Below are 115,343 nucleotides of genomic sequence, written 5' to 3'. Positions count from 1 at the left end.
AGCAGGTCCGCCTTGCCGAGCACGATCGCGGCCGGGACGTCCAGGTAGGGGCCCTGCCGGGGCAGCCGGTCCAGCACCGTGTCGAACGCCGGGTCGCCGTCCCGCTTCACCTCCAGGTCGCTGGCGGCGCCGCGGAGCACGTCCAGCACGGGCAGCGGCAGCGACAGCACCGGGTCGACGACGAACAGCAGCGCGTCCACGCCCAGCAGGAACTGCAGCAGTGCGTCGGTGCGCAGCAGGTCCTCCCCGGCCAGGTCGAAGAAGGCCAGCGGGCGGGTGTGCCCGGTGGCGTCCTTGAGCAGCAGTGCCTCGACGAAGCGGACCTGGCCGCTCTCGCCGAGCCCGGCGGTGTGCTGGAGCACCTCGCCGCTGCGCAGCGGCGCCACCCGCTCGCGGACGAACAGCGCGTGCTCCTGCGGATTGACGGACTGCCAGCTCATCCCGTACGGCTCCAGCCCGCCGTCGGTGATCTCGGCGATCATCTGGGTGAGCAGATGGCTCTTGCCGGTGGCGGACTGCCCGACCATGGCGACGGTGAGCGGACGGCCGTTGGTGAGGTAGGGGACCGGGACGTGGTGCCGGGCGATCCCGGCACCGCCGTGGCAGAGCTGGTAGGCGGCGCGGCGCCGGTCCTCCCGCAGCACCGGACTGCTGACCCTGGACAGGTCCAGCTCGGTGAACTGCCGGGTGGCGTTGGCGGTGTACAGGGCCTTGGGGTCGTAGCTGATCCGCTCCAGGCAGTACGGGCAGAGCACCTTGCCCTGGTCGGCCGGGTCGGTGTGGCGCGGCTCGGCAGCCGGGCCGCGCAGGGTCGGGTCGGCCCGGCGCTTGAGCTCCAGCGCCTCGTCGAAGGCGGTCCGGTGCGGCTCCAACTCGTCCCCGGCCGCGGCCAGCCGGGCCCGGGCACTGCTGCCCGGTGACAGCACGTCCAGCAGCGTTCCCGGGCCCGGGCGATGGCCGGCCTGCGGGGCGAAGGCTCCGGCCAGCGTCTCGGCCAGCAGCCGGTGCAGGCCGAGGTCGGCGGGGGCGCGGTCGGCCGGGCCGTCCTGCCCGGTGACCATCCGGTACAGCACCTGGGCGCTGCTCCAGACCGCGTCCCTGGGGTCGGCGGTCCCGGTGCCGAGACGCTGCTCGGGCGAGGCGTAGGGGGCCGTGCCCCAGGGGATGCGCGGCGTTCCGGTGCGCTGCACCGCGTTCAGCCCCCACAGCTGCACCGCCCTGCCGTCCCAGCGCACGGTCGCCGGGGTGACCCCGCGGTGCACCAGGCCCTGCTGCTCCAGCAGGGTCAGCGCCAGCATCAGCCCGCTGAGGACGGCCCACTGGTCGTTGGTCGAGGCCGCCCGGTAGGAGGCGGCCGGAGTGCCGCGCGGCGGCCGGTAGAGCACGAAGGGCTCCGCGCAGTCCAGGTCGTAGCCGAGCACGTCGGGGAAGAGCTCGGTGTAACCGATGTCGGTGAAGGCCCGGTTGATCCGCAGTGCGGCCGAGACCTCGGCGTCTAGCCGCTGCTGCGCCTCGGGCACGGCCGCGTCCACCACGGACAGCCAGAACTGGACGCACTGGGTGGAGGTCCCGAGCAGGGCCCGGCGCACCCGCAGTGGTGACTGCCCGTCACGGCGGTCCTCGGCGCCGAAGCGGACCGGGACGTCGATCCGCTTGCCCGCCGGGGTGGTGAAGGAGAGGTCGGGCGGGCTCACCACTCGTCCCCCTCGTCGGGGTGGCCGCCGCTGGGGCCGTCGGTGGGGCCGTCGGTGTCCAGGTCGCCGGGACCGCGTTCCAGGGTCCGGACGCTGCGCACCGCGCCGCCGCGCAGCGGGACCAGTCCCAGCAGGCCGGCGTAGCGGCCCGAGGAGAGCCAGACCGCGGTGCCGGTCCCGCCGGTGGCCCGGTCGGCCTGTTCGATCTGCGGTTGCACGGCCGCCGGTGCGAAGCGCAGCCACACCGTCATCTCCGGATCGCGGTTGAGCAGCACCTCCTGCTCCGCCGACACCAGGGGCACCGCCGTCGCCGGATCGGCGTCCGGGCCCGCCGCCTGGACCAGGCGCTGCAGGCTCAGGCCCTGCAGTTCGGACGTACCGGGCCGGACCCGCTGCCGTCCGGCGGAGGGAGGCGCGGCGACGTCGTTCTCGCGCAGATGGGCACGGGCCCGCGCCAGCATCGCCCGTACCTGCGCGCCGACCCGTTGCTGGGCTGCGGCGGCCGACTCGCCGCGCTCGACCGTGCCCCAGTACGAGGCGAGTTCGGTGATCACGGCATCCGTCAGATCCCCGGCCAGGGTGCTGACCAGGGCCGGACCGCCGAGGCCGGAGTCCCGGTCGAGCCAGGGCGGGGGCGGTGCGTCCGGGTCGGTCGGGGCCGCGGCCCCCGGGGTCGGTGCGGCCGCTGCTGCCGCCCCCGGGGCGGACGGGTCCGAGCCGTTCCCCCAGGCGAACTGCTGGGCCCAGTCGTCCACCGGGCTGCCCGGGGCGGCCGGCTGCCCGGGGCCGGGCTGCGGAGCGGATGCCGGACCGATGGGGTCCGTTCCGGCCCAGCTCTCGTCCGGGTCGTAGTCGTAGTCGAAGTCGTCCGAGGCGCTCTCACCGAACTCCCCGGGCGCGGAGGGCTGCGACAGCCAGGCCTCGTCGGCGTCCGGATCGGCGGCGGCGCCGGCCGTGCCGAACGCCTCGGCCGTGCCGAACAGGTCCTCGGCGCCGACGGCCTGCTGGTACGCCTCGTCGGCGGCCGCGCGCAGCACCCCGGCCACGGCGCCGGCCGCGTCCGCGCAGTCGCTGCGGGCCCGGGCGGCCCAGTGCTCCCGGACCGCCCGGGCCAGCACCTGGTCCAGGCCGTCCAGGGCCTCCTGCACGGCGGCCGTGCCGCTGCGGCCGCCCCAGGCGTGGACCGCGTCGCGCCAGCCGGTGACCACCGCGGTCAGTGCCAGCACCAGGCCGAGCAGCACGCCGATCGCTCCGACCCAGAGCGGTGGGTGCAGCACCGCACCGCCCGCGCCGCCGAGGACCGCCCCCACCAGGGCGCCGCCGCCGAGCAGCCGGGCGCCGTCGCCGGTGGCCCCGGCCAGCCGCCGTCGGGCGAGGACCGCGCTGCCCAGCACCAGGGCGGGGACCAGCAGCGCCAGCAGGGTGAGCGGCCAGGCCCAGAGCCCGCCCAGCAGCCCGGCCGCCAGGCAGGCAGGGGCGCGCCAGCCACCCGGCTCCAGCGCGGCCCGCGGGCCGCCCCGGCGCGGCCCGAGGCCGGCCACCTTGTCCTTGCCGTACCTGGCCAGGGCGGGCAGCAGGGTCGAGCCCGGAACCGGCGCGATCCGTCCGGACAGGGCGGTGAAGCGCTGGGCGGTGCCGCGCACCGAGAGCCCGTCACCGAGCAGTCGTTCGGCCAGCCGCCTGAGTCCGTCGCCGATGCCCTCGCCGGCGCCCTCCGAGGGAGCCACCTGCAGCCCCCTGTGCCGGAAGAGCTCCAGGGTGGCGGCCGAACCCGGTCCGGTGGGACTGGTGTCCACCGAGAGCACCCCGGTCACCAGCTCCCGGTAGCCGTCCAGGGCCCGGCGGGCGCCGGTCACCTCGGCCTCGAAGGCGAGCAGCGCCCCGGTGCCCACCAGCCCGGTGATCCTGGCCAGGTCCAGCAGCGCGGTGGCGGTGCCGTCCAGGGCGTCGGTGCAGTCGCGGTAGGCCCGGTCGGCCTCCCCGCCCGGCACGCGGTGGCCGCGGCCGCCCGCGGTCTGACCCGGGACCAGGTCGGCCAGCGGCTTGGGGAGCTGCTCGGCCGGGACCTCGGCCCATCCGCCGCCGGCGCCCTCGGCCGGGCCGCCGGCGAACTGGGTCAGCGCCCCGCGCCAGGCGCGGTCCCTGGCCTGCGGGTCCAGTTGCTGCTCCAGCAGCCGGACGGCGGGGGCCGCGACGGACTCGTTCAGCGGGGTCAGCTGCTCCAGCACCGCGTCGAACAGGTCCGGGACCCGGAGCAGGTCGCGCAGCGGGGCCAGCGCGGACGGGTCGTCAGGAGCGGCGCCGTCGAGGAGCCCGTGCGCCGCGTGCAGGTCCCCGGCCCAGAGCAGCCCGCAGGTGCCGGCCGCCGAACGCAGCGTGTCGGGCTTCAGCAGGACCCGCTCGCCCTGCTCCGGGGCGTCCCCGACCAGCAGGCACACCAGGTGCACCGAACTGCCGCCGGGGAAGCGGCGGATGCGCTCGTAGGCCCGCCGGTTCCCGGCGAGCCCGGCCGGCGTGTCGACCACCAGGAAGCGGAGCCGGTCGGAACGGGAGGGGCCGCGCCCGCCCCGCTGCCGGAGCACCTCGGCGCGCAGTTCGGGACCGCTGTCGTAGCGCCCGCCGCTGTCCCTCAGGTCGATGCTGATCACCGGTTCGGAGACCGGCTGGTACGTCGTCACCGGAGTCCTCCCCTCACAGCTCGTCGTCGAAGTCGTCGAACAGGTCGGGGCCGTCGTCGAAGCCGGCGCCATGGTCCTCCGGTTCCGGCTGCGGACCCTTGCGGTACGGGTCGTACCCCGCCCCGGGAGCTCCGGAGGGGCCGGCGGTCCGGTAGTCCGAGGCGTCGTCGTCGGCGCCGGCCCGGTCCGGGCGGCCGCGGTCGTCGAGCGGTCCGTCGGTGCTCCACTCGTCCTCGACGTCCACCCGCGGGGCCCGGCGCCGGCCGGGTCCCGCCGCGGGCTCGGCGCGGTGCGGGTCCAGGTCGCCGGAGCGGATCGCCGCCAGCAGGCTGCGCAGGTTCGGCTGGACCGCGCGCTGGTCGGCGAACTCCAGGTCCAGGGCGGCCGGCAGGGTCCTGGCCCAGAACTGCCAGAGCGGCCTGACCCAGCCCTCGGCCCGGGCCCCGCCGCGTTCGGCCCGCTCGCGCAGCAGCGCGAGCTGACGCGGCGCCACCTCCTCCACCAGCTGCACGAACAGCGGGTCGGGTTCGCTGCCGGAGCGGTTCAGACCGACCGGCTGGGCCCGCATCAGCCTGCGGCAGTACTCCTCGACGATCCGCTCGTCGTCCATCACGGTCCAGCGCTCGTAGGTGCGCAGCAGCTCGGCCCAGGAGGAGACGTCGTCGTCGAACTCGGGCAGCCGCAGCCGCACGCCGGGCTGGTCCGAGCCCCGCTCCGGGTAGAGCCGCAGCTTGACCTGGCGCGGCGAGTCGGGCTTGCCGGCCAGCACCTCCACCTGGCCGTTCCACAGGCAGCACAGCAGCCGGTGCAGGATCGTCCTGCGGTCCTCCTCGCCGCTGACCAGCCAGTCGTCCCGGTGGCCGAGCCGCTGGCGCCAGCGCAGCACGTCCTCGGCCTGCTCGTCGTCCTTGGCCTGGGCCCACTGCCGCAGCACCTTGCGGGCCTCCGGCACCTGGGTCAGGCTCATCTCGCTGCGGAACTGGACCACGGTGATGGCGTTGGTGTCGACCCCGCGGTACTCCACCGTCAGCCTGGTGTCGTTGGGCAGCCGCAGCGCCCGGGCCAGGTAGTCCTCGACGTCGTCCGAGTTGGCCACCCTGGGGTAGACCACCAGGGCTTTCAGCCGGCCGGTGCCGTCCGGGGTGAACCCGGCCGGGAGCAGCCCGGCCAGCTTGGTGCGGAACTTGTTCTGGGCCTCCTGGCTGACCTGGGCGGCCGCCTCGGCGTTCCCGGCGGCGGCGGAGAGCAGGGTGCCCATGGACGGCAGCAGCGGGGTCTCCTCCACCTGGTCGCCGGCTTCGGCGAACAGCCGGGTGATCCGGCCCACCAGCAGGGACTTGATGTCCGCCACGGCCTTGGCGGGGGCACGGCGGCTGTCCCTGAAGGCGGCGCTCCAGGCGTTGCCGTCGATCAGGCGCAGCGCCAGGGCCGCCTCCCGGTCCGACTTCAGCAGCCCCTCACGGACCGCCAGCCTGGCCCGCAGGTCCTCGTAGAAGTGGTTGATCTCGCCCTGCGGCGGCAGCAGGTAGGAGATCCCCCTGCGGTCCTCGTAGAGCTCGGAGGCGCGTACCTCGGAGCTCCTGGGCTCCTGCTCGGCCTGCTGGCGGAAGGCGTTGAGCAGCCGGTTCAGATCGGCGGCCAGCCCCTCGGCCGCCGGCTGCCAGCGCCGCTGCTGGTCCCGCCAGGCCTCGTGCCAGACGGCCTTGCTGCGCCAGGAGTACCAGGCGTCCTGGGCGCGCAGTGCGGCCTGCACGTCCTCGTCGCCCCAGCGCGCCTTGATGCCGGGGACCCGGCCCTTGATCCGCGGGATCCGCGGCGGCTGGTCCTTGACCGCCGCGGAACGCACCGGCACCCGGGAGCGGCCGTCGAGCATGCCCAGGAAGCCCAGCTGGGCGATGGGGTCGGCGGCGCCGGGCAGTCCCTTGACGACCTGCTCAAGCAGGAACGGGTCCACGGTCTGCAGCAGCTTGTCGGCGGCCTCGCCGGCGCCGGCGAGGAACCGGTCGGCCATCCGGGCGGCGGCGTCGGCGGACCGCGGACGCAGGTCGTCGAGCAGCACCTGCATGTCGCGCAGCCGCATGCTGAGCGCGCGTTCGATGGCCGGACCGCCCTTGGGCAGCGGGTCCACCTCGCCCACGTCCAGCTGCTTGCGCTCCCAGAGCTCCTCCAGCCCGGAGTCGGCGAACATCCGCTTGATCAGGGCGACCGGGTCCTGGCTGCCGGGACGGCGGTTGGGATCGCCGAGCTGGTTGACCGCGGAGCGCAGCAGGCGTCCCGCGATCAGTTCGGCCAGGTCGTCCAGCGGGGCGGTCATCGAGGCCACCAGGGCGGTGGAGACGCCCTGCCGCCCGATGCCCGAGTCCGCGGGCGCGGCCCGGTGCAGGCCGCGGTTGATGAAGCTGGCGGCGAAGGTCTGGTAGTCGTCGTCGGCCCGGGCGGCGACGCCGGGCCTGCCGTCGCCCAGCTCGGTCCCGATCAGCGAGAGGATCAGCGAGACGATCGAGCGGCGCAGGTCGTCCTGGCGGATCCCGGCCGTGCCGCTGAACAGGAAGGCGGTCGGCAGGATGCCGGTGCGCAGCCGCATCGGCTGCGGGTTGTTGGGGTAGGTGATCCGCAGCGCCCGGTCCTGGCCGGTCTCGCCGATGTCATGGCCGGCCCTGGGCGCGTTCTGCTCGTCGACCACCCGGAACAGGTCCACCAGGGCGCGGGCCGAGTTCAGTTCGGCCTCCCGTCCGCCGCCGGCAGCGGCCGGGAACGTCGACGGCATCACCACCAGCGGGTAGATCTTGACGCCGTGCAGCCCCTTCTCCTGGAACGCCTGGTTGATCAGGTAGAGGTAGTCGAGGAAGATCCCGGCGCCGGTTCCCCCGGCCACCGAGAAGGCCACGAACACGTCGTAGCCGTTGATCCCGCCGCCGCCGAGCTGGTCCAGCTGCCCGTTGGAACCGGCGATCATGTCGATGGCCTGGGTCAGCGGCTCCAGTACCGGGGCCAGGCTGTGCCGCAGCGTGCCGAACAGCGCGGCCCTTCCCACGGTGGGCAGTTGGCCGGCGCCGTTGCGCAGCGGGGTGACCCGGGGCTCGTTGTCGTGCGGCGGCAGCCAGCCGCGGGTCTCCTCACGCATGGCGGCCCGCAGCATCTGGGTCACCTCGGGCGAGCTGTCGTACTGGGGGAGCAGGTGGTACGTGGAGCGCGAGGTGCGGTTGTACGCGGGCCGCAGCCTGGGGTCCACGGTGCGGTGCGGCAGCCGCTCCAGGTCGGAGTCGCTGAAGTCCGCGTAGACGAACTGCAGGCAGTCCGGCAACTGGTGCGGCTGCCCGGTGATGTGGGTGATCAGGTTGCCGTCGGGACCGCACAGGTCGGCCCTGATCCGACGTTCGAGCTCGGCGCCGATCAGGCCGCCGGTGCCGCCCAGGCCGACGAAGAGCATCGGCTGAAAGATCTTCATCTGTTCCGTCCCCCCAACCGGCCGCGGGTTGCGGCCGGGTCGTCTGCTTCGTTGTGCGGGTCTGGCTGCCGGGTCGCGAACACCGGGTCACAGATAGCTGTTCGGCTCGCTCCCGTCCGGCTCGGGCACCGAACCGGACGGCTCGCCCAGTCGCAGGCTGAGCCCGTGCTCCAGCGGCTCCGGCACCCCGACGGACAGCTTGATCCGGACGTTGTTCCCGATCCGCAGGACGCCGGCGCCGTCCACGCTGCCGCGCACCGCGTAGGCCCCGCCGGCCCTGGCCCGGATCCGCGGGAAGGGCCGGGTGGGCTCCTCGATGTCGAACTCGAACCAGCCCTTGGGGCCGGAGCGGGCCGTGTAGGTGCCCAACTCCTTTCCCTCGCCGCTGATCAGGGTGATCCTCAGGCCGTCAGCGGCGATCCGCCGCCTGCGGTAGCGCTGCTGCGCCACCAGCAGCGCGCCGGCCAGCAGCACCAGCACGGCCGCGCCGACGAAGGCCCACCACAGCTGCTGCCAGAGGCCTGGGCGCGGGGTGAGCGTCAGCGAGACGGTGGGACTGGCCAGTACCCGGCCGTGGTCGCTGCTGTCGATGACCGTCGGGGTGGCGCCGAGGGCCAGCGGGGAGCCGCCCAGCCGGTTGCCGAAGGCGCCGCGCGGGCCGACCACCAGGGTGACCGTGCGGGTGCCGGTCGCGCCCGGGGCGAGCACCAGCCGGTCCGGCCCGAAGGTGAGCAGACCGCCGTCCACGTCGGGCACGCTGAGCAGCAGGGTGTGCGCGCTGGAGTCGCCGTTGTGGACGGCCAGGCTGCCGTTGATCCGGTCCCCGGGGTGGTGCGCCCCGCCGGCGATCGTCAGGTCCGCGCTCACCAGTGCGGTGGGCGCCCCGATCCAGCCGGGGGCGGTGATGCCGCTCTCCGCGGTGAGCCCGACGGCGGTCAGTGTCCCGGTCATCTTCAGTGCCCCGGAAGCACTCCGGGGGATCGTCACATAGCCGGAGAAGGAGGCGTCGCCGGCCTTGGCGTCGGGCACCGCGCCGTTGTCGGCGAGCGGGACCGGGACCGGGGTGAAGCCGTCGCCGGTCAGCTCGGCCGACACCTGCAGCCCGGCGTAGTCCCCGGGGTCGGTGATGCTGTAGCCGAGCCGGGTCTCCAGCCGCAGCGTGGCCACCGCCCGCTGGCCCGGCAGCGGCGAGGGCGGGTCGAGGGTGACCGAGCCGCGCAGCTCACCGCGCCAGAGCACACCCGCGGTGGCCAGCTTGCCCCGGTGCCCGGACGGCGCGTCCAGGTGGATCCGCCAGGGACCCGGCATCGGGTCGGTGATCCGCAGCGACTCGACCAGCTGGCCGCTGCCGGCCAGCTCGTAACTGGAGCCGTTGGCGTCGGTGCCCGGGTGGATCTGGTTCCCGTCCGGGTCGAAGTAGCTGACCGTCACCGCCGGGTCGCCCTTGGAGACCACGATGCTGCCGGTGGTGGCCAGCGCGGAGATCTGCACCGTCAGGTCGGTCGGGGGATAGCCGTGCACGTCCGAACCGCGGCGCAGGCAGTGCGCGGCGGCGAAGGCGGTCTCCAGGGCGGAGCCGACCGCGGTGGAGTCGGACACCTCGGTGGCCCTGGGCCTGGCGTCCGGGAGGTCCACGCAGCCGTTCTGGTAGCCGCCGGCGGCCATCTGCGTCAGCGTGGCCCGGTCCAGGTCCTGCGCGGGGCCGAAGCCCAGCGACCAGACCTGGATGTGGTCGGCGGCGGCCTGCGCCAGCACCTGGACGAGCTGCTGCTGTCCGGCGGCCTGCCGGTGCGCGGCGGTGTCCCCGTACTCCGGGCTGGTGGAGACGTCCAGCTTCCCGTCGGTGAGCACGAACAGCACCCGTGGGGTGCTCGGGTCGGTGCCCTGGGTCAGGTAGGAGATCCCCTGGCGGATGGCGTTGGGGAAGTCGGTGCCCTGGCCCTGCGCGGCGCTGCGGCTCTGCAGCTTGGCGCTGCAGGATCCGATCCGGTCCCGTCCGGCGGCGTCCAGCTGGGTCGGCGTGCAGTCCGTGTCGACCGGGCGCTCGGAGGCGTTGTCGGCGCTGGCGAAGCCGAACACGCTCACCTGCGAGGTGGACGAGATGTCGCCGAGGGCGATCCGGGTCGCGGCGTCACGTTCGGCGGCCATGTCGGCCGCCGAGATGCTGCCGGACTCGTCCACGGCGATCGAGTAGTTGATGGGTCCGATGGTCTGGTCGGCGGTGGTGGCAGTGGCGGTGCCGGCAGTGGCAGTGGCGGCCGGGCTCGCGCCGGCGGCCAGCGGCCGGCCCTGGGCCTGGGCCGACAGCGGGACTGTCCCCAGCAGCAACGCGGTGAGCACGGCCGCGACCCGGTAGCGCGTCATCCTTGGTCCCCCCAAAAAATGTGCGACAATTGCTGTTATAGCGTCAGATATGGTTCTGTATAAGTTGTTTGACGATCCGTTATGAAATTCACAGCTATCGGCGCAGCAGCAGCCCGGCGACGGCCAGCAGCGCTCCCGGCACCATGCAGGCCACCCCCCGCCGGATCCAGCGGTACTTGGCCGCGAGGATGGTGCTCACGTCCACCGACTGCACCAGCAGCCAGCGGACCGGGTCACGGCCGGCCGAGGCGACCCGCGCCACCAGCAGGTCCGGGTTCTCGGCGGCCAGCAGGTCGCCGAAGTAGGTCAGATCGCCGACGGCCCGTCCGGTTCCGGTGCGCGGCAGGATCGTCCGGACCAGCGCGGCCGCGCCGAGGAGCCAGAGCAGCGCGCCGGCGGAGAGCAGCGCCGTCGCCGCGGTCCCGCCGCCGGCCGCCGGCCAGCGGCCGCCGATCAGCAGCGCGGGCGCCGCCACCGCGCCGGAGAGCAGGATGGACGCCTTGGTGTCGGCGCGGCCGACGTCCTCCCTGACCGTCGCCAGCAGCCGTTCGGCGACGAAGCGGTCGGCCGGCTCCACGGCCGGTCCGGCCGTCATGACGTTCCCCCGTCGGCCCAGGACCAGCCGTCCTCCGGGTCGTCCACGGCCTGTGACTCACGGCCGCCGGACGGGCCCCCGGACTGGCTGCCTGACGGGCTGTCGGACTCCACCCACCAGGGGGTGTCCACCGGCTCCGGGTCCGTCCCGCGGCCCTGCTCCAGCGCCGGCTGCGGCCGGTTGTCGCGGCGCACCGTGTGCGGGCCGAGCGGTCCGTCGATCGAGTACGGCGAGTGGGCCGCCAGCGTGCTGCGCATCTGCTGTTCGAGGTCGGCCGAGTGCAGCCGGCCGCTGTCGATCATGTCCAGTACATGGCCCTGCAGCCTGAGGTGGTCCTCGCGGCTCTCCAGCCGCAGCTTCTCCAGGAACTCGGCGGCCTCGCCGGGGCTGTCCGCCAGCACATAGCTGAGCTGGTCCAGTTGGCCGCCCTCCAGCATCCCCCGGAAGCGCTGCATCCGGAGCCCCAGCCGCTCCGCCTCCAGCCGCTCCTGCTCCGACTTGTGCAGGTGCTCCTCCTGGGCGGCCCGCAGCAGCGCGGCCGACTCCACCGCCTGCTGGTCCACGTTCAGCCGGACGTACAGCCGGGTCCACAGGCCGATGGAGTCGCCCAGGTCGTTCCAGCGTCCGCTGGCGCACTCGGCGGTGACCGCGTCGTTGGCCCTCTTGGCCGCCTGCACCGGGTAGTTCTGGGTGATCTCCCGCAGCCGCTCCAGGATCGGCGCCTCCAGTTCCAGCACCACGTCCCTGACCACGGCCTTCGCCACCAGGTAGGGGTCGTCCACGCGCCAGTGGATGTCCACCACGGCGTCGAAGAAGGTGGCGCCGCCGGCGGCGGGGAGCGGCAGCTCCAGCGTGGACTGGAACTTGCCCAGGGCGATCTCGCAGACGGTGTCGCTCTTGCCCAGCAGCGGCCGCCGCCCGTGCGTCTCGGACCCGTGCGCGCTCTTCACGGTGTAGCTCCCGTTGCCGTGCAGCACGACGGAGACGGTCCGGGCGCCGGCATGCCGAAAGCCCCGTTCGGCCGGGTAGTCACGGAGGAACGGGCCGAGGGGCGGTGCGGCGTCGGTGCTGTCGGTCATGGGCGTCTTCCTCCTGGGTGGTCGGCGTGGACCCGCAGGCGCGGCGGCCCGCTCCGCGGCGGAGCGGGTTCCTCGGTGGCTGTGGTGGCTGTGGCTGTGGTGGTGGCAGTGGCGGGTCCGGCGGCCGGGCGGGCGAGCCGCCACAGTTCACTGGCCCGGGCCCTGCTGATCGGGTCGTCCTCGTCCTGGAGCATGCGTTCGACGACCTGGCGGACCGGCCTGCGGTCCCCCTCCCGGGTGACCAGCGCGGGGAGCAGCGCGGTCAGTCCGGGCAGCGCCTTGGGGCGGTCGCCGGCCCAGGCGGCCCGGAACCAGTGCTCCAGCGCGTCGAGGGCGGCGTCCCTGGACCGGGGCGTGTGCAGCGCGGTCCACATCAGGTCGGCCAGCGGCTCGGCCAGGGCGGGCCGGGCGTCGGCGAGCGCGAGCGGCAGCGGCCAGTCCAGCCGGTCGGCGAGGTCGGCGGCGGTCTCGTCGTCCCAGACCTCCGCCACCTCGGTGAGCGCCAGCCGGACGATGGCGACCAGCCCGAGGTCCTGGTGGGAGGGGCGCCGGTCGCTGGTCCAGGCGTGCAGCCGGCGCAGCACGGCCAGGCTGCTGTCGGCGTCGACCGCGAGCCTGATCACATTGAAGGAGGCCACCGGCAGTTGCGCGCCCTCGCCCCGGACCGCGATGCCGGCCAGCCGGTCGAGGGCCGCCGAGGTGCGCCGCGCGCCGCGCGGATAGCCGAGGCCCATGGCGGCGGTCCAGCGCAGCGCCGCGGACTCCGTGCCGGACCAGTCCTCGATCAGGGCGCGGACCGGCTCGCGGTAGCGGTCGTGCCGGGCCGCCTGGTCCAGTGCGGTCGCGGCGAACAGCCTGCGGCGCAGGGAGGCGGCGCCGGCGAGCGGCCGCAGCAGTTCCTCGTGGCCGTGGTCGAAGTCCCGGGCGCACAGCTCCCCGACCGCGACCGCGGCGCGGACCCACACCTGCGGCCGCGGATCGTCGGCCAACTGCCGCAGCCAGCGCACGATCGGGGCCCTGGCGGCGTGGTGCCGGTCCCAGACCTCGGCCAGCACGGCGCCGGGAAGGGCGCCGCCCCGGTAGCCGACCAGCCGGGCCGGCACCTCGATGCCGGCGGTCTCGGTCACCCCCTCCCGGACCTCGGCGCGGGACAGCAGCAGGTCGGACTCCGGGTCGTCGGAGAACAGCGGCCGGGAGGGGGTCCGTTCCGGATCCGTCTCCATGGAGAGCTCCCAGGTCAGCGTGTGCGCAGCCAGGGAGACGGTGCTGTAGGTGAGGCCGCCGAGGACGGCCAGGGCGACCCGGAAGGCGGCCGGGTGCAGCACGTCGGCGGTGCGGTGGTGCGGGAGCCGGTCCGGACCCGGCGCGGAGTCGGCTGCGCGGCCCGGGGCGGTGGCGTCCCGGTCCAGTCCGGCGAACCACTCCTGGGCCTGACGCAACGACAGGGTCCGGCACTCGTCCAGGAGTTGTCGACGGGTCAGGCTGCCGCGCAGGTGACCGGCGAGCAGTCCGGCGAGCAGCCCCACCTCGGCCGGGCGCAGCTCGTCCAGGCCCACCGCGGCCAGCACCTCCGGGTCCTCGGCCAATGCCGCTGCCTCGCGCAGCAGTTCGGGCGGAACGGGTTCCTCTGGAGCCGGGCCCGCAGCCATCCCCACGTGTGGCTGCGGACCCGCTCCGGTCGGGGGCACCGCCGGGGGCTGCCGCAGCTGCTCCCGCAGCCGGGACTCCAGCAGTGCGCTTGCGGGCGGGGGCGGGCAGGTCGTCCCGTAGCGCCCGCCCAGCAGTGGCACCACCGCCGCGCCGACGGTGACGACCAGCACCGCGTAGCAGTCGCGCCGGGCCAGGGCCGCCGCGAACACGTCCAGGTGCACCTCGTTCGGCAGGGCGGAGGACGGCAGGCCAGCGGGCAGTTCCAGGAGGAAGCCGACTCCGCGGTGATCGCCGTCGAGCACCGTCCGGTCCAGCGCGGTCAGGTCGGCGCCGGGTTCCACCCGGCGGACGCGGGCGGTGCTCCCCTCCCCGTCCGGGAGCGGGCCCCCGGACGCACCGCCCGCGTCGTCCGTGGCGGCGGCGCCCGCCGGCTCGCCCGACGCGTCGGGTCGAGGGCCGGGGGCTGCCGTCCGGTGCGGCGTCAGATCGTCCAGCAGGGCCAGCGCGGTACTGGTGCGGCCGGTCCCCGGTGCGGCTCCCAGCAGCAGCAGCCGGTTGGCGTGCAGCATCCGGCGCAGCGTCAGGTATCCCTGCGGCTCCTCGTAGTACCGCCGCAGCCGCCGCAGCTCCTCCGCGGGCACCGGCCCGCTGCGCGCCGCGGCGCTCGGCCGGCCGGCGCCCAGGTTGAGGTTGAACACATCGCCGATCTGGGCGCGGTGGAACACCGAGCTGACGAAGCTGTTGAGGTCGCCGCCGGCCCGGAAGCTGGCACGGGTGGAGCTGCGGGCCCGGGACGCCGCGGCCATGTCGGCGGCCTGCTCGTCCGCCTCGCCGTCCTGGCCCTCGCCCAGCGGCTTCCTGGCGAGCTCCCGGAACCGGTCGGCCTCGCGTTCGGCCTCGGCCTGCTCGACCTTCCCGTCCCGGCCCTCGTCCCGGCCCTGGCCCTCGCCCTGGTCCGCGCCCCTGCCCTCGCCCTGCTCCCGGGCGCCCTCGGCACCCTCGACGTGCTCCCCGCCCCGATGGGGCCGCTGCGCTTCGACGGCACCGCCGTCCGGGTCGTCAGGCACGGTCGCCCCCACCGAAGTTGTTGGTGCGGCCGATGTGGGTCGGGCCCTCGTAGCGGTTGTGCGAGTTGAACGAGACGTCGCCGTTGTCGACCCGGACCCGCGCCAGCGGGTCCGGGCCCTCCCGCCCCGCCTCCCCTGCCTGCTCCTCCGCGAAGCCCGCAGCCCCCGCGGACCCGGCAGCCTCCGGCTGGGCCGTCTCGTCCGCCAGTACCGGCGCGGGACGCCCCGGCAGCATGAACCAGGCGGTCGCGGGCCCCTCCTTCAGCTGGACCCGGGCCGGGACGTACTGGTCCGGGTCGATGTAGCGGCCGCCCGGCAGCACCACCTCGGCGTGCAGCCGGTCCGAGGTGACCAGGACCAGGTCGGCACGGGCCTGTTCCAGCGCCAGCCGCGCAGTGCGGCAGTCGGCCAGCCGGCAGGCCAGGTCCACCGCCTGCCCGCTGATCCCCTCCTCGTCGTGCCGGACCGGCCCGACGTGCATGCCGACCCGCAGCCCCAGCGGCCGCTCCTGCCCCGCGTTCTCCTCCTTGAGCAGTTCGTTCACCTCGACCACCCACAGCCCCAGCATCCGGCTGGGCGGCATCCCGGCCAGGGCGGCGAGCACCCCGTCCCCCCGGTCCTCAAGGTGCAGCGCGCCCTCGGTGATCCGGGCGTACTCGAAGGCCCCGTGCACCACGCGGTAGAGCTGCCTGCGCATCCGGGTCTTGGCGGCGTCGTCGTACTGCCCCGAGCCGCGGGCGTCCACGCTCACCACCAGTTCGTAGACGCCTTCGCTCCCGCTGCTGCCGTTGGTCGCTTCGAGCACGATCCCCCCTGGTGGTGTGCCGGCGGTGCTGCTTCTGCTGTTGCTGTGTTCTGTGCTCGAATCCCAGTCTTGGTCGCTGTGGTCGCGGTGTCTGTGACCGTTTACAGGTTCCGGTCCGCCGCTCGGCGTTCGCCGGTGCCGCCGTCCGCCCCGTCCGCCAGCAGCTTCAGCAGGGCGGGTTCGAGGATCTCCACCCTGCGGTTGCCGGTGCGCACCACCTGCTGGTCGCGGAGCAGGCGAAGTGCCTTGGCCACGGCTTCCCTGGTCGCGCCCACGGTCGCGGCGAGTTCGTCCTGGGGCAGGTGCACGACGGCGGTCGGCGGTTTTCGGCCCCGGCGGTCGGAGGGGCCGGCCGGGGTGTAGGGGCCGGTGCCGTTCACGGTGCTCAGCTCGACCAGTCGGGCGGCGAGCCTGCGGAGCACGGTCATGGAGGCGAGCGCCGAGCGCTCGCTGTCGGCGCTGCGCAGGCGGGAGGCCAGCTGGCGCATCACCAGGGCGCCGATGCGGGGATTGACCGCGAGGAAGCGACGGAAGCTGTCGCCCGGAACCACCACTGCCTCGACCGGTCCGAGCGCTCGTACGGTGGCGCTTCGAGGACGGTTGTCGAGGGCTGCGAGCTCCCCGAGTAACTCGCCGGGGCCGCGGATCCCGAGGATCAGCCGGGTGGCGCCGCGGTCGGTGCTCACCGAGACGGTGGCCCAGCCGTCGAGGAGCAGCAGCACATGGGTGCTGCGGTCACCCTCGACCATGAGACCGGTGTCGGCGGGGAGACTTCGGCGTGGGCCCAGCGCCAGGAAGGCTTCGTACTCCTGGCGGGTGAGCGCACGGGCAAAGGCCTGGTCGTCGCCGAGTAACCCCATGAACACCCCCCCGGGTGAGCCTTGGCTGGATACCGATGGTGACAGAGCCGGGCGCACAGGGGGATGACTTTAGGTCACGCTGGGATCACTATTGTTTCCAACGTGCGGTGGAAATAAGGAATTTCGGTGCGGTCAGGCGGCCGGGGAGCTGCTTCCCGAGCTGGAACCGGTGCTGCTCCCGGTGGACGGCGCGGGGCTGGAGCTGCCGCCCGAGCTCGACGACGAGTCGCCGGACGAGGACGTCGAGGAGGCCGCGGCCGGCTTGGCCGCCCCCACCGTGCTGCTCGAGGACGAGCGGCTGTCGGTGCGGTAGAAGCCGCTGCCCTTGAAGACCACGCCGACTGCGGAGTAGATCTTGCGAAGCCTGCCGTTGCACGTCGGGCAGACGGTCAGGGCGTCGTCCGTGAACTTCTGGACCGCCTCGAGGCCGTTGCCGCACTCGGTGCACTGGTACTGGTACGTCGGCACTGTCTTTTCCTCCTGGCTGGCACTCTCGCCTGATGAGTGCTAACGACGGTCAATGATGCGGTATTCCGCGGCGATAGTCCACCGTGACCACTGTGAGCTGTGGCAATGCGAGCCGTGACGCCTCCGCGACGGTCAGTAGCTGTCCCGCTGTTCGAGCCAGCCGGCGAGCTTGCCGCCCCGGTCGACGGCGCGCAGCCGGCGCTCGGCGCGGTCCCGCACCTGGTCGGTGGTGACCACCAGCAGGTCGTCCCCGGCCCGCAGCACGGTGGTGGGTCCCGGGACGAAGCTGGCGCCGTCCCGGACCACCAGGGTGACCGCGGCGCCCTTGGGCAGCCGCAGCTCGCTGACCTCCACGCCGGCGATCCTCGACCCGGGGGCCAGGGTCAGCGACAGCAGGTGTCCGCGCAGCCGTTCCACCGGCGCGGACTCCACGTCGAGCCGGTCCGCGTGGCCCGGGTCGCCGATCCGCAGCCGTCGCGCCACCCAGGGCAGCGTCGGGCCCTGGACCAGGGTGAACACCACGACCAGCAGGAACACGATATTGAAGAGCTGGTGCGCGCCCGGCACCTGTCCGACCACCGGGATGGTGGCCAGCACGATGGGCACCGCCCCGCGCAGCCCGGCCCAGGAGAGCAGGGTCTGCTCGCGCAGCGTGATGCCGAACGGGGTCATCGTCAGCAGCACCGACAGCGGCCGGGCCAGGAACACCAGCACCAGGCCGACGACCAGCGCCGGGACGATCGCGTCGCCCATGGTGTGCGGCGTCACCAGCAGCCCGAGCAGGACGAACATGCTGATCTGGGCGATCCAGGCGAGCCCCTCGGCGAAGCCGCGGGTGGCCGGTCCGTGCGGCAGTCGGGAGTTCCCCAGCACCAGGGTGGCGATGTAGACGGCGAGGAAGCCGGAGCCGTGCAGCAGGGCGCCGCCCGCGTAGGCGAGCAGGGCCAGCGCGGTCACCGCGATGGGGTAGAGGCCGGAGGAGGGCAGCGCGACCCGGCGCAGCGCCAGCGAGCCCAGCCGGCCCACGGCGAGCCCGATGACCAGGCCGATGGCCAGCTGCATGGCGATCGAGCCGACCAGCACGTACCAGCTGTCGATGGGACCGGTGGTGGCGAAGGCGACGACCAGGATGACCACCGGGGCGTCGTTGAAGCCGGACTCGGCCTCCAGCAGCCCGCTGAGCCGGGACGGCAGCGGGACCCGGCGCAGCACCGAGAAGACCGCGGCGGCGTCGGTGGACGAGACCACCGCGCCGAGCAGCAGCGACAGCCGCCAGTCGGTGCCGACCAGCAGGTGCGCGCCCAGGGCGGTGACCCCGACGCTGACGCCGGTGCCGAGGGTCGCCAGCACCGCGGCGGCCGGGGCCGCCGGTCTGATGCTGGTCCAGTTGGTGCTCAGGCCGCCCTCGGCGAGGATGACCACCAGCGCGGCGTAGCCGAGCACCTGGGTGAGTGACGCGTTGTCGTATCCGACGCCCAGTCCGTCCTGGCCCAGCCCGACGCCGATGCCGAGGTAGAGCAGCAGGCTGGGCAGGCCGCTGCGGGAGGCGAGCCGCACGGCGGCCACGGCGACGAGGAGGACCAGGGAGAAGGCGAGGAGCAGGGTGTCGAGATGGTGGACTGTCACTCAGGGGCACCTCACAACGGCAGGCGTCAGACGGGCAGTCAGATAATTACTCTGTCTAACATTTTACCTTGCCTTGGTGATCTCTTGTCCAGGGTGAAGAATCTGGGCGAATGCGGAGGCCGATACCAGTCATCGGGCCGTTCGGTTCAAGTGTTAGCGTCGGCTCCGCCGCACAGCACCGCGCCCTCAGGCGGCGGACGAGCCCCTGCCCCACAAGGACCCTGATGCCCCGCACCAAGAAGTTCCGCCGGCTCCGACTGCTGGTGATCCTTGTCGTCCTGCTGCTGGTCGCCGGCGCAGGACTCGGCGGCTGGCTGGGGGTGAGGACCGTCAAGTCCTCGTTCCCGCAGACCACCGGCACGCTGCGGCTCGCCGGGCTCTCGGCGCCGGTCAGCGTGGACCGCGACAGCAAGGGCATCCCGCAGATCTACGCGAACACCCCGGCGGACCTGTTCAAGGCCCAGGGATACGTGCAGGCGCAGGACCGCTTCTGGCAGATGGACGTCGACCGGCACATCACCGCGGGCACCCTGGCCTCGATGTTCGGCAAGGGACAGGTGGAGACCGACGCCTTCATCCGCACCATGGGCTGGCGCGACGTGGCACAGCAGGAGTACGACACCAAGCTCGACGCCACCACCAAGCAGTACCTCCAGGACTACGCGGACGGCGTCAACGCCTGGCTCGCCGAACACCCCGGCGGGGCCGGCGCCTCGCTGGAGTACGCGCTGCTCGGCACGGCCTACAGCGGCTACAAGCCGGCGCCGTGGACCCCGGTGGACTCGGTGTCCTGGCTGAAGGCGATGGCCTGGGACCTCAGCGGCAACATGCAGCAGGAGATCGACCGCTCGCTGCTCTCGCAGAAGCTCAGCAAGGAGCAGATCGCGGAGCTGTACCCGTCCTACCCGTACAGCACCAACAGCACCATCCTGAAGACCGGAACGGTCACCGACGCCGGCACCGCCAAGGCCACCTACCACCCGGCGGCCGGTGACGGGTCGTCGGGCTCCTCGGGCTCGTCGGGCGGCTCGTCCGGCAGCGGCGGAAGCAGTTCCGGCACGACGACCCAGGCCTCCTCGACCACCGGCAGCAGCGGCGCCGTCTCCAGTGCGGTGCAGGCCTCGCAGGCGGCGACCACCCAGCTCGCCGCCAACCTGGACAGCATTCCCGCGCTGCTCGGCGACCCGGGCCAGGGCATCGGCTCCAACTCCTGGGTGGTCTCCGGCAGTCACACCACCACCGGCGAACCGCTGCTGGCCAACGACCCGCACCTGGGCCCGGGGCTGCCGTCCATCTGGTACCAGATGGGCCTGCACTGCAACGTCGTCAACGCGGCGTGCCCGTACGACACCACCGGCTTCACCTTCGCCGGGATGCCGGGCGTGGTGATCGGCCACAACCAGTCGATCTCCTGGGGCTTCACCAACCTCGGCGCCGACGTCCAGGACCTCTACCTGGAGCAGGTCACCGGGGACGACACCTACCTGTACGACGGCAAGAACAAGAAGTTCACCACCCGCCAGGAGGTGATCAAGGTCGCCGGGGGCGCCGACCAGACCATCACCGTGCGCAGCACCGCCGACGGCATGCCGATCATCTCCGACCACAGCACCGAGCAGCAGTCGGTCGGCCAGGACGCCCCGGTCGACGGCACCGCGCCACCGCGCAACGGCGGCTACGCCATCGCGCTGCGCTGGACCGCGCTGGACCCCGGCAACACCATGGACGCCGTCTTCGAGCTGGACCGGGCCACCGACTTCACCCAGTTCAAGGCAGCCGCGCGGGACTTCGCCGTGCCGGCGCAGAACCTGATCTACGCCGACACCGCCGGGAACATCGGCTACCAGGCCCCCGGCCAGATCCCGATCCGCGCCAAGGGCGACGACGGCACCTACCCGATGCCGGGCTGGACCGACCAGTACCAGTGGAAGGGCTTCATCCCGCAGGCGGCGCTGCCGTACGTGGAGAACCCCGCCTCCGGGTACATCGTCACCGCCAACCAGGCCGTGGTGGACACCTCCTACCCGTACGAGCTGACCGACGACTGGGGCTACGGCACCCGGTCCCAGCAGATCACCGACCTGATCAAGTCCAAGCTGGCGAACGGCGGCAAGATCTCGCCGGACGACATGCAGAGCATGCAGACCGACGACACCAGCGTGATGGCGCAGACCCTGGTGCCCTACCTGCTCAAGGTGCCGCTGAGCGACCCCTACTACAAGGACGCGCAGCAGCTGCTGAAGGACTGGAACTACAAGCAGGACGCCGGATCGGCGGCCGCCGCGTACTACAACGCGGTCTGGAGCAACCTGCTGCACCTGGCCTTCGACGAGCAGTTCCCGGCGCAGGTCCGGGCCACCACCGACTGCGTGCTGCAACTGCCGGCCGGCACCGCGCAGGTGCCGGTGGACGGGGTGAACGCGGCGCCCAAGCGGGTCTCGGTCTGCGGCACCCGCAGCCCGGACCAGGCCCAGCCGGACGGCGGCGACCAGTGGACCACCGTGGTCACCGCGCTGCTGAAGCAGCCCAACAGCGACTGGTGGACCTACACCGACGCCCAGGGCGCGCAGGTCCAGGGCCTGGACAACATGCTGCTCAAGGCCATGGTCGACGCCCGCAAGCAGCTGACCTCGCTGATGGGCAAGGACATCAGCACCTGGAGCTGGGGCCGGATCCACACGCTGACCCTCAAGGAGCAGACCCTCGGCACGGACAACTCCTCGATCTTCTCCGGCCTGGTGCACAAGCTGCTCGACCGCGGGCCGTACCAGCTGGACGGCAGCAGCGCGGCGGTGGACGCCACCGGGTGGGACGCCGCGGCGGGCTACCAGGTGGACTGGGCGCCCTCGATGCGGATGGTGGTGGACCTGTCCGACCTGGACGCCTCACGCTGGATCAACGTCGGCGGCGCCTCCGGCCACGCCTACAGCGCCCACTACAACGACCAGACCCAGCTCTGGGCCGAGGGCCAGCTGCTGACCTGGCCGTTCGCCAAGAGCGCGGTGCAGGCGGCGACCGTCGACAAACTGACACTGACGCCGTAGCCGGGCGGCCAGCCGGGGGCGCGGGGAACTGCGCGCCCAGCCATCCACGGTCCGCAGCCGAGATCCGTCAGAGTTGCCCGAACCCCTGAGGCCGGCGTCACGCCCCGAAGTGCCACAGCTTCGAGGGCGTGACCGCCGCGTCCACCGGGCGGTCGTGCGCCTCGGCCGGGACCTCCGGCAGCACCTCGTCGTCGTAGAGCAGGGTCACCAGCGGCGCCCGCGAGTCCGCCGCGGCCAGCCGGGCCAGCACCCGGTCGTAGCTGCCGCCGCCGCGGCCCAGTCTGACGCCCCGTCGGTCCACCGCCAGGCCCGGCATCAGCACCAGGTCCGCCCGGCACACCGCCTCGGTGCCGAGCGGCGCACCCGCCGGTTCGCGCAGCCCGCGGCGCGCCCCTACCAGGCTCTCCGCGCCCTGGTAGGCACCCCAGTCCAGATCGTTGTCCGGGCGCAGCAGCGGCAGCAGTACCTGCACGCCCCGCGCCCGCAGCTCGTCCAGCAGCGCCAGCGTGCCGGGCTCCGCCCCCACCGAGACATAGCCGGCCACCACCGCGGGCAGGCGGGCCGGCAGGAGCTCCAGCGCCCGGCGGCCCAGCGCCAGCCCCGCCTGCTGCCGCTGCTCGGGTGACATCGCGGCGCGGGCGGCCAGCAGGCGTGACCTCAGGGCGGTCTTGTCGTTCAACATGGGATGAGCGGGCCTTTCGTGCGCGAGCCGGGCGGGGCACGCCCAGTCTGCACGCGCCGACGGAGGGGCACGCCGATGGACCTGCCGACCGTACTGTCCGCGGCCCTCGCCGCCCTGCTGCTGACCGCCTCGGCCGTCGCCGCCGTGGCGCTGGTACGGCTGCGCCGGGTCCGCGGCAGCGCCGCCGCGAGCGAGCTGAGCCTGCGGCAGGAGCTGCAGCGGCTCCAGCAGGGCCGGGCCGAACTGGAGCGCACCTCCTACACCGACGCCCTCACCGGGGTCTGGAACTACCGCTACCTGCAGCTGGCCCTGGACCGGGAGATCGCCCGCTGCGCCCGCCGGCCGGTGCAGCCGGAGGGCACCGACCGGCTCTCGCTGCTGCTGCTGGAGATCGAGGGCTTCGACGAGATCCGCCGCGAGCACGGCCACCAGCGCGGCGGCGCGGTGCTGCGCGACCTGGCCCAGCGGCTGGCCATGGAGGTCCGCGAGACCGACGTCTTCGGCCGCTACGGCGGGGAGGAGTTCCTGGTGCTGCTGCCGGACACGGACGCCGCCGGGGCCGAGCACGTCGCCGAACGGCTCCGCTGGACGGTCCGCAGGCACCCGCTGGCGCTGCCGTCCGTCCCGGTGCCGGCGGACGGCCCGGGGGCGGCCCCGGTCAACGGGCTCGGTGCGGTGGTCGGCACCGCCGTGCTGCCCAGGGACGGTGCGCATGCGGCGCTGCTGCTGCGCGCGGCCGACCGGGCACTGGCCGCGGCCCGCGGCGCCGCGGGCGACGCTTCGGCGCCGCCACCATCGGGCGGTTCCGGGTCCACGACCGCGCCGGAGTCGACGTTCGAACCGATGTCCGAATCGGTGTCCGGGGCCGTGCAGGCCCCGTCGGACGCTCCCACCGGCGGTCCGGCGGAGGCCGCCGACCCCGGCTCCGACCAGGACACCTGCCGGACCGGCGATCAATCCCTGCCGTCAACTGCCGTGTCGCAGCCCGTTTACCGGCTGCTGGCACAGGGATGTGACCTGTCTGTGACCTGACAGTGAATGCCCGGGGTCAGGCCTGACCTGCGACGGTGGGCAAGTACAGTCATCGGTATGACGAAAGCACGTGCGCGCCAGATCACCAAGGCTGTGATCCCTGCCGCGGGTCTGGGTACCCGGTTCCTTCCGGCGACCAAGGCGACTCCCAAGGAGATGCTGCCGGTCGTGGACAAGCCTGCGATCCAGTATGTGGTGGAGGAAGCCGCGTCCGCCGGCCTGACCGACGTGCTGATGATCACCGGGCGCAACAAGCGTCCGCTGGAGGACCACTTCGACCGCGCGTACGAGCTGGAGGAGCTGCTGGTCCGCAAGGGCGACGAGGCCAAGCTGGCCCGGGTCCGGGAGTCCAGCGACCTCGCCACCATGCACTACGTCCGCCAGGGCGACCCCAAGGGGCTCGGCCACGCGGTGCTCTGCGCCGAGCCGCACGTCGCCGACCAGCCGTTCGCGGTGCTCCTCGGCGACGACCTCATCGACCCGCGCGACCCGCTGCTGGCCAAGATGATCGACGTCCAGCGCGAGCTCGGCGGCAGCGTCGTGGCGCTGATCGAGGTCGCCCCCGAGCAGGCGCACCTCTACGGCTGCGCCGCGGTGAAGCCGGCCGAGTGGCACGGCACCCTCGGCGGCGACGACGAGATCGTCCGGATCACCGACCTGGTGGAGAAGCCCGCCGAGGGCGAGGCCCCCAGCAACTACGCGGTGATCGGCCGCTACGTCCTCGACCCCACCGTGTTCGACGTACTGCGGGAGACCCCGCCCGGCAAGAACGACGAGATCCAGCTCACCGACGCGCTCCGGGTGCTCGCCCAGCGCACCCCGGGCCGGGGCGGCCCGGTGCACGGCGTCCTCTTCAAGGGCCGCCGCTACGACACGGGCGACCGCGGCGACTACCTCCGCGCGATCGTCCGCCTGGCGTGCGAGCGTGATGACCTGGGCCCGGACTTCCGGACCTGGCTCAAGGAGCTCGTCGGCAGCGGCGAGCTGGACACCCTCACCGGGGCCGAGTAACCGCCCGGCAGGACATCTTCGGGTCCTGGAGGGGGTAGGCAGCCGGAGGACGAACGCAGCACGGCAAGCAGGGGGAGAACAGTGAGCGACCACCAGCACGAGCACACCGCCGAGGGAGACCCCTGCGCCGCCGACAGCGGAGCCGAGCGGTACTGGACGGTCGACGAGCACCTCGCCGACATCCTCGGCACGGTCGGCCCGCTGCCCCCGCTCGACCTGCAACTGCTGGAGGCACAGGGCTGCCTGACGGTGGAACGCATCACCGCCGCGGTCGACCTGCCGCCGTTCGACAACAGCTCCATGGACGGCTACGCGGTCCGGATCGCCGACATCGAGGGGGCCACCGAGGAGTACCCCTCGGTGCTCACCGTCGTCGGCGACATCGCCGCCGGCGCCGCGGACCTGCCGGTGGTCGGCCCCGGGCAGTGCGCCCGGATCATGACCGGGGCGCCGCTGCCCCCCGGCGCCGAGGCCGTGGTCCCGGTCGAGTGGACCGACGGCGGCAGCGGCGGCAAGGACGCCGCGGTGGGCATGGCCCCGCACAGCAGCTCGCCGGAGGGGGCCGGCGGCGAGGTCCGGGTGTTCCAGCCGGCCGAGAACGGCGCCTTCGTCCGGCGCCGGGGCGACGACATCACGGCCGGTCAGGTGGTGCTGCCCGAGGGCACCCTGCTGGGCCCGGCCCAGATCGGACTGCTCGCGGCGATCGGCCAGGACAGCGTGCGGGTGCGGCCCCGGCCGCGGGTGGTGGTGCTCTCCACCGGCAGCGAGCTGGTGCAGCCCGGCACCCCGGTCGGTCCCGGGCAGATCAGCGACTCCAACAGCTTCGCCCTGACCGCGGCGGCCAGGGACGCCGGCGCCATCGCCTACCGGGTCGGCGGGGTCCCCGACGACGCCGCGCGGCTGCGCGAGGTCGTCGAGGACCAGCTGATCCGCGCCGACCTGGTGGTCACCAGCGGCGGTGTCAGCGTGGGGGCCTACGACGTGGTCAAGGAGGCGCTGGCGCCGGAGGGCGGCGAGCAGCCGCCGCTGGGCGCGATCTCCTTCCGCAAGCTGCGGATGCAGCCCGGTAAGCCGCAGGGCTTCGGCCTGCTGGACGGCACCGTCCCGCTGTTCGCGCTGCCGGGCAACCCGGTCAGCGCCTACCTCTCCTTCGAGCTCTTCGTCCGCCCGGCGATCCGGGCCATGCTGGGCGCCGAGGAAGTGCACCGCCCCGTGGTGCGAGCGGTGCTCTCGCAGGGACTGCGGTCCCCGTCCGGGCGCCGGCAGTTCGCCAGGGCGCGGTACGTGGCCGGCGGGCCCGGCGAGCCCGGGAGCGTCGCTCCGGTCGGCGGAGCCGGCTCGCACCTGGTGGGACCGCTGGCGCAGGCCAACTCCGTGATCGTGGTCCCCGAGGACACCACCTCGGTCGAGGCGGGTGAGCAGGTGGAGGTCGTCCTGCTGGAAGCCGCGGACCGCCCGATCTGACGGAGCCGCCAGGCAGCGATAGCCTGTGCCCGCACGGCATCGGCCCCCAGGAGACGACACCTTGAGTAGCTCGCACAGCGACCGGCTGACCCACGTCGACGCGACGGGGGCGGCGCGCATGGTCGACGTCTCCGAGAAGGCCGCCACGGTGCGCACCGCGCGCGCCACCGGCCGGGTGCTGGTCGCGCCCCGGGTGGTGGAGCTGCTGCGCGGCGAGGGCGTCCCCAAGGGCGACGCCCTGTCGGTGGCCCGGATCGCCGGGATCATGGGCGCCAAGCGCACGCCCGACCTGATCCCGCTCTGCCACCCCATCGCCATCTCCGGGGTGACCGTCGAGCTGACCGTCACCGACGAGGCGGTGGAGGTGTCGGCCACGGTCCGCACCGCCGACCGCACCGGGGTGGAGATGGAGGCGCTGACCGCCGTGGCCGTGGCCGGACTGACCGTCATCGACATGGTCAAGGCCGTGGACAAGGGCGCCAGGATCGACGCGGTGCAGGTGGAGTCCAAGACCGGTGGCAAGAGCGGCGACTGGCACCGCGGGGCGGCCGGGGGTGAGCTCCGGTGAGGCGCGCGCTCGCGGTCACCGTCTCCAACCGCGCCTCGGCCGGCGTCTACGCCGACAAGGGCGGCCCACTGCTGGTCGAGGGCCTGACCGCGATGGGCTTCCGGGTGGAGGGCCCGCAGGTGGTGCCGGACGGCGAGCCGGTGCTGGCGGCGCTGCGCGCGGCCGTCGCCGACGGCTACGACGTGGTGCTGACCACCGGCGGGACCGGGCTCACCCCGATGGACCTCACCCCGGAGATGACCGCGCAGGTGATCGACCGCCCGGCGCCCGGGATCGCCGAGGCGATCCGGGCCGAGGGCCGCGCCGCCGGAGTGCCCACCGCGGCCCTGTCCCGCGGGCTCTCCGGACTGGCCGGGAACACACTGATCGTCAACCTCCCGGGTTCCACCGGCGGGGTCAGGGACGGCCTGGCGGTGCTGGCGCCGCTGCTGGCCCATGCGGTCGACCAGGTGCACGGCGGGGACCACCGGCGTCCCGACGACACCGAGAGACCCGACCTCCCGTCAGGAGAACTGCACTGAACGCCTTCTGGCCGGTCGAGCTGCACGAGGGCCCGGTCGGACTGCGACCGATCCGGGTGCGCGACCGCAGGACCTGGCAGGAGGTCAGCGGCCGCAACCGGCACTGGCTGCGCCGCTGGGAGGCCACCGTCCCCCCGGCCCAGCCGGGCAACCCGTCGACGCCGCGGCCGACCTACCGTCAGATGGTGCACTTCCTGCGGTCCGAGGCGCATTCCGGGCGGATGCTGCCGTTCGTGGTGACCTACGAGGGGCAGCTGGTCGGACAGCTCACCGTCGGCGGCATCACCTGGGGGTCGATGTGCTCGGCCAACATCGGCTACTGGGTCGACGAGTCGGTGGCCGGGCGGGGGATCATCCCGACGGCGGTGGCGATGGTGGTGGACCACTGCTTCCGCACCATGGGCCTGCACCGGATCGAGGTGTGCATCCGTCCGGAGAACGGACCCAGCCGGCGGGTGGTGGAGAAGCTCGGCTTCCGCGAGGAGGGAATCCGCCCGCGCTATCTGCACATCGACGGCGGCTGGCGGGACCACCTGGTCTTCGCGCTGACGGCGGACGAGGTCCCGGAGGGGCTGCTGCGTCGTTGGCGCGGGAACAGTACGTCGGCAGCCAATTCCTAGCGCTGCATTCACAAACATGTTCGAATGTGTCTGGAATCTGTGATTCAAAGCGACAAAAATAGGGTGGGATGAGCATGAGCGTGCGACACACCGGCCGAAATTGCCACGGGGCACTACTCCACGCCCGTACGGTGTGAAGCGTGAGCAGTAGCGGCCTCATCTACGCGGTGATCGTGGGGGCCTGGGCTGCCTATCTGGTGCCGATGTGGCTCCGCCGGCAGGACGAGCTGAACGAGGCCCGGCCCACCGAGCGCTTCAGCACCGCGATCCGACTGCTGTCCGGACGGGCGGCGATGGAGCGCAAGGTCTCCCGCCACCGGGAGGGCGAAGCCCAGGATCCGACCGGGGCACCGCCTCCGCGGTCCGGCGCGGCGTCGGCGATCAAGCCTGCCGCCGGCTCCGCGACTCCGCCCCGACCGGCGCAACCGGAACCGCAGCGCCCTGCCCCGCAGACGGCCCCGCCGGCCGGAGCCGGTCCGGCCGCCGCCGCCGTTGCCCCGGACCGTCGCGCCGACGCCCAGCGGTCCGAAGCCCAGCGGTCAGAGGCCCAGCGGTCAGAGGCTCAGCAGCGGCGTGCCTCCCTGCTGGCCCGCCGCCGGCGCATGGTGATCCTGCTGTTCGCCGCCTTCACCCTCGGCATGGTCGCCGCGGCGGTGGGCGGCGTCGCCCTGCTCTGGCTCCCGGCCGTTCCGGCCGTCCTCTTCTCCGTCTACATCGCGCACCTGCGCCGCCAGGAGCGCCGCCGCTTCGAGGTCAAGATCGACCGCCGGCGCGCGGCCGAGGCGGCCCAGCGGGTCCGCGAGCGCGAGCGGGATCGCCGCCGCGCCGCCGCCGTCCCGGAGACCCAGGCCGTCCCGGCGCCGGCGCCCACCGCGCCCGGTCCGGCGGCGGAGACCGCGCAGCCCGCAGGCCGTACCGCGAGCGGCTCCGGACTCCACCGCACCAGGGCCCTGGTCGAGGCGGCGGCCGCCGCCGAGGAGTCGGAGGACTGGCACGACGGCCCCCGCGACCAGTCCGGCGACGCCGAGGGCTGGGACCCGGTCCCGGTCCCGCTCCCCACCTATGTGACCGCCCCGGTCGCCCCCCGCCGCACCGGCGGCCTCGACCTCGGCGCCCCCGACACCTGGAGCGCCGGCCGCGCCGTCGTCCCGCCGCCCCAGCCGCACCCCCAGCCCCAGCAGGCGCCCGCACCCAGGCAGCAGCGCCCCCCGTCCACCCCGCTCTTCGACCAGTACGCGGACGAACCCGCCTCCCACCCCCGCGCCGCCAACGAATGACACCCGGCCCCACCAGCACCAAAACCGGTGCAGGAGCACCCGCCCGGACCTGATAGAGTTTCTTCTCGTTGGGGCTGTGGCGCAGTCCGGTAGCGCACCTCGTTCGCATCGAGGGGGCCAGGGGTTCGAATCCCCTCAGCTCCACCCAACGAGAGAGGCCCTGCCGAGATCATCGGCAGGGCCTCTCTCGCGTCAGCGTGTAGATCTCCATGGCAACCGCGATCTTGCTGCGCCGAAGAATCCCGGCGGCCATCCGCAAGCTCTACCCGAACGCCTACCAATCCTGGACCCGGGCCGACGAGCAGAAGCTTGTCGCGATGTACCAAGCCGGCCAACGGGACTACACCGTCCTTGGGGCCGAGCTCGGACGCCAGCCCAGCGCGATCCGATCACGCCTGGAGAAGATCGCCGTAGACCGGCTGTGATCATGCCCCTGGGCAGGACTTCCAAGATCTCAGGGTGAGGCGGCGGGTACCGCTGCCACGGTGGTTACCCCGGTAACGGGATATAAGGCTTAACTACACCGCTAAGCCCGGTTACGGGGTAACGCTTAACCGCGGCAGCAGGATGGCTTATCGCACTCCACCCTTGCGCAGGCCCCCGTAACCGATGATGAACACCCCACACCACAACATGCGTTGTGGTACGTTCGGGACGGTTGGCGAACTATTCGCTAATACATTGGCGAGGCTGTGACCAGCGGAAACGCGTTACGGGCGAGCCCAACTGACTGGCACCGCCCTCGATGGCAAAGGCCCGGAACCTGTTTGCCCAGGTACCGGGCCTCCCCGAGGCGGGAGTGGCCCGATCGAGTAAAAGGCGATCGGGCCACTCAGCCCAACCCCGTCGATCGAGACCCCAACGTGCTACGCCTCAGCGCCAGACGCGTGCTATGAGCAGCACGACCGCGTTCGCGACGGCACCACTGCACGCCTCCGCAAGCACGAGTTGCCACCAACGTGGCTTGCGTCTCGCCATGGTCAATCACCTCCACTGGAGTAAGCCCGGCGTCGTTCGCCGGACAGTTTCAGGAGTGGTAGGGACCAACCAACGGTCACTCTATCCCCATCCGGATCCCCATCTGGCCTATGCCTCCGAACAGTTGACCCTTCGCCAGCGAACGCCACCCCCTGGCGCGTTTGAAGCCATGAACATGCCCACCGCGTGGTCAAGTCTGACAAGATGCGTGGAGTGATCGCCGATCCGGCTCCCCTTGCTGTTCGGGGCCCACCGGCGGCCCGTAGGCAGCCCCGCCTGGCCCGAGTGGTTACCCTGCCAAGTGTCCCGACAACAGGCGCCAGGGGGTGCCCGAGGCACTGCCGAACCGGCGGGGGAAGAGACGACTCACGGGGCGGTCGTACGCATGGCACATGATCGGTGCCCTGGATGATCCCCGCCGGACCCCGTGAAGTCGTCGGGGCGCTCCGCACGCAGCTTCTTCGCCGTGGCCGTCGTCGGCGTGGACCTCCTGGCCATCGGATCCGCTCTGCGCCTCCCTCCATCGGGGCATGAGCTTTCCCCGTGTCGGACAGGTCGGAACATCGGCGCGGGCGTTCACCGTGCGTGTAGCCTTCCTCTTCTGACGTCATGTCATCTCACCATGTGTTCAAGCTGGTTGACGATGGGGGCAAGTCTGTGCGCCTGCGGCCCGAACTGCCTCCCACCCGGACGCTGCTGGCGCGGATCGGTGAGGCGCTGCCAGGGGTGTTCGTCAGTGCCTACGACGGCTGCTCGGTCGGGCCCGGCGACGCCGCCACCCGCATCCGCATCGCCAGTCCGCAGGCCTTGGCGCGGATCCTGCGGGCTCCGAGAGGCCTGGGCCTGGCCAGGGCATGGGTGGCCGGCGAGATCATCGTCGAGGGCGACCTTGAGGCTCTCGCGGCCCATGAGCACGACCTCTACGACTGGCGCTTCCTGACCGCAGCCATGCACACCTCGCTGCGCACCTGTGCTGCTCTCGGCTACCGCGGGCTGCGCGCCGCCGGGGCCACCGCGATCGAATACCGCAACCGCCGCCCCGGGCGGCACTCCGTCAGTCGGGACATCGCCGAGACCGAGTTCCACTACAGCCTCGCCCCCGCGTTCTACCGGCACCTGCTGGGCCCGTCCATGACCTACTCCGGCGCCCTGTTCCGCGGCCAACCACTGACCCTGGAGCAGGCGCAGGCCGCCAAACACCGACTGATCTGCGAGAAGCTCGGGTTGCACGCTCAGTCCCGGGTCCTGGACATCGGCTGCGGGTGGGGATCGTTCCTGTTGGCCGCCGCGGAGTACTGCGGCAGCGGGGGAGTGGGTATCACCGCATCCCAGGTCCAGCAGCGGGCCGCCGCTGAACGGCTCGCCGACGTGAAGGGGATGGAGGTACTGGCCGGAGACTACCGGTCCGCACTACCGGTCTCCGGGATCACGGCGGCCACCAGCATCGGCATGTACGAGCACGTCGGAGAGCGCAACTCGCAGGAGTTCTTCCGTCTGGTCCGGCGCTCGCTGCAGCCCGGTGGACGGTATCTCAACCAGAGCATCACCAGGAGCACCGACGGCCCCCGCAGGTTCCGCCGGAACGCGTTCGTGCAGCGCTACATCTTCCCGAACGGCCAACTGATTCCACTGACCACCCAGTTGCACCATCTGGAGCAGGCCCGACTGCGGGTCGTGTCGGTGGAGAACTTCGGGGCCGACTACGCGACCACGCTCCGACACTGGATCGACAACCTCAGCGAGAACTGGGACGCCTGCGTCCGCCTCGAGGGCGAGCAGCGGGCGCGTGCCTGGCAGATCTACCTGGTCGGCTCCCGCAGGCGCTTCCTGGACGGCACCATCGAGCTCACCCAAGTACTCACCGAAGCGTACTGAGGACTGAACCGGATGCCACTCCTTCCGCTCGAACCGCAGCGCATCGGGGGCCTGTTCGGCCGATCCGGCACCTTGACCGGCTGGGCGTTCCAGTGGGCCCAGCCGAAGACCCGGTTCATCATGATCGCGGTGGCATCGGCGCTGGTCGTGCTCGGCCTCGCCACCCGGGAGCGGGTCCTGGTGAGCGCCCACGGGATCCAGCCCGCACTCACTCTCCTGTCCGGGCCGCCGAAGGAGATCGGCACCATCGGCATGGCTCTGGCGCAGGATCCCGCGGGGCTCGTCGTGCTCCTGGTGACCCTGTTGACTCCGTTCTTCTGCAGCCAGCAGGTCGTGGCGATCGGGCAGTTCGTGCAGATGAACGAAGCAAATCTGGAGCCGGCACTCTCCGCAGCCCAGAACGCCCGTGTCGACGCGCTGGTGCGGACGGCGAACGAGCGTTTCGGCCGGGTGGGCAGACGCGACTTCTCGATCGCGCTGGCGCTGGTCGCGGCTGTGGCGACGGTGGCCCTGTACCGGCTGCTCGAGACCCGCGGTCTACTCCTGAGCTGGAACGCCACCTCACTGCGCGCCGACGAGTGGCGTTCCCGCGTCTTCGACGGCTGGTGGGCCAACGACCGGCACCATCCGGCTCTCGCCGTCGCTCTGGTGGCCCTCGGCACCTACATGTTCTACTTCCTGGTCAAGCAGCTCCTCATGGGCAGCATATTTGCCGCCTTCGCGCACACCGCCGCCAAGGTCCCCTTCGGCGTGACGCCGAACATGCGCTACAACACCGACGGCTACCGGGGGCTCCGGTCCCTTCGCCGGTTCATGCTCTGGACCTACGGATCGTCACTCGCACACTTCGCCAGCGTCCTGGCTGTATTCGTGGTCTGGCTGCCGTTCTCACAATGGACCTTCTTCGCCGTGATCGCGATCATGGCGATGAACGTACTCGTGGTGGTCTACCCGTCCGGAATAGCTCACAACAGTGCCCTGTCCGCCAAGATACGCTTCGCCAACTACTTGGTGGAGCAGGATAATCAGGCGGTGGCTGCAGGGCAGTCCGCGAGCCGGGAGAAGCAGGTCGAGGGGCTCTGGGCCACCCCCGCGCTCCCCTTCCGCACCAGGAGCACGTTGACCGCTCTGACGATCTACCTGCTCGTGCCCTTGCTCCTGGCCGGGGTCTCGGCACTTCTGAAAACGGGATAGCGAAGGAGTACGCGCATGAGCAGCAATTCGACCCTGGTGACGCAGATCGAATCGCCCCACAGCACTGAGGGAAAGCCGCTCGCGCTCTTCCTCCCGGGCCTCAGCGGCAACAACCGGCAGTGGGATTCCGTCCTCGCGCTGATGAGCGAAAAGCAGGTCCAGCTCGCCTATGGAGCGCCGATCCTGGCGCACTCGGCGTTCGACGGTGCCCGCCCCGGTGTGGTCCAGCTGGGCCGGGCGATGGATGCGGAGCTCAGGGCCCGGGGGCACGACGGCGACGTTGTCGTGGTGACCCACTCGGTGGGCGCCTTCGTCGCCCTGGCGATGGCGCACGAGGCGCCCGACGTAGTGAAGTCCCTGGTCATCGTGAACGGCGGGCTGACCAGCGTGGCCCGTTTCATCGACAGCCCGCTGCGCCAGCTGTACCGCCATCCATCCTCAAGCTGGGACTACCTACGATTGTTCGCCCTGGTCGGGGCTCCCGTACCGGGAGCGTTGAAGCGGGCCATCGCAAGTCGGCGTTGGTCCAGCCGGGCCGTGGCGGGCCGCTTCGTGTCGGACGCGGCGATGGAGTCGGCCGAGCAGCGGGAGGCACTGATCGCCGAGGCGGGGAAGTTCGAGACCCTCTTCTCGCTGCGCCAGAACCGTCATCACTGGCATGAGTTCCAGGCCTACGCCCCGGAGATCCGCACCCCGGTCCACTTCATCGTCGGTGACCGCGACCCGATGACCTCCGAGCGGGACACCCGCGTGATGGCTGGGCTGTTGCCCAATGCCGAGGTGACGGTGTTGCGGGGGGTCGGGCATGCGGCACCCCTGGAGGCTGCGCAGACCGTTGCGACGGCGATCGAAGCCGCCCTGGAGGCATAGCTCCTGACAGGGGCTCAGGTGGTGGTTTCCGGGGTCGTCTCGGGTTTGGTGTGCAGGATTTCGCGGACCTGTTCGGCGGAGCGGAGGATGTTCTCGCTGATGAAGTCGCTGTAGCGGGCGATGTTCTCCAGGCGGGCGGCGGCCGGGGTGTTGCGGCCGAGGACGGCGACGCCCTGCCGTGCGGTGGCGGCGACCTGGGCGATGCCGTGGGCGCTGGCGACGGTGGACTGGTACCAGACGTCGTCGTCGATGGAGTAGCGCTCGCGGCGGCGTTCGTCGCGTTCCCGGCGGATCAGGCCCTGGCCGTCGAGGAACGTGATCGCCTTGGAGACGGACGCCGCGCTGACCTGGAGGTGCCGGACCAGTTCGGACGCGGTGACGCTGTCGTCGGCGATGAACAGGCAGGTCAGCACCCGGGCCGTCATCTTGGGCAGGCCCTGTTGCATCAGCAGGGTGGTGAACGCCTCCTCGTACTCGCGCACCGCCTTGTCGTCGCGCCCGTGGGCCTGGGCCGGCGCCTGCTGTCCGGGCGAAGGGGCCTGCTTGCGCCGGTGGGCGCGGCGTTCGGTGGCGCGGTGGGCCAGGTCGGCGCGGTAGCCGGTGGGGCCGCCGTTGCGCATCACCTCACGCGTGACCGTCGAGGTCGGACGGTCGAGGCGTCGGGCGATCTCGGCGTAGGGGAGGCTGTCGGCCAGCCCCAGCGCGATCTGCTGGCGTTCCTGCTGGGTGAGCCTGCCTCCCGGCATCACGGTCTCCTCGGTGGTGGTGGTGCCTCGCGGCGCTGACCTCACTATAGCGTTCAGTTCTCATCCATTGCAATGATGGAGCGCGCTGTCGTTGCGTTAGATTCAGAGCTGTTGCAACACTTTTCTAGTGTCTACCTGCATAGATGCTGATCTGCCGCAACGAGCATGTTGTCGGATTATGGAAAGCAACGTAGCGTTTCTCTTGTTGGAAACAGCGAACGACTACGGGAGAGCATGATGCAGAAGTTCGACACCCCCGCCCCGGTCTCCGCCGTCCTGGAGATCCCCGCCGGCCGGGTCCAGTTCATCGCCGCGGACCGCGCGGACACCACTGTCGAGGTCCGGCCCGCCGACCCGGCCAAGGGTCGCGACGTCAAGGCCGCCGAGCAGACCACCGTCGAGTACGCCGACGGCGTCCTGCGGATCACCGCCGCGGCCACCGGCAACCAGCTCTTCGGCGCCTCCGGCTCCGTCGAGGTCACCGTCCAACTGCCCGCCGGCTCCCACGTCCAGGCCAAGGCCGCCAGCACCGAGCTGCGCGGCGTCGGACGCCTGGGTGACGTCGTCTTCGACGGCGCCTACCGCACCATCAAGATCGACGAGGCCGCCAGCCTGCGGCTGACCGCGGTCGACGGCGACGTCGAGGTCGGTCGCCTCGGTGGCCCCGCGACGATCAGCACCGCCCGCGGCGACATCACCATCGCCGAGGCCGTCCGCGGCACCGTCGAGCTGAGCACCCAGTCCGGCAGCATCTCGGTCGGCGCCGCCCCCGGCGTCTCCGCCGCCCTGGACGCCGGCACCGGCTACGGCCGGGTCAGCAACGCGCTCAAGAACGACGGCAGCACCGAACTCCGGATCCACGCCACCACCCCCCAGGGCGACATCAGCGCCCGCAGCCTCTGAGGGCGGCGCGGTCAGGCCTCCACGACCGTCGCGGTGACGTGCGTACCGATCTCGATGGTGCGGCTCACGGTGCAGAGACGGTCGTGGGAGGTCTTGACCGCCCGGGGGAGGATCGCCCGGGCGCGATCTCCGGACTCCCCCTCCGGGAAGGTGACGGAGAAGCTGACCGCGAGGTCGGTCATCCGGTTGCCGAGCTCGTCACTGATCTTGTTGCCGGTCACGGTGACGGTGAATCCGCTGGGCTCCACATGCCGGCCGGTGGCGACATCGACGTCGGCCGCGGTGCACCCGCCGATCGCGGCGAGCAGCAGCTCGACCGGGGTGAACTCGCTGTCGCCGTCCGGACCGGAGCCGGTGCCGAAGCTGATCGTGCCACCGCGGGGATTGGTCGCGGTGAAGTGTCCGGTGCTGGTCCGCTCGACGGTGACGGAGCGAAGGGTGTTGTCGGTCATGCCGACGACACTAGTGCGGGGTGGGGCAGGTCACACCTCCGCCCGGCCCGGGGCGGAACACCGATGGGTGGTTGACCGTTCTACTAGGTGTCGGCGGTCGCGCCGACCACGATCTGCCCCGGCTGGCCTCCCCCGTCCAGCCGGGGCTTCCCTTTGTCCGGACGCCGGCCCGTCCGAGTGCCCTGCTGTGGCAGAATCAGATTTTGATGATAGAGAGCGCGATTCCCGAGCAGGCAAACGATATTGCCGCGCGTATCGCCCGGCGGTCGCTGGCCAAGCAGGAGGCGGACCACGCCAGCGATGTCCGCCGCCTGCTCGATGCCGCCTATGAGGTCATCACGCGCTGCGGGACGGACTCACGGCCCCGGGTCGCCGACATCGTGGCCGCCGCAGGCCTGTCGAACGACGCCTTCTACCGCTACTTCCGCTCCAAGGACGCCCTGGTCGCGGCTCTCCTGCTGCACGGCACCGAGCAGTTGGTGAGTTACACCGTCCACCAGATGGGCAAGGAGACGACCCCGGCCGGACGGGTCCGGCGCTGGGTCGAGGCGGTCTTCTGCCAGACCCGCGAGGACATGGCGGCTGCGACCCGGGCCCTGCTCTGGAACGGGAGCAACCTCGGCGACGGCCCGGCCTCGGCCCGCTATGCGCATGTCGCCCCGCTGGCCGCCCTGTTGCACGGGCCCTATGCCGAACTGGGCAGCGCCGACCCGGAGATGGACGCCTCGCTGACCACCCACGCGGTCCTCGGCAAGATCTCCGACTATGTGTTCCGCCATGTCGTGCCGACCCGGGCCGAGTTGGACCGCATCGTCGGGTTCACCCTGCGGGCGGGCGGCGGGGCCGTGCTGGAGGTCGGGGCCGGGGAGCGGGAGTGAGGCTCAGTAGGGCAGCAGACTTCCCAGCCGGCCTTCCAGGACCACCAGCAACTCGCTGAGCCCTTCCGAGAGTTCGCCCTGCCGCTGCTCGCCGAGGCCGGACAGCAGCGCGCGCTCGTACGCCAGCTGGTCCGGGAGCAGACCGTCGATCAGATCGCGTCCCGCGTCGGTGAGCGAGAGGTGGACGACGCGGCGGTCGCGGGCGTCGGCGCGGCGCTCGACCAGGCCGCGGTCGGCCAGCTGCCGGACCCGCTTGGTGACCGCGGCGCCGGAGGAGAAGGTCTCCCGGGCCAGCCGGCTGGGCGTCAGATCACGGTCGACCCGGCGCAGCGTGCCGAGGAGGTCGAACTCGGGGCGGGTCAGTCCGGCACCGATGAGCGGGGCGTCCGCGGCCTGCTGCAGCAGTGCGGAGCAGCGGTTGATCCGTCCGATGAGTGCCATCGGGGCGGTGTCGAGGCCGGGGTCGAGCCGGTGCCACTGGCGGAGTACCCCTTCGACCACGTCTTCCATGCCGCCTCCTCTCGCTCGGCTGCCGATCCTACGCGTCCGCACGGCTCGGGCCGGTTCACGTCGGTCCGCATCCGTCCAGGCGGGTTCAGGCCGCGGTCGGCAGCCCCCGCAGGGCCGGGTCTAGCCGGCGGCTCAGCTCGGCCAGCACCGGGTGGCTGCGCTGCTCGGCGGCGCTGATCCGGTCCTCGGGAAGGGTCCGCTGGCGCCACTCGCCGCCCGCCGTGTCCGCGGCCTCGCGGAGCTCGACCAGGGCGTTGGTCAGCCGGTCCCTGGCCCAGCCCAGCTCGTAACGGTCGACCTGCCGGGCCGGGGCGTCCAGCAGCCGTGCGGCCTCGGCGCGGGTGGCCGCGACCGCGGCGAGGGCCCGTTCGGCGCGGTCCGAGACATGCCGGTCGGTAATCAGGAAGCAGCAGGCCAGGCCCACCGCCGCGCCCACCACGGTGTCCAGGGCCCGGTCCGCGATCAGCTCGCCGGCCGGCTGGGCCTGGGCGAACTGGACCATCAGCAGCGACATCGGGGTGACGAACACGCTGGCCAGCCAGTAGCCGCGGCTGATGGTCGCCTCGGTGGCGAACTGGCAGGCCAGCGCGGCCAGCACCAGGACCGCCGCGCCGAGTCCAGTGAGCGGCAGCAGGACGGCGAACAGCACCAGTCCGATGACATTGCCGAGCACCCGGTTGAGCGCCCGGTTCCAGCTCAGCACGGTGTTGGCCTGGAAGACGGAGGCGGCGGTGACCACGGCCCAGTAGGGGCGGCCGACGCCCAGCTCCATGGAGGCCCAGCCGGCCAGCGCGCAGCCGAGGGCCACCCGCGCGCCGATGGTCAGCAGGGGCGATCCGGGGCGCAGCGTCCGCAGCAGCGGTACCCGGCCGTCCGTTCCCGGGGTGAGGGGAGCACGGCGGTGCAGGTGGCCCCCGCCCGACGACCGCTCGACCCCGGCGCCGGTGCCAGCCCCGGCCCCAGACCCAGGGACAGCATCCAGGTCCGCCAGTTCGGCGGTCTCGGCGCCGGTGGGGGAGAGGTCGGGCAGCGGCCCCCGGCTCCGCAGCGCGCCGGCCCAGAGCCGCAGCTGCCCGGGCTCGGCGGTGCCGGATCCCGCGCGGATGAGCAGCAGCTCCAGTCGGCCGCGGTCCGCGACGGCTGCGGTGCTGCGGGCCGGCACCAGCAGCACGGTGCGCCAGGCCGCGGCCGCCGTCGCGGCCCGGGCGGCGGGTGCTCCCTGCCCGGCGGCCGCCTCCAGTGCCCGGGCGACCGCGTGCCGCTGCGGCCCCTGCGGGCGCAGCAGCGCGGGCGCCATGCAGACCAGCCAGGCGAAGGCGCCGGCGGCCAGGGTGAGGGCCAGGTGTGCGGGCACGTCCGCGAGCCGCTGCGGGACGAAGACGCAGCTGGCGGCGATGAAGGTGGGGATGAGATTGGCCGGCGGCCCGATCCGGATGGCGTCGCACAGCATCTTGTGGACGGCCGCGAGCAGGGCCGCGACGGCGACCCGGACCACGGTGGAGTCGGTGCTCGCGGCGGTGGTGAGCGCGACGGCCACGCTCGCGGTCATGCTCAGCACGACCCAGCCGAGGGTGCGGGCCCGGGCCGCGTACGGCAGTCCGTGGGCGTAGAGGGCGCACAGTCCGCCGCCGGAGGTGTAGAGGGCGAGGTCGAGCCGGCCCAGTGCCAGCAGTACCAGGTCCGCCGCGCCCAGCGCGATCACCGCGCTGAGCGCCGGCCGGTGCCACCCCGCCGCCACCTGCCGCAGCCGCAGGGCGCTGCGCACCCGCAGTTGCCTGGTCGGCCCGGGGGTGCGCGTCGCCGTCTCTGTCGCCATACCGTCAATGTTAGCAGGTAATTTACTCGTGAAATATATCCACGGGTGCGGCGTCAGCCGTGCAGGTAGACGATGCCGAGCTTGGTCAGCTGCCACAGCTGGCCGGCCGCGCCGGTGTCCGGCTGCAGCTGGGTGAGCGGGTTGCCGGAGCTGTCGGCGGCGGGACCCGCGGTGGCGACCATCGCGGTGTTCTGCGAGTCGGCGATCTCGTAGAGACCGTTGCCGGCCGGCTTCAGCACCCAGTGCTGGGCGCCGGTGCCGTTGCAGGTCCACTGCCGCAGCTGGGTCCCGGCGGCGGTGGAGCCGTTGGCCGCGTCCAGGCACATCGCCCGGTTGCCGCTGAAGTTCAGTGTGTAGCTGCCGTCGGACTGGGCCTCGAAGACGAAGGACTGGTTCAGGCCGCCGGTGGCCGGATAGGTGATGGCCACCCTGCCCTTGGTGCTGTCGCCGTAGGTCCCGCCTCCGGAGAGGTCCAGCACATTGCCGCCGGCACGGCTGGTGAGCTGGAACCAGGCGCCGTCGTCGGGGGTGTCGGCGAACGGCTGACCGGCCGTCAGCGGCTCGATGGTGGTGCCGTCGCCCTGGTCCAGGGTGCAGTAGGCCTCCTGCTGGGACGGTGCGCGGTAGAACTCGGCGAGGCAGGCGGCCTCGCCCTGGTAGCCGGCCACCCGCAGGTGGTACGACTGCCGGATCTCGTTCTCGCACAGGCCCAGGATGCCGATGGAGTAGTCACAGCCGTTGCGGGTGTTCTCGCTGAGGTCTATCACGTCGCCGTTGGTGTACTCGTACGGCGAGGTGGTCATCTCGGCGCAGACCTCGTGGCCGTAGCTGACCCGGCGCTGGTCCAGGAAGCGCACGCCCGGCACCGCCTCGGCCGCCGTCCGCAGTGCGTCGTCCAGTTGCGGGACCACCCAGTTGTGGCCCCAGGCCAGGTCCTCGGGGAAGGCCGGGCAGCCCTGGGCGACCTTGTCGGCGTAGCTGTTGCTGCGGATGTCCGGGGTGATCGGGCTGAAGTAGGACTGCATGACCAGCTGGTAGTCGCCGTCCGCGTAGCCCGCGGTGCGCAGGGTCTGTCGGACGTCGGTCAGTGCCGCCTCGATCTTGGGGATCACGGCCTTGGCGCGGGCGCTGATGGCGGCGCTGCCGATGGTGTCGCGGCAGCCGGTCGACTGGGGGATGGGGAAGTACTGCCCGAGGCAGCTCTCCATGATCCCGCTGAAGTCGAAGTCGTCGTTGGCGCCGATGGTCACCACGACCATCTTCACCTGGTACGTCGCCGCGGCCTGGGCCAGCTGCAGGTCCTGCTTGGCCTCGCCGAAGTCGCCGCTGCCGCCGCCGGTGACCTTGGCCAGGGTCGGGTCGCTGACCAGGTCGCCGGTCTGGGCGCCGGAGCAGGCCAGGTCGACGCCGGTGATCCCGGCCAGCCCGGTGTCGTAGATCTCCGACTGGGGGTGGCGGTGGCAGTAGTTGGTGGGGCCGTCGGTCCCGGCGGTGTAGCCGTCGGCGGTGTCGGTGCCCGCGCCCTCCCCGGAGATGGCGCTGTCGCCCAGGGCGACGATCGCGGGGGTGCGGGTCGCGGCGGCCGCGGCCGGTGCGAGGTCCGGGGCGGCGGCCGAGGCCGAGCCGGGGACGCCGCTCAGGGCGAGGGCCGCGAACAGACAGGACGCGGCGAGGGCGGCGGTGCGGGGCAGGACTGATCTGGTCACGCGTGGCTCCTCTGGATGCAGGGAACACCCCCCGGCTGGAGGCCGGGGGGTGGGAGTGCGGAGCGGGAGAACAGCGTCGATCAGTGCCAGATGCTAGGTACCGGCGGGTAACAAAACAAGAGCAGTGCTCATATTTTTTGGACATGCCAAGCCGGCGCAGCAGTCCGGACGGTGCGGACCCGTCAGTGCGTCAGCATGCGGTGCATGGTGACGGTGGGGGCCATCGCGGCCAGGGCGTCTACGCCCGGCCCCTTGGGCGCGGTGGCGGCACCGGCCTTGAGGATCGCGGTGACCTGGGCCGCCAGCGCGTCGGCCTGGGCCTGGACCGAGGCGATCGAGGCGTCGGAGCGGCCCAGGGCGTCCAACGAGCGGTGGATGTTCGCCAGTTGACGCTGCGCCGAGGCGCTGAGGGTGAACGGGTTGGGCGTCGACACGATGAACTGGTAGGCCCCGGCGAAGGTCTGGCAGTCCGCGCAGTGGTTGTTGCCGGACCGGCTGTGGTTCTGGGCGTTGAGGTGGATGTTCTCCCCGGCCATGGTGATGATCTGGAAGGACAGTGCCACCGAGCGGCACGGCTTGGCCGCGGTGCAGGCCGAGGAGCTGGCGGAGGCCTGGTTGTAGGCCGACGCCGCGAACACCGTGCCGTACTGGTGCACGGTGAAGGAGTCGTCGAAGTCGGTCCGGTGGACCGGGTTGGCGTAGGACAGCGCCGCGTTGTCGGCGATGGCCACACCGTGGGCGTTGCTGGAGAAGGTGCCCGGGGCGGCGGCCTGCGCGGTCGCCGTGGTGGCGATGGCGCCCAGGCCCACGGTGGCCAGCAGGCCCAGGCGGACGGCCTTGCGGCCGGCGCCGGTGCGCGGTGCTGCTTTGCGGTGCTCGTTGAGGCGGTGTTCGTTGGAATGCATGCGTTCTCTCCTGACGGATGTCCTGCCTGTGTCCTGCCTGACGGATGTCCTGCGGGATGAGGCCGTGCGCAGCGGTTCACGGGGTTGCCGTGGCCGGGGGAGCTGTGTCACTGCCTGTCGGGGTCGGCGTCGCCGTGGCGGTCGCCGTCGGGCCGGTGGTGGTCGGAGCCGCGGTGGTCGGCGCGGGGGTGGTGGGCGGGGGCGTCGTGGTCCCGTGCGTGGCCGGCGCGGTGGTGGGCGGCGGGACCTGGCGGCCGGCCGCCGTGCTCTGCGCCGTGGCCGGGGCCGTGGTGAGGCCGGCGGTGGGTGTCGAGGCGGCCGAGGTCGCGGTGGCGGAGGCGGTCGCCGAGGCCGACGAGGTGGCCCCGGGGATGACGCCCGCCCCGCTGCTCATCCCGCCGCCGGGCGAGGCCGATCCACCGGGACCGCCGGACGAGGGCTGTCCCGACCCCTGGCCCGGGGCGGCCGGCTGGGTGGTGGGGACGCCCGGCTGCAGTACCGGCACCAGCGGCGGCTGCTGCGGCAGCGGCTTGGGGGTGGCGCCCCCGGCCCAGGCCACGCCGAGTCCGGCGACCGCGCTGAGGGCGACGGCGCAGAAGGCGAGCCGCAGTTTGGGACTGTCGCTGGTGGCCCGCAGCGCCGTGCGCAGCAGCCGTCCGCCGAGCCTGATCGAGAGGTAGGCCATTCCGGCGAGCGGGCAGACCAGCATGAAGCTGCCGAGCACGCCGACCAGGCCGACGGCGAGGTGTCCGTCGGCGAAAGCGGAAGCGGTGCCGCTCAGTTGGGACACCAGCGAACGGGCGCCGGTGGCCAGGATCCGCGGCAGGTTCCACAGGGCGTAGCCCAGGTCGCCCAGCAGCAGCGGCACCATGGTGAGGACCCAGGTGGTGACGATGATCCGGGCCGAGCGCTTGAGCCCGGCGACCTCGGGGCGGACCGGCTTCCCCGGCACCATGCTCAGCAGGATCGGCTTGATCTTGCCGAACAGGTCGGGCACCCCGGCCAGGTCGCCCAGGATGTAGTAGCCGTCCAGCCGGACGGCCGGCATCAGCTGTTCCAGCACCTCGAAGTGGCCCAGGTAGACGGCGCTGAGGAAGAACTGCTGGCCGGTCAGGAAGTAGGCACCGCCCATGCCCAGCATGAAGACGATGTTGAAGTAGACGCCGCCGAGGTCGGTCCGGATCCGGCCGCCGCGGCCGATCCGGTAGACGTCGGTGACGTCGGTGTACATCGACGGCCAGATCAGGAAGAAGCCGCAGCCGATGCAGCCCGGGTGGGCGCCGCCGTAGCGGCAGGCGGAGGCGTGGCCGAACTCGTGGAACACCACCGAGGCCACGGTCAGCCCGAACACCGCCAGCAGCAGCACCGGCTGGTTGAGCACCTCCAGCACCGGGGTGATCGCGCCGTAGAAGCCGAACAGCCAGACGTCCATGAGCACCATGGACGCCAGCACCAGCACCACCATCAGCGGGCGGTGCAGCCAGGCCAGCGAGCGGCCGATGGTGTTGGCGCGCTTGGCGTCGAACATCACCCGGTGGCCCTTGAGGGCCAGCAGCAGGTCGGACCGGGGCGCGCCGGTGACCTCGTCGTCCTCCTGCCCGAACGGGACGGTGACGCCGAGGGGTTGGAGCTTCTGCTCGACCAGGTAGGCGATGTTCTCCTCGCTGACCTCGCGTCCGTACAGCGCGCTGACCCGGTGCGCGATCCGCTCGGTGTCGCGGATGCCGTCGACGGCGCCGGCGACCAGGTGGAGCAGCCGCGAGAGCTGCACCACCTGGCCGTCCCCTCGGCGTGCGATGTACTTGGGCTCGGTGAACCCGGAGCCCTGGTACTCGCCGTGCAGGCGGAGCCCCGCGCTCAACCGCGGCACGGGGAACACGGGTACGGGGTCCGCGGCCGCGAACTGGTGCGGCCCCGCCTGCGGGTCTGCGAAATCGATGAACTCCCGGGCGTCCTCCTGGTACGGGACGCCCTGGAGGGAGGTGGCGAATCCCCCCGGGCCGGGTACCAGTGCCCCCGGCTCCACACTGACGGTCATTGCTGTGCCTGTCCTCCCCCGGCGCGGGCCGCGCCCTCCCCTGGCGCGGCCCGCGCCCCTGGTGCTGCGTACTGCGGGTTGTGCTGTGGTGCGGTGGTGCAGGTGTGGTGCGGGTCGTTCAGGTGCCGGCTACTGGCTGATGCTGATCGCCTGCGAGGCCTCGGACTGGGCGACCGAGCCGATCGAGCCCCAGTTGCCGGCGACGGAGGAGTTGCTCGCGTCGACGTTGGCGATGTGCTTGGTCACGTTGACCTTCTTGGTGAAGCTGAACTTCACCGTGGACAGCGCCTCGCGGCCGGGGAGCAGCTCGGCGGACTCGGCGTCGAGCTCGTGCATGTCCATGCTCATGGCAGTGCCTTTCGTGGTGTACTGACGATGGGTTCCGGCGGTGGGTGCCGGTTGTGCGTACTGACGGTGTGTGAGTAACCGCGGTGGTACTACTGGCTGATGCTGATGCCCTGGTCGGCGCCGGACTGCGCGGTGGAGCCCAGCGACAGCCAGTTGCCGGCCGACGAGGAGTTGCTGGCGCCGACGTTGGCGACGTGCTTGGTCACGTTGGTCACCGAGACCTTGGTGAACTTGAAGGTGCTCAGGGCCTCCCGGCCGGGGAGCAGCTCGGCCGACTCGTTGTCCATCTCGTGCATCTCAAGCATGGTCAATTCCCCCTAAGGAATGGACAGTTGCGGTCGAACGGGGAGGGATCCCCCCCACTCCCGTCCAACTCGGTCGGACGTCTTGTCCAACGAGATTGGACAGTAGTAGGCCTGAGCACGGCGGCGCAAGCGATTCCGCCGCGACTTTCTGCAACGGACTGGTAACAGAGAGGAATTGCCAGGTGGGAGCGGGTGAACCGGTGACGCGGCCGGTGATCGCCGTAGAATCGGACCGTCAGAGGCAGCCGGAGGGGCAGCCGACAGGAGGCGTCAGCCAGGTGTCCAACGCGCTGCAGCAGTTGATGAGGAGCCGCTTGGACCAGCAGGGCTGGTCCTACGGCGAGGCGGCCCGCAGGGGCGGCATCCCGCGCTCCACCGTGCACCATCTGGCCACCACCGAACGGCTGGTCAGGATGCCGCAGCCGGCCACCCTGGAGGGGCTGGCCCGGGCGCTGGACCTGCCGTTGGACGCCATCCGCCGGGCCGCCGCCGAGGCCTGCGGGATCCACCTCTACGCGGGCGAGCCGCCGGCCGGCGCCGCGGTCGCCCCCGACCCGGAGGTGGACGTGCTGATCGCCAGCCTGCAGAAGCTCTCGGTCGACGACCGCCGCCATGTCGCCGCGCTGGTCGAGTCGCTGCTGGACCGCGGCGATCATCAACAGACGGACAACTAACACGTCTCCTTTGGCAGTTGCGGTTCCCTGAATGCCCGGACATGACCGGATCGGGCGAATATCGGCGGTGACCCACGCTCTCGCCCGCATATGCGACTAGCGTCATTCCGGAGAGGGGCGGGTGAGTCGCACGCTGCCCCCCGGGACCAGGGGGAATCCATGCTGGTCGTTCAGGGAGGCCCCACCACCGCCGTCGTCCGGGGGAGCAGCGGCGAGTCCGTCGTGCTGCTCTCGGGCGAGCTGCCGGCGGTGCTCACCGACAGCAACCTCGACGAGGTGCTCGACCTCGCCGCAGCCGTCCTCGACGGCGAGGAGATGCTGCTGTTCCGCCGCTGCCTGGCCGCGCTGCGCCGGGGCGAGCTCATCGGCACCCGCCGGATCGAGATCGACGGCGCGGTGCTCACCGTCTACGGCTCCGATCCGCCCGGGCGCTGACCTGCCCGGGGGCCTGGTCGAGGACGGTCGAACACGCCGAAGGGGGGCCCTCTTACTTCACTCTCACGCACGGCGGCGAGAATCGTCCCGTGACGTCGACAGTACTTCTGGCCGAGGACGACAGGGCCATCCGCGATTCCGTCGTGCGCCTGCTCACCCTGGAGGGCTACCAGGTGACCGCGGTCGCCGACGGTATCCAGGCGCTGGCCGCGATCCACCGGGAACACCCGGACGTCATCGTGCTGGACGTGATGATGCCCGGCATCGACGGCCTCGCCGTGTGCGGGGTGCTCCGGGCCGAGAACGACCGCACGCCGATCCTGATGCTCACTGCGCGGGTCGAGACCTCCGACCGGGTCGCCGGGCTGGACGCCGGTGCGGACGACTACATGGTCAAGCCCTTCGAGGCGGACGAGCTGCTGGCCCGGCTGCGCGCGCTGCTGCGCCGGGCCACGCCGGTCCCGGTCCCGGCCGACCCCCCGTCCAGTCAGAACGCCTTCGCCACCGAGGACGTCATCGAGGTCGCCGACCTGCGGATCGACCCGACCGCGCGGCGGGTCTGGCGGCAGCGCACCGAGATCGCGCTGTCCCGCACCGAGTACGACCTGCTGGAGCTGCTGGCCAGGAACGCCGGGATCGTGCTGGACCACAGCACCGTGTACGACCGGATCTGGGGCTACGACTTCGGCCCCGGCTCGAAGAACCTCGCGGTCTACATCGGCTACCTGCGCCGCAAGCTGGAACTGCCGGACGCACCGGCGCTGATCCACACCGTCCGGGGCGTCGGCTACACCCTGCGCGAGCCGTGAAGGAGCGGGGCGCCGGCCGCTCCGCCCTCGGCGGCGCGGTCCGGCTGGCGCGGCGCCCGCTTCCGGCGGGCCTGAGGGCGCGCTTCGCACTCGCCTTCGCCGGGGTCGCCGCCCTGGTGGCGGTGTTGGTCGGGGTCCTCGGCTACGACTCCGCCGCGACGCTGATCCGGCACGACCGGGCCAGCGACTTCAGCCAGTCGCTGGACACCCTGGTCGCCGCGGTCCAGCAGTCCCAGCTGCACACCAGCGACTTCCTGCCCTCCAACACCAGCCACGACCAGCTGGAGGACCGGCTGACCCAGTCCGGCGACATCGGCATCCAGGTGATCGCCGGGGACGGCACGGTGGTCGAGAAGGGCGCCCCCGACCCGCTCCCGGTCGACGCCGCGGACATCAAGCTCGCCATGGGCATGGCGGCCGGCAAGGACCGCAGCGTCAACCAGAACATCGGCGGCGACCGCTACCTCGTGGTCACCGTCTCGCTCGGCGACCGCCAGGGCGCGGTCCAGCTCTCCCAGCTGCTCAGCTCCACCGACGACCTGCTGGACCTGCTGCTGGAACGGGTCACCCTGGTCGCCACCGCGGTGGTGATCGCGGCCGGCGCGGCCGGCTGGTGGCTCGCCGGGCGGATCACCCGCCGGCTGGTCTGGCTCACCGGCGCGGCCGAGCAGGTGGCCTCCACCGGGCAGCTCGACGTGGACGTGCCCCGCCGCGGCAGCGACGAGATCGGCCGGCTCGGCCGGGCCTTCGACGACATGCTGGGACGGCTCGCCAGGTCCAAGGACGACCAGCGCCGGCTGGTCCAGGACGCCGGCCACGAGCTGCGCACCCCGCTGACCTCGCTGCGCACCAACATCGCCGCGCTGCCGCATCTGGACCGGCTCCCCCCGGAGTCGCGCGAGGCGCTGCTGGACGACCTGTCGACGGAGACCCGCGAGCTCAGCGTGCTGGTGAACGAGCTGGTGGAGCTGGCGGCCGACCGCAGGGAGGCCGAGGAGCCGACCGAGGTCGAGCTGGACGTGCTCGCCGACCGGGTGGCCGACCTGGCCCGGCGCCGCACCGGCCGCGAGATCGTGGTCGACTCGGTGCCGACCCCGGGCGTGGGACGCCCGGGCGCGCTGCAGCGGGCGATGACCAACCTGGTGGAGAACGCGGCCAAGTTCACCCCCGAGCAGTCCGAGATCAGGCTCCGGGTCCGCCCCGGGCTGGTCTCGGTGCTGGACCGGGGCCCCGGCATCGACGAGGCCGACCTCAACCGGATCTTCGACCGCTTCTACCGGGCCACCAAGGCCCGCAGCCTGCCGGGCTCCGGGCTCGGCCTGTCGATCGTCAGGGAGGTCGCCGAGAGCCACGGCGGCACGGTCTACGCCCGCAACCGCTCCGAGGCGGACGGCGGCGGCGCGGAGATCGGCTTCACCCTGGCGATCTGACGCGGCAGCGATCTGACAGGGTGTGAAATGGCAGAACTGAACGACACGCCGACCAGCAAATCGGACAAATAGCTCAAACGCGGTTAGGTTCCCTGGTAGTTCCAGCCACAGACGGGAAGAAACCGTGAGCACTCTGATCGCTGTCGCCTACCCCGACCTCGCCACCGCCGAGAAGGTCCGCGCGCTCCTGGGCGACCTGCAGAAGCAGAAGCTGATCCAGCTCGAGGACGCGGTCGTCGTCGAGCGCAAGGAGGACGGCAAGGTCAAGCTGCACCAGGCCGTCAGCACCACCGGCGCAGGTGCGGCTGGCGGCGCGCTGTGGGGCGGCCTGATCGGGCTGCTGTTCTTCATGCCGCTGCTGGGCGCGGCCATCGGCGGCGCCACCGGGGCCGCGGTCGGCGCCTCCCAGGACTTCGGCGTCGACGACGACTTCATGCGCAAGGTCGGTGCCGGCCTGGTCCCGGGCGCCGCGGCGCTGTTCGTCCTGGTCCAGAACGCGGTCCAGGAGAAGGTCGTCCCGCAGATCGCCCCGTTCGGCGGCCAGCTGATCCAGACCTCGCTCAGCGAGGAGCAGGAGACCCACCTCCGCGAGGCCGTCCGCGCCGCACAGGGCTGACGCCCCCCGGGTCGGCTCTGTTCCCTCCGTTCCGAGGATGTCGATGGCCGCCGCGACTGCCCCTGCGATCCCTGCGCCGCCGCGGGTCCGCACCCGCCGCGCCACGGAACTGCTGCTCACCGTCCTCGCCGTGCTCATCGCCGTCTTCGGCTACGCGGACGTGGGCTCCTCCATCGACGGGAAGGTCCCCGCCGACACCCTGGGGTACGGGGTCGGCCTCGGCGTGCTGGCGCTGCTGGCGCACCTCGCGGTGCGGCTGCGGGCGAAGTACGCGGATCCGCTGCTGCTGCCCTGCGCGGTGCTGCTGAACGGCCTCGGGCTGGTGGTGATCTACCGGCTCGACCGCGCCACCGCGACCTCGTCGGCACCCTCGCAGCTGATGTGGACCACCATCGGGGTGGCGCTGTTCATCGCCGTGGTGCTGTTCCTGCGGGACTACCGGGTGCTGCAGCGCTACGCCTACGTGCTGGCCTTCGGCGCCATCCTGCTGATGATCGTCCCGATCTTCCTCCCGGCCGTCTACGGGGCCAAGATCTGGATCAAGGTCGGCCCGCTCTCGTTCCAGCCGGGCGAGATCGCCAAGATCGCCCTGGCCATCTTCTTCGCGGCCTACCTGGCGGTCAGCCGCGACGTCCTGGCGCTGACCGGCCGGAAGATCTGGAGGCTGGAGCTGCCGCGCGGCCGCGACCTCGGCCCGATCGTGGTGATCTGGCTGCTCAGCACCGCGGTGCTGTTCCTGGAGCAGGACCTCGGCACCTGCCTGATCTTCTTCGGCCTGTTCGTGGTGATGCTCTACGTCGCCACCGGGCGCATCGGCTGGATCGCCGTCGGCCTGGTCATGGTCGGCGTCGCGGTGGTGCCGGTGGCGCTGTGGGAGCCCCATGTGCACAGCCGCTTCGTGGACTGGCTGCACCCGATGGCCAGCATCGACGCCGGCGAGGGCGCCGGCCAGTTGGCCCAGTCGCTGTTCGCCTTCGCGGCCGGCGGCCTGCTGGGGACCGGGCTCGGCGAGGGCCACTCCTACCTGATCGGCTTCGCGGTGAAGTCCGACTGGATCCTCTCGACCTTCGGCGAGGAACTCGGCATGGTCGGCCTGGCCGCGCTGCTGCTGGTGTACGCGCTGGTGGTGGTCCGCGGCTACCGGACCGGCCGGGTACTGCGCGACCCCTTCGGCCGGCTGCTGTCGATCGGCCTGGCCACGCTGCTGGCGCTGCAGGTGTTCGTGGTCGCCGGCGGTGTCACCGACCTCATCCCGCTGACCGGGATGACCATGCCCTTCCTGGCCCAGGGCGGCTCCTCGCTGCTGACCAACTGGGTGCTGGTGGCGCTGCTGCTGAAGATGAGCGACGCCGCCCGCCGCCCCGACCTGCCGCCGGAGCCGGGCGTCCTGGCGGTCCCGCCCGCGCCGCGACCGATCGCCCCGGAGCGGTCGGCCCCGCCGGAGCAGTCGGCCCCGCCCGGGACCGGCGATCGAAGTGACGACCACGACCACGGCGACGACGACCACGACCACGACGATGACGACGACCACGGCGACGACGACACCCAGGCGGTGCCCAGGCCATGAGCCCCTTCGGCCGGAAGAACCGGAAGCCCGGGCAGCAGCAGGCCGCCTCCGCGGCCCAGGCCGGCGCGGTGCGCCTCTCGCTGAGCCGCACCGCCCGCAGGGCCGGCATGTTCTGCCTGCTGCTGATCCTGGTGCTGCTGGTGAACCTCAGCCGGATCCAGGTCGTCCAGGCGAACAAGTACAACGACAACGCCGCCAACCAGCGCTCCACCATCGCCCGCTACGCCCAGCCCCGCGGCGACATCATCGTGGCGGGCAAGCCGGTCACCGGGTCGAAGCAGACCGGCGACAGCCTGTACCAGTACCGGCGCAGCTACACCGACGGCCCGCTGTACGCCGCGGTGATCGGCTTCTCCTCGCAGACCTACGGGAACACCCTGCTGGAGGGGGTCGAGGACGACATCCTCTCCGGTTCGGCGGACTCGCTCTCCACCCGCCCGCTGCTGGACGCGATCAGCCGCTCCCCGGTCCCCGGCGGCGACGTCTACACCACCATCAACGCCAAGGCCCAGCAGGCGGCACTGTCCGGTCTCGGCAGCAAGCGCGGCGCGGTCGCCGCCATCGAACCCTCCACCGGCCGGATTCTGGCCCTGGCCAGCACCCCCTCCTACGACCCCGACGGGATCACCGGCACCGGTAGCGCGGTCACCCAGAAGTGGTCCACGCTCAACAGCGACTCCACCCAGCCGATGCTCAACCGGGCGCTGCGGCAGACCTACCCGCCGGGCTCCACGTTCAAGGTGGTCACCATGTCGGCCGGTCTGGCGAACAACGTGGTCAGCGGCATCGACGTGGCCACGGACTCGCCCGACCCCTACACGGCCAAGGACACCACCACGGCCATCACCAACGAGAGCTCCAGCGACGCCTGCCAGAACGCGACCCTGAAGTACGCGCTGCAGGTGTCCTGCAACACCGTCTTCGCCAAGCTGGGCGTGGACGTGGGCGAGGCGAACATGGTGAAGATGGCGCAGGCCTACGGCTTCAACCAGAGCAGCCAGACCATCCCGGTCGGCGTGTCACGCAGCAACTTCGACACCGGACTGACCGGGCAGGCCTATCTGGCGCTGTCCTCGATCGGCCAGTACGACACGGCGGCCACCCCGCTGCAGATGGCCGAGGTGGTGGCGGCCGTCGCCAACAACGGCACGCTGATGAAGCCGATGCTGGTGTCCAAGGTGACCAGGGACGACGGCACCACCGTCAAGAGCTTCGCCCCGCAGACCTTCTCCCAGCCGGTGACCCCGACCGTGGCCGCCGAGATCCAGCAGGCCATGGTCAGCGTGGTCACCGACGGCACCGGCGGCAACGCGGCGATCCCGGGCGCCGTGGTCGGCGGCAAGACCGGTACGGCGCAGCACGGCGTGAACAACAGCGGAACGCCCTACGCCTGGTTCATCTGCTACGCCAAGCCCAGCGCGTCGGCGGCCTCCCCGGTCGCGGTCGCCGTGGTGATCGAGGACAGCAACGCCAACCGTGCCGACGTCAGCGGCGGCGGCCTGGCGGCGCCGGTCGCCAAGGCCGTGATGCAGGCCGTCCTCAACGGATGACCTCGCGGTCCGATCCGGGCCGGACCCCCGACGGCCGCCTAGAGTAATGCTCATGCCGAAGATCGCAGTGGTGGGCAGCATCAACCTCGACCTGGTGGTCCCGGTGCCGCACCACCCCGTGCCGGGGGAGACCGTGCTGGGCGGGGAGCTGGCCGAGCACCCCGGTGGCAAGGGCGCCAACCAGGCCGTCGCGGCGGCCCGGCTGGGGGCGCAGGTCGCCATGGTGGGCCGGGTCGGCGACGACGAGGCCGGCTCCGTACTGCGGGCCGCCCTGCAGCGGGAGGGGGTGGACGTCCGCTGGGTGCTGGCCGAGCCGGGGTTCAGGACCGGGCGGGCGCTGATCGCGGTGGACCGGGCCTCGGGTGAGAATTCGATTATCGTCAGCCCGGGTGCGAACACCGCTCTCGCACCGGAGCACTGCGCCGCCTCGGGAACGGTGCTCCGCGACGCGGACGTCACCCTGTTGCAGCAGGAGATCCCGGCCGCCACCGTCGAGGCCGCGGCCCGGCTGGCCGGCGGCACCGTACTGCTGAACCCGGCCCCGGCCCGGTCCACCATGACCCGGGAGTCGCTGCGGGACCTGCTGGACATGGTGGACATCCTGGTCCCCAACCGCGCCGAGCTGGCCGCCATGGTCGGCCACGAGCTGCACGACCTGCACGCCGTCGCGGACGCCGCCCGCACCCTGCGCGGCCCGTCCGCCGTGGTGGTCACCCTGGGCGCGGACGGAGCACTGCTCTGCGAGGAGGGCGCCGTTCTGCTGGTCCCCGCACTGGCGGTCACCCCGGTGGACACCACCGCCGCAGGCGACGCCTACTGCGGCGCGCTGGCCTGCGCCGTCGCCGAGGGCCTCCCGCTGCACGAGGCGGTGCGGAACGCCAATGCGACGGCCGCCCTGGCCACCACCCGCCCCGGCGCGCAGCCCTCACTGCCGACCCGCGCCGAGGTGGAGAAGCTGCTGGGACACGACTTCCTGCCCTAGGTAATTTGTCCTTTTTGTCGCACCATCATGCGACGATGCGTCAGACCCCCTGACGCGACCGGAGGACAGCCCACCATGGCCAGCAAGGCGACCCTCGGTCAGCAGGTCCTGCGCCGCAAGCCGGTGTCCGTGCTGATCGAGGAGAGCAGCGGCGACCTGCACACCGACACCCCGCTGGACCCGCCGCTGGACGCCGACGCGGCCGCCCCGCACCTGCGCCGCAGCATCGGCCTGCTGCAGCTCTCCGCCATCGGCATCGGTGCCACCGTCGGCACCGGCATCTTCTTCGTCCTCAACACCGCGGTGCCGGTGGCCGGCCCGGCCGTCGTCGTCTCCTTCGTGCTGGCCGCGATCACCGCCGGGCTCACCGCGCTCTGCTACGCCGAACTGGCCTCCGCCATCCCGGTCTCCGGATCGTCCTACTCCTACGCCTACGCGACCCTCGGCGAGATCGTCGCCTTCGGCGTCGGCGCCTGCCTGCTGCTGGAGTACGGGGTGTCCGCCTCGGCCGTCTCGGTCGGCTGGGGCCAGTACCTCAACGAGTTCTTCAGCGACGCCTTCGGCTTCACCCTCCCCGACGCCATCGCCCAGCCCCCGGGCGACGGCGGCTATGTGAACGTCCCGGCCATGGTGCTGGTGCTGCTCTGCTGCCTGCTGCTGATGCGCGGCGCCAAGGAGTCGGCCCGGGCCAACGCCACCATGGTCGGCATCAAGTTGTGCGTCCTGGTGCTGTTCGTCGCCATCGCCCTGACCGGCTTCCACTCCGGCAACCTCAGGCCCTTCGCCCCGATGGGCTTCGCCGGCATCAGCAACGCGGCCTCCAGCATCTTCTTCTCCTACATCGGCCTGGACGCCGTCTCCACCGCGGGCGAGGAGGTCAAGGACCCGCACCGGACCCTGCCGAGGGCCATCATCATCGCCCTGGTCGTGGTCACGGTCCTGTACATCGGCGTGGCCATCGCCGCCGTCGGCGCGCAGAAGTGGACCCTGTTCGAGGGCCAGCAGGCCGGCCTGGCCCAGATCCTGCGCGACGTCACCGGCCAGACCTGGCCCTCCATCATGTTCGCGCTCGGGGCGATCGTCTCCATCTTCAGCGTCACCCTGGTCGTCATCTACGGACAGACCCGCATCCTCTACACCATGGGCCGCGACGGCGTGCTGCCCCCGCGCTTCGCCCAGGTCTCCCCGCGCACCGGCACCCCGATCTGGAACACCGCCGTGGTCAGCACCGGCGTGGCCCTGCTGGCGGGCTTCGTGCCGCTGGACGTGCTGGCCGACCTGACCTCGCTGGGCACGCTGGTCGCCTTCAGCGTCGTCTCCATCGGTGTGATGATCCTCCGCCGCACCAACCCCGACCTGGAACGCGGCTTCAAGGTCCCCGGCTACCCGGTCACCCCGGTGCTCAGCGTCGCCTTCTGCGTCTACCTCATCAAGGGCCTGCACCCGCTGACCTTCGCCATGTTCGCCGCCTGGCTGGCCGGCGCCGCCTGGGTCTACTTCACCTACAGCCTCAAACACTCCCGCCTACGAGCCCTTGAAGGCCCGTCAGGGCCTTGAAAGGGGCGCGGGGAACTGCGCTGCCAACCACCCCCGACCCGCACCCGACACCCTCAGTCCGTTGCACCCCCTGAGATCCGGTCACGCCGCATATCCTCAAGACACGATGCCTGCCGTCCTGTCCCGAGTGCTCAATCCAGTAGTCCATCTGGCAGCGCTGGTGCGCCAGGCCGCCTGGGCCGCCCCCGACCAGCGTGTCCTCCTGCTGCCCACCCTCGCCTCCCACAACCGCGTCCGCTACGCCCTCGCGGCGACCCTCGGCGGAGCCGTCCTCGTCCTCACCGTCACCGCCGACACCCAGCTCAACCAGCTGGTCCCGGGCAGCCTCGCCTGGGCCCTGGCCGGGCTCCAGGTACTGCCCCTGCTGCTCGCGGCCACCCGCCCCCTCGCCGCCTGGCGGATCTCCGCGATCGGGCTCACCCTCACCACCTTCGCCGAGGTCGGCCACGCGCCGACCCCCTTCTGGCCCTGGCCGGTCAGCGGCTGCATCGCCTACACCCTGCTGCTCTTCGCCACCGCCCAGGTCTACGGCAGGGACGTCGCCGTCGGCATCGACCTGCTCACCGCGCTCGCGGTGCTCGCCCCGGCCGTCCCGCTGGTGGCCCTGCCCCCGGTGGTCTTCGCGGTGGCGGCCGTGGTCGTCAGCCTGGTGCTGGTGCTCGGCGAGTCGATCCACTCCCGGCAGGAGGCCGAACGCCACCTCGTCGCCGCCGAGGAGCAGCGCCGCGCCGGTCTGGCCCGCCAGGCGGTACTGGAGGAGCGCTCCCGGATCGCCCGCGAGCTGCACGACGTGGTGGCCCATCACATGTCGATGATCGCCATCCAGGCCGAGGCCGCCCCCTACAAGGAACCCGGTCTGCCCGAGCAGACCCTGCGCACCTTCACCGCCATCCGCGCGGCCTCCACCACCGCGCTCACCGAGATGCGCCGGGTCATCGGCCTGCTCCGCGAGGAGGACGAGAACGCCGAACGCGCACCCCAGCCGGGCATCGACCGGATCCCCGAGATGGTCAGGGCCGCCCGCCAGGCCGGCATGCAGGTCGACCTCACCCTGGCCGGCGGCCCGGACCGGCCGCCCGCGGTGGTGGACGTCTCGGTCTACCGGATCGTCCAGGAGGCGCTGAGCAACGCGGGCCGCCATGCGCCCGGAGCCAGGGTCGAGGTCGAGGTGGTCCGCACCAGGGACGCCGTCCAGGTGCACGTCGCCGACGACGGCCGCAGCAACGGCGGCCCGGCCCCGGGCGGCAACGGCGGCCACGGCCTCACCGGTATGCGGGAGCGCGCGGCGATGCTCGGCGGCACCCTGCGCGCCGTCCCGCGCGAGCACGGAGGCTTCGAGGTGACGGCGGAACTGCCCCTGGACGGGGTGCCGGCGCAGCGCGGAGGAGAATCATCCGGGGACGATGAGGACAGCTGACGGGGGAGCAGGCCATGGCGGACGCAGTGGAGGCCGCGGAATCAGCGGTCAAAGTGATCAGGGTGCTGTTGGTCGACGACCAGGAGATGGTCAGGGACGGGCTCGGTGCGCTGCTCTCCTCGGCCCCCGACATCGAACTGGTGGGCGAGGCCGGTGACGGGCTCCGCGCCGTCCAACTCGCCGCCGAGCTCAGCCCGGACGTGGTGGTGATGGACATCCGGATGCCCGGCATGGACGGCCTCGCCGCCACCGCCCGCATCGTCGGCCCACCCGGTCCCGACGCACCCGTCGCGGGCCCGCGCGTGCTCATCCTGACCACCTTCGACCTGGACGAGTACGTCTACGAGGCGCTCGCGCAGGGTGCCAGCGGCTTCCTGCTCAAGGACGCACCGGCCCGCGACCTGATCAACGCCGTCCGGGTGATCGCCGCGGGCGAGGCCCTGCTCGCACCCTCGGTCACCCGCCGGCTCATCGACGACGTCGCCCGGCGCCGCCGCTCCGGCAGCCTCCGCCCGGAGGCGATCGCCGCCCTGACCGCCCGGGAGCTCGACGTCCTGCGCCAGGTGGCCCGGGGGCTGTCCAACGGAGAGATCGCCGAGGAGATGTTCCTCAGCGAACAGACCATCAAGACCCATGTCGGCCGCATCCTCGCCAAGCTGGAACTCCGGGACCGCACCCAGGCCGTCGTCTTCGCGTACGAGAACGGCCTGGTGGGGGTGGTCGGCGAGGGCTGACCACCCCCAGAGGACGACACGCCTTCCACCCTGTGGGTTGACGACACCCGACCCCGGGTTCTCGTAGCGTCTTCACATGTGACGACGACTCACATGCCGCGTGTCCCACGCGGGCACGGGGAGATGCACGAGAAGCCATTCACGCAGCCGCACCACCCGCAACGGTGGAGCGGCTCCCGCCTGCCCTGGATACTCGGCTGGCTCGTCTGCGCCGTCTGGGCGGCCGTGTTCCCCTTCGCCTCCGCACTCGTTCCGCAGCGGGCCTGGGGCGCCATGGCCGCTGTCGGCTACCTGCTGGCCGCCGGCGCCGCCGCCTGGCTCCCGCGCCGCCGCGCCGCCACCGTCTCGACCGCGGTCGCCCTGCTGGGTGCCGTGGTCGTCCCGCTGATCGTGATGTCGGTCGAGTACTGGGCGCAGTCGGAGGTGCACGTCGTCCAGAACTCCGCCGTCCAACTGCTGCACACCGGCAGTCCGTACCTGCCGAGACCGAGTCAGACCTACGAGTACGACCCCTACTTCCCGGCGATGACCCTGTTCGGACTCCCCAGAGCGGTCCTGGGGAGCCACGGCTGGCTGCCGACCCTCCTCGGCGACGCCCGGATCTGGTTCCTCGCCGCGTTCCTCGGCTGCCTCGCCGCCTGCCACCGCCTGCTGCGCCCGGGCACCGACGCCGGGTCCGGGTCCGGGTCGGGCACCGGGTTCGGGTCCGGCTCCGGCTGGGTGGCCCTCGCCGCCGTCACCGCCTCACCGCTGGTCGCCGTGGTCGCCGTGACCGGCGGCGTCGACCTCCCGCTCATCGGCTGCTGCTGCCTGGGCCTCGCCCTGGCCGGTCGCGGCCACGCCACCAGGGCCGGCCTGGTCCTCGCCCTGGCCTGCGCCGTGAAGTGGACGGCCTGGCCCGCGCTCCCGGTGGCCGCGCTGCTGCTGCACCAGCTGTACGGACGCCGGGCCGCGCTGCGCTGCGCGGCGGTCGGCACCGCCGTCGCCGCCGCGCTGATCGTCCCGTCCGTGCTGATCACGCCCGGGGCGGTGCTGGAGCAGGTGGTCCGCTTCCCGCTGGGCATGTCGCGGATCAAGACCCCGGCCGGCAGCCCGCTTCCGGGCCACCTCCTGGCCGGCCTGGGCCCGATGGGCCGCGCGGCCTCCTTCGCCCTGCTCGCCCTCGGCTGCCTCGCCGTCGCCGCCTGGCTGCTCCGCCGCCCCCCGCGCAGCACCGTGCAGGCCGCGGACCGCCTGGCCCTGGGCGTGGCCGTGGCCTTCCTGCTGGCCCCGGCGGGCCGCTTCGGCTACCTCCAACTCCCGCTGCTGCTGGTCCTCTGGCCCAGGCTGGCCGCGGGAGCCTGGCCGGACCGCCCGAACTGGCCCGCCCTCCGCCTCGCCCGTGCCGCACCGATGCGCAAGCTCGACCTCCGGGTCCCGCTGCGCGCCGCCGCAGCAGCCATCGCCCTGAGACGCCGCAGTACGGGGTGACGCCCCCGCCCCGCACCTGCAACAGCACGCCCTCCCGATCGCACACTGCGTCCGGAATACTTTCCTGGGAAGATGTTGTTGTCCCGGTCGAAAGCCCGAACTCACGACCCCGCGAACGAGGAGCCCCCATGGCCGTCCGCCGACTCAACCACGCAGTGCTCTACATCCGCGACGTCAGTCGCTCCGTCGCCTTCTACACGGAGGTCTTCGGCTTCGAGGTCGCGGTGGAGATCCCCGGCCGGGCCGCTTTCCTCCGGGCGCCCGGCACGCTCAACGACCACGACCTCGGCCTCTTCGCCCTCGGCAGCCAGGCCGCCGGTCCGGTCCAGGGCCAGGTCGGGCTGTACCACCTGGCCTGGGAGGTCGGCACGCTCGGTGAGCTGGCCGAGATCGGCGCCAGGCTGCAGCAGCGCGGCTCGCTCGTCGGCGCCACCGACCACGGCGTGAGCAAGTCCTTCTACGCCAAGGACCCCGACGGGGTCGAGTTCGAGGTCATGTGGCGCGTCCCGCGCGAGGACTGGCCGACGGACGGCGGCGGCCTGGAGCGCCTCGACCTCGACGCCGCCCTGGCCCGCTGGGGCGCAGAACTCGCCACCGGCGCGGCAGCCGGCTCGGCGACCTGACCCCGGGTCGGGTACCCGGGGCTCGGGTCACTCGTCGGCCGTGAGCACCGCCTGCACCACGTATCCGGCCGAGTCGACGCCGGTGGTGCCTCCTTGGACCAGCGACGCGACCGCGATCTCGCTGTTGTAGGCGGTGAACCAGCCGTTGGTGGTGGAGTTGGTCTCGGCGGTGCCGGTCTTGGCGCCGGTGGTGGACGAGAAGTCCTTCATCCGGGGGTAGGCGGTGCCGTCGCTGTCATGCGCGGCGGCCCGCATCAGCGTCTTGAGGTAGCCGTCGGTGCGCGAGGACATCGCCTGCGGTGCCGCGCTCTGCTGCTGTCCGGGCAGGATGACCGGCTGTTCGAAGCGGCCCTCGGCCACGGTCGCCGCCAGCGAGGCCACCACCAGCGGGCTCATGGTGATCTGTCCCTGGCCCATGAACTGCGCACCCTGGTTCGAGTTGTTCGCGGGCGGGACCGGAACGCTCGGGTCCGTGGTCTGGACACCGCCGCCGATGCTCCAGCTGCCCAGACCGAAGACCTGGACGGCTTCGTTGTGCAGAGCCGAGGCATCGCCATCGTGCACGAGTTGTTTGAAGCCTGCCTTGATGAACGAGGTGTTGCACGAGATCGCGAACGCCTTGGTGAGGGTCGCGTTGGGGTCGGTGTCGCTGGGGCTGTCATTGGGCCAGGTCTCGCCCCAGACCGTCGCGGTCGCGTCGCACGGTGCCACGCTTGTCGGCGTCATCGACGTGTGGTCGAACAGCGCCGCCGCCGTCACGATCTTCATCGTGGACCCCGGCGCCAGCGCCGCGTTGATCGCGGTGTTGCCGTCCGATCCGGTGCCGGCGTAGGCGATGGCGCGGATCTGTCCGTTGCTGTGGTCGATGGCGTCGACGGCCGCAGGCATCCCCTTGAGCACGCTGCCGCGCACCGCCGCCTCCGCTGCGGCCTGCAGACGGGCGTCGATCGTGGTGGTGATGGACGCACCCTTGGGGGCGGTGAACACCTTCGCGGTGGCGACCGGGTCGTTGTTGGAGTCCACGATCTCGATGCCGCTGCCGCTCTCGGCCGCGCTGCTGCTGCTGCCGCCGCCGCCGTGCTGGGCGATGGTGGCGATGATCTCCGTCAGTGACGGGTACTTGGCGCCGGTCAGCACCGTCTTCCCGTCACGGGCCAGCACCCGCACACTGCCCGCGTCGGCGGTGACCGGCCCGGCCGCCAGCGACTCGGCCGCCTTGAGCTTCGGGTAGAGCACGCTCGGTGCCCAGTTCACCGAGGTGAGCCCGCCTGCTGACTGGACCACGTCCAGGGAGCTCGGGTAGCTCCAGGTGCCGCCCTTGACCTGGGCCGTGACCGTGAAGGTCACATGGGTCTCCAGGGCGGCGTCGCCGCTGGAGTTCCCGGTCGCGGGCAGCGCCGCGGTCGGAGCGGCCGCTGCCACGTCGCTGAAGGAGATCGCCGAGAGCTTCACCCCGGTCGCGTACGCCTGCAAGGCGTCCTGCGCGCCGCCGGGGTCGGTGGTCTGGCTGGCGGCGCCGGTGTAGTGGTCCGGGCCGCTCTTCCAGCTGTCGAGGAAGGACTGGGCGCGCTTCACCGCGTCCGCCTCGTTGGGCGCGGTCGTGGCCATCGCGGTCGAGGCGGTCTTCGGCGTGCTCCCGGAGCCCACGTTCGCGACGGCGTGGACCACGTTGTAGGCCCCGTAGCCGCCGGCGGCGAACAGCACCACGACGGTTCCTATGACCGCCGACTTGGCGCCCCTGTTCATGTTGCTCCCCCGACTGGATGCAAATACCACATCCACGACATTCGTCTACGGACTCTCACTGTTTCTCAACAGGATCGTACGTATGCGTCGCCACTCGTCGAGGTGGTTCCAGGGAGTAGAGAGGAAACTGTGACCAGACATCCGGTCGAAGCGGACATAGCGTGACCGCGGCCGGGGCCGGACAGCGTCAGATCCAGGTCGTCCACCACATCCGGGCCTGCCACTGGGTGTAGGTGATGATCTGTGCGTCGTACAGCGGCAGGAAGTACAGGAAGGTGGCCATGATCCCGACCACCAGTACGCCCGCGCCGATGCCTCCTGCCAGGCGGCGGTCCCTGGAGGCCGTCGCCCTGCCCAGCATCGCTCCGATCATCATCGCCAGTGCCAGGCACAGGTAGGGCTCGAAGTCGATGGAGTAGAAGAGGAAGATCGTCCGCTGCTGCCACTGGAACCAGGGCAGGTAACCGGCGGCGATGCCGCCGCAGATCGCCGCCGCCCGCCAGTCCCTGACGAAGATCCACCGGTACAGCGCGTACACCAGCGCGAAGCAGGCCGCCCACCACAGCACCGGGGTGCCGATCGCCAGCACCTCGCTGGAGCACTGGGCGCCCCCGCACTGGGCCGGCTTGATGCTGCCGCTCTCGTAGTAGAACGACACCGGACGCCCGTTGACCAGCCAGCTCCACGGGTTGGACATGTAGGTGTGCGGGCTGGTCAGCGTGGTGTTGAAGTGCCAGATCTCGGAGTGGTAGTGCCACAGGCTGCGCAGCGGCGCCGGCACCCAGCTGAACGTTCCGCCACGGTGGTCCGCCCAGTGCCGGTCGTAGCCGCCGTAGGTGTTGCCGACGTGGGCGTTGCTGAACAGCCAGCCGCTCCAGGACGCCAGGTAGGTGAAGAAGGCGACCACGACCATGGACAGGAAGGCTGGCAGGGTGTCCCGGCGCAGCGCGGTCAGATAGGGGTGGCGGGCGCCCGCGGTCTTGCGCGCGGCGGCGTCCCAGAGCACCGACATCACCGCGAACAGGGCCAGGAAGTCCAGGCCGTTCCACTTGGTGGCGCAGCTCAGGCCCAGGCAGATCCCGGCCAGCAGCCGCAGCGGGCGCCAGCCGAGCCGGGCCGCGGTGGCCAGTTCGTGGCTGGGCGGGGCGTCCGGGTTGTCGGCGGTGGCGCCGACGGCGTCGGCGAGCCTGGCCCGGGTGCGGTCCCGGTCGATCAGCAGCAGTCCGAACGCCGCCAGGGCCCAGAACATCACGAAGAGGTCCAGCAGCCCGGTGCGGTTCATCACGAAGTGCATGCCGTCGACGCACATCAGCAGCCCGGCGATGCAGCCCAGCAGGGTGGAGCGGAACAGCCGCCGACCGATCCGGCAGATCATCAGCACGGCCAGGCTGCCGAACAGGGCGACCATGAAGCGCCAGCCGAACGGGTTCAGCCCGAAGATCATCTCGCCGATGCCCAGCACCCACTTGCCGGCCGGCGGGTGCGCGATGAACGCGGCCCCGGTCGGCGCCGGGATGTGCTGCGGGTTGGCCAGGATCGAGGCATTGGCCGAGTCCGGCCAGTTGACCTCGAACCCGTAGTGCCAGATCGCCCAGGAGTCCTTGGCGTAGTAGGTCTCGTCGAAGATGATCGCGTGCGGGTTGCCCAGGTTCACGAACGCCAGCAGGGCGCCGAACAGGGTCACCGCGAGCGGGCCGATCCAGCCCGACCAGCGGCAGAGCCACAGCCACAGCCCCGGGGGCAGCCGGATGCCGAAGCGTGCCAGCAGCGCGGAGGGCGCCCCGGTCGAGATCCCCGGTCCGTCCGGCATCGGCGGCACCAGGCGCTGGCGCAGCGGTCTGCGGTCCGGTTCGCGGTAGCCGAGCCGGGCGAGCCGCTGCTGCCAGGCGCTCAACGGCCGGGGCGGACGGCTGTGCGTGCTGTGCAGGCCGTTGACCGGGCTGGTATCCACTTCCCCGTCGTGCCAGGACGAGTCCTCGTCCCGCTCGCTGGTCAGAAGATCCGCCCCGTCGCCGTTCGGCGCTGCCCCTGTCGACCTGTCACCACTCACCCGTGCATCGTAGGGGCGAACCCTGTCAGTGGAACGGCGACCTCGCCAACTGCGAGTATGAAGGCGTGACAGGTCTACTCATTCTGGCTGGAACTCCCATCGGCGAGATCACCGACGCGCCGCCGAGGCTCGCCGAGGAGCTCGTCGCCGCAGACGTCGTCGCCGCCGAGGACACCCGGCGGATGTGGCGGCTGGCCAATGGGCTGGGGGTGACCCCCAAGGGCCGGGTGCTCTCCTACTTCGAGGGCAACGAGGTGGGCCGCACCCCCGAGCTGGTCGAGGCGCTGCTCGGCGGGGCCCGGGTGCTGCTGGTGACCGACGCCGGGATGCCCTCGGTCTCCGACCCCGGCTACCGCCTGGTCGCGGCCGCTGTGGAGCAGGGGATCCGGATCACCGCGGTGCCCGGCCCCTCCGCGGTGCTGACCGCGCTGGCGCTGTCCGGCCTGCCGGTGGACCGCTTCTGCTTCGAGGGCTTCCTGCCCCGCAAGGGCGGCGAGCGCGGCTCCCGGCTGCGCGACCTCGCCGCGGAGCCGCGGACCATGGTCTTCTTCGAGTCCCCGCACCGGATCGAGGACTCACTGGTGCAGATGGCCGAGGCCTTCGGCGGCGAGCGCCCGGCCGCGGTCTGCCGGGAGCTGACCAAGACCTACGAGGAGGTGAAGCGCGGCCCGCTGGCCGAGCTGGCCGTCTGGGCCGCGGACGGGGTGCGCGGCGAGATCACCGTCGTGGTGCAGGGCGCACCCCCAGCCGACCCGTCCGCGCTGGACCCGGCCGAGCTGGCCCGCAGGGTCACTGTGCGTGAGGAGGCGGGGGAGCGCCGCAAGGAGGCGATCGCTGCCGTCGCGGCGGAGACCGGGGTGCCCAAGCGCGAGGTGTTCGACGCGGTGGTGGCGGCCAAGAACAAGGGCTGAGCCGGACCCCGGTCCCCGGGAACGGCCCCGCGCCGCCGAAGCCGCCTCACAAGGAACTCGCAGGTACGGCGCTCGCGGCGTAACTTTGGCAAAAGAAAGCCAAGTAACACCCGTGATCGGGTAGCGGCCGTACCAAGAAGGCAAAACTCTCCCCCAAGAATTCATCCCGATCGAATCCGGGAGATCCGGAGGGGTAATTCTTGGAGGGAGAAAGACCCCAAGCGGGCGAACGCCCGCCGGGCACCGGGCGTTACGGGGGCTCGGGGGTCGCTCCCCGAAAAGTTGGAGTCGTCATGAGCGAATTCGTCGCAGACCCCGCACCCAGCACCACCCTCCGCAAGGCCCGCAGCGCCGACGACATCGGTCCGGTCACCCACGAGGCCTACGCCTTCGCCTGCATGAACTGCGGGTTCGGCTGGGAGCAGGCCTACGAGATCGGCCACCAGGTGGACCGCGAGGGCCTGATGCACGCCCGCTACCGGGCCAACGGCGTTCCCGTCCCCTCGCCGTTGACCAAGCCGTCCTGCCCCGGGTGCGGCGGCGAGCACGTGCGCATCATGCGGGCCGGACGAGTCACGCAGACCATCGCCCACTGGCACGCCCCCGCGCCCGAGCGCCCGAGCGCGCGCGAGGAGGAGGCCCACCCGGAGCCGCCGGCCCCGCCCGCCCGGCAGCGCCGCCGGCTGCACCTCCCCTTCCACTTCCGGCTGCGCCGCGAGCACCACACCACCCCGGAGGCCTAGGACCGGCCGGGTCGGCCGCGCCGTCAGCCCGCCTCGGCGGTCAGCTCGCCGTCGGCGTGGCCGACGGCGCCGCTGACCCGGAGACCCGGACCTGACCGCCGCCGCCCTGGGCCGAGGTCGACCCCGAGTAGGACGACGTGGCACTCGCCGCCGGTGACGAGGAGGCCGACGCGGACGCCGAGGACGAGGCGGAGGACGACGAGCCGCAGCCGTCCTGCTGGACCTTGAGCGTGATCTGCCGGCCCGGCGGGTAGGCGCTCGCCGAACCGGGCTGCGGCGACTGGCCCACCACATAGCCGGCCGTGGCGCCCGAGACGCAGGTGTATTCCACGCCGACGTGGGAGAAGCCGCCGAGGTCGCTCTGCGCGGTCGACAGCAGCTTCCCCACCTCGTCGGTGTAGGCGACGCAGTCGGTCTCGTAGGCGCTCAGCGTCACCTGTGCGTCGGCGGCGGACCGGCTCCCGGCCTTCGGCGACTGCGCGTAGACCCCGGAACCGCTGCTGGAGCAGTGGTAGCTCACCGAGATCGCGGAGGCGCCGAACCCGGCGTTCTCCAACTGCTGCTTGGCGTAGTCCACCGGCTGCCCGAGCACCGAGGGCACGGTCACGTAGGACCCGCCGTCGCTGCCGGTCGAGCTGCTGCCGCTGCTCGCGGAGGCGGAGCTGGAGGAGCCGGCGGAGTCGGAGGAACTCGGGTAGGCCGAGGAACTACTGGACGACTGGCCGCCGCCGGAGACCGTCGAGTCATTGCCCGAGTTGCCGGTGTTGCCGCCGGTCTCGGCGATCACCACCCCGACCGCGGTGGCGATCAGGGCCGCAGCCGCGGCCAGCGCGATCAGCCATCTGCGCTTCCGCCCGGCGGCACCCGCCGCCCCGGCCGGACCGATCTCGGTGGTGGTCCCCGAGGCCCCGGCGGCGGCAGCCATGCCCAGGCCGACCGTGCCCGCGCCGGCCGCGCCCGGGCCGGTGACGTTCGGGCCCCTGCCGGCCGGCGGGGGAGTGGGCCTGCCCTCCGCAGCGAAGCCGGCCGGGGCCGGTCCGAACCCGGACGGAGCCGGGCCGAAGCCGGGCGGCGGCGTCGCCGGCGGTGTTGACCCAGGCTGCCCGGCAGGTTGCTGCGGCACCGTCGCGGCGGTCCCGCCCGGGGTGCTCGCCCCGCCCGGGGTGGCTGCCGCGGCCGGGGTGGCCCCGGCACCCAGCGGGCCGCCTCGGGCGCCGCCGCCGGTACCCCCGGTACCGCTCGCCGGTGTCACCCGTTCCGTCCCGGGATGGTCCTCGGCCTCGGCCGCCGCACCTGCCGCCGCCCCCACGGCGAGCCCCGCGGCTCCCGCTCCTGCCGCGGCCCCCGGGCCGCTCGCGGGCCGCTTCCCCGTCGCGTCGGTGTTCCCGCCCAGGGAACGGAGCCTGCTGGGCAGGTCCGCCTCCACCCGGGCGATCATTCCGGTCAGTTCGGCCGGGAGCCAGGTCTGCGTCGGGTCGTGCCCGGCGTCGGCCGGCTCGCTGGCCTCCAGCCGGTCCAGCAGTCCGTCCGGCGAGGGCCGCGCCGCGGCCTCCTTGGCCAGGCAGGCGCCGATCAGGCCGCGCACCTCCTCGGGCACGCCCTCCAGTCGCGGTTCGCTGTGCACCACCCGGTAGAGCAGCGCCGGTGTCGCGCCCTCCCCGAAGGGTCCGGCGCCGGTCGCCGCGAAGGCCAGCACCGCGCCCAGCGAGAACACGTCCGTGGCCGGGGTCACCGCGGACCCCTCGATCTGCTCCGGCGACATGAAGCCGGGCGAGCCGACGACCATGCCGGTCCGGGTCAGCTCGGTGGCCTCGGCCGCCCGGGAGATGCCGAAGTCGATCACCCGCGGCCCGTCCGCGGCCAGCAGCACGTTCGACGGCTTGAGGTCGCGGTGCACCACCCCGGCGGCGTGGATGGCCGCCAGCGCCTCGGCGAGCCCCGCCGCCAGCGCCCGCACCGATTCCAGCGGCAGCGGGCCGTGCTCGCGCACGGCCGTGCTCAGCGAGGGACCCGGTACGTACTCGGTGGCCAGCCAGGGCGTCGCCGCCTGCGGGTCGGCGTCCAGCACCGCCACCGTGAAGGCCCCGCCGACCGCTCTGGCCGAGGCCACCTCCCGGGCGAACCTGGCCCGGAAGTCCGGGTCGTCCGCCAGTTCCGGCCTGATCACCTTGAGCGCGACCCGGCGCCCACCCCGTGACCTGGCCAGGTACACCCGTCCCATGCCGCCCGCGCCCAGTCGCGCCAGCAGTCGGTAGCCGCCCAGCTGCGGCGGGTCGTCCGATTCAAGTGCCTGCACTGTTCCCCCTCAGCGCTGCCTTCCAAGGATTGAGCCCCCCTTCAGGGAACACTGCCCATGACTGCTTGCCTAGACCCTTCGGCAACCGTTCGGTCACAGAAAGTAATCAGTCAGGGGCGATGTGCACCCTTCGATAGGATGACGTCTCCGGGCGGTGTCGGGTTCAGCGGTTCCGGGGCGGACTTCCGCCCCCGTCGGGCCCGTCCCGTCCTGTCACATCCCGCACGCCCTGCTCGTCCTGCCCGTCCCGCCCCGTGCGGCACCCACCCCGGTGCCGCTGAAGAAGGAGCATCCCAGAGATGACCCGCCAGTTGATCACCAGCGCGCTTCCCTACATCAACGGGATCAAGCACCTGGGCAACATGGTCGGATCCATGCTCCCGGCGGACGTGTACGCGCGGTACCTGCGCCAGCGCGGCCACGAGGTGCTGTACATCTGCGCCACCGACGAGCACGGCACCCCGGCCGAGCTGGCCGCCAAGGAGGCCGGGCTGCCGGTCGACGCCTTCTGCGCGGAGCAGCACGAGGCGCAGAAGGCGATCTACCAGGGCTTCGGCCTCTCGTTTGACTACTTCGGCCGCAGCTCCTCGCCGCAGAACCGCGAGCTGACCCAGACCATCGCGCGCCAGCTGCACGCCAACGGCTTCATCGAGGAGCGGGCGATCCGCCAGGTGTACTCCAACGCCGACGGCCGCTTCCTGCCGGACCGCTACATCGTCGGCACCTGCCCGCACTGCGGCTACGACAAGGCCCGCGGCGACCAGTGCGAGAACTGCACCCGGGTGCTGGACCCCACCGACCTGATCGACCCGCGCTCGGCGATCAGCGGCAGCAGCGACCTGGAGGTGCGCGAGACCAAGCACCTGTTCCTGCTGCAGTCCAAGCTGGCCGGCGAGGTCGAGGCCTGGGTGGACGAGCACGGCAGGGACTGGCCGGTGCTGTCCTCCTCGATCGCCCGCAAGTGGCTGACCGAGGGCCTGCACGACCGCGCCATCACCCGCGACCTGGACTGGGGCGTCCCGGTCCCGGCCGACACCTGGCCCGAACTGGCGGCCGAGGGCAAGGTCTTCTACGTCTGGTTCGACGCCCCGATCGAGTACATCGGCGCGACCCGGGAGTGGGCCGACGCGGCCCCCGAGGGTGAGCAGCGGGACTGGAAGTCCTGGTGGTACCAGGCCGACGCGACGGTCAACTACACCCAGTTCATGGGCAAGGACAACGTCCCCTTCCACGCCGTGATGTTCCCCGCCACGCTGCTGGGCACCCGCGACGCCTGGAAGAAGGTCGACTACCTCAAGTCCTTCAACTGGCTGAACTACTACGGCGGCAAGTTCTCCACCAGCCAGAAGCGCGGGGTGTTCAGCGACGCCGCGCTGGAGCTGCTGCCGGCCGACTACTGGCGCTACTTCATGATGGCCAACGCCCCCGAGTCGGACGACACCAACTTCACCTGGGAGCTGTTCTCCGCCACGGTGAACAAGGACCTGGCCGACGTCCTGGGCAACTTCGTCAACCGGGTGCTGTCCTTCTCCCGCAAGCGCTTCGGCGACGAGGTGCCGGCCGGGCGCGCTGCGGGCGAGGCTGAGCAGCAGCTGGGCGAGCAGATCGCCGACCTGCTGACTGAGTACCAGACCCAGATGGACGCGCTGCAGTTCCGCAAGGCCGCGCAGGCGCTGCGGGCGCTGTGGAGCGCCGGCAACTCCTACCTGGAGACCAAGGCGCCCTGGCTGGAGGCCAAGACCGACCTGGACGGCGCCGCGCTGACGCTGCGCACCGCGATGAACCTGATCCACCTGTACTCGGTGGTCTCCGAGCCGTTCATCCCGGCCAGCAGCGCCGCGATGCGGGCCGCGTTCGCCCTGCCGGACGACACCCGCAGCTGGGTCTCCGCCGAGGAGGCCAGGGCGCTGGCGCTGGTCCCGGCCGGGACGCCGTTCACCGTCCCGCCGGTGCTCTTCGCGAAGATCACCGAGGAGGACCTGGACGCCTACCGCACCCGGTTCGGCGCCGAGCCGGAGGCCCCGGCGACCGCAGGACCGGAGGCCGCGGCCTGATGGCTTCGGCGTCGAAGAAGTCCCAGGCCGACCGCAAGGTCCCGCCGCCGCTCCCCGAGCCGCTGCGGGTCGGGGTCGCCGACTCGCACACCCACCTGGACATGCAGGACGGCACCCCCGAGGAGGGGCTGGCCCGGGCCGCCTCGGTCGGGGTCACCACCGTGGTCCAGGTAGGCTGCGACCTGCCCGGCTCGCGCTGGGCGGCGGAGCTGGCGGGGCGTCATGAACGGGTCCACGCAACGGTCTCGCTGCACCCCAACGAGGCGCCGCGGATCGTCCTCGGCGACCCCGACGGCTGGTCCGGGCAGCGGCGCGGACCGGGCGGCATGAAGGCCCTGGACGAGGCGCTGGACGAGATCGACGCCCTCGCCGCGCTGCCGCAGGTGCGCGGGGTGGGCGAGACCGGCCTGGACTACTTCCGCACCGGCCCGGAGGGCGTCGAGGTGCAGCAGGAGTCCTTCCGGCGGCATGTCGCGCTGGCCAAGAAGCACGGCAAGGCCCTGGTCATCCACGATCGGGACGCCCACGAGGACGTGCTGCGCATCCTGGCGGAGGAGGGCGCCCCGGAGCGCACCGTCTTCCACTGCTACTCGGGCGACGCGGAGATGGCCAAGGTCTGCGCCGAGGCCGGCTACTACCTGTCCTTCGCCGGTCCGGTCACCTTCCCGGCCAACCACCACCTGCGCGAGGCGCTGGCGGTGGCCCCGCTGGACCGGATCCTGGTGGAGACCGACGCCCCCTTCCTCACCCCGGCCCCGTACCGGGGACGCCCCAACGCGCCCTACCTGATCCCGATCACCCTCCGCGCGATGGCCGCCGTCCGCGGCCTGGACGAGGACGCCATGGCCACCGCCGTCGCCGCCAACACCGCACGCGCCTTCGATTACTGACGGTCCGGCGGTGACCGCTCCGCCCGTCGGTCGTTGAGCTTTCAGCAAGTGCAGTGATGCGCGGCGAATGCCCTGTCGGTCGGCGTGAGGATTCGAGTGAACGGTTCTGCGGAGCAGGTGCGGCGGAAGCTGCCCAAGGCGTTGGCGCTGGCGCTGCTGGTGGGCGGCACCGGTGCGTTCGTGAACCAGCAGCACCAGGCGCATCTGACCGCCGACGGCGCGCCCCAGCGCGTTGCGCTGGACGCGGACCCCACCTCGGAGACCGAGCAGGCCGGCGACCACCTGCTGCCCTCCCCGCCGGCCGCACTCACCATGCTCACCCCGGACGTGCCGTCGGCCCCGCTGGCCCGGTCCATGCCGGTCCCGGTCCGGGCCGGGGCCGACCGGTCCTCCCGCTCGGAGGAGCCGGCCCGCCCGCCGCTGCGCCACTACCGCTCGACCAGCGACTACTTCCGGCACCACCGCACCCGGTCGGCCGACAGCGCCCCCTCCCCGAGCACCTACCACGGCACCGGTGAGCTCAACTGGTCCGCGCTGGCCCGGTGCGAGGCCGGCGGCAATCCGCACGCGGTGGACCCCAGCGGGCGCTACGGCGGGCTGTACCAGTTCGACAGCACCACCTGGCACCACCTCGGCGGCCACGGCCGCCCGCAGGACGCCCCGGCCGGCGAGCAGACCGCCCGGGCCCGCCAGCTCTACCACCAGCGCGGCAGCTCACCGTGGCCCACCTGCGGGCACCGCGCCGGCGGCTAGTCTTGACCCCGTGAGCAGCAGCCCCGGAACACCCCCCACCCCCACGCCCGCCTCCGAGCCCGCCGACGTCCTCGCCGACGCCCCCGCGGAGCCGGGCCCGCTCCTCGGCGCCGCCGACATCCGCGGCCTGGCCGCGGCCCTCGGCGTCCGGCCGACCAAGCAGCGGGGGCAGAACTTCGTCATCGACGCCAACACGGTGCGCCGGATCGTCCGCGCTGCCGGTGTCGGGCCGAAGGACGTGGTGGTGGAGGTCGGCCCGGGCCTGGGCTCGCTCACCCTGGGCCTGCTGGAGGTCGCCGACCGGGTCACCGCCGTGGAGATCGACCCGCTGCTGGCCCAGCACCTGCCCACCACCGTCGCCGCCCGGATGCCGGACCGCGCCGATCGGTTCGAGCTGGTCCACGACGACGCCATGTCCGTCGCGGAGCTCCCGGGCCCGCCGCCGACCGCGCTGGTCGCCAACCTCCCCTACAACGTCGCCGTCCCGGTGCTGCTGCACATGCTGGAGACCTTCCCCTCGATCGAGCGCACCCTGGTGATGGTGCAGTCCGAGGTCGCCGACCGGCTCGCCGCCGCCCCCGGCAACAAGGTCTACGGGGTGCCCTCGGTCAAGGCCAACTGGTACGCCGAGGTGAAGCGCGCCGGGGCGATCGGCCGCAATGTCTTCTGGCCGGCGCCGAACGTGGACTCCGGCCTGGTCTCGCTGGTCCGCCGGGACCCCCCGGAGACCACGGCCACCCGCGAGGAGGTCTTCGCCGTGGTGGACGCGGCCTTCGCCCAGCGCCGCAAGACGCTGCGCGCCGCCCTGGCCGGCTGGGCCGGCTCGGCCGCCGCCGCGGAGCAGGCGCTGACCGCCGCGGGCATCGACTTCCGGCTGCGCGGCGAGACCCTGACGGTGGAGCAGTTCGCCCGGATCGCCGAGGCCAGGCCGGCCCCGGGCGGTGCCGCCGAGGACCGTGCCGCCGAGGACGACACCGACGGTGCGGCAGAATAGGCGCGTGTCCTCAACGATCACCGTCCGGGTCCCGGCCAAGGTCAACGTCCAGCTCGCCGTCGGCGGCCGTCGTGCCGACGGCTTCCACGGCTTGGCCTCCGTCTTCTTCGCGGTGGGCCTCTACGACGAGGTGACGGTCACTCCCGCGGACCGGCTCTCCGTCTCCGTCGCCGGGCCGGACGCCGCCGCCGTGCCCGCCGACCGCAGCAACCTGGCCGCCCGCGCGGCCGTGCTGCTCGGCTCCCGCTACGGGATCACCCCCCAGGTGCACCTGCACATCGACAAGGGCATCCCGGTCGCCGGCGGCATGGCCGGCGGCAGCGCCGACGCCGCCGCCGCGCTGGTGGGCTGTGACGCCCTGTGGGGGACCGGCGCGGACCCGGCCGTGCTGGCCGAGCTCGCCGCGGAGCTGGGCAGCGACGTCCCGTTCGGCCTGCTCGGCGGCGTCGCCCTGGGGGAGGGGCGGGGCGAGGTGCTCAGCCCGGTTCCCACCGGCGGCAGCTTCCACTGGGTCTTCGCGGTCGCCGACGGCGGACTCTCCACCCCGGCCGTCTACGGCGAGTGCGACCGGCTGCGCGACCTGGACGGCGGCTCCGCCGACACCGACCTGCCGGTCCCGGCCGCGGACCCGGTGCTGCTCGAAGCCCTCCGCACCGGCGACGCCACCGCCCTGGGCGCCGCCCTCAGCAACGACCTCCAGCCCGCGGCCCTCTCGCTGCGCCCGGCCCTCGCGGCCACCCTCCGGGCCGGCGCCGACGCGGGGGCGATCGGCACCCTGGTCTCCGGCTCCGGCCCCACCTGCGCCTTCCTCGTCAAGGACGCCGCGTCCGCCGCCGCTCTCGCCACCACCCTCACCGCCTCCGGCACCTGCCGCACCGCCCTCCCGGCCGCAGGGCCGGTACCGGGCGCAACCGTGTTGAACTGAGCCACGGGGCGGGGCGGACAGTCGCAATCACCCTCCCGTGTGATCGCGGCGGATGGTCACACTCCGTCACTATGGCGACATGTCAGGAACTCAGCCGCTTCGTCAGCCCATCGCCGACGCCGAGCCGGCCCGCCCGATGCACCCGGCCCGCCCGGTGCGCCCGGCCCGGATCGCCGCCGCCGTGCTGGTCGGGACCACCATCGAGTTCTACGACTTCTTCATCTACGGCACCGCCGCCGCCCTGGTCTTCGGCCGGACCTTCTTCCCGGCGCTGACCCCGGTCAACGGGTTGCTGGCGGCCTTCTCCGTGTACGCGGTCGGCTTCCTCGGCCGTCCCACCGGGGCCGCCGTGTTCGGGCAGTTGGGCGACCGGGTGGGGCGCAGGCGGGTGCTGGTCGTCTCGCTGCTGCTGATGGGCCTGTCGACCACGGCCGTCGGGCTGCTGCCCGGCTACGCGCAGTGGGGTGTCTGGTCCCCGGTCGCCCTCACCGTGCTGCGGTTCCTCCAGGGCGTGGGCCTCGGCGGCGAGTTCGGCGGCGCGGCGCTGCTGGCGGTCGAGCACGCGGGGGAGGGGCGGCGCGGACGGCTGGCCGGATTCGTCCAGCTCGGGCCCTCGGTGGGATTCGCCCTGGCCACGGGCCTGTTCTGGCTGCTCTCGGCGCTGCTGCCGGAGGACCGGTTCCAGGCCTGGGGATGGCGGCTGCCGTTCCTCGCGTCCATCGCCCTGGTCGGCTTCGGCCTGCTGGTGCGGCTGGGGGTGGAGGAGACGCCCGCCTTCCTGGCGGACGTCCGGACGCGGGCGACGGCCACCCCGCTGCGGGAGTTGTCGCAGCGTCACCTCCGCCCGCTGCTGCTCGGCGCGGGCACGGTGATGGCCGGCTCGGTCCTCTTCTACACCGCCACCACCTGGTGCCTGGCCCGCGCCACCACCGACCTGCACCTGCCCCGGACCCGGATGCTGGGCCTGCTGCTGATCGCCAACGTCTTCCTGGCCGCCGCGACCTACGCCTCCGCCAGGCTCTCCGACCGCTGGGGCCGCCGCCGGACGATCCTGGCCGGCACGGTGGCCGGGCTGCTCTGGTCACCCCTGCTGGTCCCGCTGCTGGACACCGCCCGCACCCCGCTGATGCTCGCCGGACTCACCGGCGCCCTGATCGCCCTGGGCATCTGCCTCGGCCCGGTCCCGGCGCTGCTGTCCGAACTGTTCCCCACCGCGGTCCGCTGCTCCGGCGCGTCCCTCTCCTACAACCTCGGCGGGCTGGTCGGCGGCGCCGTCGCCCCGCTCATCGCCACCCGCCTCGCCGCCGCCTTCGGCGCCCCGGCGGTCGGCGCCTACCTCGCCGCCACCTGCGCCGTCTCCGCCCTCTGCACCGCCACCCTGCCCGAAACCCGCAACCGATCCCTCACCGAGGCGAGTCCGGAACCGGCCTGAGCGCCGCTACCGTCGGGCCACTGGCCGAGGAACTCATGACCGTCACAGCCGACCAGAGTGCTCGTCGCCGTCGCTGAACACGTCGTCCTCGGTGGTCGCCGTGAGTGAGCGGCGGAACCACTGGTGGAGCAGGTCGAATTCGCTGCAGTCGGCGATGCGCCGACGTCCACGGTCCGACACCTTGATGCCCCGCAGGGTGAGGACCTCGAAGATGGCTGCGGCCTGTGCCTCGGCGCGGCCCTGTTCACGGCCCTGTTCACGGCCCTCTTCGCGGATGCGTTGGGAGGTCTGGGAGCGGAAGAAGTCGAGGTCCACGGTCATCAGGTCCCTCCAGAGGTCGGCGGCGGGGGCGGTGCCCAGACCCAGTTCGGTGAGTTCGGCGAAGATCTGGGCGGTGTCCTCGTCGATCGTCTTCAGAGCGGTGGCGAGTGCCTTCAGTATGGCAGCGGCATTCGGATCCCTACCATGTGTGATCACCGAGAACGTCGCCAGGGGGATGTCGGCGGCGGCCACTGCCGGGTCGGTGATCGCCGGCACATTGTGCGGTCCCAGGACGAGGGGACGTACGGTCAAGGTCTCCCAGCCGGCCACCCCGATGATCACCGGCTCGGCCGCCCACCGGGCGGTGGCCCGGTCCTGGCAGGTGACCAGGAGCACTGGGGCGAGGCGGTACTTGGCGTACAGGTGGGCCAGGTAGTAGGCCCAGTTCCCCGGCTTGTCCGGATCCCTCTTGCCCTGGGCCTCCACGGCCAGCAGGTAGCTGACACCGGACGCCGTGTCGATCTGCAGCAGGCTGTCGACCCGCCGTTCCAGCGGTTGGATCTCGGTGAGGTCGGTGGGCAGGAGCGAGACCGCGATCGGCTCCGGGAACGGGATACCGAGCGCAGCGAAGGTTCGGGCGAAGATCCCCGGATCCTCCTGGAAGATCCGGTGCATCGCCTCGTGCGAGGAGCTGACCATGAGTCGGACGCTAGGGCGGCTCCGGCGTACCCGTCCTGCATATGCCCAGACCTCACCCGAACGGGTGGACGCGCGCTTCCGACTAGGCTGGAGGGGTCGCAGACGCGTCCGTCCGCGCAGCCCCCAGCCCCGCAGGAGCGCAGCACCCGTGGCAGTCAATCTCGTAACCGTCGAAAATGTCGTCAAGGTCTACGGCACCCGTGCCGTCCTCGACGGTGTGTCCATCGGCGTCAGCGAAGGCGACCGGATCGGCGTCGTCGGCCGCAACGGTGACGGCAAGACCACCCTCACCCGGATCATGGCCAAGCTGGAGGAGGCCGACACCGGCCGCGTCACCCACGTCGGCGGGCTGCGCGTCGGCGCGCTCACCCAGAGCGACTCGCTCGACCCCGCGGCCACCATCCGCCACGAGGTCATCGGCGACATGGACGACCACCAGTGGGCCGGCAACGCCAAGATCCGCGACGTGCTCACCGGACTCTTCGGCGGCCTGGACCTCCCCGGCTTCGCCCAGGGCCTGGACACCGTCATCGGCCCGCTCTCCGGCGGCGAGCGCCGCCGCATCGCGCTGGCCAAGCTGCTGATCGCCGAACCCGACCTGCTGGTCCTGGACGAGCCCACCAACCACCTCGACGTCGAGGGCATCGCCTGGCTCGCAGGCCACCTGCGGGTCCGCCGCTCCGCGCTGGTCGTGGTCACCCACGACCGCTGGTTCCTGGACCAGGTCTGCACCCGGATGTGGGACGTCCAGGACGGCACCGTCCACGAGTACGAGGGCGGCTACTCCGACTACGTCTTCGCGCGCGCCGAGCGCCAGCGCATCGCCGCCACCGAGGAGACCAAGCGGCAGAACCTGGTCCGCAAGGAGCTCGCCTGGCTGCGCCGCGGCGCCCCGGCCCGTACCTCCAAGCCGCGCTTCCGGGTCGAGGCGGCGAACGAGCTGATCGCCGACGTCCCCGAGCCGCGCGACCGCGCCGAGCTGATGAAGTTCGCCAACTCGCGCCTCGGCAAGACGGTGTTCGAGCTCGAGGACGTCACCGTCCAGGCCGGACCCAAGGTGCTGCTGGAGCACCTCACCTGGAACCTCGGCCCCGGCGACCGCATCGGCATCCTCGGTGTCAACGGCGCCGGCAAGACCTCGCTGATGCGCGCCATGCAGGCGGCCTGGGCCAGCGACGGCGACGTCCAGCCGGTGGCGGGGCGGATCATCGTCGGGAAGACCGTCAAGCTGGCCTACCTGTCCCAGGAGGTCGCCGAACTCCCGGCGTCGCTGCGGGTGCTGGAGGCGGTCGAGCAGATCCGCGGCCGGGTGGACCTGGGCAAGGGCCGGGAGATGTCGGCCGGCCAGCTCTGCGAGACCTTCGGCTTCGGCAAGGAGAAGCAGTGGACGCCGGTCGGCGACCTGTCCGGCGGCGAGCGTCGCCGGCTGCAGCTGCTGCGCCTGCTGATGGACGAGCCCAACGTGCTGTTCATGGACGAACCCACCAACGACCTGGACATCGAGACCCTCAGCCAGCTGGAGGACCTGCTCGACGGCTGGCCCGGCTCGCTGGTCATCGTCAGCCACGACCGCTACTTCATCGAGCGGACCACGGACCAGGTGTACGCCCTGCTCGGCGACCGGGCCCTGCGGATGCTGCCCAAGGGCATCGACGAGTACCTGGACCGCAGGCACGCGATGGAGGCCGCGAGCGCCCCGTCGGCCTCCTCCGGCCTGTCCAACGGCGGTACCTTCGCCACCGCCCCGAAGAAGACCGGGGACACCCGCGCCGCGAAGAAGGAGCTCCAGCGCCTGGAGCGGCAGATCCAGAAGCTGGACAAGGAGGAGGCCAAGCTGCACGCGCAGATGGCCGAGCACGCCGCCGACTTCGGCAAGGTCGCCGAACTGGACTCCAGCCTCCGCGCTCTGAAGGACGAGCGGGACGAGCTGGAACTGGAGTGGCTGGAACTCGCCGAGGACGTGTGAGGGCCCGGCCCGCCCCGTGTCCCGTCCTGCTCAGCTGCCGGGCCGGAACGACTTGAAGGCGTTCATCAGGCCCTTGCGGGGGTCGTCGTCGAGGACGCGGTCGTAGTAGTAGACCGCGGAGAGGGCCAGCAGGGTGCTGACCCGCTCGTCGTGGAGGCGCAGCGAGTAGCGCGGGTGGCGGGTACCGGCGAGGCGGGCGAACTCGAACCCCTCGGACCCGGGACCCCGGAACCTGACCCGGTAGGTGAAGAGCATGTCCATGGTCCGCTTCATCGGGGCCAGGTTCAACGGGCCGCTGTAGCGGGCCCTGGTGGTCCCGGTGGGGCGTCCGACCAGGGCGGGCAGGCCGATCTGCTCGAAGGTCCACCGCTCGCCGCCGACGACCCGGCTGTCGGTGTGGTCCACCGTGCCCAGGCGGGTCTCGTTCTCGTCCGCGGCCCAGCGCGGGGTCACCCAGCCCTCAAGGACGTCGAGACCGGGGCCGGAGTGGACGGCCAGGGCGTGGACCGAGGTGAAGACATGGTCCTTGTGCAGCCGGGCGACCGGGTCCGGCTGTCCCTCCACGGAGACCTCGAAGGTCGTGGTGTGCAGGGTGTGCCGGCTGGTCAGGGTGAGTTCCCGCAGCGTCCCGATCACCGGCGGACCCCGCGGTCGACGGACCGCCACTCGGCGGCTGCGGCGGTAGACGCCGTGGGAGCCACGGTCACGACGGTGACGCCGCGCTGGAGGGGATGGCGGTCGGCCATGTGATGGCGTTCCTGCACGGGGCCTGCCGAGCCACGGCCTTGGCGATCTTCAGGGCGATGTTTGCGTACCCGGGCTGCCAGCCACTGGGCGAGGACGTGGAGCCGGAGTCGACCTGTACAGCAGCGTAGGGCCACCCTTGTGCATAAGCTGCGTCCTGGCAGCTGAAGTAGAGCGCGACTCCCGTGGGGAAGGCCACGACGTTGACCTCGGAGTTCAGTGCGGTGATCCGGTTGCCCGAAATCCCTTTCAGTCTCGCCACGTTGGACGCTTCGGAGAACACCCACACACGGGAAAGCAGGGTTTTTCCGGCTCCTCCATAGATCAAGCAGGCGGAACGTGCCGAGTTGGACAGGCCTGTGACCAATGTGCCGTCGTCACTGCTGGTCACCTTCTTGCTCGAACCCATCACTGAAGCGGCATCCGCCTGGTTGAGCACGCCCCAGCAAGCAGAATTCGGCAGGCTGGTTGCCACTGAGTCCGATTGCCAGGGCTGCCACACGAGTGCCGTCAACCCCACGGCGACCATCGCCGCCGCCAGTGCGATGGCGATGGTGCGACGATGTCCCTTTGCCACTATGAGTAGTTCCCATTGACTCGGTCGTCATCCCCGGCTCCGTTCTGGTAGCCGTTCAAGGCCCCAGTCGAAGCGGTGCTGGCGTAGTCGTTGATCTGCTGGGCGCTGAGGCCGGATCCCTGCAGTGCGTGAGTCACGGCCTTCTGAGCCGCGTCCGATGTCGCCTGCTGAGCCTGGCTGTCGAGGTGGCCGCTCTGTTGGATGCTCTGCGGGGTCGCATCCGTCTTGTAGCCGGAGGCCAGTGTGTCGATGTACTGCGAAACACCGGACTTGTCGAACATCCATGGATTCAGCGCGCGATCGAGCGCCAGGTCGTCCCCCGCCATGCCCGCCAACCTCTCGATCGTTCGTGTGGCTGCCGATGTTAGCGAAGCCCTGCGACGGACGGGTGGGCCGACGAGCGGGTGGGACGTGAGCCCGTGGTCCCGCTTCCGGGTACCCGGCGCTTCGTGCACCCGGGAACGGGGGAGGTGAGTAAGGACGGGAGTGGCGCGAGCCGACCGAGGACGCCCGACGAAGCCGCCGGCGGCGGCGTGCGGAGGGGGTCCGGAGTCAACTTCGTGTACTCCGGAACCGCCCCGCACATGAGAGACGTCAGAGCTGTGCGGTAACTTTGTCATCGATCAGATTGGCATGACGGGTACATGGAGGGGGACCATGACAGCGCCGGACCTGACAACCGAGCTCAGCACGCTCACCACCTTCCGCGACAGGGTGGACTCACTGCTCACGTCGCTGACCGCCAGCCCTGCGTCGAGCACGTCCATGGGCCGTCAGCAGTTCGACATGAACAGCCTGGGGACAACGGTCTTCACCGGTGACGGGAAGATGGGTTTCGACGAGGTCATCGACCTCTTCTCGACCTACAGCACCGTGCAGGAGCAGCTGCAGAAGCTCTCCCAGACACTGACCGACCAGATCAACGCGATGAGCATCACCGTGCAGATCTCCCAGGTCGGCTACAACAATGTCGAAGCCAGCCAGGTCGATACGCTGTGGACGATCCAGCAGCAGACCGCGGCCGCCGTACCGCCGCCCGGCCAGACCAATCTGACGGTGCAGCAGCAGATCGACATCGCCAACCAGCAGGACGACCGGCCGCCGCACCCGCATCCGCAGACTGGTGCAACGACGACGCCGAGCAGCAACACCAGCGTGCCGAGCGGTACCAGCGACACGGGCAACGCAGGCAACACGGACAACCGAGGGCTGTAGGACCAGGGGCAACGGGGAGTAGGGGCATGAGAGACTCAGGTGGCGGTGACTCGTGGTCCGCCAACACCAACTTCGAGCAGTTCACGCACGCTGACCTGCTCAAGATGATGGCGGGTGCCAATCCCGCGGCAGTCACCAAGGTCGGCACCACGCTGGCCGAGGCCAGCACGCACATGCAGAGCCTCGCCGACGACCTTGCGACGCACATCAACGGGCTGGTCTGGGACGGTGACGCGGGCGACGCCTTCAAGACCTGGGCCCGCCAGGTCGTCTCCGCGACGGACACCCTCGCCATCTTCACCAGCAACACCGCGGTGGGGATCAACATGGCGGGCGAGACCCTGAGCAGCACCCAGGTCCCGCCGATCCCGGCGGCCGACCAGGCGACGGTGGACGCGTACAAGAAGCAGTTCGGTGCCCAGACGGTCATCGGCACGGACGGCGAGGCCAAGGTCGCCAAGCCGCTGTTCTCCACGAACCCGACGCTCAACAGCGGGACCGTCAGCCCCGCCATCAGCCACCTGGTCAGCCAGGAGACCGCGTACCAGGCGCAGACCCGCCTCGACGCGGCGCACCAGGAAGCCATCGGCCAGATGGAGAAGCTGGGCGGCGCATACGTGGGCGCCCAGTCGACCCTGACGGTGAGCACGATCCCGACGTTCCCGCCGACGCCGGCGGCGCTGATGCCGCCGCAGGGGAGCGGGATTTATAGTTCGGGGGGCAATCTCGGAGAGGTCAGCAAGGGCTCCACTAGCAGTGGCGTCACCGGCGGTGTGGTAACCACCGCCAGTGGTACCAAGACCACCAAGAAGAGCACTTCAGGTTCTTCCTCCGGCGATGATCCCGCGCCGAGCACCTTCGAGCCGGTGACGTCCCCCGGGTCCAGTTCTGGCACCGGGACGGGTGGCGGTTCCACAGGGGGCAGTGGTTCGACGACACTGCAGGGTGTTGGGGATCCCAACAATCCGTCAGGATCCGGTGGTACCAACACAGGTGGCGGCGGCGGTACGACGGGCGGTTCCAGCAGCAGCAACGGCGGCACGGGTGGTGGGAACGGCAGCGTCATTGCGCCCCCGCCCGGTGGGGTGAACGGCGGTACCAACAACGGCAGCCAGGGCCCCGGCGGCGTGACCTCGGGTGGCACGGAACCGGGCGGTTCGAGCAGCACCGGAATCGGTGGCGGTAACAGCCGGACGGGAGGCGTGACCGGGGAGCCCGAGACTGGGATCCACGGTGGTGTGCCCACTCCAGTCAGCGCCCGCAGCACCAGTCGCTCGGGTTCAGGCGTGATCGGTGCAGAGGGAGACGGCGCGGGCATGTCCGCCTCCGCTCTCGGGCGGGGCCGTATCGGCGGTGGTTCGGCAGGCGTCGAGGGTGCGGCGACCGGCGGAGCAGCGTCCATGGCTGAGAGCGCGGGTTCGAGCACGGCGCGTTCCGGGCTCGGCTCCTCCGCCGCCGGCGAAGGAGCAGCAGCGGCTGCGGCTGAGGGCCACGGCAGCGGCATGATGCCGATGGGCGGCGGAGGCATGGGTGGCGCCGCCGGTGGCAAGGGGCGCAGGCGTCAGCGCGCGGCCTACCTCACCGAGGACGAGGAGACCTGGACCCAGGACGTCCAGGCCAACCCGACAGTGATCCAGTAGGTTCTTGAACGGATGATCGAGCGCGAGGGCAAGGAGAGCACAGTGGCACGGTCCGGTGGACGAGCGGTGCCTCCTGCCATCGCAGCCTTCTGCGCGGTAGCTGCGCTGCTCATGGGCAGCGCAGCCCCAGCGCGGGCGGCGAGCCTTGACGTTCGAGACAAGGAGTGGTGGCTCACAAGCATGCACGCGACCGACCAGATGTGGCCGGTCTCGACAGGCAACGGCATCACTGTTGCGGTGATTGACAGTGGAGTGAATGCAAGCCATCCAGACCTGGTGGGGCAGGTACTTGCGGGTCAAAATTTCTCCGGGCTGCCTGGTGGGGCTACTACTGACGTCGACAAGGAGAGCCATGGCACCGGCATGGCGAGCCTGATTGCTGGTACTGGAAAGGGACTGAACGGCAAGGGCATGTATGGCCTAGCCCCCGGAGTGAAGATTCTTCCGCTGCGGATCGTAGGAAAGGGCGACAACGAAGCTGCGTTCGCCGCGAACTACTCCCCGCAACTGGCTGCGGCCATCAGAGCCGGGGCGGACAGTAGCGCCAAGATCTTGAGTATCTCGCAAGCTCAGATCGAGGATGAACCGAACGTCCGCAGCGCCGTGGCCTATGCACTATCTAAAGGGAAACTGGTTGTAGCGGGTGTCGGCAACAACGCCAAGATCGGGAATCCGGTCGAATATCCTGCTGCCTTCCCCGGTGTTGCGGCGGTCGGCTCCATCAATGCGAAGAGCCAGGTTGCCTCATACTCCGAGTATGGCCCGCAGGTAGACTTCACTGCCCCAGGCGACGGCATGTACAACGCATGCAACGGCCCGACTGGGTATTGCTACTCAAGTGGCACCAGCGATGCCACCGCCATCTTCTCCGCCTCCGCTGCCCTCCTCTGGTCCGCTCATCCCTCCTGGACTGCGGACCAGGTACTCAACGTCCTCAAGAACACGGCCAGCCAAGGCGACCAACCCGGCGTGCAGGATCCGTACTACGGCTACGGCATCATCCGTCCCCGGATCGCTCTCACCAACCCCGGCGACCCCGGTCCCGCTGACGTCAACCCGCTGACCTCGCAGACCACGGCCAGCAGCTCCGCCGCTCCGAGTGGCAGCGCTGCCGCGCCCGTCGTGTCGGGTACCCCGGCGGCGACTGCGTCGGCAAGCGCCGCGCCGCAGGCGGCTGCGAAGAAGTCCGGTGGCAGTACCGGTCTGTTCATCGGCATCGGTGTCGGCGTCGTGGTCGTCCTCGGCGCAGTTGCCGCCTTCGTCCTGCGCAGCAGGAACAAGCGCCCCGGCCCCCCGCCGCCCCCGCCCTCCGCCCCGTCCAACCCGTACGGGCACCTCCCCGACCCGTACCGACAGTAGCAAACCTACCGATTCTCCTTCCTGGTCGGAGAAATTCGTGTACGGCTCTACGGTGCACCGGTAGTCTGCTGGGTCCTAGGCGGACACGCGATGGAGATGTCCAACCATGAGTCCAACCTGGATCAATCGGGGGTCAGAGGATGGATGATGCGCTCCAGCGCCTTGAAGCGCTGCAGGAGAAGTTGACGGACACGCTGGACTTCATCGGCAGACTCGAGCAGATTCCGCTGCCCACTGCCGAGGCGACGGACCGATCCGGCGCGGTAACGGTGCGGTTGGCCCTGGACGGATTGCCGGAGTCTGTTCGACTGCACGCGGGTTGGCGGCGGACGACATCGGCCTCGGCGCTCGGCTCCGCTGTCGTTGAGGCGGCTCAGCTGGCCGTAGCGGAACGGGTGACGCAGTGGAGCCGCGATCTTGTCGCCAAGGGAATCGCCGGACCGCAGCAGCAGCTCACTAGCCCGAGCGGAGGCGTCACGAGCAGTGTGCCCACACCACGGCTGAGTGGCCATCAGCCCCCCTCTCCGAGCGTTCGCGAGCCGTCGGAGATCGTAGAAGATCTTCTTGTGACGCTGGCGGTAATGGAGCAGGCACTGGCATCCTCCTCCGCCGGGTCCACGGCTCAACGAGGCACTGCGGCGGATGGACGGGTGAGGGTACAGCTGTCAGCGCAGACCCTTCAGTCGTGCGAGTTCGATCAGGGCTGGCTTGCGACGGTGCCCGACAACGAGGTCGAGTCCGCGCTGCAAGCCGCAGTCGCCTCAGCCCGCTCGGCGATGGCAGCCGCACCGGAGAACGCAGCCGCTCGACTTGGCAGACGTTCGGACGAACTGATCGGCGAAATCACGGCTGCGCTTGAACGCAGAGGTGCCGGGACGCGGACCTTGCCGGAAGGGGCTTGCTGATGCCGGCCGCCGAAGACGGATATGCGGTGCCGGACGGCACCCTGGAACAGGAGGCCGGTGTATGGGACAGCGATGCCGATCAGTTGCAGAGCATTGCGTCGAAGGCTGGAGGCCTTCGGCTTGACCGCGTTACGGCCGGGATCTTTCAGATGATCGTCACCGCCCACGATGACCTGGTATCGACCGTGTCCGCGCGTGCGAACGAGGGCAGCTCGGAGATGCACCGAATCGCGCAGGCCCTGCGTACAACGGATCGTGGCTACCGCGAGCAAGAGGCCTCCACGGCTCAGTCGTTCAAGGCACTCCAGCGTTGACGGACCCAAGGGGGAAGCATGTTCAGTCCTTCGCAGTACCAGGAAGCCACGTCGAAGCTCGGGGAGCAGCCTCGCATCCTCCATCTGCATGCGTCTGAGCTGGAGGTGAAGGCTCAACATCTCGCGGACGAGTGGTACATCCCGGAACCGGTGGCGGAGGTGATCCTCGAGCTGGTGAGCCGGATCAACACCACGACCGAGCAGTTGATCAGCATGTTCGAGGATGCGCTGGAAAGCATCGGGGCCCCCTGGTCGATGTGGGAGAACCATCATGGATGGCAGAGCTTGCGCGGGTCCGCGACTGGAGTGGCTGCCAATGTGACTCCTTCCACGCTGGGCTCGGTCGGATCATGGACGGGGGCGGCCGCTACCGCTTACACCCAAGCGATCGGTCCGCAGTCGGCAGCAGCTGCGCGGTTGGGCTCTATTGCCGACAAGGTCCAGGGGTTGCTGGCATCGTGCGCCGAGGGCGGAGCGCTGTTCTACCTCGGGCTACTTGTCGAAGCGGTCCAGCTGCTGTTTGCCTACGGGGTCGCATCAGCGGCGACGGCTACCGGGGTCGCCGCCCCGGGCGGACTGGTAGTCGCGCTCGGCGGCAGTGCCGCGGTCCTCACTGCTGTGGTGGCTCTGGTCTCCGCCCTGACGAACTTCGCCAAGGGGCAGGCTGACGCACTCTCCGATCTCCAGAACGAAGCCGTGGATCAGAGCGCATTCCCATTCGGGCACTGGCCGAAGGCCGTCAATGTCTGACAGCGGTCACTACACGGATGGACCGGGAGGTCCGCGCAGGCAGGGATGGCAGCCCCCGCCCTCCGGCAACGTCGTCGTCGACGAGACCGGCTGGCCGGTAGGCAGCGTGATGGCGCGGCGGGCCAGGGCCGCGGCGAACGCGTCCAAGATCTGGGTCACTTGCCGATTCCTCAGCGTGGTCCTTGTCGAAGTCTGTTTTCTGGTCCCCCTGATCGTCTGGCTGACCAGTGGCAGCGCGGCTCGACGGGCAGTGTTCTACGGAAACGACCCCACGGAAGGAATCAGCAGGGGGCTGATGCCGCTGTTCGCCGTCGGGCTGATCGTCGTTCTGCTCTTCGTGATCCGTCCGACGACGGGAAGGCCGCTCGTTCTTTATCCGATCGGCATGTGCGCTGCCTTGCTGTGGGAGCCCAGCGGCGCGGCGAAGGCTGTGGGGAACGTGTACCCGTCGACTGGCGTCGGTCTGACGGTTCTGGCCGGGGTGACGACGGGTGTCTCGGTCTGCGCGCTGTTCCCTCCGCCGCGGCCGATGGCCTTCCGTGTCCTGCTGGCCCTGGCCTGGGTGGCGGCATGGAGTTGGTGCGGGATGGTGGGCCAGGCCCTGGCAGGGGTCGGTGGACAGATCTCCGGGAGTTCCGACCCGCGAGCGGAGCAGGCGCTGGGCTGGCTGCTGATCATCGGCTCAGTGCTGATGCTCTTCGCTGTGCTCCCCTGCCTCTCGCCGAGGAGTTGGCCCCCGCGCTCACCCCTTGGGGTGAATGGAAGGCGAATCGCTTCCTGACTCTCTGTTGCTTTCTAAGCTTCCCGGTGACGGAGTGTCATCTCGGGAGGGTCTTCCATGGACGTCATCGAGGGTGGTGGGCTGGCGGTTCGGCCGGAGGTGTTGGAGGCGGAGGCGAGTGCGCTCAACTCGGCGGCGCTTCAGGTCGAATCCGCAGTGCGACGTGGGTTCGGAGAGATCGCGGCGGCTGGGGGAGCGCTCGCGGGCTGGCGGACCGGGGCTGCTTTGGAGGAGTGTGCTGCGGCCTGGGCCGTGCGCCTGGCGGCCGTGGTCGCGGCGTTGGACGGGCATGCCGGGCGATTGCGGGTCAGCGTGCGGAGCTACCGCGAGGCCGATGCGGCGGCACGGGCCTCCATGGCGATTCAGCCGGTGCTCCCATGAGCCCGCTCCCGGGGCAGGTGGCCGAGCTGCAAGTCGGAGCCATGGCCTCAGCGGGCCGGGCCTGTGACGCACTGGCGAGGGAGTTGGCCGAGCAGGCCGCCGTGGTGAGTGGTGCTCGCTGCGCCACCGGCGAGGCATGGCAGGGCGAGGCAGCCTTTCGGGCCGGCCTTGCCGTCGACGCCGACCGGTTGCGGCTGATCGCGGCAGGGGAGCAGATGCAGGGGTTGGCCGTCCTGCTGACGCAGTACGCGGAGGAGTTGCGGGAGACGAGCGGCGCCGTGCGTGCGGTCCTGCACAACGGCGACAGCAATGTCGCTGCCCTCGCCGTCGCGATGGCGAAGGCGGCGGAGGTCGACGGACGCTGCGCCGCAGAGTTGCTGCGCTCGGCTGCGCAGGCCAGGGACGGCAGCGCACTGGACCTGCCCACCGCCACCACGCAACTCGCCTCCGCCACCGCGCTGGTGGCCGGTTCGCTGCCCCCTCGCGGCAGCAGTCCCGCCCAGGTCCGGGACTGGTGGCGTCGCCGCAGCGCCGACGAGCGGCGGATGATCATCGCCGACGCGCCACAGCTCATCGGCAGCCTGGACGGCATCCCCTGCGCGGACCGGGACCGCGCCAATCGGGTACTGCTCGACCGCCTCATCGACACGGACGGGGAGGTGTCCCGCCGCGCCGCCCTCACCGCCGTCAGGGAGCGGCTTAGGTACCGGCGGGACGGGGCGCCGTCGACGCTGCTGCTCTCGATCGGTGTCGAGGGCCAAGGCCAGGGCCGTGCCGTGCTCGCCTTCGGCGATCCCGACCGGGCGGCCGACGTCGCCGTCTATGTCCCCGGAATGGGGACAACTCTGGCCGACGTCGCCGGCAAGGACGGGGCCCGCGCCCTGGCCGTCCACGACGCGGCAGCGGCGCTGGCCCCCCGCTCGCGGCCGACCTCCTCCGTGGTCTGGCTCGGCTACGACCCGCCGTCCGGCTTCCCCGAAGGGGCCTCGCCCGCCCGTGCCGTCGCCGGTGCGGCCCGGTACGGAGGCTTCCTGGCCGGACTGCGGGCCACCAACGCCCGGGGCACGCCGCCCCATCTCACCGCCATCGGCCACAGCTACGGGTCGCTGCTGGTCGGCAAGGCCGCGCAACGGCCCGGCGGGATCGCCGCCGACGAGATCGTCCTGCTCGGCAGCCCGGGGACGGGGGCGGTCCGCGCGGAGCAGCTCGGCATGGAGCCGGGGCACGTCTGGGCCGCTGCCGCCCCGGACGACCCGGTCACCGAGCGGCTGCCGGCCCCACCGCGACTGCTGGCCTCGCTGCTGGCAGGACATGCGCCGGCGGCACTGCTCCCGGTGCAGCTGGGGGCGGCGCACCGGGCCCGGGGCTGGTTCGGCACCCGCCCCGCCGATCCCGCCTTCGGGGCCCGCCTGCTCCCCGCCGAGGACGGTCCCGACGGCAACCCGCACTCCCACTACCTCGACCCCGGCAGCCCCACCCTGGCCGCCCTCGCGGCCGTGGTCACGGCCCCGCCGCCATGACGTCGAACGTGTGCGGGAGTGGATTTTGATGCTGGGGCGATGACCAGGTATTGTCTTCCTCGTTCGCCCCTATAGCTCAGTCGGTAGAGCGTCTCCATGGTAAGGAGAAGGTCTGCGGTTCGATTCCGCATGGGGGCTCTGGCAGGACCGAAGGCCCCCCGCCACTGGCGGGGGGCCTTCGTCGTACAAGCCGCACAACTGCACAGCCGCACAGCCGCGCAGCCGCATGACGCCCCCTCAGCTGCCGGGCACCACCAGGTCGTAGCGGTCGGCCGGGACGGACTTCACCAGATCGCCATTGGGCCGGTCGTTGCCCTCGACCCGGGATCGGGCCCGGGCCGGCGACGAGCCGTTGCCCCGGTGGCGCCGGCCGAGCCGCTGCTCGCGCAGGGCGTCGGGGGCCTCGACGTACCAGAGCTGGTCCAGCAGCGCGGCGGCCTCGCGCCAGCCCGGCAGGTCCAGGCCGAGGTAGTTGCCCTCGGTGACGACCAGGCGGGCGCCGGGGGCGATGACGTGCCGGGCGGCCACGGGCTCGTGCAGCAGCCGGTCGTAGTCGGGCGCGTAGACGTCGTGGTCGGCGGCCTCGGTCCCCTTGCCGACGCGCCGCAGCAGCGCCAGGTAGCCCTGGACGTCGAAGCTGGGCGCGGAGCCCTTGCGGTCGGTCAGCCTGAGCCGTTCCAACTGGGCGTTGGAGAGGTGGAAGCCGTCCAGCGGCAGCAGCGCCGCCGTCCCGGGGCCGAGCCGGGCGTCCACACCGTGGAGCAGCGCGGCCGCGAGGGTGGACTTGCCGGCCCCGGGCGGCCCGCACAGGCCGAGGAGCCGCCGCCCGGGCCGGTCCAGCAGACGGACGGCCTCGTCGACGAGGTGGTGGGGTGCGGAGTGCATGCTCCCAGTTTGCCCGCACCCGTCCAGGGACTTCCCCAGCGCGGCATGCTGGCGGTACGTGTACGGCATGGGCTGTGATGGTGCGTCACACCAAATGCGTCACTTCGAGGGGGAATCGTGGGCGTGCGGCTCGTGGTCGTTGACGACCACCGACTGCTGGCGGAGGCACTGGCGACCGCGCTGCAGCTGAGGGGGCACCGGATCCTCGCTGTGGGCACCCCGGTGGGGGCGGCGGCCGAACTGGTGCTGCACCGGCGCCCGGAGGTGTGCCTGCTGGGGGTCGCGCACCCGGAGGACGGCGCGTCGTTCGACGCGGTGCGCCGGATCCGCCGCGAACGTCCGGAGGTGGGCGTCGTGGTGATGGGGGGCGCCGCGAGCCTGGCCGGGGTGGCTGCCGCGTTCGGGGCCGGGGCGGCCGGATACGTCCGCCAGGACGACCGGATCGAGGTGGTCGAGCGTGCCCTGACCAGAGTCAGGGCCGGGGAGGCCGCAGTGGCCCCGGAACTGCTGCAGGCGGCGTTCCAGCACCTGCTGCGCCCCTCGGCCGAGCCGGACGACGAGGCGGTGCGGCTGCTGCGGCTGCTGACCCGGCGCGAGGTGCAGGTGCTGATGCGGATCGCTGAGGGGGAGGACACCCGGGAGATCGCGGTGGGGATGTCCATCGCCCCCAGCACCGCCCGCACGCATGTGCAGCGGGTACTCATGAAGCTCGGCGCCCGGACCCGGCTGGAGGCGGCGGCGGTGGCGGCCCGGACCGGGCTGCTGGAACGGGTCGCCCAGGACGACTGATCGCGACCGACTCGTTCAGGGTGTTGACTCATGATGTGTTGTGTTTGAATATGTTGGTAAGGGGTTCGCCGTAGTGTGAAAAATGGAGCGCGTAGTGAAGAAGACCAGCACTCGGATGGCCGACGGCCGCGAGTTGATCTACTACGACTCCCGTGACGACACGGTGCGCGACGACCCCGACCTGCGGCCGCTCGAAGCCACCGCCACCTCCTCGGAGATCCGCTACGACCCGCTGCTCGACGAGTGGGTCGTGATCGCCTCGCACCGCCAGGGCCGCATCTACCACCCGCCGGCGGACGAGTGCCCGCTCTGCCCCTCCCGCGACGGACGGCTCAGCGAGATCCCGGCGCCCGACTACGACGTCGTGGTCTTCGAGAACCGCTTCCCCTCGCTCACCACCTCGGCCGCGGGCGCTCCCGACACCGTCACCGGGACGCTGCCGCACCACGCCCGTCCCGGCAACGGCCGCTGCGAGGTGGTCTGCTTCACCTCCGACCACGACTCCTCCTTCGCCGACCTCACCCCCGCCCAGGTCGGCCTGGTGCTGGACGCCTGGACCGACCGCACCGCCGAACTGTCCGCGATCCCCGGCGTCGAGCAGGTGTTCTGCTTCGAGAACCGCGGCGAGGAGATCGGCGTCACCCTCGGCCACCCGCACGGCCAGATCTACGCGTACCCGTTCGTCACCCCGCGCACCGAGCGCATGCTCGCCTCGGCCGCCGCGCACCGCAGGCGCACCGGGCGCAACCTCTTCGACGACCTGCTCGCCGCCGAGCGCGCCGAGGGCGACCGGGTCGTCATCGCCGGGGAGCACTGGACCGCCTTCGTCCCCTACGCCGCGCACTGGCCCTACGAGGTGCACCTTTACCCCAACCGCAGGGTCGGCGACCTGCTCGCCCTCAACGACGCCGAGCGCGCCGAGTTCTGCACGGTCTACCTCGACCTGCTGCGCCGCTTCGACCTGCTGTTCGACACCGACGGCTCCGGCACCAACAAGACCCCCTACATCGCCGCGCTGCACCAGTCCCCGGTCCGCTCCGGCCCGCCCGGCACAGGCGGGGAACTGGCACTTCACATGGAGCTCTTCACGATCCGTCGTACGGTGGGCAAGCTCAAGTTCCTGGCCGGCTCCGAATCGGGCATGGACGTGTTCATCAACGACGTGTCGCCGGAGACGGCGGCGAAGCGCCTACGAGAGGTCTCCCCATGACCCCCCAGTCAGCGAAATACCTGGTCACCGGCGGCGCCGGCTACGTCGGCGGCGTCGTCGCCGCGCACCTGCTGGAGGCCGGCCACCAGGTCGTCGTCCTGGACGACCTCTCCACCGGGCACCGCGTCTCCGTCCCGGCCGGCGCCGAGTTCGTCCAGGGCCGGATCCAGGACGCCTCGGACGTGCTCGACGGGTCCTTCGACGGCGTGCTGCACTTCGCCGCCAGCTCGCAGGTCGGCGAGTCGGTCGCGGACCCGGAGAAGTACTGGCGCAACAACGTCGCCGGCTCGCTGGAGCTGCTGAGCGCCATGCGCAAGGCCGACGTCCGCCGCCTGGTCTTCTCCTCCACCGCCGCCGTCTACGGCGAGCCCGAGGTCAGCCCGATCGAGGAGACCGCGCGCACCGCGCCGACCAACCCCTACGGCGCCACCAAGCTCGCCGTCGACCACATGATCACCAGTGAGGCGAACGCCCACGGCCTGGCCGCGGTCTCGCTGCGCTACTTCAACGTCGCCGGCGCCTACGGCGTCCAGGGTGAGCGGCACGACCCGGAGTCGCACCTGATCCCGCTGGTCATCCAGGCCGCGCTGGGCAAGCGCCCGCACATCGCCGTGTACGGCGACGACTACCCCACCCCCGACGGCACCTGCGTCCGCGACTACATCCACGTCGCCGACCTCGCCGACGCCCACCTGCTGGCCCTCGCCGCGGCCGAGTCCGGACAGCACCTGATCTGCAACCTCGGCAACGGCAGCGGCTTCTCGGTCCGCGAGGTGGTCGAGTCGGTGCGCCGGGTCACCGGCCGCGAGATCAAGGCCGTGACGGCCGAGCGCCGCCCCGGCGACCCCGCCGCGCTGGTCGCCTCCGCCGCCCGGGCCCGCACCCTGCTCGGCTGGAACCCCCGCCGCACCGACCTCGACGCGATCGTCGCCGACGCGTGGAACTTCGCCCTCGCACTGGAACAGGAGTAAGCAGTGACCGATCAGGACGGGACCGGCCCGGTCAGGACCGGCCCAGACGGGGCCGTGCGCGAGGCCGTGGCCAAGGGCTTCGAGGCCGTGTACGGGACCACCCCGCAGGTGGTCTGGCAGGCCCCCGGGCGGGTCAACGTGATCGGTGAGCACACCGACTACAACGACGGCTTCATGCTCCCCATAGCCCTGCCGCACGCCACCCGTCTCGCCGCCGCGCTGCGCGAGGACGGTGTGCTGCGGCTGCACAGCGCCCAGTCCCCGGACGGCTCCGGGATCACCGAGCTGTCCCTGTCCGACCTGGTCCCCGGCTCCGTGCCGGGCTGGGCCGGCTACCCCGCCGGGGTGGTCTGGGCGCTGCGCGACGCCGGGCACGCCGTCCCCGGGGCCGACCTGTACTTCGACAGCGACGTACCGGTCGGCGCCGGCCTGTCCTCCTCGGCCGCCCTGGAGTGCGCCGTCGCCGCCGCGTACAACGACCTCTGCGGCCTCGGCCTGACGCCCACCCGGCTCGCGCTGCTGAGCCAGCACGCCGAGAACGTCTTCGTGGGCGTGCCCTGCGGCATCCTGGACCAGCTCGCCTCCAGCTGCTGCGCGGAGGGCGCCGCCCTCTTCGTCGACGTCCGCAGCATCGACCCGGCCGAGGGCCGGACCCGCCAGGTCCCGCTGGACCTGGCCGGCGCCGGCCTGGTGCTGCTGGTCATCGACACCCAGGTCAAGCACGCCCACGCGGACGGCGCCTACGCCGAGCGGCGCCGGGGCTGCGAGAAGGCCGCCGCGATCCTGGGCCTGCCCGCGCTGCGCGACCTCGCCCTCGCCGACCTGGACGCCGCGCTGGACCGGCTGCCGGACGACGGGCTGCGCGCCCTGGTCCGGCACGTCGTCACCGAGGACGCCCGGGTCGAGCAGGTCACCGCGCTGCTGGACGCCGGTGAACTGCGGGCCATCGGCCCGCTGCTGACGGAGGGTCATGCCTCGATGCGTGACGACTACCGGATCTCCTGCACCGAGACCGACCTGGCGGTCGACACCGCCGTCGCGGCCGGCGCGCTGGGTGCGCGGATGACCGGCGGCGGCTTCGGCGGCTCCATCATCGCCCTGGTCGAGAAGGCGGACGCGGAGGCCGTGGCAGCCGCGGTGGCCGACGCGTTCGCCGCACAGGGCTGGACCGCGCCCCGGGCCTTCACCGCGGTGCCCTCGGCGGGCGCCAGGCGACTCGCGTAGCCGGCGCCGTTACGGTCGCGCAGGTCCCCGTGCCCCCGGAGGTTCCGGGGGCACGGGGACCTGCTTGTTGAACGGCATGCGCCAACAAGGACGACGGCGGTGCGCGATCTCGCTACCCTGAATCAACATCCGGCTGGGGGGCCGGACTGAGGCAGGATCAGGGGGCAGCAGTGGCGCGTATCCGGGTCCTGGTCGCGGACGGGCACCGCATCTTCGCCGAGGCGCTCGCCACGGCACTGACCGCCGAACCGGACGTGGACGTCGCCGCGGCAGGAAGCGCGCAGGCCGCCGAGCGGGCGCTGGAGCGCGCCGCCGCCGAGAACCGGCCGTTCCAGGTGCTGCTGGTGGACGCGGACCTCACCCCGGGCGGTGCCCCGCCACCGCCCGGGAGCCAGCCCCGGCTGCCCGAGGCCAGGCGCACCCTCGCACCCCCGCAACGCGCCCCCGTGGTGCACCTCCCCGCCCAGCGCAAGGCTGGCTACGGCACGCCCCCCGCAGGGGCGGGACCGGCGGGGGCAGGGCCTGCGGGCGCAGGCCCGGCCGCCCGCATCCCGGCGCCCCGCAACGGCGGCTCCGGCGCCACCAACGGCAGCACGGCCGCGACGCCCAACCCCGCCACCACCCCGGCGACGACGCCCGCTGCCCCGGTCGGGGACGGCCTCAGCTTCGCCGCCCGGGCCCGGGCGGCGCATCCGACCCTCCAGGTGATCGTCCTGGCCGTCGACGACGACCCCCGCCGGGTGGTCCAGGCCCTCCAGGCAGGGGCCGGCGCCTGGGTCGCCAAGGAGAGCTCGCTGGGACGGCTGATGGCCGTCATCAAGGGCGTCATGCGGGACGAGACGCACATCCCGCCGCTGCTGCTCACCGGGGTCATCAGGGAGCTCACCGCGGCCCGCCGCGACCGCACCGAGAGCGAGCGGCTGGTCGAGTCGCTCACCCCGCGCGAGAAGCAGGTGCTGCGCTGCATGGTCGCCGGCCTGGGCCGCCAGGCCGTCGCCGACCGGCTCTTCCTCTCGCCGCACACGGTGCGGACGCACATGCAGAACGTCCTCGGCAAACTCGGCGTCCACAGCACGCTGGCCGCTGTGGCGTTGGCCCGGCGGGCGGGGGTGGGGCCGGCGGACTAGTGCAGGTGGTGCATGGTTCTCGCGCAGTTCCCCGCGCCCCTGGACGTCTGCAACTGGCTCACTTGCACTACCTAGGGGCGCGAGGAACTGCGCGACAAGCCACAGCAGAGCTGCACCCGCGCTCCAACGGCACCATGCACAACGCCGGTACGGAAACCACGAAGATCGCCGCCAGGTGCTCCGCCCCTGCCAGGTTGGGGTACAGCGCCTCCTCCAGCACCATCGCCGTGACCGTCACGCCCCCGGTAACCCACGCGCGGTAGCGCCAGGCGACGGCGACCGCCAGGGCGACGACGGCTGCGGAGGGGCCGGTGTCACGGACCCACGCGTCCTCCCAGGGCAGCCCGAACAGCGCCGCAGGCCCCTGGCGGACACCCTGGCGGGCGTACAGCGTCCCGGCGAGGGTGCCCGCGTAGGCGACCAATAGGGTGCTGCGCCGTCCGAGCGTGAGTTCGGCGATGCCGAACACCACGAAGACCTGTGCCGCGGCCCCCCAGGCCGGCAGATCCGGCGCCGGTACGAAGAGCGACAGCGGCGTCCGTGCCAGCGACTCCCACAGCGGGAGCGCCGCCCGCACCACGCCCACCCGCTCGACCAGCACCGCCCCGCCCGCGGCGTGCTGCAGCAGCTGGAAGCCCAGAACCGCCGCCGTCGCCGCGAACGTCATCCGCAGCGCCGCCAGCCGCTCCCGGGCCAGGCTCTCGCGTACCGCCAGGTAGAGCCCGCCCCACTCGACGCTCAGCGCCGACCGCAGGGCCGCCTGTAGCTGGGAGTGCCTCATCCCACGAAAATAGGACATAACTAGCCAATTGGCTGCTTGGTGCCGGTTGCCGTCGTGCCCTCGGAGCTGGGGGTGCTGCCGTGGGCGCCCTCGTCGCCGCTACCGCCGCTACCGCCGCCCTCGCCGTCCAGCGCGCGGCTGTGCCGCCGCTTGAACAGGCTGGGCAGGCTCGGTGCGGTGATGAAACCCTCGGCCCGGGCCGAGGCCAGGCCGATCCTGGGCAGGTCGCTGCTGCGGGCGAACAGCAGGTAGCGGGGCTCCCAGATGGGCCGGTACTTGGCGTTCGCCCGATAGAGGGACTCGATCTGCCACCAGCGCGACAGGAACATCAGCACCGAGCGCCACAGCCGCAGCACCGGTCCCGCGCCCAGCTTCGATCCGCGCTCGAAGACGGCCCGGAACATGGCGAAGTTCAGCGACACCCGCTTGATGCCGACGGTGTCGGCCTGCCCCAGCAGCTCGATGACCATGAACTCCAGCAGTCCGTTGTCGGAGTCCCGGTCGCGCCGCATCAGGTCCAGCGAGAGGCCGTCGCGCCCCCAGGGGACGAAGCTCAGCAGTGCCCGCAGCTCGCCCTGCCCGTCGTGGCACTCCAGCATCACGCACTGGCCGTCGTCGGGGTCGCCCAGGCGGCCCAGCGCCATCGAGAAGCCGCGCTCGGTCTGCCCGTCGCGCCAGGTGTCGGCGCGCTCCAGCAGGGTCTGCATCTCGTCGTCGGGAATGTCCGCGTGGCGGCGCACCCGTACGGTGTAGCCGGCCCGGCCGACCTTCTTGTGCGCCTGGCGCACGCCGCGCATGGCGCGCCCCTCCAGGGTGAACTCGTCCACCTCGACGATGGCCTCGTCGCCCAGCTCCAGGGCGTTCAGCCCGTGCCGGGAGTAGACCGTGCCGCCCTCCTCGCTGGCGCCCATCACGGCCGGGACCCAGGCGTGCTCGCGGGCCTGGTCCAGCCAGCGGTCGATCGCCCCGGGCCAGGCCTCCACGTCGCCGATCGGGTCGCCCGAGGCCAGCGAGACCCCGCCGACCACCCGGTAGGCGACGGCGGCCTTCCCGGAGGGGGAGAACAGCACCGACTTGTCGCGGCGCAGCGCGAAGTAGCCCAGCGAGTCACGCTCCCCGTGCCGGTCCAGCAGCTCCCGCAGCCGCTTCTCGTCGTCGGGGCACAGGTACTCCTTGCCCTTGGGGGAGCGGAACAGCGCGTACAGCACCAGCAGGAAGATCAACGCGCTCATCGCGTTGATGGCGATGTCCACCCAGTGCGGGATGACGATGTTGCGGTAACCGGTTCCGGACGGGGCCAGGGTGTACACCCGCATGGCGGCGTACTGGATCCGGTGCCGCAGGAACGATCCGTCCGCCTCGTTGGTCAAGGTGACCAGCAGGGTGCCGACCAGGACGCCCACCGCGCCGCCGCCGACCAGGGCGGCCAGCGCCAGCCTGGGGTTGCTGCGGTCGCCCTTGGCGTGGAACTCCCTGCGGCCGACCAGCAGGGCGGCGAACATCAGCAGGGTGACGGTGGCCGAGGTCCAGTTGAACCAGTGCTCCCTGACCTCCGGGTAGAGCGCCAGCAGCAGGGCCATCAGGAACACGTAGAGGCCGACGACGATCACGTTGAAGATCCAGGCCGCGCGTTTGCGGCGGCGCATCATCATGGCCAGGAACAGCGCCAGGGCACCCGAGGTGAACCCGGCGGTGATCATGTACGGGGTGAAGAAGTCGCCGGTGTTGTGCCGGGTCACCTGGCTGTGGAACGGGGCTGAGACGGCTCCGAGGAAGTTGAGTACCGCGGCCACCCGCAGGTACCAGACCGCGAACACGGCGGCGCGAGGGCGCCAGACCGCGAGTCGGTTCGGTGCAGTTTCGGACGACACGTCCCTCCCCATCCTTTATAGGTGAATCCTCATAATTGCATAACATTTCCGCAACATCGTCGCCCGGAACGCCGAGAGCCCGCCCCCCGAACGGCGGGGGGGCGGGCTCTGGCTACGGTCTGACCCCGAGGGCTCTCACCTCGGGGTCAGTACGGGGTCAGCGGGTGGTCCGTACGGGGTCACCGACGGCGCAGCACCTTCTCGAAGACTCCGGCGATCACCGCGTGACCGGTCGGGTTGGCGTGGATGTCCTGGTACTGGGTGCACTCCCAGGTCCAGGCGCAGATCCTGGCCACGTTCAGCGGAACCGTGCCGAACACCGGCAGGGTGGCCTGGTCGGTGAAGTCGTCCGTGGAGAACGCCTTGGCCACGTCGGCCAGCCTGAACCCGCTCTTCCGCAGCCCCTGGTCGATGACGCCGTTCAGGGTGTCCGACAGCACCGTGGACTGCTGGGCCTCGACCTGACCGGTGGCCCCGGTCAGCCAGACCGCCAGGAACGGGTCGTAGTAGTTCATCCCGGCGTACTGCGGGGCGCCCCAGCCCTGGCCGCCGGCCCGGCGCAGCCCCGAGGCGATCTGCGGCAGCTGGGTGGCGACCGTGGCGATGCCCTTGGCGGTGCAGGCCTGGTCGATGCCGGTGGCACTGAGGCAGCCGTCCACGTCGTTGGCGCCGATGTCCAGGGTCACGTACTCCACCTGGCCGCGGTGCGCCCGCAGGAACGCCTCGGCCGCGCCCAGCTGCGAGGTCGCCCCCGGGTAGCTGCAGATGCCGCCGGCGATCATCGTCTCGGTGGTCTCGCCGCTGCAGCCCAGCTTGACGTGGACCAGCGTCGGGTCCTGCTTCTTCAGCCGGGTGTACAGCTGGTCCGTGTAGGACACGTCGGTGTTGGTGCGGACGTTCGGCTGGTAGCCGGCCGCCAGCGAGTCCCCGAGCGAGACGTAGTAGTGCGGCTGCGGATGGAGCCGTCCGCCCCGGTCGTGCGCGGACGCGGTGCCGGTCATCGCCGCGGTGGCCAGGGCCACGGTCGCGAGGACGCCGAAGGCGCGGCGCAGCCGGGAGGTGGTGCTGGGCATAGGTGGTGCCCCCCTTGTGGGAGGAGCCGCGACGGTGCGACTCCTGATCCCAGGGAGTATCCCAACTCACCGGTAGCTTGTGGCAATACCCGTGCAAGGAACGGTGCCGCCACCCCCTCGACCCAGGGGTCGAGGGGGCGGCGGGGTACGGGCGGTCAGGTGGTCGGATGCCGGACGGTGGGGCGCCGACCTGAGCCGGTGTCAGCTCGCCGGGCTCCAGTAGTCGCCGGCCATCACGATGTAGACCAGCATCTTGATGGTCTCGCCGTAGTAGGCGTCACCGAACGGATTGGACGCCAGCTGCTTCCAGATGGCGTCGGTCCAGGCCTGGTCACCGGAGGCCATCGCCGCCGGGCCGACCGAGTCGCCGGCCTCCTCGGCCTGGGTGTCGCCGGAGACGTTGCCGTTGGCGCAGTTCAGCTTCACGTGCGGCTGGACCTTGGCCGGGTTCCCGCCGGACAGCGACTTCAGGCAGGCCGACTCCAGCTTGGCCACCCTGTAGGCGGTGGCCGCCGTGGTCGAACCGTTCACCAGGGCGTCGGTGCCCAGGTGCCAGGGCACCCGGATGGAGTTGTAGCCGACGATGTTGTCGGGCTGGTCCTCCTGGTAGTCGGCGGGGGCCGGCTTGGGGCTGGTCCCGTTGGCGCCGACCACGAAGTCCGACAGCAGGCCCGAGCTCGCCGAGTACGAGGCGGTGAACTCGTTGATGACCGCCTCGGTGCGGGTGACCACCTTGCTCCAGTCGTGCGCGGTGTCGTACCTGGCGAACGCCCGCAGGTGGTCCAGCATCATGTCGGACGGCCGGGTGTCGGTGCTCGGGCCGTCGTCCTCGCACTTCAGGTGGCCGTCCGAGGCCACGTCATGGGCGTAGATGCTGGCCAGCCAGGCCTTGGCGTCGGCGGTGTAGCCGCCCCACTGCTGGTCGGCCAGGATCAGGCCGTAGCCCACGTCGAGGTCGCCGTCGGTGGCCGAGTCCGGGGTGCCGCTGTCGGTGTACTTGCAGCTCTTGCCGTCGAGCTGCCACTCCATCAGGCCGTCGGCGTCCTTGTGGTCCTTGACCAGCTGCCACAGCCCGTTGAACTCGGTCTGCGCGCTGCTGTCGTAACCGGCCATCAGTGGCACGATGTTCATGCCGTAGCCCTGCGCCTCGGAGACCGTGCCGTTGTTGGGGGCGTCGTCGTCGCCCTTGGTGGAGACGTAGTACTCGTTCGAGGCACAGCCCTTGACCAGGTAGGTCTTCTTCCAGGAGTCGTACTGCTTCTCCACCGCGGCGTCCCGGCTGGACTGCGACGCCGAGGGCAGCACGCCGACCTTGTAGGTGACGTGGGTGGGGAAGGGCTTCGCCGGACTGGTGGCGGCCGAGGCGCTGGCCCCGCCGGTGACGGCGAGACCGAGGCAGATGCAGCCGGCCGCCGCGACCGTGGCGACCATCTTCCGTGCGGGAGAGCGCAACTGACGAACCATCTGGTGGTTCTCCTTCGTGGGGGAAGGGTGCCTGTTTATAAGTTAGGAAAGTTTCCTAACTCGATTTCGGCAAGGATGGCCCGCTTGCCGGTGCGCAGTCAAGGGTGTGGCGGGACTTCCGCTCAGGTTCTACCCGGCTACTACTCAGGAAGGTTGTCGAACGGGGCCACCAACTGCCGCAGCAGTCCGGCGAGCTCCCCGCGCTGAGCTGTGGAGAGCTCCGCCAGCAGGGCGCGTTCGTGCGCCAGCAGCCCGGCCAGCGCCTGGTCCGCGAGATCGCGGCCGGCCCCGGTCAGCCGCACCAGCACCCCGCGCCGGTCGCCCGGATCGGGCAGCCGCTGGACCAGTCCCTTGACCGCGAGCCGGTCGATCCGGTTGGTCATCGTCCCCGAGGTGACCAGAGTCTGCGTCAGCAGCTGTCCGGGGGAGAGCTGGTACGGGGAGCCGGCCCGGCGCAGCGCGGTCAGGACGTCGAACTCCCACGGCTCCAGGTTGTGCTCGGCGAAGGCGGTGCGCCTGGCCCGGTCGAGGTGGCGGGCGAGCCTGCTGATCCGGCTGAGCACCTCGAGCGGTTCCACGTCGAGGTCCGGGCGCTCTCGGCGCCACGCAGCGACCAGCCGGTCGACCTCGTCCTCCATGGTTGATCAGTGTAGTGGGCGGTGTGTCGACATGAAGTCTCTTGACATCAAGAAAAGGTATCGGTCAGACTCGAAGTATCTTGACGTCAAGATATATGGAGGCTTTGCCCATGACCGGCACCGCGACCAGCACCACCTGGGACCCCGCCCAGTACCTCCGCCACGCCGACCACCGCAGCCGGCCCTTCCACGACCTCGTCGACCGCGTCCCCGGCACCCCGGCCCGCATCGTCGACCTCGGCTGCGGGCCCGGCAACACCACCGCCACCCTCACCGACCGCTGGCCCGACGCCGCCCTCACCGGCATCGACCACTCGCCGCAGATGATCGAACAGGCCCGCGCCGACCACCCCGGGCTCGCCTTCCGCATCGGCGACATCACCACCTGGGACCCGGCCGAGGACGGCAGCCCCGACCTGATCCTCTCCAACGCCGCCCTCCAGTGGGTCCCCGGCCACGTCGACCTGCTGCCCCGCTGGACCGAAGCCCTCCCGGCCGGCGGCACCCTCGCCTTCCAGATCCCCGGCAACTTCGACGCCCCCACCCACACCCTGCTCACCGAACTCCGCGGCAGCGCCCGCTGGAACGGCCGCCTGGCCGGCACCGAACGCCCCGCCGTCCTGGAACCCGCCGACTACCTGGCCCGGCTCAGCGCCCTGGACTGCACCGTCGACGCCTGGGAGACCACCTACTACCAGACCCTGACCGGCGCCCACCCGGTCCTCGACTGGATGCTCGGCACCGGGCTGCGCCCCGCCCTCGCCGCCCTCACCGACCCCGCCGAACGCGCGGACTTCCTCGCCGAGTACGGCGCCCTCCTCGACCGGGCCTACCCGGCCACCCGCTACGGCACCGTGCTCCCGTACCGCCGCATCTTCATCATCGCCACCAGGAAGTGAGGGCCGCCACTCGCTGTCCGCGGCGCCGGCTAGCTCTTCCGCCGGCCCACCAGCTGGGGGCGGCGTTCCATGCCCTCCAGGCCGTGCCAGGCCAGGTTCACCAGGTGGGCGACGACCTCGGCCTTCTTCGGCTTCCGGACGTCCAGCCACCACTGACCCGTCAGCGCGACCATCCCCACCAGCATCTGCGCGTACATCGGCGCCAGCTTCGCGTCATAGCCCCGCGACTTGAACTCATGGCCCAGGATGTCCTCGACCTGCGTCGCGATGTCGTTGATCAGCGACGCGAACGTCCCGGTCGACTGCGCCACCGGCGAATCCCGCACCAGGATCCGGAAGCCGTCCGTCGACGTCTCGATGTAGTCCAGCAGCGCGAACGCCGCCTCCTCGCACAGCTCCCGCGGATGGCCGCCCGTCAACGAACCGGTCACCATGTCCAGCAGCAACTGCATCTCACGGTCCACCACGACCGCGTACAGCCCCTCCTTGCCGCCGAAGTGCTCGTACACCACCGGCTTGGACACCCCGGCCTTCGCCGCGATCTCCTCCACCGACGTCGCCTCGTACCCGCGCTCCGCGAACAGCGCACGGCCCACGTCCAGCAGCTGCTCCCGCCGTTGCTTCCCGCTCATCCGGACCCGGGTGGCCCGCGCCGCCGGAGCCTTCCTGGTCCGTGCGCCCCCCGCCCCCCGGCCGGCCCGCGCGGGCGCGGGTGGATCCCCTGGATCCCCCGCGCCGTCCGACCCACTGCTGCTCTCGTTCACAGGACCATCATGCCGCGCGCCGGGCCTCGATCCGCTCCGGGCTGGGCCAGCGGACATCCCGAGCCCACCCGGCCAGTTCGAACCAGCGGATCAGCCGCGCCGAGGAGTCGATCTGCCCGCGCAGCACCCCGTGCCGCGCCGAGGTCGGATCGGCGTGGTGCAGGTTGTGCCAGGACTCGCCGCAGGACAGCACCGCCAGCCAGGCCACGTTCCCGGAGCGGTCCCGCGACTTGAACGGGTGCTTGCCCATCGCGTGGCAGATCGAGTTGATCGACCAGGTCACATGGTGCAGCAGCGCCACCCGGACCAGCGAGCCCCAGAAGAACGCCGTCAGCGCGCCCTCCCAGGACCACGACCACAACCCGCCGACCAGCGGCGGAAGCAGGATCGAGGTGAGCGTGAAGAAGGCGAACTGGCGCGAGATCCAGGAGATGTCCCGGTCCCGGACCAGGTCCGGTGCGTAGGTCTGCTGCGGGGTCTGCTCCTCGTCGAACAGCCACCCCATGTGCGCCCACCACAGGCCCTTCAGCAGCGCCGGGACGGACTCGCCGTAGCGCCAGGGGGAGTGCGGGTCGCCGTCCTTGTCGGAGAACTTGTGGTGCTTGCGGTGGTCCGCCACCCAGCGCACGATCGGGCCCTCGATGGCCAGGCTGCCGGCCACGGCCATCCCGATCTTCAGCGCGCGGTTGGCCTTGAACGAGCCGTGGGTGAAGAAGCGGTGGAAGCCGACGGTGATCCCGTGGCAGGCGGTGAAGTACATCACCACCATGATCACGACATCGTGCCAGCCCAGGCCCCACCCCCAGGCCACCGGGATCGCGGCCAGCACGGCGAGGAACGGCACCGCGATGAACGAGGCCAGCGCGAAGCGCTCCGCCGCCCCCTGCTTCTCCCCGCCCCGGGTGGCCGAGATCATGGCCGGCGGCCGTGGCTGCTTGTCTCCTTCGAACCCCTCGGACTGCGGCATAGCGGATGTCGCAGCAACGGCGACGGTCTCCTCGGCGGGTTGGATCGTCATAGCGGCTACCTCATGCTGGTTCAGGGATGCGGCGCGGAGACGGGCGAGGGCCGACGGATCGTCCGCCCGCCCGGTCGACCGTCCCTACGGGTCCGTAACTTACGGCATCGTAGGTTGATTGCCCCAGGACACGCACTTCCAACCACACCGGGCGTGGCGGGCACCCGCGTGGCGGCACCGCCGCCGGGAAGGCGGGGCGTCGCCCGGCTGGTGGTCGGGATTGGTGGTGGAGGTGGAGCGACGAAACCCGTAGGCTATGCCTGCGCATTCCCCGGTTGCTCTGCTGGCACGGGCGGCCAGATTTTGATTCTGGAGGTCGCAGGTTCGATTCCTGCCCGGGGAGCGCCTTGGTTCAGATCCTCACCCAGGCGTGACGGATCCCCTCCCAGTCCCGGCCGGTATCCTCGGTCCAGCCCGGGATCGCCTGTGCGGAGCCTTCTGGTGTCCCCGGCGGACCCTTTGTACCTCCCGATCGAGGAGCCTCCTGCTGTGAGCTTCAACCCGCCGGTCGCTGTTGTCGTTCTCGCTGCTGGCGAGGGCACCCGGATGAAGTCGGCGGTGTTGCCGAAGGTGCTGCATCCGATGTGCGGGCGCACGCTCGTGGGGCATGCGCTGGCAGCCGCCCGGGAGCTGACGCCGGAGCAGGTGATCGTCGTCATCGGGCACATGAAGGACAAGGTCGCCGCTCACCTCGCCGAGGTCGACCCCGGGGCCCGGACCGTGGTGCAGGAGCAGCAGAACGGGACCGGCCACGCCGTGCGGGTGGCGCTGGAGGCGCTGGCCGCCGACGGGATCACGCTGGACGGGACGGTCGTGGTGAGCACCGGGGACACCCCGCTCCTCACCGGGGACACCCTGCGCCGGCTGGTCGAGGCGCATGCGACCGACGGCAACGCCGTCACCGTGCTGACGGCCGAGGTGCCGGATGCGACCGGCTACGGCCGGATCGTGCGCGGGCCCAGCCATGAGGTGCGGGCGATCGTGGAGCACAAGGACGCCTCCGAGGCGCAGCTCGCCATCGCGGAGATCAACTCCGCCGTCTACGCCTTCGACGGCAAGCTGCTGGCCGAGGGTCTGGGCCAGGTGCGGACGGACAACAGCCAGGGTGAGGAGTACCTGACCGACGTCCTCGGCATCCTGCGGGAGGCGGGGCACCGGGTGGGTGCGCTGGTGGCCGGGGACTACCGGGACATCCTGGGGATCAACGACCGGGTGCAGCTCGCGCAGGCCCGGCGGATCATGAACGACCGGCTGCTGGAGCGGGCGATGCGGGCCGGGGTGACCGTGGTGGATCCGGCGTCGACCTGGCTGGACGTGCAGGTGTCGTACGAGCAGGACGCGGTGATCCTGCCCAACACCCAGCTGCAGGGGGCCACCTCGATCGGGGCGGGCGCCGAGGTGGGGCCGAACTGCACGCTGAAGGACACCAGCGTGGGTGCCGGGGCTGTTGTGAGCAATGCCACAGCCCAGCGCTCGGTGGTCGGGGCGGGCGCGAACGTGGGTCCGTACGCCTATCTGCGACCCGGGACGGTACTGGGTGCCAAGGGCAAGATCGGGACCTATGTGGAGACCAAGAACGCGGTCATCGGGGAGGGGACGAAGGTCCCGCACCTCAGCTATGTGGGCGACGCCACAATCGGCGACGGGACCAACATCGGCGCGGCCTCGGTCTTCGTGAACTACGACGGCGTGATCAAGCACCACACCACCATCGGCAGCCACTGCCGGACCGGCGCGGACAACATGTTCGTCGCTCCGGTGACGGTCGGGGACGGTGCTTACACGGCGGCAGGTTCCGTTATCTACAAGGACGTTCCGGCCGGCGCCCTCGGTGTCACCCGTCCGCAGCAGCGCAATGTCGAGGGATGGGTGGAGCGGAAGCGTCCGGACACGGCGGCGGCTCGCGCGGCGGAGGCCGCGCGCTCCGAGGATGCTCCGAGCGCCCCCTGACATGCCCGCTGGTGGGCCCCGAACTGCCCCGGAAGGCGTCTCGCGGGTCGACCCGGAGGCGACGGGAGCTGCCGCGTCCGCGTAACCTGGGGGACATCCAAGCGCCGCGAGCCTGTGTTTGTCGTCGGCGCTCCAGCCAACCCCCCAGCAGCTGCGCCGCGCTCTGCGGCGAGCTGAGGCGCGCGTCAGCTACGCAATGAGGAGACGGTGCAGTGACCGGGATCAAAACGTCCGGTGAGAAGAACTTGATGCTCTTCTCCGGCCGCGCACACCCCGAGTTGGCCCGGGAGGTGGCAGAGCAGCTGGGCGTGGACCTTGTCCCCACCAAGGCGCTGGACTTTGCCAACGGTGAGATCTACGTCCGCTACGAGGAGTCGGTGCGCGGCGCGGACGCGTTCGTGCTGCAGAGCCACACGGCGCCGATCAACCAGTGGATCATGGAGCAGCTCATCATGATCGACGCCCTGAAGCGGGCGTCGGTCAAGAGCATCACCGTGATCATGCCCTTCTACGGCTACGCCCGGCAGGACAAGAAGCACCTGGGCCGCGAGCCCATCTCGGCCCGGCTGGTCGCGGACCTGCTGAAGCAGGCCGGCGCACACCGGCTGATGTCGGTGGATCTGCACACCGCGCAGATCCAGGGCTTCTTCGACGGCCCGGTGGACCACCTGTTCGCGCTGCCGCTGCTGGCGGACTACGTGGGCGGCAAGGTCGACCGCGAGCGGCTGACCATCGTGTCGCCGGACGCCGGCCGGGTGCGGGTGGCGGACCAGTGGTCGGACCGTCTGGGTGCGCCGCTGGCGATCATCCACAAGCGCCGTGACCCGAACGTCGCCAACAAGGTGATGTCGGCCGAGGTCGTCGGTGACGTCAAGGACCGGGTGTGCGTGCTGGTCGACGACATGATCGACACCGGTGGCACGATCTGTGCCGCCGCCGACGCGCTGTTCGAGCAGGGTGCCGCGGACGTGATCGTGGCGGCGACGCACGGTGTGCTGTCGGGTCCGGCCGCGGACCGGCTGAAGAACTCGCGGGCCAGCGAGTTCGTGTTCACCAACACCCTGCCGACGCCGGGTGAGCTGCAGATGGACAAGGTGACCACGCTCTCGATCGCCCCGCTGATCGCCCGGGCGATCCGTGAGGTCTTCGACGACGGCTCGGTGACCAGCCTGTTCGACGGCGCGCACTGAAACACGGCTCAACTGATCGTTTTGGGACCCTCGCCGGGTATCGGCTAGACTGCTGGAATTGCTCGGCGAGGGAGTTCCCACTCCGTTATCGACGCGCTGCTCCACTTACTGGTGTGGCTGTGCTGCCGCCGGGCGACTCATCCCTGATTCTTCGGGTGAGGTTCTGCCGGCGGCTTTTTGCTGAGCTCACCCGGATGGCACCCGCCCCCGTGCAAGGAGTGCCGTCATGGCCGAGATCCGTCTGGAAGCCCAGCCCCGCAACGAGTTCGGCAAGGGTGCGGCGCGCCGCGCCCGTCGTGAGGGCCTGGTCCCCGGGGTCGTCTACGGCCACGGCACCGAGCCGGTCCACATCAACCTGCCGGGCCACGACCTGATGCTGGCGCTGAAGACCCCGAACGCCCTGATCTCCATCCCGGTGGACGGCAAGGACGAGTTCGTGCTGCCGAAGGCCGTGCAGCGCGACCCGATCAAGCGCAACCTCAAGCACGTCGACCTGATCCTGGTGAAGCGCGGCGAGAAGGTCACCGTCGAGATCCAGATCAACACCGAGGGCGAGCTGGCCCCCGGCGGCAACCTGCTGGAGCACGTCCTCAACACCCTCCCGCTGGAGGCCGAGGCCACCCACCTGCCCGAGTCGGTCACCATCTCCATCGAGGGCCTGACCGCCGGCGACTCCGTCCTGGCCAAGGACATCACCCTGCCCAAGGGTTCGACCCTGGCCGTCGAGCCGGAGACCGTCGTGCTGCACGTCGTCTCCGCGCAGGCCGAGGCCCCGGCCGAGGACGCCGCCGAGGACGAGGCCGCCGCCGAGGCCTGATCGGCCCGGTTGTACCGCTGTCCTGCTGTTCCGTCGTACCCCGCCGCTGCCCCGGTCCCCGCTGACCGGGGCAGCGGCATACCCGAAGGAGTCTCACGGTGAGCGAGGAGTACACGGGTCCGTGGCTCGTGGTGGGCCTCGGCAATCCCGGCCCCGAGTACGCGGGCAACCGCCACAACATCGGGGCGATGGTGGTGGACCTGCTGGCCTCGCGGATCGGGGCGAAGTTCAAGGCGCACAAGAGCCGCAACCAGGTGGTCGAGGGCCGGCTCGGGGGCCGGCGGGTGGTGCTGGCCAAGCCGAACTCGTACATGAACGTGTCCGGCGGCCCGGTGACGGCGCTGCGCGACTTCTACAAGGCGCCGCTGGACCGGATCGTGGTGGTCCACGACGAGTTGGACATCGACTACGCGACGCTGCGGCTGAAGCTGGGCGGCGGCGACAACGGCCACAACGGACTGAAGTCGCTGACGAAGTCGATGGGTCCGGACTACTACCGGGTGCGGGCCGGCATCGGCCGTCCGCCGGGCCGGATGGAGGTCGCGGACTTCGTCCTCAAGGACTTCTCCTCGACCGAACGCAAAGAGTTGGCCTGGTTCGTCGACCGCACCGCCGACGCGGTGGAGGCCCTGCTCTCCGAGGGCCTGGAGCGGGCCCAGGGAACGTACAACTCCTAAGCAGGCCCTAAGCGGTCCCTAAGCGACCCTGGGGATTTCCTGAGCCGATCGTGCCCTGACGGCCCTGCCCGCACACGGGGTGGGGCCGTCGGCATGCCTGGGCTACGGCCGCACGCTGGTGTTTTCCTGCCGGGGAGGGCCACGGGGGGCCATGTCTATCGAATCGTTATGCGGCACATGTTTGGGTGCTTTGTGGCTCTCATGCCGTTTTGGTCCGTCAAAACCCCTGGTGGGCAGGCGCATTGCCGGGTTTGGAGTGAATTGACAAGGCTCCGTGGTGAAAAGACGATGTGTGGTGCTCATGGGGGTGGCGTGCATGACATCGCCGTTCTTCCCGGTTCGACGCCCGTCTCACGGGTGGCGCTGGTGAGCCCATGGCTGCATCCGCCTGGTTTTGTCCAGTTAGGGGAAGACGTGTCCATATCCCGCCGTACTGCCTTTGCAGTGCGTTCTCTCGGCGTGGCCTCCGCCGCAGGCGCTCTCGCGCTCGGCGTTGCAGGTAGCGCCTTCGCTTGCAACACCGGCGACTTCACGCCGACCGTCGCTTGCAACAGCACCGACGGCACCGCCACCATCACGGTCGCCGACAAGGATGGCTCCGCCGGTCAGATGCGTATCGTCGACTCGGCCACGCCGAGCGTCGACAAGACCGTTGACTTCCCCAAGAACACGCCGCCGGTGGTCTTCACCGGTGTGCCGTGGAAGGACCTCGGCTCGGTCAAGATCGAGGTCAAGGTCAGCAGGTACATCAGGGACTGGACGACGATCAGCGGCGGCAAGATCACTGGCGAGGGTGACTGCGGGGCGCCCAGCACCCCGCCGAGCCAGTCCGCGAGCCCCTCGGAGTCGGCGCCGGCTTCGGAGTCGGCCTCGGCTTCCGCCTCCGCCTCCGCTTCGGAGTCCGCGTCGGCCTCGGCCTCCGCTTCGGAGTCCTCCTCCGCCCCGGTCGTGGTGCCCAGCGCCTCGGCTTCGGCCTCCAGCAGTGTCGAGGCGACCACCTCGCCGTCCGCGTCCACCGCGGTCGAGGCGACGGCCTCGCCCACCGGCACCGTGCTGGCCAGCACCGGTGGCGGCAGTGACGCCGGTCTGTTCGCCGGGATCGGCGCCGTGCTGGTCGCCGCCGGTGGCGCCACGGTGTTCTTCCTGCGCCGTCGGGCCGCGGGCAGCCACGCCTGATCCAGCAGTAGCCGACACGACGGAAAGGCCCGCATTCCCCGGCCGGGGAGTGCGGGCCTTTCCGTTCAGTGCGTCTGACGCCGGATCAGCCGGTGTTGCGCAGCCCGGCCGCGATGCCGTTGACGGTCAGCAGCAGGGCGCGGGAGCGCAGCGGGTCCTCCGGGAGCCCCTGGGCGGCGTCCTCGCGCTGGCGGCGCAGCAGGGCCACCTGGAGGTAGGAGATCGGGTCCAGGTAGGCGTCGCGGATGGCGAAGGTCTGCTTCAGCACCGGGGTGTGCTCCAGCAGTTCGTTCTCACCGGTGATCCGCAGCACCTCCTTGAGGGTGAGCGCGTGCTCGGCCTCGATGAGGTCGAAGATGTGCTTGAGGTTGCCGGGGACGAGCTGGTCGACGTAGTGGCGGGCGATCCGCAGGTCGGTCTTGGCCAGCGTCATGGCGACGTTGGACAGGAAGTTGCGGAAGAAGTGCCACTCGTTCTGCATCTCGTCGAGGATGTCGCCGAGTCCGGCGTCGCGGGCGGCGGCGAGGCCGGAGCCGACGCCGTACCAGCCGGGGACGATCTGCCGGGACTGGGTCCAGCCGAAGACCCAGGGGATGGCGCGCAGTCCGTCCAGGCCCGCGCCGCTGTCGGGGCGGCGGCTGGGGCGGGAGCCGAGGTGCAGTGAGGCGAGCTGGTCGACCGGGGTGGCGGCGAAGAAGTAGGCCGGCAGGTCCGGGTCCTCGACCAGGCGGCGGTAGGCGGTGTGGGCGCCGTCGGAGACGGTGTCCATGGTGGCGTCCCAGCGGGCCAGGGCCTCGGGGGACTGCCGCGGTGCGGTGTGCAGGGCGCTGGCCTCCAGCGTGGCGGAGACCGTGAGCTCCAGGTTCTCCCTGGCCAGGGCGGGGATCAGGTACTTGTCGGAGATCACCTCGCCCTGCTCGGTGACCTTGATCTCGCCTTCCAGGGTGCCGTAGGGCTGGGCCAGGATGGCCTCGTGGGAGGGGCCGCCGCCGCGGCCGACGGTGCCGCCGCGGCCGTGGAAGAGCCGCAGCCGGATGCCGTAGCGGTGGGCGACGTCGCGCAGCCGGCGCTGGGCGCGGTGGATCTCCCACTGGCTGGTGGTGATGCCGCCGAACTTGGAGGAGTCGGAGTAGCCGAGCATGACCTCCTGGATGTCGCCGCGCAACGAGACCAGCCGGCGGTAGGAGGGGTCGCGCAGCATCTCGTCGAGGATGGTGTCGGCGGCCTTGAGCTCGTCGGTGGTCTCCAGCAGCGGGACGATGCCGACCCTGGCGACGCCGGCGTGCAGGTCGATCAGGCCGGCCTCGCGGGCCAGCACGGCGGCGGCGAAGACGTCGTCGGCGCCTTGGCACATGGAGATGATGTAGCTCTCCACGATCTCGTCGCCGAAGCGGTCGAAGCTGTCGCGGACGGTCTCGAAGACGCCGAGGGTCTTGGCTCCGGCGGCGTCCAGCGGGGCCGGGGTGGGGGCCAGCGGGCGGCGGGACTTGAGCTCCTTGGCGAGCAGCCGCTGCCGGTACTCGCGCGGCATGTCGGTGTAGCGCCAGGCCTCCTCGCCGAGCCGGTCGAAGAGCTGGCCGAGGGCGTGGTGGTGGGCGTCGGCGTGCTCGCGGACGTCCATGGTGGCCAGCTGCAGGCCGAACGCGGAGATGGTGCGGATGGAGCGGGAGAGCCGTCCGTCGGCGATGAGCTGGCCGCGGTGCTCGCGCAGCGAGTCCTGGATCACCTGGAGGTCGGCGAGCAGCGGCGCGGTGCCGAGGTAGTCGCGGCCCTCGACGTGCGGGGTGCCGTTGGCGAGCCGCTCGCGGGTGTTGATCAGCTTCTGCCGGATCGCGGTGGCCTTGAGCCGGTAGGGCTCCTCGGCGTTCATCCGCTTGTAGCGGGGGCTGATCTCCGGCAGCGCCTCCAGGTCGGTGGCGAGCGAGGTGAGCAGCTCCTCGCTGGCGCCGGAGAGCCGGACCGAGGAGGACAGCTGGTCGCGCAGCTCGTTGACGACGTCCAGGGCGTCCTTGATGCCGTACTCGTGCTGCAGCAGCAGGACGTCCAGGGTGACCGCGGGGGTGACGTTGGGGTTGCCGTCGCGGTCGCCGCCGATCCAGGTGCCGAAGCTGAGCGGGCGGACGCCGTCGGGGATCGCGATGCCGACCCGGGCCAGTTCCTCGTTGAGCTCCTCCAGCACGTCGGGTACGGCGCGCTTGTAGAGCTCGTCGAGGTAGTAGACGGCGTTGCGGGCCTCGTCGGAGGGCTCGGGGCGGGCGATGCGCAGCTCGTCGGTCTGCCAGAGCAGGTCGATGACCTCGGCGAGGCGGCGGTCGGCCTGGCGGCGGCCGCTGGGGCGGGTCGGGGTGTCGGTCTGCTCCAGCAGTTCGGCGATCCGGCGCAGCTTGGTGAGGACGCTGCGGCGGGCGGCCTCGGTGGGGTGCGCGGTGAACACCGGGCGCACGGCGAGGTGCGACAGCGCGTCGCTGACCTGCTGCGGGTCGGCGTCGGCGAGCTTGTCGGCGGTGCGGGAGAGCAGCGAGCCCTCCTGGGCGCGGTGGACGCCGAGTTCGCGGCCACGGTGCACCTGCTCGGTGACGTTGGCGAGGTGGAAGTAGGTGGAGAAGGCCCGGACCAGCTTGGCGGCGGTCTCCAGGTCGGTCTCCTCCAGCAGGGCGGCCGCGGCCGCGCCGTCGCTGCGGGTGAGTGCGCGTACCTGCTCGACCAGGTCGAGGAGTTCCTGGCTCTCCTGCCTGACCAGGGTCGCGCCGAGGAGTTCGCCGAGTCGGCGGATGTCGGCGCGCAGGGCGCTGTTGTCGGCCTCGGCCGACGGCGCTCCCGGTGCTGCTGCCGCTGCTGCCGTTGCGGCGGCCTGGATTGCGTCGCTCACGCTGGTGCTCCCTGGTGCGGGTGGGTGGTACCGGTGGGTGGTGACCGGTGGTGGCGGGCTCCCGGACGGCGCTGTCCGACGCGACCAGCATAGGTGCGGGGTCGCCTCCGGCAGAGGTGGCGGCCGTATGCCGGACACAGCGGCGCGGGGGCCGCATAGGCTGGGCCCATGAGCATGGCGACGCCCGATGTGGGCGTGACGGGGATGCGGACCGGGTGGTGGACGAAGTTCTGGGCGCGGCGCCGCAGCATGTGGTTCGACCTGGGGGTCATGGCGCTGGCCTCGGCCGAGTGCGCTGCCAGTGCGGCGAGTTTCGCGACGAAACAGGGGGTGGGACTGCCCGGCTCGGCGCTGCTGGGCGTGTTCGGGGCGCTGGCGGCGGGCACGCTGCTGTTCCGGCGGCGCTGGCCGCTGCTGCCGGTGCTGGCGGCGTTGGCGACGATTCCGCTGTCGGCCGGGTACCTGCTGCTGATGGTGGGTCTGTACACGTTGGGCGCGTACAACACCGAGGGGGTGGCCAGGAAGTTCTCCGAGCGGCGGGCGATGTCGCTGCTGTGCGCGGTGGCGATCGTGGAGACCACGGTGGTGTCGGCGCTGACCATCGGCACGCAGCAGGCGGACGCGATCCGGCGCGGGGTGCCCAGCTACGCGCTGGTGATCATCTCGGTGCTGGTGTCGGTGGGGATCACCGTGGCGCCGACCATGCTGGGCCTGTACATCGGGGCCAGGCGGCGGTTGTGGGAGACCCTGCACGAGCGCGCGGAGGGCCTGGAGACGGAGCTGGCGCTGCTGGCCGAGCAGGCCACCGAGCGGGCCCGCCGGGCGCGGATGGAGGAGCGCACCCGGATCGCCAGGGAGATGCACGACGTGGTGGCGCACCGGGTGAGCCTGTTGGTGGTGCACGCCGGCGCGCTGGAGCGGGTGGTGCACAAGGACGCGGCCAAGGCGGCGGAGAGCGCCAAGCTGATGGGCGACATCGGCCGGCAGGCCCTGGACGAGCTGCGACAGATCCTGGGCGTGCTGCGGACCGTGGAGACCGACGCGGTCAGCGGCGACGTCGCGGCCGCGGTGCTGGCGGTGCCCTCGTCGGACGGTCCTGGTCTGGCGGATGTGCCGCGGCTGGTGGACGAGTCCCGGGCGGCCGGGCTGCGGGTGCGGCTGACGGTGGGCGGGGCGCGGCGCGGGCTGAGCGAGGAGACCGAGCGGACGGCCTACCGGGTGGTGCAGGAGGCGCTGACAAATGTGCTGAAGCACGCTCCGGGGGCGGACGCCGAGGTGGTGCTCGCGTATGTGCCGGGCGGGGTGGCGCTGGCGGTGTCCAACAGCTGCCCGGACGGTGGCGGAGAGGGCGGCGAGGGCGGCGGTGCCGAGCGCACCCGGCGGTCGCTGCCCAGCGGCGGGAACGGCCTGGTCGGCATGCGCGAACGGGTCACCGCACTGGGCGGCACGTTCGCGGCGGAGCCGACGGGTGAGGGCGGTTTCCGGGTGGAGTGCCGGCTGACGGCGATGGGGGCGGCGGCGCGGTAGCGCGGCGTTGTGGGGCGGACGAGTGTGGGGGCAGGCGGGGTGCGGGGGCGGGCGGGGAGCGGTGGGGATGGGGAGTGGAGTGCGGTGGGGAGTGGGGCGGGTGCGATGATGCGCGCCTGTGCCGGTACTGCGTGGGGGTGGGTGTGAACGGGGCCGTGCTGCTGGGTGGGCTGGGACTGGCCGGGGTGGCGCTGCTGCTCCTGGGCGCGGCCGGGCTGGCCTGGCGCCGCGACGGCGAGGAGCTGCGGCTGCGGCGGGCGGTCCGGTGGGCGAAGGAGGCCGATCTGGCACTGCCGAGGGAGCTGGTGAACCCGTTGGCTGCCAGGTTGCAGCGGCGGACGCTGGTCGCACTGATGCTGTCGGTGCTGATCGCGGTGCCGGTGGCCGCGCTGGAGGGCGGATATCTCGCCTCCGGGCTCCCGGACTCGGCCGCCGACCTGGCCTCGCCGCTGCGCGGACCCACGATCGCCCTGGTGCTGATGGCCCCCCTGCTGGTGGCCAATGCCGCGACCGGGCTGTGGGAGCTGGAGCGGGCGCGCCGCGCGGACGCCCTCCGGGGCAACCGGCCGGTGCACATCGGGCTGCGGCACGCGGTACCCACCTGGGCGGTGTGGGCGGTGCGGGTGCTGGCCCTCGCCCCGCCGGTGCTGGCCGGCGGGCTGCTGTGGTGGTTCCAGCGGCAGGGGCTCGCGCAGGTCTTCAGCGTCTCCATGTTCGCGGCGCTGCTGGCGATGGCGATGGTGGCGCTGTACGGCGTCGAGAGCCGGCAGCTGGCCGTTCTGAACGGCCGCCAGGCGCCGGGCTCCCCGCAGGCGCTGGCCTTCGACGACGCCTTCCGGGTGCGGACCGTGCTCGACCTGGCGCCGTTGCTGCCGCTGGGCGTCTACCTGGCGGCCTCGCTACGACTCCGGTCCGTCCTGTCCGTCGTGGCGGCGCGGAACCCGGGGGCGGCGGCGCTGGCCGGGGACGTGTGGACGGTGCTGGGCATGACGGTGTTCTTCTTCGTGATCGTGCTCGGGCAGCCGAGCGTGCGGCGGTACTACCGTGGTCGCAGTGCACCACCGCTGCTGCCGCCCACCTCGGAGACCACACCGTGCTGATCACCCTCGACCCCGACTCCGCCGTCCCGCCGTTCGAGCAGGTGCGGGCGCAGATCGCCGAGCTGGCGCGGAGCGGGGAGGCGCCGGTGGGGACGAAGCTGCCGACGGTGCGGGGGCTGGCGGAGCAGTTGGGCCTGGCGGCCAACACCGTGGCCAAGGCCTACCGGGAGCTGGAGACCGCGGGGGTGGTGCAGACCCGGGGGCGGCACGGAACGGTGATCGCCGCGGCGGGGGACGCTTCGCTCGCGGCGGCGGCGCTGGCCGCTGAGCAGTACGCGGAGCGGGTTCGTGGGTTGGGCATCCCGGTTGAGCAGGCTCGTGCTGTGGTGGTGGCGGCGTTGGATGCGGCGTACGGGGGGTAGCTGCCGGTTTTCGGGTGCGGCAGGTGCATGGTTGCTGTTCGCGCAGTTCCCCGCGCCCCTGACATGTGCAACTGGCCCGCTTGCAATCACCTGGGGGCGCGGGGAACTGCGCGACAAGCCAGCTACGGTCCGCAGGTCACAGCGCGTCCGCGACGAAGCGCAGGCGTTCGGGGGTGCGGCCGGTGATGAGCAGGCTGAGGGCCTGGTCGACGGTCTGGCCCAGGAACCACTCGCCGCTGTGGTCCAGGCTGTGCACCCGGCCCAGGGCGTCGATCACCAGCAGGGCCTGCCCGTCCCGCTCCTCGCCCAGCGGGGCCAGCGGCAGCTCCAGGCAGCGGCCCAGGTCGGCCAGGGTGCGCGGCTGGTGCAGCCCCAGCAGCGGGTCGATGGTGAAGGCGGTGCGGGCCTGCTGGACGCCGGCGCCCTCCAGGGTCACCTCGATGCCGCCGAACTCGGCCCAGGCCTCGATCGCGGCGGGGAACACCGAGTGCCGGTGGCCCTCGTCGGAGAAGTGCCCGGAGAGGGTGTCGGCCCACTGCTCGGCGCGCGGCAGCTGCCTGCGCCCCGGATGCCAGCCGGCCTTGGCCAGCACCGAGGCGACCTCGGCCGGGAAGCGCGCGGCGGGGGCGGGGGCGGCTGCCGGAGGGACCCAGTCGTCGGTCATCGCGGTCACGCCCCCTTCGGCGCGAGGGCCACGGTCTGCACCCCGAAGTGGGCCAGCAGCGGCACGCAGGAGCGGCACGGCGGCTGGTGGGTGCCGTGCGCGGGGTCGCCCTCCTCGCGTATCCGCACCGAGGTCATCCGGGCGCCGCGCAGCGCCTTGCGCGCCTCGCCGTCGCTGAGCGGCTTGCGCGCGGCCCGCTTGGAGCGGTTGTCCTCGGCGGTGGTGAAGAACTGCGACAGCAGGACGGCCTCCGGGCAGCGTCCGGTGAACCGCTCGCGCTCCGACACCGGCAGTCCGGCCAGGAACCCGGAGACCAGCGGGTGCAGCTGCGGCGGCTGGTCGGCCTTGTCACCGGCGCAGGTGTAGGTGTCGCCGCGCACCGACAGTGCGGAGGCGACGATCGGCATCAGGCTCTCCCGACGGTTCCTCAGAAGCGGTGCGGTGGCCGCCGGGCGGCGGTCCTCGGTTGTGTCCACGTACGGTCGTTCCTTCCCTGACTCCAGTTCCCCGGCGAGCGGTCCCGGCGTCCCACGGACTCACTGGCGGTGAGGGTGGAACGGGCGGTGGCTCCGCGGGGCAGCTGAGCGCGTGCGCACGGCGGAGCAGGGTACTTGCCGCGCGGCAGCCCCCGTTGGCGGGAGACGACCCGCCGCTGCTGCAGGACCACAGCCTGCCAAATGCCGGTGACATTGAGGAAGTCGGGGTCCCGGCGGGGCCGCCGGCAGGGCACTGGAGCAGTGCGGATGCGGTGCGCAGAAGCCTGTGCGGACTCTGGAGATCCGTTCGAGGGGTGCACCCCCTAGGCTGGGGGTCGGCATTCAGTTCCAGCAGGGGGCAAACTCGATGACGACAGGTCGGCCCAACGCCGCCTATGCCGGGCAGGTCGTGCACTTCCCTGATCCGCTGCGAGCCCGCAAGTACCCCGACGGGGTCAGGGTCGACGGCCAGGGGCACCCGGACTTCGGCCCGTACGTCCGTGCCGCGGCCGAGGTCGCCGACCCGCCGGAGGGATTCGGTGTGGACGAACTGCGCCTCACCGACTACGTCTCGGCCAACGCGGCGCTGTACGCGCAGGGCCACGAGCTGTGGGCGGACGTCGACACCCCGGTGTCCACGCCTCCGGGCTGGACCTGGCACCACGCGGTGGCCGGGGCGCGTCCGGGCCACCGCCGGATGGAACTGGTCCCGGTCGAGGTCAAGGCGCTGCTGCGGCACCACGCGGGCCTTGCGCTGTCCACCGCCGACCACCGCAAGCGCGGCACCAGGCCGCTGCAGGAGCGCCGGCCGGTCCACTTCGAGCTGGGGGAGGGCCCGCTGGGCGCGGCCCCGGAGGAGTCCGGCGCGGAGTCGCCGGCTGCCGGCGCGAGCGAGCAGCGGGTGCAGGCCGCCGAGGAGGGCCTCGGCTACGGGCTGCCCGGACCGTACCGGACCTTCCTGAAGGCGGCCGGCGGACGCGGCCCCAAGGGCGTGGCGCTGGACACCGAGCTCGGCGTCCTGGTCGACCAGCCGTTCCTGACGCTGCGTGAGGAACGCACGCTGGACGACGTGGTGTACGTCAACAAGTGCCTGCGCGACCATCTGACCAAGGACTACCTGGGCGTGGGCTACGTCCAGGGCGGGCTGGTGGCGCTGAAGGTGCGCGGCGGCGACATCGGCACCGTCTGGTTCCTGCCCTACGACGACGCCCGGGACGACGGCACGGCGCAACTGACGCCGCAGCAGCGCTGCGCGCAGCTGCTGCTGCCCTGCGGCGAGGACTTCGACGCGTTCCTGCTGCGGCTCGCCGGCAACCCGCCCGAGCTGCAGACGGTGGCCGAGCTGATGGTGGACGGCGGCTTCGCCCGCGCGGTCCCGGTGGAGGGGTGAGCAGCCGCGTGGTGACCTATGCGGAGGCGCAGCAGCGCGCCGAGGAGTGGATCAACGAGGGCGTACCCGCCTACCAGCGCCGCGAGGTGCGGGTGCGCGAGTTCGACCTGGGCTTCGTCGCCTGGGCGGTGGACCGCGCCGAGGGTCCGTCCTCGGACGGCGGCGCGGTGCGGATGGTGATCGCCAGGGACAGCGGGATGACCACGCTGTGGCCGGCGCTGCCCATCAACGACGTGGTGCGCCGCTACGAGGAGGCCTACGGGCGTCCGGTCGGGGCGACCCCGGCCGGTACCCAGTCGCCGCCGGAGCGCGGTCTGGCCGAGGCGACGTCGTTCCTGCTCAGCCCGCCGCAGTGGCTGGAGGAGGCCGGGGCGGCGGCGATGGCGGCGGAGAACGCCCGGGCCGCCGCCGATGCCGAGGAGCCCTCGCTGCTGGTCGCGCCGCCGATCTCGTCCAACCCGCCGGGCGAGGTGCCGACGATGCTGGCACCGCCGCCGGAGTGGTCCTCCGGCCCCGGCGCGGGGGCGCCTCCGCGCCGGCCCGCGCCGTCCGCCCCCGCGCCTGCCCCGGCGCCTGCGCCTGCG

Annotated in this window: 98 protein-coding genes, 3 tRNA genes and 2 pseudogenes (1 of these 103 running past the window's edge); 64 read left to right on the top strand and 39 right to left on the bottom strand. The window is 71.8% G+C overall.

The window, feature by feature from the left end; translation table 11 throughout:
* The 11 genes from ABUW04_RS26315 to ABUW04_RS26265 all read right to left on the bottom strand — a co-directional run.
* Positions 1-1,694, bottom strand: partial view of a hypothetical protein gene (locus ABUW04_RS26315; RefSeq protein WP_380566824.1) — the 5' portion only. It extends 325 nt beyond the left edge of the window; 1,694 of the gene's 2,019 nt are visible here — the first part of the coding sequence; it begins with the start codon at positions 1,692-1,694; its stop codon lies beyond the left edge, outside the window.
* Complete coding sequence (locus ABUW04_RS26310) at positions 1,691-4,372, bottom strand: hypothetical protein (RefSeq protein ID WP_380566822.1); 2,682 nt, start codon at positions 4,370-4,372, stop codon at positions 1,691-1,693. The genes ABUW04_RS26315 and ABUW04_RS26310 overlap by 4 nt, the downstream gene beginning before the upstream one ends.
* A 13-nt stretch (positions 4,373-4,385) precedes the next feature.
* Positions 4,386-7,820 (bottom strand): tubulin-like doman-containing protein, encoded by a 3,435-nt coding sequence (locus tag ABUW04_RS26305; protein WP_380566821.1) that lies wholly within the window; start codon positions 7,818-7,820, stop codon positions 4,386-4,388.
* An 87-nt stretch (positions 7,821-7,907) separates the two neighbouring features.
* On the bottom strand, positions 7,908-10,184 hold the full coding sequence (locus ABUW04_RS26300; RefSeq protein WP_380566820.1) for a vWA domain-containing protein: 2,277 nt from the start codon (positions 10,182-10,184) through the stop codon (positions 7,908-7,910).
* Between the two features lie 94 nt (positions 10,185-10,278).
* On the bottom strand, positions 10,279-10,779 hold the full coding sequence (locus ABUW04_RS26295) for a Pycsar system effector family protein (RefSeq protein ID WP_380566819.1): 501 nt from the start codon (positions 10,777-10,779) through the stop codon (positions 10,279-10,281).
* On the bottom strand, positions 10,776-11,858 hold the full coding sequence (locus ABUW04_RS26290) for a hypothetical protein (protein WP_037594297.1): 1,083 nt from the start codon (positions 11,856-11,858) through the stop codon (positions 10,776-10,778). The genes ABUW04_RS26295 and ABUW04_RS26290 overlap by 4 nt, the downstream gene beginning before the upstream one ends.
* The gene (locus ABUW04_RS26285; RefSeq protein ID WP_380566818.1) at positions 11,855-14,575 is read right to left on the bottom strand and encodes a hypothetical protein; all 2,721 of its coding nucleotides are present in this window, start codon (positions 14,573-14,575) and stop codon (positions 11,855-11,857) included. Before ABUW04_RS26285 ends, ABUW04_RS26290 begins: the two co-directional genes overlap by 4 nt.
* Positions 14,568-15,380, bottom strand: a complete 813-nt coding sequence (locus tag ABUW04_RS26280) for a hypothetical protein (protein ID WP_380566817.1) — start codon at positions 15,378-15,380, stop codon at positions 14,568-14,570. Before ABUW04_RS26280 ends, ABUW04_RS26285 begins: the two co-directional genes overlap by 8 nt.
* Before the next feature lie 101 nt (positions 15,381-15,481).
* Positions 15,482-16,240 carry a Crp/Fnr family transcriptional regulator gene (locus tag ABUW04_RS26275; RefSeq protein ID WP_030249629.1) on the bottom strand — a complete coding sequence of 253 codons (759 nt, stop codon included), beginning with the start codon at positions 16,238-16,240 and terminating at the stop codon, positions 15,482-15,484.
* 132 nt (positions 16,241-16,372) lie between these two features.
* Positions 16,373-16,708, bottom strand: coding sequence for an FmdB family zinc ribbon protein (locus ABUW04_RS26270; RefSeq protein ID WP_380566816.1), 336 nt, complete (start codon positions 16,706-16,708; stop codon positions 16,373-16,375).
* Positions 16,709-16,840: 132 nt separating this feature from the next.
* Entirely contained in the window at positions 16,841-18,334 is a 1,494-nt protein-coding gene (locus ABUW04_RS26265; RefSeq protein WP_030249635.1) for a potassium/proton antiporter, read from the bottom strand.
* Positions 18,335-18,558: 224 nt separating this feature from the next.
* On the opposite strand from ABUW04_RS26265, the gene ABUW04_RS26260 reads away from it, so the two are divergent.
* Complete coding sequence (locus tag ABUW04_RS26260) at positions 18,559-21,378, top strand: penicillin acylase family protein (RefSeq protein ID WP_380566815.1); 2,820 nt, start codon at positions 18,559-18,561, stop codon at positions 21,376-21,378.
* A gap of 97 nt (positions 21,379-21,475) precedes the next feature.
* On the opposite strand, the gene ABUW04_RS26255 is transcribed toward ABUW04_RS26260, so the two are convergent.
* The gene (locus tag ABUW04_RS26255; RefSeq protein ID WP_380566814.1) at positions 21,476-22,060 is read right to left on the bottom strand and encodes a 5-formyltetrahydrofolate cyclo-ligase; all 585 of its coding nucleotides are present in this window, start codon (positions 22,058-22,060) and stop codon (positions 21,476-21,478) included.
* A 75-nt stretch (positions 22,061-22,135) separates the two neighbouring features.
* On the opposite strand from ABUW04_RS26255, the gene ABUW04_RS26250 reads away from it, so the two are divergent.
* The 12 genes from ABUW04_RS26250 to ABUW04_RS26195 all read left to right on the top strand — a co-directional run bounded on the left by ABUW04_RS26250 (position 22,136) and on the right by ABUW04_RS26195 (position 33,470).
* Positions 22,136-23,092, top strand: a complete 957-nt coding sequence (locus ABUW04_RS26250) for a GGDEF domain-containing protein (RefSeq protein ID WP_380566813.1) — start codon at positions 22,136-22,138, stop codon at positions 23,090-23,092.
* A 57-nt stretch (positions 23,093-23,149) separates the two neighbouring features.
* Positions 23,150-24,103, top strand: a complete 954-nt coding sequence (locus ABUW04_RS26245; protein WP_030249644.1) for a UTP--glucose-1-phosphate uridylyltransferase — start codon at positions 23,150-23,152, stop codon at positions 24,101-24,103.
* Between the two features lie 81 nt (positions 24,104-24,184).
* A complete protein-coding gene (glp, locus tag ABUW04_RS26240) occupies positions 24,185-25,567 on the top strand; it encodes a molybdotransferase-like divisome protein Glp (protein WP_380566812.1) in 1,383 nt (460 codons plus the stop codon).
* A gap of 61 nt (positions 25,568-25,628) precedes the next feature.
* On the top strand, positions 25,629-26,135 hold the full coding sequence (gene moaC, locus ABUW04_RS26235) for a cyclic pyranopterin monophosphate synthase MoaC (RefSeq protein ID WP_030249649.1): 507 nt from the start codon (positions 25,629-25,631) through the stop codon (positions 26,133-26,135).
* On the top strand, positions 26,132-26,656 hold the full coding sequence (locus tag ABUW04_RS26230; RefSeq protein ID WP_051724866.1) for a MogA/MoaB family molybdenum cofactor biosynthesis protein: 525 nt from the start codon (positions 26,132-26,134) through the stop codon (positions 26,654-26,656). Before moaC ends, ABUW04_RS26230 begins: the two co-directional genes overlap by 4 nt.
* Positions 26,653-27,276 carry a GNAT family N-acetyltransferase gene (locus tag ABUW04_RS26225; protein WP_037594360.1) on the top strand — a complete coding sequence of 208 codons (624 nt, stop codon included), beginning with the start codon at positions 26,653-26,655 and terminating at the stop codon, positions 27,274-27,276. Before ABUW04_RS26230 ends, ABUW04_RS26225 begins: the two co-directional genes overlap by 4 nt.
* A 140-nt stretch (positions 27,277-27,416) precedes the next feature.
* Entirely contained in the window at positions 27,417-28,553 is a 1,137-nt protein-coding gene (gene sepX / locus ABUW04_RS26220) for a divisome protein SepX/GlpR (protein ID WP_380566811.1), read from the top strand.
* A gap of 70 nt (positions 28,554-28,623) precedes the next feature.
* Positions 28,624-28,697: transfer RNA gene (locus ABUW04_RS26215), tRNA-Ala, on the top strand.
* 65 nt (positions 28,698-28,762) lie between these two features.
* Positions 28,763-28,978: a hypothetical protein gene (locus ABUW04_RS26210; RefSeq protein ID WP_380566810.1), complete on the top strand. Its 216-nt coding sequence runs from the start codon at positions 28,763-28,765 to the stop codon at positions 28,976-28,978.
* Between the two features lie 1,210 nt (positions 28,979-30,188).
* On the top strand, positions 30,189-31,406 hold the full coding sequence (locus tag ABUW04_RS26205) for a class I SAM-dependent methyltransferase (RefSeq protein WP_380566809.1): 1,218 nt from the start codon (positions 30,189-30,191) through the stop codon (positions 31,404-31,406).
* 12 nt (positions 31,407-31,418) lie between these two features.
* On the top strand, positions 31,419-32,600 hold the full coding sequence (locus tag ABUW04_RS26200; RefSeq protein ID WP_380566808.1) for a hypothetical protein: 1,182 nt from the start codon (positions 31,419-31,421) through the stop codon (positions 32,598-32,600).
* A 15-nt stretch (positions 32,601-32,615) separates the two neighbouring features.
* Positions 32,616-33,470, top strand: coding sequence for an alpha/beta fold hydrolase (locus tag ABUW04_RS26195; protein WP_380566807.1), 855 nt, complete (start codon positions 32,616-32,618; stop codon positions 33,468-33,470).
* A 14-nt stretch (positions 33,471-33,484) separates the two neighbouring features.
* Here the strand turns inward: ABUW04_RS26195 and ABUW04_RS26190 are convergent, their stop codons facing one another.
* Positions 33,485-34,216, bottom strand: coding sequence for a helix-turn-helix domain-containing protein (locus ABUW04_RS26190; RefSeq protein WP_380566806.1), 732 nt, complete (start codon positions 34,214-34,216; stop codon positions 33,485-33,487).
* Between the two features lie 237 nt (positions 34,217-34,453).
* Between ABUW04_RS26190 and ABUW04_RS26185 the strand changes: the two genes are divergently transcribed.
* Complete coding sequence (locus tag ABUW04_RS26185) at positions 34,454-35,119, top strand: DUF4097 family beta strand repeat-containing protein (protein WP_380566972.1); 666 nt, start codon at positions 34,454-34,456, stop codon at positions 35,117-35,119.
* An 11-nt stretch (positions 35,120-35,130) separates the two neighbouring features.
* Here the strand turns inward: ABUW04_RS26185 and ABUW04_RS26180 are convergent, their stop codons facing one another.
* Complete coding sequence (locus tag ABUW04_RS26180; RefSeq protein WP_380566805.1) at positions 35,131-35,571, bottom strand: OsmC family protein; 441 nt, start codon at positions 35,569-35,571, stop codon at positions 35,131-35,133.
* A 206-nt stretch (positions 35,572-35,777) separates the two neighbouring features.
* Here ABUW04_RS26180 and ABUW04_RS26175 point away from each other — a divergent pair, with 206 nt between their 5' ends.
* Positions 35,778-36,449, top strand: a complete 672-nt coding sequence (locus ABUW04_RS26175) for a TetR/AcrR family transcriptional regulator (RefSeq protein WP_380566971.1) — start codon at positions 35,778-35,780, stop codon at positions 36,447-36,449.
* Between the two features lie 3 nt (positions 36,450-36,452).
* Here the strand turns inward: ABUW04_RS26175 and ABUW04_RS26170 are convergent, their stop codons facing one another.
* The 7 genes from ABUW04_RS26170 to ABUW04_RS26140 all read right to left on the bottom strand — a co-directional run bounded on the left by ABUW04_RS26170 (position 36,453) and on the right by ABUW04_RS26140 (position 44,077).
* Positions 36,453-36,959 carry a MarR family winged helix-turn-helix transcriptional regulator gene (locus ABUW04_RS26170; RefSeq protein ID WP_030249707.1) on the bottom strand — a complete coding sequence of 169 codons (507 nt, stop codon included), beginning with the start codon at positions 36,957-36,959 and terminating at the stop codon, positions 36,453-36,455.
* A gap of 85 nt (positions 36,960-37,044) precedes the next feature.
* On the bottom strand, positions 37,045-38,775 hold the full coding sequence (locus ABUW04_RS26165) for an FUSC family protein (protein ID WP_380566804.1): 1,731 nt from the start codon (positions 38,773-38,775) through the stop codon (positions 37,045-37,047).
* 53 nt (positions 38,776-38,828) lie between these two features.
* Positions 38,829-40,481 carry an RICIN domain-containing protein gene (locus tag ABUW04_RS26160; protein WP_380566803.1) on the bottom strand — a complete coding sequence of 551 codons (1,653 nt, stop codon included), beginning with the start codon at positions 40,479-40,481 and terminating at the stop codon, positions 38,829-38,831.
* A gap of 182 nt (positions 40,482-40,663) precedes the next feature.
* Positions 40,664-41,386: a hypothetical protein gene (locus ABUW04_RS26155; RefSeq protein WP_380566802.1), complete on the bottom strand. Its 723-nt coding sequence runs from the start codon at positions 41,384-41,386 to the stop codon at positions 40,664-40,666.
* 76 nt (positions 41,387-41,462) lie between these two features.
* On the bottom strand, positions 41,463-43,424 hold the full coding sequence (locus ABUW04_RS26150; protein WP_380566801.1) for a hypothetical protein: 1,962 nt from the start codon (positions 43,422-43,424) through the stop codon (positions 41,463-41,465).
* A 129-nt stretch (positions 43,425-43,553) separates the two neighbouring features.
* On the bottom strand, positions 43,554-43,772 hold the full coding sequence (locus ABUW04_RS26145; protein ID WP_030249719.1) for a hypothetical protein: 219 nt from the start codon (positions 43,770-43,772) through the stop codon (positions 43,554-43,556).
* 89 nt (positions 43,773-43,861) lie between these two features.
* Positions 43,862-44,077 (bottom strand): hypothetical protein, encoded by a 216-nt coding sequence (locus ABUW04_RS26140; protein ID WP_030249721.1) that lies wholly within the window; start codon positions 44,075-44,077, stop codon positions 43,862-43,864.
* Positions 44,078-44,355: 278 nt separating this feature from the next.
* On the opposite strand from ABUW04_RS26140, the gene ABUW04_RS26135 reads away from it, so the two are divergent.
* From ABUW04_RS26135 to ABUW04_RS26075, 13 genes are all read left to right on the top strand, one after another.
* Positions 44,356-44,751: a helix-turn-helix domain-containing protein gene (locus ABUW04_RS26135; protein ID WP_030249724.1), complete on the top strand. Its 396-nt coding sequence runs from the start codon at positions 44,356-44,358 to the stop codon at positions 44,749-44,751.
* A 159-nt stretch (positions 44,752-44,910) separates the two neighbouring features.
* The gene (locus ABUW04_RS26130; protein ID WP_030249725.1) at positions 44,911-45,186 is read left to right on the top strand and encodes a hypothetical protein; all 276 of its coding nucleotides are present in this window, start codon (positions 44,911-44,913) and stop codon (positions 45,184-45,186) included.
* Positions 45,187-45,275: 89 nt separating this feature from the next.
* A complete protein-coding gene (locus ABUW04_RS26125; RefSeq protein ID WP_030249728.1) occupies positions 45,276-45,995 on the top strand; it encodes a response regulator transcription factor in 720 nt (239 codons plus the stop codon).
* Entirely contained in the window at positions 45,992-47,425 is a 1,434-nt protein-coding gene (locus tag ABUW04_RS26120) for a sensor histidine kinase (RefSeq protein WP_232242014.1), read from the top strand. The genes ABUW04_RS26125 and ABUW04_RS26120 overlap by 4 nt, the downstream gene beginning before the upstream one ends.
* A gap of 124 nt (positions 47,426-47,549) precedes the next feature.
* Complete coding sequence (locus tag ABUW04_RS26115; RefSeq protein ID WP_030249733.1) at positions 47,550-48,041, top strand: DUF1269 domain-containing protein; 492 nt, start codon at positions 47,550-47,552, stop codon at positions 48,039-48,041.
* 43 nt (positions 48,042-48,084) lie between these two features.
* Complete coding sequence (locus ABUW04_RS26110) at positions 48,085-49,608, top strand: FtsW/RodA/SpoVE family cell cycle protein (RefSeq protein ID WP_380566800.1); 1,524 nt, start codon at positions 48,085-48,087, stop codon at positions 49,606-49,608.
* An 80-nt stretch (positions 49,609-49,688) separates the two neighbouring features.
* A complete protein-coding gene (locus ABUW04_RS26105; protein ID WP_380566970.1) occupies positions 49,689-51,158 on the top strand; it encodes a penicillin-binding transpeptidase domain-containing protein in 1,470 nt (489 codons plus the stop codon).
* Positions 51,159-51,210: 52 nt separating this feature from the next.
* Complete coding sequence (gene rbsK, locus ABUW04_RS26100) at positions 51,211-52,140, top strand: ribokinase (RefSeq protein ID WP_380566798.1); 930 nt, start codon at positions 51,211-51,213, stop codon at positions 52,138-52,140.
* A 75-nt stretch (positions 52,141-52,215) separates the two neighbouring features.
* Positions 52,216-53,697: an APC family permease gene (locus ABUW04_RS26095; protein ID WP_380566797.1), complete on the top strand. Its 1,482-nt coding sequence runs from the start codon at positions 52,216-52,218 to the stop codon at positions 53,695-53,697.
* Positions 53,698-53,803: 106 nt separating this feature from the next.
* Positions 53,804-55,114: a sensor histidine kinase gene (locus tag ABUW04_RS26090; protein ID WP_084713505.1), complete on the top strand. Its 1,311-nt coding sequence runs from the start codon at positions 53,804-53,806 to the stop codon at positions 55,112-55,114.
* Between the two features lie 14 nt (positions 55,115-55,128).
* Positions 55,129-55,848, top strand: coding sequence for a response regulator (locus ABUW04_RS26085; protein ID WP_084713507.1), 720 nt, complete (start codon positions 55,129-55,131; stop codon positions 55,846-55,848).
* A gap of 123 nt (positions 55,849-55,971) precedes the next feature.
* Positions 55,972-57,318 (top strand): glycosyltransferase 87 family protein, encoded by a 1,347-nt coding sequence (locus ABUW04_RS26080; protein ID WP_380566796.1) that lies wholly within the window; start codon positions 55,972-55,974, stop codon positions 57,316-57,318.
* A 128-nt stretch (positions 57,319-57,446) separates the two neighbouring features.
* A complete protein-coding gene (locus ABUW04_RS26075; protein ID WP_380566795.1) occupies positions 57,447-57,941 on the top strand; it encodes a VOC family protein in 495 nt (164 codons plus the stop codon).
* 27 nt (positions 57,942-57,968) lie between these two features.
* On the opposite strand, the gene ABUW04_RS26070 is transcribed toward ABUW04_RS26075, so the two are convergent.
* The gene (locus ABUW04_RS26070) at positions 57,969-59,687 is read right to left on the bottom strand and encodes a penicillin-binding transpeptidase domain-containing protein (protein WP_380566794.1); all 1,719 of its coding nucleotides are present in this window, start codon (positions 59,685-59,687) and stop codon (positions 57,969-57,971) included.
* Positions 59,688-59,874: 187 nt separating this feature from the next.
* Entirely contained in the window at positions 59,875-61,638 is a 1,764-nt protein-coding gene (locus ABUW04_RS26065) for a dolichyl-phosphate-mannose--protein mannosyltransferase (protein WP_380566969.1), read from the bottom strand.
* Between the two features lie 164 nt (positions 61,639-61,802).
* On the opposite strand from ABUW04_RS26065, the gene rsmI reads away from it, so the two are divergent.
* Complete coding sequence (rsmI, locus tag ABUW04_RS26060) at positions 61,803-62,648, top strand: 16S rRNA (cytidine(1402)-2'-O)-methyltransferase (RefSeq protein ID WP_030249758.1); 846 nt, start codon at positions 61,803-61,805, stop codon at positions 62,646-62,648.
* A 293-nt stretch (positions 62,649-62,941) separates the two neighbouring features.
* Positions 62,942-63,391, top strand: coding sequence for a hypothetical protein (locus ABUW04_RS26055; RefSeq protein WP_051724872.1), 450 nt, complete (start codon positions 62,942-62,944; stop codon positions 63,389-63,391).
* Between the two features lie 40 nt (positions 63,392-63,431).
* On the opposite strand, the gene ABUW04_RS26050 is transcribed toward ABUW04_RS26055, so the two are convergent.
* A complete protein-coding gene (locus ABUW04_RS26050; protein WP_380566793.1) occupies positions 63,432-65,687 on the bottom strand; it encodes a serine/threonine protein kinase in 2,256 nt (751 codons plus the stop codon).
* A gap of 299 nt (positions 65,688-65,986) precedes the next feature.
* Here ABUW04_RS26050 and metG point away from each other — a divergent pair, with 299 nt between their 5' ends.
* The 6 genes and pseudogenes from metG (at position 65,987) to ABUW04_RS26020 (ending at position 72,735) form a co-directional block, all read left to right on the top strand.
* Positions 65,987-67,741 carry a methionine--tRNA ligase gene (gene metG / locus ABUW04_RS26045; protein WP_380566792.1) on the top strand — a complete coding sequence of 585 codons (1,755 nt, stop codon included), beginning with the start codon at positions 65,987-65,989 and terminating at the stop codon, positions 67,739-67,741.
* Positions 67,741-68,631 carry a TatD family hydrolase gene (locus ABUW04_RS26040; RefSeq protein WP_380566791.1) on the top strand — a complete coding sequence of 297 codons (891 nt, stop codon included), beginning with the start codon at positions 67,741-67,743 and terminating at the stop codon, positions 68,629-68,631. The genes metG and ABUW04_RS26040 overlap by 1 nt, the downstream gene beginning before the upstream one ends.
* Before the next feature lie 513 nt (positions 68,632-69,144).
* Positions 69,145-69,384: pseudogene (locus tag ABUW04_RS26035) on the top strand (transglycosylase family protein); the annotation flags it as partial.
* Positions 69,385-69,502: 118 nt separating this feature from the next.
* Positions 69,503-70,378 carry a 16S rRNA (adenine(1518)-N(6)/adenine(1519)-N(6))-dimethyltransferase RsmA gene (gene rsmA / locus ABUW04_RS26030; protein ID WP_380566968.1) on the top strand — a complete coding sequence of 292 codons (876 nt, stop codon included), beginning with the start codon at positions 69,503-69,505 and terminating at the stop codon, positions 70,376-70,378.
* 4 nt (positions 70,379-70,382) lie between these two features.
* Positions 70,383-71,303, top strand: coding sequence for a 4-(cytidine 5'-diphospho)-2-C-methyl-D-erythritol kinase (locus ABUW04_RS26025; RefSeq protein ID WP_380566790.1), 921 nt, complete (start codon positions 70,383-70,385; stop codon positions 71,301-71,303).
* Between the two features lie 79 nt (positions 71,304-71,382).
* The gene (locus ABUW04_RS26020; RefSeq protein ID WP_380566789.1) at positions 71,383-72,735 is read left to right on the top strand and encodes an MFS transporter; all 1,353 of its coding nucleotides are present in this window, start codon (positions 71,383-71,385) and stop codon (positions 72,733-72,735) included.
* Positions 72,736-72,777: 42 nt separating this feature from the next.
* Here ABUW04_RS26020 and ABUW04_RS26015 read toward each other — a convergent pair whose 3' ends face one another.
* Positions 72,778-73,695 carry a hypothetical protein gene (locus tag ABUW04_RS26015; protein WP_380566788.1) on the bottom strand — a complete coding sequence of 306 codons (918 nt, stop codon included), beginning with the start codon at positions 73,693-73,695 and terminating at the stop codon, positions 72,778-72,780.
* A 148-nt stretch (positions 73,696-73,843) separates the two neighbouring features.
* Between ABUW04_RS26015 and ABUW04_RS26010 the strand changes: the two genes are divergently transcribed.
* Positions 73,844-75,661 carry an ABC-F family ATP-binding cassette domain-containing protein gene (locus tag ABUW04_RS26010; RefSeq protein ID WP_380566787.1) on the top strand — a complete coding sequence of 606 codons (1,818 nt, stop codon included), beginning with the start codon at positions 73,844-73,846 and terminating at the stop codon, positions 75,659-75,661.
* A gap of 30 nt (positions 75,662-75,691) precedes the next feature.
* Here ABUW04_RS26010 and ABUW04_RS26005 read toward each other — a convergent pair whose 3' ends face one another.
* The 3 genes from ABUW04_RS26005 to ABUW04_RS25995 all read right to left on the bottom strand — a co-directional run bounded on the left by ABUW04_RS26005 (position 75,692) and on the right by ABUW04_RS25995 (position 77,308).
* Positions 75,692-76,297 (bottom strand): hypothetical protein, encoded by a 606-nt coding sequence (locus tag ABUW04_RS26005; RefSeq protein WP_380566786.1) that lies wholly within the window; start codon positions 76,295-76,297, stop codon positions 75,692-75,694.
* Positions 76,298-76,364: 67 nt separating this feature from the next.
* A complete protein-coding gene (locus ABUW04_RS26000; RefSeq protein WP_380566785.1) occupies positions 76,365-76,982 on the bottom strand; it encodes a hypothetical protein in 618 nt (205 codons plus the stop codon).
* The gene (locus ABUW04_RS25995) at positions 76,982-77,308 is read right to left on the bottom strand and encodes a hypothetical protein (protein ID WP_030249788.1); all 327 of its coding nucleotides are present in this window, start codon (positions 77,306-77,308) and stop codon (positions 76,982-76,984) included. Before ABUW04_RS25995 ends, ABUW04_RS26000 begins: the two co-directional genes overlap by 1 nt.
* Positions 77,309-77,639: 331 nt before the next feature.
* Between ABUW04_RS25995 and ABUW04_RS25990 the strand changes: the two genes are divergently transcribed.
* The 10 genes from ABUW04_RS25990 (at position 77,640) to ABUW04_RS25945 (ending at position 85,985) form a co-directional block, all read left to right on the top strand.
* Positions 77,640-78,197 (top strand): hypothetical protein, encoded by a 558-nt coding sequence (locus ABUW04_RS25990; RefSeq protein WP_051724874.1) that lies wholly within the window; start codon positions 77,640-77,642, stop codon positions 78,195-78,197.
* Positions 78,198-78,223: 26 nt separating this feature from the next.
* On the top strand, positions 78,224-79,837 hold the full coding sequence (locus ABUW04_RS25985) for a WXG100 family type VII secretion target (RefSeq protein WP_380566784.1): 1,614 nt from the start codon (positions 78,224-78,226) through the stop codon (positions 79,835-79,837).
* 12 nt (positions 79,838-79,849) lie between these two features.
* The gene (mycP, locus tag ABUW04_RS25980) at positions 79,850-81,196 is read left to right on the top strand and encodes a type VII secretion-associated serine protease mycosin (protein ID WP_380566783.1); all 1,347 of its coding nucleotides are present in this window, start codon (positions 79,850-79,852) and stop codon (positions 81,194-81,196) included.
* Between the two features lie 140 nt (positions 81,197-81,336).
* The gene (locus ABUW04_RS25975; RefSeq protein ID WP_380566782.1) at positions 81,337-82,101 is read left to right on the top strand and encodes a hypothetical protein; all 765 of its coding nucleotides are present in this window, start codon (positions 81,337-81,339) and stop codon (positions 82,099-82,101) included.
* Complete coding sequence (locus ABUW04_RS25970) at positions 82,101-82,415, top strand: hypothetical protein (protein ID WP_030249801.1); 315 nt, start codon at positions 82,101-82,103, stop codon at positions 82,413-82,415. The genes ABUW04_RS25975 and ABUW04_RS25970 overlap by 1 nt, the downstream gene beginning before the upstream one ends.
* An 18-nt stretch (positions 82,416-82,433) precedes the next feature.
* The gene (locus ABUW04_RS25965) at positions 82,434-83,165 is read left to right on the top strand and encodes a hypothetical protein (RefSeq protein ID WP_030249803.1); all 732 of its coding nucleotides are present in this window, start codon (positions 82,434-82,436) and stop codon (positions 83,163-83,165) included.
* Entirely contained in the window at positions 83,158-83,946 is a 789-nt protein-coding gene (locus ABUW04_RS25960; protein ID WP_157623595.1) for a hypothetical protein, read from the top strand. The genes ABUW04_RS25965 and ABUW04_RS25960 overlap by 8 nt, the downstream gene beginning before the upstream one ends.
* A gap of 57 nt (positions 83,947-84,003) precedes the next feature.
* Entirely contained in the window at positions 84,004-84,327 is a 324-nt protein-coding gene (locus ABUW04_RS25955; protein ID WP_380566781.1) for a hypothetical protein, read from the top strand.
* Positions 84,324-85,847 (top strand): alpha/beta hydrolase, encoded by a 1,524-nt coding sequence (locus tag ABUW04_RS25950; RefSeq protein ID WP_380566780.1) that lies wholly within the window; start codon positions 84,324-84,326, stop codon positions 85,845-85,847. Before ABUW04_RS25955 ends, ABUW04_RS25950 begins: the two co-directional genes overlap by 4 nt.
* A gap of 65 nt (positions 85,848-85,912) precedes the next feature.
* Positions 85,913-85,985 (top strand) — tRNA-Thr (locus tag ABUW04_RS25945).
* 99 nt (positions 85,986-86,084) lie between these two features.
* On the opposite strand, the gene ABUW04_RS25940 is transcribed toward ABUW04_RS25945, so the two are convergent.
* On the bottom strand, positions 86,085-86,732 hold the full coding sequence (locus tag ABUW04_RS25940; protein WP_380566779.1) for a nucleoside/nucleotide kinase family protein: 648 nt from the start codon (positions 86,730-86,732) through the stop codon (positions 86,085-86,087).
* Positions 86,733-86,849: 117 nt separating this feature from the next.
* Here ABUW04_RS25940 and ABUW04_RS25935 point away from each other — a divergent pair, with 117 nt between their 5' ends.
* From ABUW04_RS25935 to ABUW04_RS25915, 5 genes are all read left to right on the top strand, one after another.
* A complete protein-coding gene (locus tag ABUW04_RS25935; RefSeq protein ID WP_030249813.1) occupies positions 86,850-87,521 on the top strand; it encodes a response regulator transcription factor in 672 nt (223 codons plus the stop codon).
* 94 nt (positions 87,522-87,615) lie between these two features.
* Positions 87,616-88,731 carry a galactose-1-phosphate uridylyltransferase gene (galT, locus tag ABUW04_RS25930; protein WP_030249815.1) on the top strand — a complete coding sequence of 372 codons (1,116 nt, stop codon included), beginning with the start codon at positions 87,616-87,618 and terminating at the stop codon, positions 88,729-88,731.
* Positions 88,728-89,702, top strand: a complete 975-nt coding sequence (gene galE / locus ABUW04_RS25925) for a UDP-glucose 4-epimerase GalE (protein WP_380566778.1) — start codon at positions 88,728-88,730, stop codon at positions 89,700-89,702. The genes galT and galE overlap by 4 nt, the downstream gene beginning before the upstream one ends.
* 3 nt (positions 89,703-89,705) lie before the next feature.
* Positions 89,706-90,926 (top strand): galactokinase, encoded by a 1,221-nt coding sequence (gene galK / locus ABUW04_RS25920; protein ID WP_380566777.1) that lies wholly within the window; start codon positions 89,706-89,708, stop codon positions 90,924-90,926.
* A gap of 170 nt (positions 90,927-91,096) precedes the next feature.
* Positions 91,097-92,053 (top strand): LuxR C-terminal-related transcriptional regulator, encoded by a 957-nt coding sequence (locus tag ABUW04_RS25915; protein WP_380566776.1) that lies wholly within the window; start codon positions 91,097-91,099, stop codon positions 92,051-92,053.
* A gap of 67 nt (positions 92,054-92,120) precedes the next feature.
* Here ABUW04_RS25915 and ABUW04_RS25910 read toward each other — a convergent pair whose 3' ends face one another.
* From ABUW04_RS25910 to ABUW04_RS25890, 5 genes are all read right to left on the bottom strand, one after another.
* Positions 92,121-92,834, bottom strand: coding sequence for a hypothetical protein (locus ABUW04_RS25910; protein ID WP_380566775.1), 714 nt, complete (start codon positions 92,832-92,834; stop codon positions 92,121-92,123).
* Between the two features lie 20 nt (positions 92,835-92,854).
* Positions 92,855-94,717, bottom strand: a complete 1,863-nt coding sequence (locus ABUW04_RS25905) for a phosphatidylglycerol lysyltransferase domain-containing protein (RefSeq protein ID WP_380566774.1) — start codon at positions 94,715-94,717, stop codon at positions 92,855-92,857.
* 167 nt (positions 94,718-94,884) lie between these two features.
* A complete protein-coding gene (locus tag ABUW04_RS25900; protein ID WP_380566773.1) occupies positions 94,885-95,778 on the bottom strand; it encodes an SGNH/GDSL hydrolase family protein in 894 nt (297 codons plus the stop codon).
* A 201-nt stretch (positions 95,779-95,979) separates the two neighbouring features.
* Positions 95,980-97,242, bottom strand: a complete 1,263-nt coding sequence (locus ABUW04_RS25895) for a glycosyl hydrolase family 8 (protein ID WP_380566772.1) — start codon at positions 97,240-97,242, stop codon at positions 95,980-95,982.
* Between the two features lie 140 nt (positions 97,243-97,382).
* Complete coding sequence (locus ABUW04_RS25890) at positions 97,383-97,880, bottom strand: MarR family winged helix-turn-helix transcriptional regulator (protein WP_030249835.1); 498 nt, start codon at positions 97,878-97,880, stop codon at positions 97,383-97,385.
* Positions 97,881-97,990: 110 nt separating this feature from the next.
* On the opposite strand from ABUW04_RS25890, the gene ABUW04_RS25885 reads away from it, so the two are divergent.
* Positions 97,991-98,779 carry a trans-aconitate 2-methyltransferase gene (locus tag ABUW04_RS25885; protein ID WP_380566771.1) on the top strand — a complete coding sequence of 263 codons (789 nt, stop codon included), beginning with the start codon at positions 97,991-97,993 and terminating at the stop codon, positions 98,777-98,779.
* A 29-nt stretch (positions 98,780-98,808) separates the two neighbouring features.
* Here ABUW04_RS25885 and ABUW04_RS25880 read toward each other — a convergent pair whose 3' ends face one another.
* Both ABUW04_RS25880 and ABUW04_RS25875 read right to left on the bottom strand, forming a co-directional pair.
* Entirely contained in the window at positions 98,809-99,543 is a 735-nt protein-coding gene (locus tag ABUW04_RS25880; protein WP_232242018.1) for a TetR/AcrR family transcriptional regulator, read from the bottom strand.
* A 7-nt stretch (positions 99,544-99,550) separates the two neighbouring features.
* The gene (locus ABUW04_RS25875) at positions 99,551-100,510 is read right to left on the bottom strand and encodes an acyl-CoA desaturase (protein ID WP_380566967.1); all 960 of its coding nucleotides are present in this window, start codon (positions 100,508-100,510) and stop codon (positions 99,551-99,553) included.
* A 319-nt stretch (positions 100,511-100,829) separates the two neighbouring features.
* On the opposite strand from ABUW04_RS25875, the gene ABUW04_RS25870 reads away from it, so the two are divergent.
* From ABUW04_RS25870 to ABUW04_RS25845, 6 genes are all read left to right on the top strand, one after another.
* Positions 100,830-100,904 (top strand) — tRNA-Gln (locus ABUW04_RS25870).
* Positions 100,905-101,050: 146 nt separating this feature from the next.
* On the top strand, positions 101,051-102,511 hold the full coding sequence (gene glmU / locus ABUW04_RS25865; protein WP_380566770.1) for a bifunctional UDP-N-acetylglucosamine diphosphorylase/glucosamine-1-phosphate N-acetyltransferase GlmU: 1,461 nt from the start codon (positions 101,051-101,053) through the stop codon (positions 102,509-102,511).
* 212 nt (positions 102,512-102,723) lie between these two features.
* Complete coding sequence (locus tag ABUW04_RS25860; RefSeq protein ID WP_030249853.1) at positions 102,724-103,701, top strand: ribose-phosphate diphosphokinase; 978 nt, start codon at positions 102,724-102,726, stop codon at positions 103,699-103,701.
* Positions 103,702-103,927: 226 nt separating this feature from the next.
* A complete protein-coding gene (locus tag ABUW04_RS25855) occupies positions 103,928-104,518 on the top strand; it encodes a 50S ribosomal protein L25/general stress protein Ctc (protein ID WP_030249856.1) in 591 nt (196 codons plus the stop codon).
* A 98-nt stretch (positions 104,519-104,616) separates the two neighbouring features.
* On the top strand, positions 104,617-105,195 hold the full coding sequence (pth, locus tag ABUW04_RS25850; RefSeq protein WP_030249859.1) for an aminoacyl-tRNA hydrolase: 579 nt from the start codon (positions 104,617-104,619) through the stop codon (positions 105,193-105,195).
* A 459-nt stretch (positions 105,196-105,654) separates the two neighbouring features.
* Entirely contained in the window at positions 105,655-106,371 is a 717-nt protein-coding gene (locus tag ABUW04_RS25845) for an LAETG motif-containing sortase-dependent surface protein (protein ID WP_380566769.1), read from the top strand.
* 85 nt (positions 106,372-106,456) lie between these two features.
* Here the strand turns inward: ABUW04_RS25845 and ppc are convergent, their stop codons facing one another.
* Entirely contained in the window at positions 106,457-109,156 is a 2,700-nt protein-coding gene (gene ppc / locus ABUW04_RS25840; protein ID WP_380566966.1) for a phosphoenolpyruvate carboxylase, read from the bottom strand.
* Between the two features lie 258 nt (positions 109,157-109,414).
* Here ppc and ABUW04_RS25835 point away from each other — a divergent pair, with 258 nt between their 5' ends.
* The 3 genes from ABUW04_RS25835 to ABUW04_RS25825 all read left to right on the top strand — a co-directional run bounded on the left by ABUW04_RS25835 (position 109,415) and on the right by ABUW04_RS25825 (position 112,229).
* Positions 109,415-110,767, top strand: a complete 1,353-nt coding sequence (locus tag ABUW04_RS25835; RefSeq protein ID WP_380566965.1) for a sensor histidine kinase — start codon at positions 109,415-109,417, stop codon at positions 110,765-110,767.
* A 143-nt stretch (positions 110,768-110,910) separates the two neighbouring features.
* Positions 110,911-111,867: a hypothetical protein gene (locus ABUW04_RS25830; protein ID WP_030249870.1), complete on the top strand. Its 957-nt coding sequence runs from the start codon at positions 110,911-110,913 to the stop codon at positions 111,865-111,867.
* A complete protein-coding gene (locus ABUW04_RS25825; RefSeq protein WP_030249872.1) occupies positions 111,861-112,229 on the top strand; it encodes a GntR family transcriptional regulator in 369 nt (122 codons plus the stop codon). The genes ABUW04_RS25830 and ABUW04_RS25825 overlap by 7 nt, the downstream gene beginning before the upstream one ends.
* Before the next feature lie 136 nt (positions 112,230-112,365).
* On the opposite strand, the gene ABUW04_RS25820 is transcribed toward ABUW04_RS25825, so the two are convergent.
* Both ABUW04_RS25820 and ABUW04_RS25815 read right to left on the bottom strand, forming a co-directional pair.
* Entirely contained in the window at positions 112,366-112,893 is a 528-nt protein-coding gene (locus tag ABUW04_RS25820) for an SUKH-3 domain-containing protein (RefSeq protein WP_037594380.1), read from the bottom strand.
* A 5-nt stretch (positions 112,894-112,898) separates the two neighbouring features.
* Entirely contained in the window at positions 112,899-113,369 is a 471-nt protein-coding gene (locus ABUW04_RS25815; RefSeq protein WP_269664944.1) for a YwqJ-related putative deaminase, read from the bottom strand.
* Positions 113,370-113,736: 367 nt separating this feature from the next.
* Between ABUW04_RS25815 and ABUW04_RS25810 the strand changes: the two genes are divergently transcribed.
* Positions 113,737-114,759, top strand: a complete 1,023-nt coding sequence (locus ABUW04_RS25810; RefSeq protein ID WP_380566768.1) for an SMI1/KNR4 family protein — start codon at positions 113,737-113,739, stop codon at positions 114,757-114,759.
* Positions 114,756-115,343: pseudogene (locus ABUW04_RS25805) on the top strand (SUKH-4 family immunity protein); the annotation flags it as partial. The gene ABUW04_RS25810 and the pseudogene ABUW04_RS25805, both read left to right, overlap by 4 nt.

Source organism: Streptacidiphilus jeojiensis (assembly GCF_042510965.1).
Taxonomy (GTDB): domain Bacteria; phylum Actinomycetota; class Actinomycetes; order Streptomycetales; family Streptomycetaceae; genus Streptacidiphilus; species Streptacidiphilus jeojiensis.
This window is presented reverse-complemented; position numbering and strand designations above follow the sequence as displayed.

Coding starts and splice junctions, on each gene's coding strand:
- ABUW04_RS26305 (WP_380566821.1), bottom strand. CDS start 7,820: ATGAAGATCTTTCAGCCGATGCTCTTCGTCGGCCTGGGCGGCACCGGC.
- ABUW04_RS26300 (WP_380566820.1), bottom strand. CDS start 10,184: ATGACGCGCTACCGGGTCGCGGCCGTGCTCACCGCGTTGCTGCTGGGG.
- ABUW04_RS26295 (WP_380566819.1), bottom strand. CDS start 10,779: ATGACGGCCGGACCGGCCGTGGAGCCGGCCGACCGCTTCGTCGCCGAA.
- ABUW04_RS26290 (WP_037594297.1), bottom strand. CDS start 11,858: ATGACCGACAGCACCGACGCCGCACCGCCCCTCGGCCCGTTCCTCCGT.
- ABUW04_RS26275 (WP_030249629.1), bottom strand. CDS start 16,240: ATGGGGTTACTCGGCGACGACCAGGCCTTTGCCCGTGCGCTCACCCGC.
- ABUW04_RS26260 (WP_380566815.1), top strand. CDS start 18,559: ATGCCCCGCACCAAGAAGTTCCGCCGGCTCCGACTGCTGGTGATCCTT.
- ABUW04_RS26255 (WP_380566814.1), bottom strand. CDS start 22,060: ATGTTGAACGACAAGACCGCCCTGAGGTCACGCCTGCTGGCCGCCCGC.
- ABUW04_RS26250 (WP_380566813.1), top strand. CDS start 22,136: ATGGACCTGCCGACCGTACTGTCCGCGGCCCTCGCCGCCCTGCTGCTG.
- ABUW04_RS26245 (WP_030249644.1), top strand. CDS start 23,150: ATGACGAAAGCACGTGCGCGCCAGATCACCAAGGCTGTGATCCCTGCC.
- ABUW04_RS26210 (WP_380566810.1), top strand. CDS start 28,763: ATGGCAACCGCGATCTTGCTGCGCCGAAGAATCCCGGCGGCCATCCGC.
- ABUW04_RS26200 (WP_380566808.1), top strand. CDS start 31,419: ATGCCACTCCTTCCGCTCGAACCGCAGCGCATCGGGGGCCTGTTCGGC.
- ABUW04_RS26195 (WP_380566807.1), top strand. CDS start 32,616: ATGAGCAGCAATTCGACCCTGGTGACGCAGATCGAATCGCCCCACAGC.
- ABUW04_RS26190 (WP_380566806.1), bottom strand. CDS start 34,216: ATGCCGGGAGGCAGGCTCACCCAGCAGGAACGCCAGCAGATCGCGCTG.
- ABUW04_RS26185 (WP_380566972.1), top strand. CDS start 34,454: ATGCAGAAGTTCGACACCCCCGCCCCGGTCTCCGCCGTCCTGGAGATC.
- ABUW04_RS26180 (WP_380566805.1), bottom strand. CDS start 35,571: ATGACCGACAACACCCTTCGCTCCGTCACCGTCGAGCGGACCAGCACC.
- ABUW04_RS26175 (WP_380566971.1), top strand. CDS start 35,778: ATGATAGAGAGCGCGATTCCCGAGCAGGCAAACGATATTGCCGCGCGT.
- ABUW04_RS26170 (WP_030249707.1), bottom strand. CDS start 36,959: ATGGAAGACGTGGTCGAAGGGGTACTCCGCCAGTGGCACCGGCTCGAC.
- ABUW04_RS26165 (WP_380566804.1), bottom strand. CDS start 38,775: ATGGCGACAGAGACGGCGACGCGCACCCCCGGGCCGACCAGGCAACTG.
- ABUW04_RS26155 (WP_380566802.1), bottom strand. CDS start 41,386: ATGCATTCCAACGAACACCGCCTCAACGAGCACCGCAAAGCAGCACCG.
- ABUW04_RS26150 (WP_380566801.1), bottom strand. CDS start 43,424: ATGACCGTCAGTGTGGAGCCGGGGGCACTGGTACCCGGCCCGGGGGGA.
- ABUW04_RS26145 (WP_030249719.1), bottom strand. CDS start 43,772: ATGAGCATGGACATGCACGAGCTCGACGCCGAGTCCGCCGAGCTGCTC.
- ABUW04_RS26140 (WP_030249721.1), bottom strand. CDS start 44,077: ATGCTTGAGATGCACGAGATGGACAACGAGTCGGCCGAGCTGCTCCCC.
- ABUW04_RS26130 (WP_030249725.1), top strand. CDS start 44,911: ATGCTGGTCGTTCAGGGAGGCCCCACCACCGCCGTCGTCCGGGGGAGC.
- ABUW04_RS26110 (WP_380566800.1), top strand. CDS start 48,085: ATGGCCGCCGCGACTGCCCCTGCGATCCCTGCGCCGCCGCGGGTCCGC.
- rbsK (WP_380566798.1), top strand. CDS start 51,211: ATGCCGAAGATCGCAGTGGTGGGCAGCATCAACCTCGACCTGGTGGTC.
- ABUW04_RS26095 (WP_380566797.1), top strand. CDS start 52,216: ATGGCCAGCAAGGCGACCCTCGGTCAGCAGGTCCTGCGCCGCAAGCCG.
- ABUW04_RS26090 (WP_084713505.1), top strand. CDS start 53,804: ATGCCTGCCGTCCTGTCCCGAGTGCTCAATCCAGTAGTCCATCTGGCA.
- ABUW04_RS26085 (WP_084713507.1), top strand. CDS start 55,129: ATGGCGGACGCAGTGGAGGCCGCGGAATCAGCGGTCAAAGTGATCAGG.
- ABUW04_RS26080 (WP_380566796.1), top strand. CDS start 55,972: ATGCACGAGAAGCCATTCACGCAGCCGCACCACCCGCAACGGTGGAGC.
- ABUW04_RS26075 (WP_380566795.1), top strand. CDS start 57,447: ATGGCCGTCCGCCGACTCAACCACGCAGTGCTCTACATCCGCGACGTC.
- ABUW04_RS26070 (WP_380566794.1), bottom strand. CDS start 59,687: ATGAACAGGGGCGCCAAGTCGGCGGTCATAGGAACCGTCGTGGTGCTG.
- ABUW04_RS26055 (WP_051724872.1), top strand. CDS start 62,942: ATGAGCGAATTCGTCGCAGACCCCGCACCCAGCACCACCCTCCGCAAG.
- metG (WP_380566792.1), top strand. CDS start 65,987: ATGACCCGCCAGTTGATCACCAGCGCGCTTCCCTACATCAACGGGATC.
- ABUW04_RS26040 (WP_380566791.1), top strand. CDS start 67,741: ATGGCTTCGGCGTCGAAGAAGTCCCAGGCCGACCGCAAGGTCCCGCCG.
- ABUW04_RS26020 (WP_380566789.1), top strand. CDS start 71,383: ATGTCAGGAACTCAGCCGCTTCGTCAGCCCATCGCCGACGCCGAGCCG.
- ABUW04_RS26015 (WP_380566788.1), bottom strand. CDS start 73,695: ATGGTCAGCTCCTCGCACGAGGCGATGCACCGGATCTTCCAGGAGGAT.
- ABUW04_RS25995 (WP_030249788.1), bottom strand. CDS start 77,308: ATGGCGGGGGACGACCTGGCGCTCGATCGCGCGCTGAATCCATGGATG.
- ABUW04_RS25990 (WP_051724874.1), top strand. CDS start 77,640: ATGACAGCGCCGGACCTGACAACCGAGCTCAGCACGCTCACCACCTTC.
- ABUW04_RS25985 (WP_380566784.1), top strand. CDS start 78,224: ATGAGAGACTCAGGTGGCGGTGACTCGTGGTCCGCCAACACCAACTTC.
- mycP (WP_380566783.1), top strand. CDS start 79,850: ATGATCGAGCGCGAGGGCAAGGAGAGCACAGTGGCACGGTCCGGTGGA.
- ABUW04_RS25975 (WP_380566782.1), top strand. CDS start 81,337: ATGGATGATGCGCTCCAGCGCCTTGAAGCGCTGCAGGAGAAGTTGACG.
- ABUW04_RS25970 (WP_030249801.1), top strand. CDS start 82,101: ATGCCGGCCGCCGAAGACGGATATGCGGTGCCGGACGGCACCCTGGAA.
- ABUW04_RS25965 (WP_030249803.1), top strand. CDS start 82,434: ATGTTCAGTCCTTCGCAGTACCAGGAAGCCACGTCGAAGCTCGGGGAG.
- ABUW04_RS25960 (WP_157623595.1), top strand. CDS start 83,158: ATGTCTGACAGCGGTCACTACACGGATGGACCGGGAGGTCCGCGCAGG.
- ABUW04_RS25955 (WP_380566781.1), top strand. CDS start 84,004: ATGGACGTCATCGAGGGTGGTGGGCTGGCGGTTCGGCCGGAGGTGTTG.
- ABUW04_RS25950 (WP_380566780.1), top strand. CDS start 84,324: ATGAGCCCGCTCCCGGGGCAGGTGGCCGAGCTGCAAGTCGGAGCCATG.
- ABUW04_RS25940 (WP_380566779.1), bottom strand. CDS start 86,732: ATGCACTCCGCACCCCACCACCTCGTCGACGAGGCCGTCCGTCTGCTG.
- galE (WP_380566778.1), top strand. CDS start 88,728: ATGACCCCCCAGTCAGCGAAATACCTGGTCACCGGCGGCGCCGGCTAC.
- ABUW04_RS25910 (WP_380566775.1), bottom strand. CDS start 92,834: ATGAGGCACTCCCAGCTACAGGCGGCCCTGCGGTCGGCGCTGAGCGTC.
- ABUW04_RS25905 (WP_380566774.1), bottom strand. CDS start 94,717: ATGGGGAGGGACGTGTCGTCCGAAACTGCACCGAACCGACTCGCGGTC.
- ABUW04_RS25900 (WP_380566773.1), bottom strand. CDS start 95,778: ATGCCCAGCACCACCTCCCGGCTGCGCCGCGCCTTCGGCGTCCTCGCG.
- ABUW04_RS25895 (WP_380566772.1), bottom strand. CDS start 97,242: ATGGTTCGTCAGTTGCGCTCTCCCGCACGGAAGATGGTCGCCACGGTC.
- ABUW04_RS25890 (WP_030249835.1), bottom strand. CDS start 97,880: ATGGAGGACGAGGTCGACCGGCTGGTCGCTGCGTGGCGCCGAGAGCGC.
- ABUW04_RS25885 (WP_380566771.1), top strand. CDS start 97,991: ATGACCGGCACCGCGACCAGCACCACCTGGGACCCCGCCCAGTACCTC.
- ABUW04_RS25875 (WP_380566967.1), bottom strand. CDS start 100,510: ATGCCGCAGTCCGAGGGGTTCGAAGGAGACAAGCAGCCACGGCCGCCG.
- ABUW04_RS25855 (WP_030249856.1), top strand. CDS start 103,928: ATGGCCGAGATCCGTCTGGAAGCCCAGCCCCGCAACGAGTTCGGCAAG.
- ABUW04_RS25835 (WP_380566965.1), top strand. CDS start 109,415: ATGGCGACGCCCGATGTGGGCGTGACGGGGATGCGGACCGGGTGGTGG.
- ABUW04_RS25820 (WP_037594380.1), bottom strand. CDS start 112,893: ATGACCGACGACTGGGTCCCTCCGGCAGCCGCCCCCGCCCCCGCCGCG.
- ABUW04_RS25810 (WP_380566768.1), top strand. CDS start 113,737: ATGACGACAGGTCGGCCCAACGCCGCCTATGCCGGGCAGGTCGTGCAC.